Origin of the sequence: Allobosea vaviloviae, from assembly GCF_001298265.1 — a bacterium.
Classification (GTDB): Bacteria; Pseudomonadota; Alphaproteobacteria; order Rhizobiales; family Beijerinckiaceae; genus Allobosea; species Allobosea vaviloviae_B.
Genome location: NZ_LGSZ01000048.1, coordinates 339883 through 450750, shown reverse-complemented (window position 1 = coordinate 450750; position 110868 = coordinate 339883). Strand labels below are relative to the sequence as shown.

Here is a 110868-nt window from a genome sequence, read left to right as displayed (position 1 = left end):
CAGGAAGTCGCCTGATCGACCCCACGGGCCGATCGCATTCACGAGGGCGAGCAGCAAGGCTCGCCCTTTGTCGTTGGTCGGGCCGGCCCGCGGAGGCGGCGCAGCCTGGCCTGTGTCAGTGGCTCATCAGCATCGGCAGGGTGCTGTCCCGCAGCAGCGACTGCGTCACGCCGCCGAGTAGCCATTCGCGCAGGCGCGAGTGCTTGTAGGCGCCGCAGACGACGAGATCCGCCCCGAAGGCCCCAGCCGCTTGCCGGATCTCGCTGGCGACATCAGGCTGCGTGAGCGCGACGTTGCGGACCGTGACCTTGATGCCATGCCGCGCGAGATGCGGTGCGAGGTCGGTGCCGCCGAGGCTGCTGGACAAATCCTTCTCGCCGCTGACGGTCAGGATCTCGACTTCGTCGGCCTCCCTCAGGAACGGCATCGCGTCGCCCACCGTGCGCGCGGCCGAGGTTCCGCCATCCCAGGCGATCAGGATGCGCTTGGCCGAGAACTGCTCGCAGCCGGGCGGAACGATCACCACCGGTCGACCGCTGTCGAACAGCGCCGCCTCGATCAACCCCCGGTCGCGCTGCACCGGATCCTTTTCCAGATCGAGTATGCTGACGTCATGGACGCGCGCATGCGCGAGCAGGCGGTCGCAGAGATTGGCGTAGATCAGCGAGGGTGTCTCGATCATGCAGGTCACGCCGGCGAGGTCCGCGCGCCCCCGGGCCTTGTCCGCGAACGCATCGGCAAGCTCGCTGATCCGGCGGTTCTCGCGGTTGATTAGCTCTGCGCCGAAGGCGCCGACCAGGGAGCCTGGCACGCCATAACGCATCGAGGCCGCCTGCAAGGTGAGATGCGCGCCCGCTTGCTGCGACAGCGACATGGCATAGGCCAGCGCGCTGCTGTGCTCGCTGCGGCCCTCTTCCGTGAAGGCGACGAAAACACTCTTGATGGATGGGAGCATGGTGGTCTCCAGCTCGTTGTTGTGATCGCGCAGTGTGCCCGAATGTGCCGCCGCCATCTTGCGCTGGATCAATCGCCTCACGGTCGATCGCCTGAACGGTGAGCCCGGCAGACATCCCCGGGAGCGGCACCATCTCGCTTCGCAGGGGAGACGCTGCCGGCGCGCGCCTTGCGTGCCGAGCAGTGGTGCCGGCCATCCGAGCGCTTGCCGCGGTGGCGGCCCTCTGGTCCTGTGCTGCCTTCGGCAGAAGGAGCCTTTCATGCAGTTCCGTAATCTCGGCCGCTCGGGCCTGCGCGTTTCGCTCGTCGGCCTCGGCTGCAACAATTTCGGTGGGCGGATCGACGACGCTGCGGCCGCCAAGGTCGTCGATGCGGCGATCGAGCATGGCATCACCCTGTTCGACACGGCCGATATCTACGGCAACCGCGGCGGCTCCGAGACGGTGTTGGGCACGCTGCTCGGCGCGCGCCGCAAGGACATCGTGCTGGCGACCAAGTTCGGTATGGACATGAACGATGCGGGCACGATGAAGGGCGGTTCGCGCCGTTACATCATGAATGCGGTCGAGGCCTCGCTGAGGCGGCTCAGGACCGACTGGATCGACCTCTACCAGATGCACCGGTTCGATCCGCTGACGCCGGTCGAGGAGACGCTGCGGACGCTTGAGGACCTGATCAGCCAGGGCAAGGTGCGCTACATCGGCTGCTCGAATTTCGCGCCCTGGCAGATCGCCGACGCGGCCTGGAGCGCGCGCGATCTCGGAGTCACCGGCTTCGCCTCGGCCCAGGACGAATACAGCCTGCTCAAGCGCGGCGCCGAATCGGATCTCATCCCGGCCGCCACGCATTACGGCATGGGCCTTCTGCCCTATTTCCCGCTCGCCAACGGCCTGCTCACCGGAAAATACAAGCGCAATGCGCCGATGCCCGAAGGCGCGCGCATGACCAGGGAGGCGCCGCGCGCCGCCGAGGTCCTGACCGAGGCCAACTGGGAGAAGACCGAGAAGCTCACCGCCTTCTGCGAGGCTAGGGCTAAGACCCTGGTCGGACTCGCCTTTTCATGGCTCGCAGCCCAGCCGATCATTTCCAGCGTCATCGCGGGCGCCACCAGGCCGGAGCAGATCGCGGCGAATGTGAAGGCCGCCGAATGGGCGCTGACGGCGGAAGAGCTGGCCGAGATCGACGCGATCACGAAGTGACGCGGCGATCATCGGGTAGCGCTCGAAACGAAGACCTCCGCCGCGCGGGACGCTGAGCCTCCCGCGCGTGGCTAAGCCGCCGGCCCTTACGAGACCGGCGCGTATTTCACCGCGCAGCCATAGGCCTTCGTCGCGGCTTCGGAGACCGGCTTGCCGGCCTTGAGTTCGGCCATCGCCTGCCGGACATAGCTCTTGGCGCCGGTGAGGCTGGCCGCGTTGGAGGAGGGCTTGTCGTCGATCGCGCCCATATAGGCGAGCGTGCCCTTGGGATCGATGATGTATATGTGCGGCGTGGTGGTCGCGCCATAGGCGCGGGCGACCTTGCTGTCGGGGTCCAGCAGCACGGCTGTGGGCGCCGCATCGCGCGTCACGGTCAGCTCCTTGGCCTGCGGGCCCTCGACATGGCCCTGCTCGCCGACCGGCGAGGACACGACCGAAAGCCAGACTGCGCCCTCCCTGGTCATGTCCTTCTGCAGCGTCTGCATGGTGGCGCTGTTGTAATGCTTGCGGACATAGGGGCAGTCGGCATTGGTCCATTCCAGGATCACGGTCTTGCCCGCGAATTCGGAGAGGCTGCGTGTCTTGCCGTCGGCATCGACGGCCTGGAAGACAGGCGCGGGCGCGCCGACCTTGGCTGAGCCTTGCGCGAGCGCGACTGTCGCGCCGAATGAAAGGCTGGCGAGGGCAAGGCCGGCGATGAAAGTCTGGCGGGTCAGATGGGCTTTCACGACTGTCTCCTGTCTTCGGGCTTCACGCGGGGCTTCATGGATCACGTTTTCAGCGGGCAGCGGTCTTCAACTCCTTGCCGGCGGCGCGCCGGGCGGCGGTGACGAGCATGTCCGGCGTCAGCAGTTGCGGCAGTACCTCGGGCTGGCCGCCCTTGCTGGCGGGATAGAACAGATAGAGCGGCACGCCGGCCCGGCCCTGCTCGGCCAGCGCCTGGGCGATCTGACTGTTGCGGTTGGTCCAGTCGGCCTTGAGATAATTCACCTTGAGCTCCGCGAAGGCGTCCTTGACCTCCTGGCGCGAGAGCGCGACGCGCTCATTGGCGAGGCAGGTGATGCACCAGGCTGCGGTGAAGTTGACGAAGACGGGCCGCCCCTCGCCCTGCAAGGCCGCGACGCGCTCGGGTGTCCAGGCCTGGATGTCGCCCGCGCGGGCGTCCGTCGTCGCCTCCGGCGCGGCGCTCTGGACGACGAACCAGCCGGCCGCGAAGACGACGAGGACGGCCAGCGCCGAGGACAGGATCCGGCCGCGGCCCGTGTCGCGCGTGACTCCGACCAGCCAGACGACGAAGCCCGCCGCCAGCACGGCGACGAGAGCCGCCAAGACCCCGCCCGGACCCGCCTGCACCGAGGCGACCCAGATCAGCCAGATCGCGGTGGCGAACATCGGGAAGGCGAAAGCCTGCTTCAGGATCAGCATCCAGCGGCCGGGCTTGGGCAGCAGGCGCAGCAGGCCGGGCGCGAAGGACAGCGCCACCACCGGCAGCGCGAAGCCGAGCGCCAGGGCCAGGAAGACGGCCAGACCCAGTGCCGGCGGCTGTGTCACCGCATAGCCGACGGCTGCGCCCATGAAGGGGGCGGTGCAGGGCGTCGCGACAACCACTGCCAGAGCGCCGGTCATGAAGGCTCCGAGCCGCCCGCCGCGGCTGGCGAGGCCATGGCCGACGCCGGCCGCCGAGGTGCCGATCTCGAAGGCACCGAGCAGGTTGAGGCCGATCAGCGTCATCACCACCGCCAGCGCGATGACCAGCGGTGGCGATTGCAGCTGGAAGCCCCAGCCGACGCTGGACCCAAGGGCCGCAAACGCCATGACCATCGAGGCCAGGGCCAAGAAGGTGACGATCACGCCGGCGAGGAACAGCAGGCCCTGCTCGCGAACCTCGGCGCGGCTGGCGCGCGCCAGCTGCGCGAAGCCCAGCGCCTTGATGAAGAGCACCGGCAGCACGCAGGGCATGAGGTTGAGGATCAGCCCGCCGGCGAAGGCGAAGACCAGCGCCGCCCAGAGCGTCAGGTCGGCGCCCTCGACCGGCAGCGGGATGCGCACCACCGCGGGCCGCAGGGCGTCGGCAGAGCCGGCAGCGCTGGTGACCAGCGCGGGATCGGCGGTCGCCACGAGGCTGAGCGAGCGGGCAAGACCGCCCTCCTTGAAGGTCAGGACGCCGGCGACCTCGCCGCTCGTGATCTTGAAGGCGTTGGAACGGGCGAGCCGCAGCACCGTGCCCTCGGGGCCAGCCGACGCATCCTGCTTGGCCGCATGGTCGATCAGCGTGTCGGAGAGCGGAAAGAAGCGCAGCTCGCTCGGCGGGCCGGAAAGCCCCGGCAGCGTCAAAGCGAGCGCTTCGCCATCGCCGGCGAGCGTGCCCTTGAAGCCGGCCGGGGCCGGAAGCGCGGCGCGCGCCGCGTCGATGGGCGCCTGCGCGGCCTCATCGACGATCGCGGCCGCCGCGACCGGCAGATCGAGCGTGAAGGCGCCTTCCTCGGGAATGCAGATCTTCTCGCAGACCAGCCACGTCGCGTTGGCCGTCAGCGTCAGGCGCTCGCCGGGTTTGGCATCTTGGGGCACCGCGATCTCGACCGGCAGCAGCAAAGTGCCCTCGAAACCGAAATTCACCAGCGGCTCGACCGGAATCGCATGCGGTGCCGGCCATTGGATCTCGCCTGCGGTCGCGCCTTGCGACAGCGTCCAACTGATACGGGTCGCCTCGCCGGAATCGCCGGGATTCTGCCAGTAGGTGTGCCAGCCGCGCGCCATTTTCTGGACGAGCGCAACCTGGAAGCGTTCGCCCGGCGCCACCGCGTCGCGGCTCGACAGCAGCGTCACCGTGACCCGAGGCGTGGACACGGCGGCGGATTCGGCCGCGACGGCAAGACCAGACGCCAGCAGACCTGGCGCAAGAAGACCTGGCGCCAGCAGCGCGAGCGCCAGTCCCGTTTTGCGCAAGAAGCCGTTGCGGAATGCCGGAGCCATGCCTTGCATCGTCCTTTTCAAAAGCCGCGTGCCGCTTACAGATGCCCTATCGTGACAGCAGGCACCAATGACAAGGCAGTGAGACTGAAAGCCGGTATAGCCGCTGATCTCGGCCATTCTCGGGCAGCGCCGACCTGCGTGCAATGCGTGTGGCCTGGCTGTCAGCGATCGTCCCGAAGATGGCAGGCTGGGCGCGACCGGCTATTGCGGCGTCAGCGACAACGGCCCGGCTCCGGCCGGTGGCGCAGCCGGGCGCGGCCTCGGCTTGGCGGCAGGCTTGGCCGGTTCGGTGGTGATGCCGAGACGGGCGCGGATCGACGCGGCCCGGGCCTCGGTCAGGCGTGCGCCGCAGAAGCCGATCTGGCCCTCGCGCTGATAGGAGCGGCAGATCAGTTCGCGCTCGGCGGAAAAACTCGCCTGTTCGCGGGCGATCGTGCGTTGATCGACCGCGTCCGCCTTGGCCGTCAAGGTGCGGTAACCCTCGCGCACCGCCCGCTCGGCGACGCCGCGTGCAGCCTCGATCTCCTTGGCACGCGCGGGCAGCGTGCGCGCATCGGGCCCCCACAGGCCGCGTGGATCGATCCGGCAGGCGGCGGCCTCGACCACGCAGGGCTGCGCCGGCTCGACCACGAGGAAGGCGCCGTCGAGCACGTCGAAGACGATCGGGCAGATCGGAGCCTCGAGCCGATAGCGCGGCACGCCGGCCGGGCGACCCAGAGAGACAACCGGAAGCGGCGTTTCGCCGAAGGAGACGGCGCAGGGCTCGACGAGATTGCTCGCCTGGAAACCGTCGACGGTGAGCTTCAGCCCGAAGCCGCCTGCGGTCTTCTCGAACGTGGCCTCGCCCAGGCCGCCATTGTGACGCAGCGGGCGCCCGATGATGGCATCCTCGCCCGCAACCTTGATCGCCGGCATCGACGGCGCCCGGGGGATGGCCGGCCCGCCGGTGGAGGGCGGCGCGGCCTGCTGCGTGCCCGGCGCATTGAAGGGCTGCGCGCCTGGCAATTGCAGCGGCTGCGCAAGCGCGGCCTGCGACCAGCCGGCGAGGGCCAGAACGGCAAAGCGGATGGCAAGATGCGTCTGGTTGGTCACGAAGCGCCCAGTTTTGAACTGTAACAGCCGCTTTTGCATGAAATGTCGCGAGCCGGCGCGCAAGGGCACATTCGCAACACTGCCCAGCAATGCGCAAGCATCAGCCGTGGCACCGAAAACCTGAGCCGCCTGCGGTTCTTAATCGGCTCGCCTGTCTTGCAAGGGTAGGAACACCCTCACTATATACGCCGCCAAGGGGCGGTTTCACGACCGTCAAACGTGGAATGCCGGTTTCGTTCGCCGCAACAGGCGGGGGCGAACCGGTCCATGGGCCGGCAGGTGGCGCCAAGCGCCGCAGGTCGGCGATCTGCTCAATTTAAAAGGGATCCCCTCCATGGGTAAAGTTATCGGTATCGACCTCGGCACGACCAACTCCTGCGTCGCGGTCATGGAAGGCTCTACGCCTAAAGTCATCGAGAACTCGGAAGGCGCGCGCACCACGCCGTCGATCGTCGCCATCACCGACGATGGCGAGCGTCTGGTCGGCCAGCCTGCCAAGCGCCAGGCGGTCACCAATCCGGAGCGTACCTTCTTCGCGATCAAGCGCCTGATCGGCCGTCCGTTCGACGATCCGATGACGCAGAAGGACATGAATCTCGTCCCCTACAAGATCAAGAAGTCGTCCGCTGGCGATGCCTGGGTCGAAGCCGACGGCAAGGACTATTCGCCCTCGCAGATCTCGGCCTTCACGCTGACCAAGATGAAGGAGACGGCCGAAGCCTATCTCGGCGCCGCCGTCACCCAAGCCGTCATCACGGTCCCGGCCTATTTCAACGACGCCCAGCGCCAGGCCACCAAGGATGCCGGCCGCATCGCCGGCCTCGAGGTGCTGCGCATTATCAACGAGCCGACGGCCGCCGCTCTAGCGTATGGCCTCGACAAGAAGCAGGCCGGCACGATCGCGGTCTATGACCTCGGCGGCGGCACCTTCGACGTCTCGATCCTCGAGATCGGCGACGGCGTCTTCGAGGTCAAATCGACCAATGGCGACACCTTCCTCGGCGGCGAAGACTTCGACATGCGCCTGGTCGAGTATCTCGCCGACGAGTTCAAGCGCGAGCAGGGCATCGACCTGAAGAAGGACAAGCTCGCGCTGCAGCGCCTGAAGGAAGCCGCCGAGAAGGCCAAGATCGAGCTGTCGACCACGGCCCAGACCGAGATCAACCTGCCCTACATCACGGCGGACGCCTCGGGTCCGAAGCATCTCGCCATCAAGCTGTCGCGCGCCAAGTTCGAAAGCCTGGTCGACGATCTCGTCCAGCGCACCATCGAGCCCTGCCGCAAGGCGCTCAAGGATGCCGGCCTGTCGGCGGGCCAGATCGATGAGGTCGTTCTCGTCGGTGGCATGACCCGCATGCCGAAGGTCCAGGAGGTCGTGAAGCAGTTCTTCGGCAAGGAGCCGCATAAGGGCGTCAACCCCGACGAGGTCGTCGCCATCGGCGCCGCGATCCAGGCCGGCGTGCTGCAGGGCGACGTCAAGGACGTGCTGCTGCTCGACGTGACCCCGCTGTCGCTCGGCATCGAGACGCTGGGTGGCGTGTTCACGCGCCTGATCGACCGCAACACCACGATCCCGACCAAGAAGAGCCAGGTCTTCTCCACCGCCGAGGACAATCAGGGCGCGGTGACGATCCGGGTCTTCCAGGGCGAGCGCGAGATGGCGGCCGACAACAAGATGCTCGGCCAGTTCGACCTGATGGGCATCCCGCCCTCCCCTCGCGGCATGCCGCAGATCGAGGTGACCTTCGACATTGACGCCAACGGCATCGTCTCGGTGACGGCGAAGGACAAGGCCACCAACAAGGAGCAGCAGATCCGGATCCAGGCGTCGGGTGGTCTTTCCGACGCCGACATCCAGAAGATGGTCAAGGACGCGGAAGCCAACGCCGCCGAGGACAAGAAGCGTCGCGAGCTGGTCGAGGCCAGGAACCAGGGCGAGAGCCTGGTCCACTCGACCGAGAAGTCGCTGAAGGACTATGGCGACAAGGTCTCCGCCGCTGACAAGGGCGCGATCGAGACGGCCGTCGAGGCGCTGAAGGCCGCGCTGGCTGAGGACAATGCCGAGACGATCGCGTCGCGCACCACGGATGTGATGCAGGCCTCGATGAAGCTCGGCGAGGCGATGTATGCCGCCAGCCAGGCGGAAGGTGCCGCCGACGGCGAGCCGGAATCGGCCGACGCCAAGAAGGACGACGTCATCGACGCCGACTTCAAGGACGTCAGCGACGACAAGGGCGACAAGAAGAAGAGCGCCTGAGCCCTCTTCTCTTCAATGACGACGTCATGGCCGGGCTTGACCCGGCCATCTCGTTACGGGAATGCGTCGTGACGAAACATTCTCGTTTCCTTGCGCATCCTGGCCGGGCTTGAGCCCGATCCTGATGCTGCGGGGAAACGAAGGGGCCGCTGTTTGATGTCCAAGCGCGACTATTACGAAATCCTCGGCGTCTCGAAGACCGCGAGCGAGACGGAGCTGAAAAGCGCCTTCCGCAAGCTCGCCATGGGCTGCCATCCAGACCGCCACCCCGGCGACACGGCAGCCGAGGCCAAGTTCAAGGAGCTGAACGAGGCCTATCAGGTTCTGTCCGACGGCCAGAAGCGCGCAGCCTACGACCGTCATGGCCATGCCGCCTTCGAGCACGGCGGCGGCCAGCAAGGTCCCGAATTCTCCGACTTCATGTCGGACATCTTCGATTCCTTCTTCGGCGAGCGCGGCGGACGCGGCGGGCCGCGCGCGGCCAACGGCCGCGAGCGCGGCGCCGATCTGCGCTACAACCTCGAAATCGGGCTGGAGGATGCGTTTGCGGGCAAGAACGCCTCGATCCGCGTGCCGACCTCCATCGCCTGCGAGGTCTGTTCCGGCACCGGCGCCAAGCCCGGCTCGAAGTCCCGGCAATGCCCGACCTGTGGCGGCCATGGCCGCGTCCGCGCCAACCAGGGCTTCTTCTCGGTCGAACGCACCTGCCCGACCTGCTCGGGCCGCGGCGAGATCATCGACGATCCCTGCAAGAACTGCCAGGGCGCCGGCCGCGTCACCCGCGAGCGCACGCTCTCGGTCAACATCCCCGCCGGCGTCGAGGATGGAACCCGCATCCGGCTTGCCGGGGAGGGCGAGGCCGGCCTGCGCGGCGGACCGGCGGGCGATCTCTACATCTTCCTCTCGATCGCGCCGCACGCCATCTTCCAGCGCGACGGCGCCGATTTGTTCTGCCGCGTGCCGCTCGGCCTGACATCGGCGGCGCTCGGCGGCGAGATCGAGGTGCCGACGCTGACCGGCGAGCAGGCCAGGGTGAAGGTTCCCGAGGGCACGCAGACCGGCAAGCAGTTCCGCCTCAAGGGCAAGGGCATGAGCGTGCTGCGCTCGCGCGAGACCGGCGACCTCTACATCCAGGTCGTGGTCGAGACGCCGCAGAAGCTGACAGCCCGGCAGCGCGAGCTGCTGCTGGAATTCGAGCGCGAAAGCTCAGGCGCGACGCATCCGGAGGCCGCCGGCTTCTTCGGCCGGGTGAAGGACTTCCTCGGCGGCATCGGCGGGGCGGCCTGAATCGCTCCGCGACCGGCCAACATCCTCGGCGTCATCCCGGGTCTACGCTGCGCTGCGCCCGGGATGACGACCCGGATTGAACATCGGCGTGAATGCACAGCAAAACGGGCCGCCTCGCGGCGGCCCGTTCTTGGTCAAGCTCTGATCGAAATCAGGCCTTGTCGACCACCTTCTTGACGGCATCCTTGCCCTTGCCGAGCGCCTGCTGGGCCTCGCCCTTGCGCTCCTGAGCGAAGCCCTCGGCCTCGAGCTCGGGCTTGTCCATCGCCTTGCCAGCGGCCTGCTTGACGTTGCCGGTGGCCTCGTTGGCCATGCCCTTGACCTTGTCCATGGTGCTACCCATCGTCGTGATCCTCTCGAATTTCGTGCCGCCCCTGCGGCTTGCGACGGAAAAACCTGCATGCAGGCTGAAGGTTCCAAACAAATTTCCGGCCCCCTGAGCCTCCGGGGAGCGACAAGAGCGCCGCGCAGGCAACGCCTGGGCGATGTCGGCAATGTCAGATGGCGCTTTTGTCCGGACGAAGCCGACGAACTGTCACGAAACCGTCGTCTCGGCTGACTAGCCGATCAGCCTGCCCATTTCATGTTCCAGCCGGACAGGATCGCCCCATGCGCAACCCCTTCGTTCTTGCGGCCCTTGCATCGGTTTTGCTCGGCGGCACCGCGTTCGCCGAGCCGATGTTCAACCGCATCGCGACATTCTCCGTGCCCCTGAACCTGCCGACCGACCGCGACGCCTCGAAGAAGACCGTCGCCGAAATCATCGCCGCCAACGAGGCGGGCACGCTGCTGGCTTATACCGACGGTGAACAGAAGGCGCTGGGCCTGATCGACATCACCACCGCCAACGCGCCCAGGGCCGCCGGCTTCGTGCCGCTCGGCGGCGAGTCGACCTCGGTCACGATCCTCGGCGACAAGGCCTTCGTGGCCGTCGTCACCTCCGGGGATAACTTCAAGGAGCCGGCCGGCCATCTCGCGACCGTCGATCTCAAGACGAAGCAGGTGGTGGCGACCTGCGATCTCGGTGGCCAGCCCGATTCGGTGACGCTGACGAAGGACAAGAGCAAGATCGTCATCGCGATCGAAAACGAGCGCGACGAGAAGCTCAACAAAGGCGCGCTGCCGCAGTTGCCCGCCGGCAACGTCACGCTGATCGGTATCAAGGACGGCGGCATCGACTGCGCCTCCCGGCAGGTTGTCGACATGACCGGCATCGCGGCGGTCGAGCCGACCGATCCCGAACCCGAATTCGTCGACGTCAACCAGGACGGGCTGGCCGTGGTGACGCTGCAGGAGAATAACCACCTCGCCATCATCGACACCAGGACCGGTAAGCTGGTGGCGCATTTCCCCGCCAGCACGGTCGATCTCAAGGGCATCGACAAGACCCGCGACGGCCAGATCAAGCCGGTCGAGGAGCTCAAGGGCGTGGCGCGCGAGCCGGACGCAGTGCGCTGGCTCGACAATGACCGCTTCGTCACCGCCAATGAGGGCGACTGGAAGGGCGGCTCGCGCGGCTTCACGATCTTTCGCAAGGACGGCACGGTCGAGTTCGATTCCGGCAATACCGTCGATCGGCTCGCGATCCAGCTCGGCCACTACCCCGAGCGCCGCTCGGCCGCCAAGGGCAGCGAGCCGGAAGGCATCGAGGTCGGCACCTATGGCAGCGACAGGCTGATCTTCGTCGGGCTGGAGAGAGCCTCGCTCGTCCTGGTCTACAAGGACGAGGGTCCGGGCCGGCCGCCGCGCTATCTCCAGGCTTTGCCGGGCGGAATCGCGCCGGAAGGGCTGCTCGCCATCCCGCAGCGCAATCTCTTCGTCTCGGCATCGGAGGCTGATTTCGTCGCCAAGGGCGGCGCGCGCTCGGCGGTGACGATTTATCAGCGCAGCGAGGCGCCGGCCGCCTATCCGACCATCGTCTCGACGGAGGTCGACGGCGCGCCGATCGGCTGGGGCGCGCTGTCTGGTCTTTCCGCGCATGCGACGCTGCCGGGCCGGCTGCATGCCGTGACCGACAACGCCTATGCGCCATCGCGCATCCTCGAGATCGACGCCACGCAGAAGCCGGCGCGGATCGTCGGCGCAATCACCGTGACCAAGGCCGGTCAGCCCATGGCCTACGACCTCGAAGGGATCGCGGCCCGGGTCGGGGGCGGCTTCTGGCTGGCCTCCGAGGGCAACCCCGAGAACAAGGACAAGCCGACCCCAAACATCCTGCTGCGCGTTTCCGCCAAGGGCGAGGTCGAGGAGGAGATCCTGCTGCCGGAAGAATTGGCGAAGCAGGCGACCCGCTTCGGCTTCGAGGGCGTCGCCGTGACCGGCTCCGGCGCGGATGAGACCGTCTGGCTCGCCGTGCAGCGCGAATGGAAGGACGATCCGAAGGGCAAGGCCAAGATCCTGAGCTACAAGCCGGCGAGCAAGAGCTGGGGCGTGCTGCATTACCCGCTGACGACGGCGGCGTCGGGCGCCTGGATGGGCCTGTCGGAGCTTACCTTCCTCGGCAACGACACATTCGCCGTGATCGAGCGCGACAACCTCTTCGGCGCCAAGGCGGTGAAGACGCTCGCGACCTTCTCCATCAAGGGGGTGACTCCGGCGGCTCTCGGCTCGGCCACGATCCCGACCGTCGAGAAAAAGCTGCTGCGCGATCTGACTCCCGACCTGATGAAGCTTGGCGGCTACGGCCTCGACAAGGTCGAGGGCATGACGGTCGACAAGGACGGCAACCTCTTCGTCGTCACCGACAATGACGGCGTCGACGACTCGTCGGGCGAGACGCAGTTCCTGGCGCTGGGGAAGATCGTGCGTTGAGATGGCGCCTCCGCGTCATTCTCGGGCGCAGCGAAGCGAAGACCCGAGAATCTCTTGACGAGAGAACGCTGGTTTACGAGATGGTCGGGTCAAGCCCGAGCATGACGGAGCAACAAAAAGCCCCGGACGCGCTCGCATCCGGGGCAGTCACCCGGCCGTTGGCGGCCAGGTGGGGAGGCCGGGTTACCAGCCGGCGAGCACGTTGCCCTTGAAGCGCTCGGCGATGAAGGCCTTGATTTCCGGGGTGTGATAGGTCTCGACCAGCGCCTTGACCCAGGGCTTGTCCTTGTCGGCCGTGCGCACGGCGATGACGTTGACATAGGGGCCCTTGGGATCCTCGCGCAGGATCGCCGAGGTCGGCTCGATCTTGGCGTCGACGGCGTAGTTGGTGTTGATCGCGGCGGCGGCCACGTCGGCGAGCGTGCGTGGGGTCTGCGCCGCCTCGACCTCGACGATCTTCAGCTTCTTGGGGTTCGCCACGATGTCGATCGGCCCCGGCTTGAAGCCGACGCCGTCCTTCAGCTTGATCACGCCCTTGTCCTGCAGCAGCAGCAGCGCCCGCCCGCCATTGGTTGGATCGTTCATGATCGCCACCGACGATCCGTCCGGCACGTCCGCCCAGCTCTTGTACTTCGACGAGTAGATCCCGAGCGGGAAGTTCACGGTCAGGCCGACGCTCTCGATCTTGAAGCCGCGATCCTTCACCTGGTTGTCGAGATAGGGCTGGTTCTGGAAGGAGTTCGCCTCCAGTTCGCCGGCGTCGAGCGCCTGATTGGGCACGACATAGTCGGAGAACTCGACGATCTTGAGGTCGATGCCCTTCTTGGCGATGAGAGGCTTCACCTTCTCCAGGATCTCGGCGTGAGGACCGGGCGACACGCCGATGCGAACGACCTGCGTCGTCTGGGCGAAAGCGGGGATGGAGAGGGTGAGCGCGACAAGCGCCGTGGCGGCGAGCGCGGTCCGGCGGGTGATGATGGACATGCAGGTAGCTCCTTTGGCGGCGTGATGAGATGTGACGGGTCGTCCCGGGCGAAGCGAAGCGCAGACCCGGGATCCATTCCGGAGCGTTCGTCGGCCAGGGTCAGGAATGGGTCCCGGGTCTCCCTTCGGTCGCGCGGGACGACGGCGTGGTGTTCAGGCGTGACGCAGGCGCTTGTTGAGCCGGCGGGCGAGATGATCGCCGATGGTCTGGACGGTCTGGACGAGGACGATGAGGACGGCGACCACGGCGGCCATGACCTCGGGCATGAACCGCTGATAGCCATAGCGGATGCCGAGGTCGCCCAGGCCGCCGCCACCGACCGTGCCGACCATGGCGGAGAAGCCGATCAGGCTGACGATGGCCAGCGTCAGGCCAAGTGCGATCGCAGGCAGTGCCTCGGGCACCAGCACCTTGCGGACGATCTGCAGCGGCGTCGCGCCCATCGAGCGGGCGGCCTCGACGAGGCCCTGATCGACCTCACGGATCGCGCCCTCGATCAGCCTGGCGATGAACGGCGTTGCCGCCACGGTCAGCGGCACGATCGCCGCGTTGGTGCCGATCGAGGTGCCCGCGATCAGCCGCGTGAAGGGAATGATCGCGACGACGAGAATGATGAAGGGCGTCGAGCGCGTGGCGTTGACCAACGTGCCGAGCACGGTGTTGACGGCCGGCGCCGCGAAGAGCTCGCCGCTCTTGCTGGTGGCGAGGAAGACGCCGAGCGGCAGGCCGAGGACCGTGCCCAGGCCCGCGGCGATCGCCACCATCTGCAGCGTGTCGAGTGTCGCCTGCCCGATCAGCGCGAGGATCTGGGGCGAGATGATCTCAGGAAACATGGCCGATGACCTCCGCCTTGAGTTCGAGGCTGTTGAGAGCGTCCAGTACGGCGGCGAGTTCCGGCTCCCGCGTCGGCACCGAGACCAAAAGGCTGCCGAAGGGCCTGCCTGCGATGGCGTCGATGCGCCCGGCGAGGATGTTGACGTCGACGCCGATGGTCGAGCTCAACCGGCTGATGACGGGAGCCGTCGCGTTCTCGCCAGTGAAGGTGATGCGGATCACGGTGTCGTCGCCGGGCTGCCCCTGCGCATGGATGCGACCCGCCAGATAGGCCGGCAGCTCGACGCCGGTGACGGCCTCGACGAAGCGCGCGGTCGTCGGGTGTCGCGGCCGGGTCAGCACCGAGAAGACATCGCCCTCCTCGACGATCCGCCCGTCCTCGATCACCGCGACGCGGTCGCAGATCTCCTTGATGACGGGGATTTCGTGGGTGATCAGCAGGATGGTGATGCCGAGATCGCGGTTGACCTGCTTCAGCAGCGCGAGGATCGACTTCGTCGTCTCGGGATCGAGCGCCGAGGTCGCCTCGTCGCAGAGCAGGACCTTCGGCTCGCTCGCGAGCGCTCGCGCGATGCCGACGCGCTGCTTCTGCCCACCCGACAGCTCGGCGGGGTAGCGCTCGCGCTTGTCGGCGAGGCCGACGAGATCGAGCAGGCGCGCGACCCGCTCTTCGATCTGGCTCTTCGGCGTGCCGGCGATCTCGAGCGGCAAGGCGACATTGTCGAAGACCGTGCGCGAGGAGAGCAGGTTGAAATGCTGGAAGATCATGCCCGTGGCGCGCCGCCGGGCCCGCCAGCCGGCCTCGGTCAGGTCGGTGACGTCCTCGCCATCGATCAGGAGGCGACCGGAGGTGGCGCGCTCCAGCCCGTTGACGAGGCGGATCAGCGTCGACTTGCCAGCGCCGGAGCGACCGATGACGCCGACGATCGCGCCCTTGGGCACATCGAGATCGATGCCCGACAGCGCCGTGACGGAGCCTTGCGCGCCACGGCCGGCATAGGTTTTACCGACCTGCGCGAAGCGGATGATCGGAGGGGCTGCGTCCGGCTCTGGGACGGTTCCGACGCGGAAGGCGTCGGGATTCACGGGGGCGTTCATCATGACCTCAGAAATGCAACAAAAGGCACGTCGCTGCTACCTCAGGACGACAGGCGCGTCGCGCTGTGGCGACGGGGCGCGGCCAGTTGGCGAGCGGCCAGTTCGGCGGCACCCGGCGTGGCGAAGCGATGGCCTTCGAGCGCATGGAAGGTCGACGACGCTGCGATGAAGGTGAAATAGCGTTCGTCGCCACGGCGGCTGACGAGACCGGCTTGGGTCTCGCCGATCTCAATGATGTAGGCCTGTTGGTTCCGGGCCTGCCGCGTTGATGCGTGCTGGCTGGTATCGTGCTGGAATGTAGTCATGGCTGCGCTCCCGCCGCGTCTGCGGCGCTTGTGGACATCTGATCGGACTGGTCAGGGAAGCCGCAACGGCGGCCTCATGGCAGGATCAGAATCGACAACAGCAGCGTGTGCGTGGGATCAGCGTTCGGGCCTGACAAAGGATCGTACCGGTCATGTTCGTCTCCTGTCGATGGGAGCCCACGACCGCGTCGTGGCGCTTTAGCGTTTGGTGACGCGGCGCAAGCTGCTCGCTCAAATCCCCGCGGCCTTCCGGCAAGGCCGAATGACAGGTCGCAATCTGGCGTGGCGCGTCCTGTTTGTCAACTCGATTGTTCTTTTAAAAAAACGACCGCGCTGGGATGACCCTGCCCAACGCCGCCTCTGCCGGAGAAGAATATTCTCTGCCTCGCCGCCCCTGTCCCCGCGGCTCCGTCGCCGCTTGACGCTGCCGGCCGCTCCGGGCCATTTGCCCGCATGACCGCCGAGACGCATCTGCTGCGATGCTTGCGCCGCTCCGTGCTCGGAGCCTGGCTGGCCGTCGTCTATGCTCTGGCGGTGCTGGCATCGGCGCTCGCGCCCTCGGCCGCATCGGCATATGGCCTGATCGAGGGCGCCGTGCTCTGCTCGGGGCTGACGCCGCCGGGGCAGGATACACCCGAGCCGGCAGGCGAGCCGCAGCATTGCAAGGGCTGCCCGGTCAATCCGGCTCTCGCCGGCCCGGGGCAGGCGGAGCCGATCGCGCTCACCCGGGTGCCCGTCGCCGACATCGCAGCGACCATCCGCGCTGCAGCCGACGCTCCGGCGCCGCAGCCGGGCTTGCCGCCCTCGCATGCGCCGCCCGTCGCTGGCCCCCTCCGCCAGCTCTGAGAACCCTTCTTCGGCAACGGCCGGCTGATGACATCGGCCGTGGCGCCGCTCCCCACCGTTCTGGCGCATTGACGCGCCCATTCGATCAGGACAGTCCCATGACCAAATCCATCCTCGCCACTGTGGCGATCTCACTGTCGCTGGGCGGCGCTGCGCTCGCCCATGACTACAAGGCCGGCGCCCTGAAGATCGACCATCCCTGGAGCCGCGCCACCCCCGGCGGCGCCAAGGTCGGTGGCGGCTATCTCGTCATCGAGAATACCGGCTCGGCGGCGGACAAGCTGGTCGCCGTATCGGCTCCCGCCATTGCGGGCCGCACCGAGATGCACGAAATGGCCACGACCAATGGCGTCATGACGATGCGGCCGCTCGACGGGGGGGTCGAGATCGCGCCGGGTGCCAAGGTCGAGTTCAAGCCCGGCGGCTACCACATCATGTTCATGGAGCTGAAGCAGCCGCTCAAGCAGGACGAGCGCGTCAAGGGAACGCTGACCTTCGAGAAGGCCGGCACCGTCGAGGTCGAGTTCAAGGTCGAGGCGGTCGGCGCCCGCGGCGCCGATCACGGCGCGCATAAGGGCCATTGAGGGGACACTACGTCGTGCTCGGGCCTGACCCGAGCATCTCCTGTGAGAGATCCCCGGGTCGCCGCTGTGCGGCGCCCGAGGATGACGCGGTTCAGATATCCGCGCGCGGATCGATCTTCGCGACGCGGGACAAAAGGTAATCGACCTCGGCCTTCGCCGCGGCACTGATCGCCGAACCCGGCTTGCGCTGGGCGTCGCTCTTGAGGATGCCGCGCTTCATCAGCGTGTATTTGCGCACCGCAAGGCCGACGCCCTGCTGCTGCTCGTAGCGCATCAGCGGAAGATGGGTGTCGAAGATGTCGTGGGCCTCGTCACGCTTGCCTGCCTTCTGCAGCGTGACGACATCGATCAGCAGTTCGGGGAAGGCGTAGCCGGTCATGGCGCCGTCAGCCCCGCGCTCCATCTCGAAATCGAGGAAGAGCCCGCCATTGCCGGTCAGGATCGAGATAGGCCGCAACGAGCCGTCTGCTTGAAACCTCCGGAGCGTCGAGATCTTCTCCAGCCCCGGCCAGTCCTCATGCTTGAGCATCACGCAGGACGGGTTGTCTGTGACGATCTTGCGGATCACCGCCGGCGTCATGATGACCGAAAGCGTCAGCGGGTAATCCTGGATGACGAAGGGGATGTCGGTGCCGATCGCCTCGACGGCCTGGGCGTAATAGCCGGTGATCTGGTCGTCGGTGCGAAGCGAGGGCGGCGGCGCGATCATCACGGCGGCGGCGCCGAGTTCCATCGACTGACGAGCAAGCGAACGCATGGCAGCAAAGCCCGGTGCCGAGACGCCGACGATCACCGGCTTGCCCGGCATGCCGGCGACGGCCGTCTTGACGATGCGCAGGGACTCGTCCGGCTCCAGCTTGGGCGCCTCGCCCATGATGCCGAGCACGGTGGTGCCGTCCGAGCCGATTTCGTCATAGAAGGCAAACAGCTTCTCGGTGGAGGCCCAGTCGAGCGTGCCATCGGGGTTGAACGGCGTCGGCGCGATCGGGAAGACGCCGCTGGCATCGGGGGTGAGGGTCATGGTCGTGACTTTCGCGCAGAATGGGTTCGGTTAGGCCTTGCGTCATGGTCGGACTTGACCCCACCATCTCGGAAACCAGCTAGCCGGCGACGAGATTCTCGGGTCAAGCCCGAGAATGACGCTCAGGACGTGGCTCAGACGATCCGCGTGCGGACGGTGCCGACGCCGGCGATCTCGCCCTCGAGCACATCGCCGGAGACGACCGCGGCCACGCCCTCGGGCGTGCCTGTGAAGATCAGGTCGCCCGGCGCGAGTTCGACGAGTCCCGAGAGATAGGCGATCGTTTCCGGCACGTTCCAGATCTGCTTGGCGAGGTCCGAGCTCTGGCGCGGCACGCCGTTGACGACGAGTTCAATCTTGCCCGCAGCGGGGTGGCCGATATGGCTGGCGGGTGCGATGTCGCCGACCGGGCCCGAGAGGTCGAACCCCTTGGACATGTCCCAGGGCTTGCCGCCCTTTTTGGCCTGGGCCTGGAGATCGCGGCGGGTCATGTCGAGACCGGCGGCATAGCCGTAGACATGGGAAAGCGCATCGGCCTCGGCGATATCCCGGCCGCCGGTGCCGATCGCCACGACGAGCTCCATCTCATGATGTAGATCTTTAGTCTTGGTCGGATAGGGCATGTCGGCGCCGTTGATCAGCACTGCATCGGCCGGCTTGGTGAAGAAGAACGGCTCCTCGCGATCGGGGTCGCCGCCCATCTCGCGCGTATGCTCGGCGTAGTTGCGGCCGACGCAGAAGACGCGGCGTACCGGAAAAAGCCCTCCGCCCGCCACGGGGACGGCCGTCACGGCCGGCGGGTCGATTACATACTGCGTCATGGCGAGGGCTCTCCTGCGGCTTTCCTTGTCGCCCTCGTTCATGCGTGAGGGCGCGGCGGGGAGCAAGACCCCTGTTCGCTCGCAGCCTTGCTCCGGCGGCATGCCGAACGCGACCAAAAAAGGCCGTTGTGCGGCGCGTCATTGCAACCTGAGCGAATTGCCCCATACATTGGGGTCGGGCCGGCATGAGCCGACCTCAACAGCGACTGAAGGAACAGCACGTGAGCACGGGTACCGTGAAGTGGTTCAATGAGACCAAGGGCTATGGATTCATCACGCCTGACCAGGGCGGCAGCGATGTCTTCGTGCATATCAGCGCGGTCGAGCGCTCGGGCATGCGCGGCCTGAACGAAGGTCAGAAGATCAGCTACGATCTCGAGGCCGATCGCAAGACCGGCAAGTCCTCGGCGGTCAATCTCAAGACGGCTTGATCTCAAACCCATGCGGGAGGCCGATCGGCGGCGACGCTTCCCGAGCCAATGCGAATCTCTATCGATCTATCCGGACTGAAGACGATTCCCGGCATGCCCGTCGCCAAGAAGGCGGCGGTCGAGGGCCAAGAGCCCCAGGGCCCAAGAGCCCGGGACCAAAGAGTCCCGACACCGAGGCCTGCGCGCTCTGGCAGCTCCAACGGCCTTCCTTGGCTAGCTTCGTCCGGCGGTGGGGCGAAACAGCCGCCCTTTCTCCGTCACCAGCACGATGGTCAGCGCCACCAGCCCGCAGAGCGCGAAGCCGAGTGTGATCGGCACGACCGTGCCGTCGAAATGCTGTCCGATGAAGAAGCCGAGCAGGGCGCCGCCGATCGTGGTGACGAACCCTTGCACCGAGGACGCGGTTCCCGCGACATGCCCGAGCGGGTCCATCGCCATGGCGCCGAAATTGGGCGCGATCAACCCGAAACAGAACATCGCCCCGGCCTGGAAGGCGGCGAAGCTCCAGAGCGATTCATGGCCGGACAGCGCGAGCAGCGCATGGGTTCCGGTCAAGGCGATATAGGCCAGCAGCGCCCCATGCGAGACGCGGCGCATGCCGAGGCGGCCGACGATGCGCGAATTCAGCAGTGACGCGGCGGCCATCCCGAGCGCGATCAGGGCGAAGATCGTCGTGAACCATTCCGGCGCATGGAAGACGTCGACGAAGACCTGCTGGGCCGAGTTGATGAAGCCGAACAGCCCGCCGAGCACGAAGGCCATCGCCAGCATGTAGCCCACCGCGAGCCGCGTCGTCAGCGTGGTGCGGAAGGCTGCGACCACGCTTGCGACCTCGATCGGCTTGCGGTCTTCCGGACTTTGAGTCTCGCGCAGGCGTAGCACCACCCAGAGCATCACCGATGCGCCGAAGATCGTCAGCACGCCGAAGATCCAGCGCCACGGCGCCACGAGCAGGATCGCCTGGCCGATCGACGGCGCCAGGATCGGCACCGCCAGGAAGACGATCATCGCCAGCGACATGACCCTGGCCATGTCCCGGCCGGAATAGCAGTCGCGTACGATCGAGACGACGAGCACGCGGGTCGCCGCCGCGCCCACGCCCTGGACGACCCGGGCCAGCATCATCGTCTCGAACGAGCCTGCGAAGGCAGCCGCGATGCTGGCCGCGACATAGACCACGAGCCCAAACAGCAGCACGGGCCGGCGGCCGAAGCGGTCCGACAGCGTGCCGTAGACGATCTGCGTGGCCCCGAACCCGAGCAGATAGGCGGTGATGATCCATTGCCGCTGGTTCGCCTCGGCGATGCCGAGCGCCTCCGACATGGCCGGCAGCGCCGGCAGCATCGAATCGATCGCGAGCGCGTTCGTCGCCATCAGCGCGGCCATCAGCGCGACGAAGGAATGGAAGCTCATGCCGTGGCGAGGCCCGGCAGGTTGGGAAGCGTCGGTCATGGCAGCCTGTATCAGGGTGCGCCCTCGCTTGACGGCGGACGCGATGATCGTAAAGCCCCGATGCGACGCTCTAGGCCCTCGGGAAATGCGTGACAACCCGATCTGGCCGGGGCTTGCCATGCGCCCGGCGGGCAGCGCGCCCCGACGCGCGCTCTGCTATCCTGCCATGCGATGGGAGGCGGGATGCGATGGTCGAAGCAGGCGTGGCGCGACGAGTCTCCATCGACCAAGGGGTCATGACCATCGAAGGCTTCTCGGAGCGGTTCGTGCAGGGCATAGCCCGGCATCTGCACCTGATTGCCAACGACCTCAGCCTGTCCCGCGGCTTCTCGATCCGCGCGGGGCGCCTCGAGGAGGCGCAGCTCATCCGCGGGCGGGCCGTCCTGGCCGGCGACAGCCTGCAGCAGCCGCTCAGAGCCGGTGAGGCCGACGATATCGCGCTGATGATCCGCCCGCTCAGCGCAGGCGAAGACGGGCGCATCTTGCTCGTGCTCGACGTCGACGAGGCCGAGGGCGCATACGCTGGCGGCTATCGCGCCGAGATTCATATGGCAGCCAGCGTCTTCGGGGCCCTGAAGCAGGACCTGCTGGCGGGCGCGGCCGAGACACTCTCGCTATCCGCGACGACCAGCCTGTGGGTGCGCGAGAGCCAGCGCGAGGCGGCAGCGGGCGTTCCGGTCGCCTGGCATTTCGGTGTCGAGCCGAACGGGCGCGGGGTTATTCCCGCGCGCGGGCTGGTCGAGACGCTGGAATGGCGCCCGGCTCCGCCGACTGTTCCTCCTGCCGAGCCCGCTTTGCCGCCTTCGATCGAGGTTGGGGCGCTGGAGACGATTCCTGATCAGCTGGCGCGGATCGACTGGAGCCTCAAGCAGATCGCGCTGGTGCTGGTGTTCCTGCTGATCGTGGTGGCGCTCAAATAGGCGACGCCGTCAGCGCTCGTGCCGCCTGATCCGCCGGACCATCTCGTTCAGTGCCAGCAGCACCAGCGCCAGGATGAAGGGCAGGATGTAGTAGATGATCCGGAAGATCAGCAGCGCACCGAGCACCTGCTCGAAGGGCAGGCGGCTCAGCGCCACCAGCATCGTCGCTTCGAAGACCCCGAGCCCGCCGGGCGCATGGCTGGCGATGCCGACGAGGCAGGCGAACACATAGACCGCCAGGAAGCTCGGATAGTCGATGCCATGTCCGCCCGGCAGCAGGACGAACAGCACGGCGGCCGCCGCGCAGACCTCGGCCGCGCCAAGGAACATCTGGCCCAGCGTGATGCCGAGTCCCGGCAGCGGCAGGTTCCAGCCGCGCACGCGGATGGTGCGCTCGCCGGTGGCGATCCAGACGAGATAGCCGAACGTGCCGAACGCGACGGCGGCGCCGACGCCCTGCACCACCAGCGGTGAGGTGCGTGCGAGGACCGCGACGGACTCCGTCGCGTAGAACAGGCAGGCGCAAAGGATGGCGCCCAGGCCCAGCCAGAAGGTCAGGCCCGCGATGACGGTGAGGCTCGCGACTTCGGAGGCGCGCACGCCCTTGGGCGAATAGATCCAGTAGCGCACCGTGCCGCCGGTCACGATCGGAAAGCCGAGCGTGAAGGACACCGAATAACTGGTGAAGGAGGCGAGCGCCGTCGTCCGGTAGGGGATCGACAGGCCGAGCCGCTTCAGCGCCAGCGCGTCATAGCCGGTGAGCAGGAGATAGCTCAGCGCGGTGAAGCCGCAGGCGAGGCCGAGCTGGCGCAGGCTGGCATTGGCGAAGGCGCTGGCGAGTTCGCCCGGCTCGATCTCCCGGATGATGAACCACAGCACCACCAGCGAGGCGCTGAAGATCACGATGCTGGCGAGCGGCCCGAGCCACCACCAGCGGCTGCGCCTGCGCGGAGGCATTCCTGGCTCTAACGGGCCGAACGACATACGCACTCATGTTCGGTTTCGCGCAGGAGGCGGTTGCCAGCGGCGCCGATTGCGGGCGATGGGACGGGCAAGCCCCGGCCGCAGACATAGCGTCTTGGTCACAATGCACAAGGCGGCGGGACGCGGCGAATGCGCGCCATGCGCTGATGGAGTGCGGGCTCAGCCCGTCTTCCTGAACACCCGCAGCGTCTTGAAGCTCGCGACCTCGTCGACATCAGCGGCTGCGGCCCAGTCGGCGATGATCGGCTCGGCCGTCGCATAGGCGAAGGAGCCGGTGTAGAACAGCAGATAGCCGCCGATGTCGGTCTGGGCCGTGAAGAGGTCGATCACCTCTCGGTCGGTCAGCGCGCCATAGGCGTCGTTCGCTTCCGTCCGGAACTCGCAGGCGTGGAACAGCGTCACGATGTCGAAGCGCGGCAGAAGCTTGGCGTTGCTGGTGTAGATGTCGCCGAAATAGGCGCTGTAGGTCTTGGTGATCGTCGGGTTGCCGGTGGCGAGCTTGACGAAGGCGTCGTATTCCTTCGGCGAGGCGGTGATGCCGAGCACCGTGCAGTCCAATTCGGGTTCGGCGCAGCGGATGCCGACATAGTGGTGCCCGCCAGTGCCGAAATGATAGATGCGCTTGCCCGAAAGCCGCTCCTCCTCCAGCCATTCGACGAAATGCACGTCGCAGGGGCATTGCTCGACGCGAAGCCCCCAATAGACGTCCCAGATGTTCATCGTCGCGGCGGTCATGATGGTCGGCTCCTCGGATAACGGATGATCATTCGGCGGGCCCGATCTGTGCGGGCAGGATGGCGGGCAGGGCGGGCTGATCCAGCCCGGGATGGCGCGGCGCCATGCGCACGACGCCGCCGGCGCGCTTCAGCAGCAGGCGGTGGCTCGCGGCTTCCGCAAAACCGGCGCCCTGCCCGAAGGCGACGATGATCGCGTCGGGCCGTGCGGCGCGCAGCTCAGCCAGAAGTTCAAGCGCGGCATCGGTGTCCAGGGCGCTCGTCGCCTCGTCGAGCAACACGACGTCCGGCTTCTCGAGTTCGGCGCGGGCCAGCGCGAGGCGCTGGCGGTCGCCGGTCGCCAGTTCCTTGTCCCAGTCGCGGTATTCGTCGAGCAGCGGCGTCAGGCCCGAAAGGCCATAGCGGCGCAGCGCGCCCTCGATCTGCTCCTCAGGCGCCGCCCTGCCGGTATCCAGGACCGCCCGCAGGCTGCCTTCGCTCAGATGCAGCTTCTGCGGCACGGCCGTCACGAAAGCGTCGGGCGGCAGCCGGATCGCGCCACGCCCCCAGGGCCACAGCCCCGCCACCGCCTGGACCAGCGCCGCCTTGCCCAGCCCGAGCTCGCCGGAGACGTGCAGCATCGCGCCGGGTGGCAAGCTGCAGGATATATCGGCGGCGAGCGTGCGCCCGTCGCGATCGATCAGGGTGACGTCGTCGAGATGGAGCAGTCCGTCGCGGCTTGGCGACACCGTCAGATGCTCTTCCGGCGGTTCGTCATCGACGCGTTCGAGCGCATCTGCCAACTCGTTGACGCGCCGCGCCGCCGCCAGCCATTCGGCGATGCGCATGAAGTTGTCGAGCACCCAGTTGAAGGCGTTCTGCACGGCGACGAAGGCCGCCGCGACCTGGACGACGCCGCCGAGCGACATCTCGCCGGACAGGTATTTTGGCGCCGCCAGCAAGAGCGGCACCACCGGCACCAGCGCGCCCGAGCCGTTGGTGATCCAGGTCAGGCGGCCGCGCTGGCGGATCATCGCAAGCCAGCGTCCGACCAGGCTGTCATAGGTTTGCGCCACGGCGCGGCGCTCACCGGCCTCGGTGCGGGCGAGCGCGATCGTCTCGCCATGGTCGCGGATGCGCATCAGCGAGAAGCGCAGGCGCGCCTCGCCCTCGTTGCGGGCGGCGATCAGGCTCGGAAGGCGGCGGCCGACGACGGTGACGAGCAGCGAAACCAGGATCGCATAGACGATCGCGGCCAGCACGAGATAGGCCGGGATGACGAAGACGGCGCCGCCGCTCTGCAAGGTCAGCCCGCCGCCGATCTTCCAGAGAATCTCGATGAAGGTGATGATGGTGATCGCCGCCGAAAGCAGGCCGATGGCGAAATCGACCACCGGCTCGGTCGCCCAGCGGACATCGTCGGCGATGCGGTATTCGGGGTTGGCGGGCTCGTAGCCGGAGAGGCTGAGCCTGAAGAAGCGGCGCTGACCGACCCAGGCGTCGGCCAGCCTGGCCGTGACCCATTGGCGCCAATGCACCTGGACGGTCTCGCGCGAGACCAGGACGACGACGCCGAGCCCTGCCGCGACCAGTACGAGCACGGGGAAGACCGCCATCGCGATCATCGCGCTCTCGCTGTCCTTCTTCTCCAGCGCGTCGAAGAACCAGCCGTTCCAGCGGTTGATGGTGACGTTGGCGAAGACCGAGAGGATGATCCCGGTTGCCAGGGCCAAGGTCCAGAACCAGGAACGGCCGCCACCTGGCCCACCCCAGAAACCGGCGGTCAGCCTCGCGAATCGCAAAGCGACCTGCCGGTCTCCCGGCACAGCCATCATTGCGCCTGGCGTCTCGCTACGCGCCGTCACGACCTTCGTTCGTCCCCCGCCGGCCGGCTTCCGGCTTGTTAAGGCTGAACGGTTCAGAATGAACTCAAAATGAACGGGATCGTGGCCTCGTCGATCGGCCCGGCTACTTCACCCGCCGATATTGAACGCTGCCAGCGCCGCCATGTTCACGATGTCGGAATCCTTCGCGCCGAGCGGCACGATCTGGACCGGCTTGTCGAGGCCAACGATCAGCGGACCGATCACCGTCGCTCCGCCGAGTTCCTGGAGCATCTTGGTCGAGATCGAGGCCGAGTGGAACGCCGGCATGACCAGCACATTGGCCGGGCCGCTCAGGCGGCAGAACGGATACTGTGCCATCAGATCGCGGTTGAGCGCGACGTCGGCGGCCATCTCGCCGTCATACTCGAAATCGACGCGCTGGCCGTCGAGCAGCTTGACCGCCTCGCGCACCTTCTCGGAACGCTCTCCGGCCGGATGGCCGAAGGTCGAGAACGCCAGCATCGCGACCTTCGGCTCGTAGCCGAGCCGGCGCGCCACGCCGGCCGCCTCGATCGCGATCTCGGAGAGTTGCTGCGCCGTGGGCATCTCGGTGATCGCGGTGTCGGCGACGAGAACGGTGCGCTCGCGCGAGAGCACGATGGAGACGCCGATCAGCCGATGGCCCGGGCGGTCGTCGATGACGCGGCGGACCTCCTCCAGCGCAATCGAATAGTTGCGGGTAACGCCGGTGACGAGAGCGTCGGCATCCCCGAGCGCCACCATCGCGGCGGCGAAATGGTTGCGGTCCTGGTTGATCAGGCGCTGGCAGTCGCGGAAGAGGTAGCCGTGGCGCTGCAGCCGCTCGTAGAGATACTGCGCATAGGCCGCGTTGCGCTTCGACAGGCGCGCGTTCTGAACCGAGATGCCCTTGGCCTCGAGATCGACGCCGAGGAAGGTCGCGGTCTCGTGGACCCGCTCCTCGCGCCCGACGAGGATGGCGTGGCCGAGCCCCTGGTTGACGAAGGACACCGCCGCGCGGATGACCTGCTCCTCCTCGCCCTCTGCGAAGACGACGCGCTTGGGGTAGCGCCGGACGCGCTCGAAGATCCGGTTAAGCGTGCCTGCGATCGGGTCGCGCCGTGCCGAAAGCTGCGCCTTGTAGGCGGCGGTATCGACGATCGGTTTGCCCGCCACGCCGGTTTCCATCGCTGCCTTGGCGACGGCCATCGGCACGACATGGATCAGCCGCGGATCGAACGGCACCGGGATGATGTATTCGCGGCCGTAGCGCGGGCGCGAGCCCTGATAGGCGGCAGCCACCTCGTCGGGCACGTCCTCGCGGGCCAGCATGGCCAGCGCCTCGGCGGCGGCGATCTTCATTTCCATGTTGATCGTGGTGGCGCGGACATCGAGCGCTCCCCGGAAGATGAAGGGGAAGCCCAGCACATTGTTGACCTGGTTGGGATAGTCCGAGCGGCCTGTCGCCATGATGGCGTCGTCGCGCACGGAGGCGACCTCTTCCGGCGTGATTTCCGGATCGGGGTTGGCCATCGCGAAGATGATGGGGTTCGGGGCCATGGAGGCGACCATTTCGGGCGTCACGGCGCCCTTCTGGGAAAGGCCGAAGAAGGCGTCCGCCCCGTCGAGCGCCTGGGCGAGAGTGCGCCGGTCGGTGACGGCGGCGTGGCCCGACTTCCACTGGTTCATGCCCTCGGTGCGACCCTGATAGATCACGCCCTTGGTGTCGCAGAGGATGACGTTGTCGGGCTTGAAGCCCATCGCCTTGAGCAGTTCGGTGCAGGCGATGGACGCCGCGCCGGCACCGTTGATGACGAGGCGGGTCGACTTGATGTCGCGTCCGGTGAGATCGAGCGCATTGATCAGGCCGGCGGCGGCGATGATGGCCGTGCCGTGCTGGTCGTCATGGAAGACGGGGATGTCCATCAGCTCGCGCAGGCGCTGCTCGATGATGAAGCATTCGGGCGCCTTGATGTCCTCGAGATTGATGCCGCCGAAGGACGGGCCGAGATAGCGCACAGCCTCGATGAACTTGTCGGCATCCTCGGTGTCGATCTCGAGATCGATCGAATCGACGTCGGCGAAGCGCTTGAACAGGACGGCCTTGCCTTCCATCACCGGCTTGGAGGCCAGCGCGCCGAGATTGCCGAGGCCCAGGATCGCGGTGCCGTTGGTGATGACGGCGACGAGGTTGGCGCGCGCCGTATAATCGTAGGCCTTGGTCGGATCCTCGGCGATCGCCAGCACGGGGACCGCGACGCCCGGCGAATAGGCCAGCGACAGATCGCGCTGCGTCGCCATCGGCACCGTCGCGACGATCTCGAGCTTGCCGGGACGTCCGTCCGAATGGAACAGCAGCGCTTCCTGGTCTGTGAAAGTCGGGCGCGCGCGCTTGATCGGCGTCTTCTCGGTCATGGCATTGTTCTTTTTGTGAGCGTTTCCTTGGGGAGGCGGACCATAGGCAAGCGCCCGCGCGGCCACAAGCCGCGCTGGCGGGGAACGCTCATGCCGATGGGTCGGAGATGGCCGCCGCGATCCAGGCCCGGCCGGTCTTAAAGACGCCGGCGGACGCTCGCCACGAAGTCGCCGACATACTGGTCGAGCGCGCTGGTCTGCTCCTCGACCGTGCGCGCCGCATCGACGACCAGCAGCGCCGCCTCGCCCGTCACACGAGCCTCGTCGCCGACGGAGCCGACATTGCTGGTGACGACGACGGCGCTGCCGGCGACGGCCTGTGCGTCGGACGCGATGGAGGACACGATGTCTGCCTGCCGGCTCACGACCCGCGCCAGGACGCCGGATGTCTGCTCGAGGTCGCTCATGGTCTTGTCCATGAACGCCACGGCGCCCGATGCCGTCGCCGCAGCGCCGCGAATATCCTGGAGCGTCGCGGCGATGTCGCGCGTGGCCTTCTGTGTCTGCTCGGCCAGATTCTTCACCTCGCCTGCGACGACGGCAAAGCCCCGCCCGGCCGCACCGGCGCGCGCCGCCTCGATCGTGGCGTTGAGCGCCAGCAGATTGGTGCGTGCGGCAATGTCCTCGATGAAGTCCAGGACCGCGCTCGCCTTGTCGGCAGCCGTGGTCATCCCCGCGACGTCGCGTTGCGTGTCCCTGACATAGCTCGCGGCCTTGTGGGCCGCCTGGTCCGCATGCTCGGTCTGTCGTGTGAGTTCGCGGATGGAGGATTCGATCTCCTCGGCGGCGACCGCGACGCTGCCGATGCGGCTCGAGGCGCTCTCGGCCTCGCGCGTCGCCGCGATGGCGCGTTTCGTGGTGTTGTCGGCGCTCTGGGCCATGGCGCTCGCGGCTTCATGCATGCTGCGGACCGATCGGCCGACATCCTGAAGCGCCTTGCCGACCGTGACCTCGAGTTGCCCCGCGAGCTCGTCGAGCTGACTCCGGCGCGCCTGTTCGATCTCGGCGCGGCGTGTTTCCAGCGTCCTTTCATCGGTTGCGTCGAACAGGATGCCGTCCCAGATCATCGTGCCGTCATTCAGGCGACGCATGGTCGCCTCGCTGCGCATGGCCACGATCGCACCGTCCTTGCCGTGATAGCGTATCTTCAGGCGCCAGTTGTCGTCCTGGTCGAAGCCCGTCTTGCACGCCTGTTCGAACCGGGCCCGGTCTTCTGGAATCATCTTCTCGATCCAGACGCGGGCATCACGCTCGACATCCTCTTGTTTTAGGCCGAGCAGATCGCCCATTTTGAACGACGCGAAACGGTAGCTGACAGTTCCGTCCGGTCGAAGAATGCGCTGATAGAGGGTTCCCGGCACGCGCTCGGCCATGGCCTTGAATCGGTAGCTCGTCTCGCGGCGCTCCGCATCGACCACCATGAGCAGCGCCGCCAGCACCGAACCGAGCGTATTGACGGCAAACGTGGGAAGGAGCGCCTCGGCAACCACTTGCCATATGAGTTCGGGTCTGGGCAGCAACAGGAGCGGCGGCAACAGCACGGCGCCGGACGCCAGAGCCAGCCATCCGATATCCTGCCTGGCGAACGGACGGTCACGGCCGTGGATTCGCCAGCGTATCGCCAGACCTGCCACAGCGCTGAGGCCGATGCCGGCGATGCCCATCATCATGCCGTCGCCACCGCCCGAAAAGCGGTAGAGACCCAACGTAGCAGCGACGATGACCGTTGCCAGTGGTCCGCCGAACGGCCCCGCGAGCAGCGCCGCGACATTGCGCGAGCTGATGGCGACGCCGGGCTGCAGCGTGAAGGGGTTAATCATGCTGAGCAGGCCTGCTGCGGCGAGCACCAGGCCAATGAGCAGCTGCCGCGCGAGCGGATAGCGCTCCAGAAGCGGCGTCACTGCCGTCACGGCAAGCGCGGCCAGCAGGATGAATGACAGGTTCTCGATCAGGCTGACGAGCAACAACATCTGGACCGCTTCAACGAACGACCCGATAACCATCACGACGATTGCTGAATGTCTTGCTAACGCTGCCGGTCTGGTCCGAGAGAAATGCGTCTAGCGCATGCTGACGCGGTGGCTTCGAGACGCCGCAGCAGGCTCCAGCTAGAGGCGCTTTCTGACGTCGCCGACGAACTCGCCCACATAGCGATCAAGCGCGGCGGTCTGCTCGTCGACCTTGCGGACGATGTCGAGGACACGCTGGGCAGCATCGCCGGTCACCGAGGCCTCGTTGCTGACCGAGCCGACGCTGGCCGTCACGGCGGTGGTGCTGCCAGCGACCGCCTGGGCGTCGGTCGTGATCGTCGTCGCAATGTCGGCCTGGCGGCTGACGACATCGGCGATGGCGCCCGAGGTCTTCTCGATCGTCGTCATCGTCCCCTCGATATGGGCGACGGCATCGGACGCCGCGGCCGCCGCGCGCCGGATGTCCTCCAGTGTCGCCGCGATGTCACGGGTCGCCTTCTGTGTCTGCTCGGCCAGGTTCTTGACCTCGCCTGCCACGACCGCGAAGCCGCGCCCCGCAGCTCCGGCGCGCGCTGCCTCGATCGTCGCGTTGAGTGCCAGGAGGTTGGTGCGCGATGCGATGTCCTCGATGAAATCGAGGACGGAGCTGACCTTGTCCGCGGCCGCACCGAGTCCGGCGACGTCCCTATGGGTCGAGCGGACATAGCTTGCCGCATCACGCACGGTCTGGTCGGCATGTGCGGTTTGGCGCGTCAGTTCGCGGATCGAGGCCTCGATCTCCTCGGCCGCGACTGCCACGCTGCCGACGCGCTGTGAGGCGGCCTCCGCCTCGCGGGTGACCTCACCGGCGCGCAAGGCCGTGTTGCTGGCGCTGCCGGCCATCTCGGTGGCCGTCTGATGCATGCTGTGAACCGATGAGGCCACCTCTTGGAGCGCCTGACCGACGGTGACCTCGAGGCGAAGGGCAAGCCCCTCGAGGGCCGCCTTGCGCCTCTCGTCGAATTCCTCCCGCCTTTCCTCAAGCGTGCGCTCGGCGGTGACATCCGTCATGATTCCGTCCCAGCAGATCGAACCATCCGCCAGGCGTCGCGGCGCGGCGTCGGTCCTCAACCAGATGATCGATCCGTCGTCCTTGCGATGGCGCCCCTCGAAGCGCCATGGCTTGAGGCTTCTTTCGGCTGCCGCCTGTGCATTGGCCTTCTCCAGGAATTCCCGGTCCTCGGGCAGCAGCCATCGCAGCCAGCTCTCGGGGTCTCGTTCGACCTCCGCGCGCGTCACATCGAGAAACTGCTCGATCTTGGAGTTGGCGAGCTTGTGCTGGATCGTGCCGTCCGGTCTCAGAATCTTCTGGTAGAGGACGCCGGGCATGTTGGCGGTGCAGGCTTCGAGGCGCAGCAGGGCCTCGATGCGCTGTTGGTCGCTCCGGATGACGAAGCCGACCAGAAAGGCGCCCAGGACGTTGACGAGCGTCGTCCCGGGCCCCGACAATGCCATGAGCAGCGGCCCGGCGCGAGGAAACGGCACCAGTGCAAGGATGAGTGCGACAGGCGTCCAGGCTGCGACGAGGCTGAGGCCGATCAGGCCGACCACGGAAACGCCGCGCCCGTTGCGCCGAAGCCAGATCGCATAGGCGAGACCGACGACGGAGCAGAACAGGATGCCCACGATGCCCGCCATCGCCGCGGCGCCGCCGAGATGCAGCCGCAAGGCGCTGAGGGCGACCATGGTGATGACGGCAGAAATCGGCCCACCGAGCGGCCCCGCCAGGACCGCGACGATGTTGCGGAAATCGAGCAGGAGGCCGGGTTCGATGACGATCGGGTCGAGCATGCTGGCGCAGCCGCCGGCCGCGAAGATGACCCCGACGACGACCTGCCGCAGGCGGTGATCCCCGCCCAGCCGCTGCGTCGCGAACGGCACAAGGACTGCGGCGACGAGCAGGTAACCAAGACCTCTGGTCAATTCCAATAGCATTTTGGACGTGCCCGGTGCCGCTGAGGATTTAAACCCGTCCTCTCTACGCGTCTGCCGCTAACGAATGATAAAGCTCGCTGGGCCGCTCGCCGCAATCGCGCGGGTCCACATCGAAATCGATGTCGGAAGCGGGTTGAGCAGGCGGCGCGGTTTCCAAGGCAAGGCCGAACCGCTAGCCTCGGGGGACCATGCACAGCGTCAATCCAGCTCTCCACGACCGGCCCGACATGTCCGCCGCCGCTCCTGCGGCAGCGAGGGAGGACACCAGCCGCGTCACGCCGATGATGGCGCAGTATGTCGAGATCAAAGCCGCCAATCCCGATTGCCTGCTGTTCTACCGGATGGGCGATTTCTACGAGCTGTTCTTCACCGATGCCGAGGTTGCCTCGCGCACGCTCGGCATCGTGCTGACCAAGCGCGGCAAGCACCAGGGCGACGACATTCCGATGTGCGGAGTGCCGGTCGACCGCGCAGACGACTATCTGCAGCGGCTGATCGCGGCTGGACACCGCGTCGCGGTCTGCGAGCAGATCGAGGATCCCTCCGAGGCCAGGAAGCGCGGCCCGAAATCCGTGGTCCGGCGCGACGTCGTGCGGCTCGTCACGCCTGGCACGATCACCGAGGAGCGATTGCTCGAACCCGGGCGCGCCAGCCTGCTCGTGGCGGTGTCCAGGCGCAAGCTCGGCGATGCCAGCGCGCTCTACGGCATCGCAGCCATCGACATCTCGACCGGCCGCTTCAGCGTGATGGAGGCGCCCCGGGACAGGCTCGCGATCGAATTCGCCCGCCTCGAACCGCGCGAGATCGTCTGTCCCGACGCGATCCATGACGATCCTGAGATGAAGGGGTTCTGGCGCGAGATCGGGGTCCCTGTGACGCCGTTGGCGCGTGAAGGGCTCGACGCGGCCTCGGCCGAGCGCCGGCTGAAGGAGTTCTTCGGCGTCGCCACGCTCGACGCTTTCGGCAGCTTCAGCCGGGCAGAGGTCGCGGCGGCCGGCGCGGCGCTGGCCTATGTCGAACGCACGCAGTTCGGCGCAAGGCCGCCGCTGTCGCCGCCGGTGCGCGATACCGGCTCTGACACGATGCTGATCGACGCGGCGACCCGCGCCAATCTCGAACTGACGCGGACGTTGTCGGGCGAGCGCGGCGGCAGCCTGCTCGCGGCGATCGACCGCACCGTGACGCCGGGCGGCGCACGTCTGCTGGCCGAGCGACTGGCCGGACCGCTGACCGATCCCGCGGCCATCTCGCAGCGCCATGATGCCGTCGAGGCGCTGGTCGCGGACGGCGCCCTGCGCGAGGACCTGCAGGTGGCGCTCGCCAAGGTGCCCGACATCGCGCGTGCGCTGGCGCGGCTCTCGCTCGACCGCGGCGGGCCGCGCGATCTCGCCGCGCTGGGTTCGGGCTTGAGCGCCGCGCGCGCCATCGTCGGCATGCTGCTCGGCCGCGTCGCCCTGCCGGCCGAACTGGCCAAGGCGTCGCGCGCCCTGTCGCAGATCGACCCCGACCTGCCGGCGCGGCTCGAAGCCACGCTCGCCGAGGAATTGCCCCTGAACCGCCGCGACGGCCGCTTCGTGCGCGAAGGACATGATGAAGCGCTCGACGAGCTGCGGCTGCTGCAGGTCGATTCGCGCAAGGTCATCGCGCAATTGCAGGCGCGCTACGCTGCCGAAACCGGCTGCCGCACGCTGCGGATCAAGCACAATTCGATGCTCGGCTATTTCGTCGAGGTGCCGCAGGCGACCGGCGAGGATTTCCTGAAGGAGCCGTGGCGGGCGACCTTCGTGCATCGCCAGACCATGTCGGACGCGATGCGCTTCTCCTCGGTCGAGCTGGGCGGCCTGGAAGCAAAGATCGCCTCGGCCGCCGACCGCGCGCTGAAGCTCGAACTCGGCATCTTCGCGGGGCTGACCGAGGCGGTTCTCAGCCACGCCGAGCCGATCAAGCAGGCGGCTGCGGCATTGGCCGAGATCGACGTCGCGGCAGGACTGGCCGAACTCGCCAGTCGCGAAGGCTGGAACCGGCCCGTCATCGACGACAGCGCCGCCTTCACCATCAAGGCTGCGCGCCATGCCGTCGTCGAGACGGCGCTGAAGCGGGACGGCAAGCCCTTCGTGGCCAACGACACCGAGCTGTCGCCGCCCGGCACCGGGGGTAAGGGTGGGCGCATCTGCCTGATCACCGGCCCCAACATGGCGGGTAAGTCGACCTTCCTGCGCCAGAACGCGCTGATCGCGGTGCTGGCACAGATGGGCGCGTTCGTGCCGGCGGCGAGCGCCCATATCGGCATCGTCGACCGGCTGTTCTCGCGGGTGGGCGCCGCCGACGATCTCGCGCGCGGGCGCTCGACCTTCATGGTCGAGATGGTCGAGACCGCCGCGATCCTGAACCAGGCCGGGCCGCGCGCGCTCGTCATCCTCGACGAGATCGGCCGCGGCACCGCGACCTTCGACGGACTCTCGATCGCCTGGGCCGCGATCGAGCATCTGCATGAGATCAACCGCTGCAGGGGCTTGTTCGCGACGCATTATCACGAGCTGACCGCGCTCGGAGACCGGCTGGAGCGCGTGACCAACGCGACCGTGCGCGTCACCGAATGGAATGGCGAGGTGATCTTCCTGCACGAGGTCGTCCCCGGCGCAGCCGATCGCTCCTACGGCATCCAGGTCGCCAAGCTCGCCGGCTTGCCGCCTGCCGTGGTCGAGCGCGCCCGCTCGATCCTGAGCGAACTGGAGAAGACCGAGCGCGAGAAGCCCGTGGCCTCGCTCGTCGACGACCTGCCGCTGTTTGCGGCGCCGCTAAGGCGTGCCGCCCCGGCGCCCGCCTTGCCGGCCGAGGACCCGCTGCGCCTGGCGCTCGACGGGCTCGATCTCGACGAGATGACGCCGCGCGAGGCGCTGGAGGCATTGTATCGGTTGAAGGGGTTGGGGTGAGGGTGTCTCCCCAGTTCCGCTCACATCAGGTTCGGCCAGTCCTGATGTGCGTGGAAAACGCGCAAGATCAGGATGTCTTGACCGGCTTCGATATAGGCAATGACGTGACTGGCGTGGAAATGGGCCCGGAATGGTGGGTCGAATTCCAGTCTCTGTCGCGCCATGCGTGGCTGATCGGCCAGCACGCTGAAGCACGCGACCAGTTCCTGATAATATCGCTCTGCCTGTCGGACGCCGAATGTCGACTTGCTATGCGCATAGATTGCCAGGACATCGTCATCGGCAGCAGGCGTCAGCCTAAACGACATCGGCCGAGCCCACACCGGCGCGCCGACGCGCCTCGTCGAGGAGCTCGTCCATGCTGCGTGTGCTGACCCCGCTCCGAATGCCTTCATCGATGGCATGCTGGATACGGGCAATTGCGTCCTGCCGTTCCTGGTCCCTGCGGATCAGGTCGCGGACATAGTCGCTGGCGTTGCCGTAGCGGCCGCTATTGGCCTGGGTCTCGACCCAGTCCTTCATCCGGTCGGGCAGGGATACGTTCATCGTCGCCATGTCGGCCTCCTGTCGCGACAGGATAGCATCTTGGCAATCTTTGCCAAGATCGCTCAGGCGATCCGGCGGATGCTGGTGATCGCCCCGAAGCTCTTGGCCTGGATGCGATCGCGGGCGGTGCGCAGCCGCTCGCGCATCACCGTCATCGAATAGGCGGTAGCGTGGAGCAGGGTGTCGGGGTCGGTGAGGATGCCGACATGGCCCTTCCAGAAGACGAGATCGCCACGGTTTAACCCCTGAAGGCTGTCGTCGAAGGCGACGGGTTCGCCGATGCCGACCTCGAGCATGTCGGAATCGCGCGGCGAGGCGATGCCGGCCGCGGCCAGCGCAAGCTGCGTCAGGCCCGAGCAGTCGAGCCCGAGGCTGGTCTTGCCGCCCCAGAGATAGGGCACGTTGAGGAAGCGCTCCGCCACGGTGACGAAATCGGGCTCGGGCGCGTCGAGCGGTGCGACATGACCGGCGAAGACATATCCGCTGGTGAACCGGCCGAACTCCGACAGCACGACGAAATCGCCCGCTTCGCCCGCCACGCTGACGCCCGCGCCGAGCGAGAGCGCCGCCAGTGGCGGCAGCTTCATCGAGGGACCAGGATAGACAAAGGTCCGCAGCGCGCTGACGCGGTGCGTGGGCTTCAGCGCGTCGCCACGCAGGGCATCGTCGGGGAGATAGCCGACATAGCCGTCGTCGTGCAGCTGAACCCAGGCCCAGCCCTCGAAGCTCTCATAGACATCGACGCCTTCGCCGCAGAGCGCCTCCGTGTCGAGAGGAGCATCCGGGCGCGGCTCGCGGCGCAGCGGCGCGGATGGCGCGACGACGCGCATCGGCACGGCATCGGCGAAGGCCCTTGCCTCGACCTGCCCCATCAGATGGCGGGCGGCGAGATCGGGACGGGCGGGGGTGAGGCGGCGGTCGAGAATCGTGGTCATGGCGGCAATCTAGCCTCGCAGCGGGGCTGCTGGAAATGGCTGCGTCACCCTCCGCCCATCTCCTTGGCCCGCTCGACCACGAGATCGGCCAGCCGCTCGACCGCAAGCGCGCCCGCGACGGTGCGCTGGATGACGACGTTGCGGCGGTCGAACGCGTCGCGTTTGCGGGTGACGAGGCCGAGCTTGCCCATGGTGTCGAGTGCGCGGGTGATGACGGGCTTGGTGACGCCGAGCTGGGCCGCGAGCCCCCGCACCGTATGGGGCGGCAATTCCAGATAGATCGTCAGCAGGATCGCCGTCTGCCGCGCCGAGAGATCGAAATCGCTGTCGCGCACCAGATCGAGATGGACCTGCCGCCACAGCCTGAGCGCCTGAGAGGGCTTGATCTCCAACGGCATGTGCGTCCGCGGTCCGGGTCGTTACGGACCCGTATCATTATCCCGCAGGCGCGAAGGCGCAATCGGCTTCTCGCGACAGGCTTAACCCGCCGGATAAAGCTGTTTCACGAGCGTGTAGGTCAGCCTCGCCGCCTGGCATTCGCCGCCTTCGGGCCGGCCGGGCTTGCCCGAAGGGTTCCATGCATAGATGTCGAAATGCGCGTAGGAGGCGGTCTTCTCGACGAAGCGGTTGAGGAACAGCGCCGCCGTCACCGAGCCGGCAAAGCTCCCGCCGGAGACGTGGTTGAGGTCCGCGATCCGGGAGTCGAGCATGCGCTCGTAATTCGGCCAGAGCGGCATGCGCCAGACCGGGTCGTTGACCGCCTCGCCGAGCCTGCCGATCTCGGCTGCCAGCCCATCGTCATGGGTGTAGAAGGGCGGCAGCTCCGGCCCCAGAGCGGTGCGGGCGGCGCCCGTCAGCGTCGCATAGTCGATCAGCAGTTCCGGCGCCTCCTCGTCGGCCAGCGCCAGAGCGTCGGCCAGGATCAGGCGGCCCTCGGCATCGGTGTTGCCGATCTCGACGGACAGGCCCTTGCGGCTGGCGAGCACATCGCCGGGACGGAACGAGGAGCCCGAGACCGCATTCTCCACGGCCGGCACGAGCAGACGCAGCCGCACAGGCAATTTCGCCAGCATGATCATGCGGGCAGCTGCGATCGCCGCCGCCGCCCCGCCCATGTCTTTCTTCATCAGCAACATGCCGGCCGAGGGCTTGAGGTCGAGCCCGCCGGTGTCGAAGGCGACGCCCTTGCCGACAAGCGTGATCTTCGGATGGGCGGGATCGCCCCAGACCAGGTCGATCAGCCTCGGGGCGCGCGGCGAAGCGCGGCCGACCGCATGGATCATCGGGAAATTCCGGGCCAGCAATTCGTCGCCGACGATCGCGGTCGCCGTCGCATCGCATTCGGCGGCAAGGGAGCGGATCGCCGCCTCGATCTCGGCAGGCCCCATGTCGTTTGCGGGCGTGTTGACGAGATCGCGGGCGAGCGCGACCGATTCCGCTGTCCGCGTCAGATCCTCGCCGTCGATGCCCTCGGGCAGGACGAGCCGGGCCGTGGCGGGAGCGGGCTTGCGGTAACGCTCGAAGCGATAGCCCTGCAGCAGCCAGCCGAGCGCGGCGAGGCCGGGATCGCCGATCTCGCCAGACAGCACATAGTCTCCAGCGGGAAGCAGAGCGGCAAGCCGACCCGGCGCGAACGGATCGCGCCGGCGCGCATCAGTCGCCTCGACGCCGAGCAGAACGGCTGCGATGGCGCCGGCCTCATCCGGCAGCAGGATATGCTGGCCGGGTGACGCTGCAAAACCCTGCGCCTGCGCGAAGCGTCGTGCGAGCGGAGCCAGCCCATCCAGCAGTTCGGACAGGCCCGCCTTCGAGACGCACTGAACGGGAATGGCGGCCGGGGCAAAGGCGGCTTGAACGATGAGGCTGTGCACGAGGGCGGGTACCTGGTCGGGAGGGTGCGGCGGAAGCCGGTTAAGGATGCATTAGGGTTAACGTTTTATCACCGGGGCGACCAGATCTTCCATCGTGGCGAGGCGATGCGGCCCATGTCTTCCAGTCATCCAGAACTTTCGCCGGCACTCGCGCCAACGTCCCGCTCGCGCCGGCTGTCGCCTCATGTCCTCGGCCTGGCCGTCGGCCTCGCCGCGCTGGCACTGGCCGGTTGCCAGAGCCGTGGCGGGCTCGGTGACATCACCGGTTCGATCGGCAAGAGCGCGGCTCAGCCGCTCAGCCCGGCCGACTGGCATGCCGAGAGCGAACGCTGGGGCAAGCGCTACGACGCCAACCAGAAGGATCGCGACGCCGCCTTCTACTATGCCCGCGCGCTGCGTGCGCTCGATCAGAACGCCCAGGCGCTCGCCGTTCTCCAGAGCGCCGTGCTGACCCATTCCAACGACCGCGAAATGCTCGGCGCCTACGGCCGCTCGCTGGCCGATAACGGTCGTCTCAGGGAGGCCGACGAGGTGCTCTCGCGAGCGCATTCGCCGGAACGACCGGATTGGCGCATCCTGTCGGCGCAAGGCACCGTGGCCGACCAGCTCGGCGAGCACGCCCGGGCCCAGCAGATCTACCAGGCGGCGCTCAAGATCGCGCCGAACGAGTCGACTGTGCTCTCCAATCTCGGTCTGTCTTTGGCCCTCTCCCGGCAGTTGCCCGAGGCCGAGCGCGTGCTGCGCGAAGCCGCCGCTGCTGGCGGCAGCGATGTGCGCGTGCGCCAGAATCTCGTGCTGGTGCTCGGCCTCCAGGGCCGCTTCACGGAAGCCGAAACGCTGGCCAGGCAGGACCAGAGCCCGGCAGAGGCTGCTGCCACGGTCGCTTATCTGAAGCGTAGCGTCAGCCAGCAGAACAGCTGGGACATTCTCAAGACCGGGGCGAAGGCCAAGTCTAACACCGCACAGCCCAAGCCCGTACAGGCGAGCGCACCGGCCGCAGGCGGTCCGCAGGGCTGAGCCGTAGCGTGCGGCCCCCAAGAGCCGCCCTTTAAGAGCCGCCCCGGGCGAAGGTTACCGGGATGTCGAGCCTGAAACGCTTTTCCAGGCCGCTCAGGTCTTTCGCAGCCAGGTTAGGAGGTTCCCCTGCAAAGGAAGCCTCCCCCAGAAGGCGGTCAGGGCGATCCGCCCCTTGGCAGGATCCGAGGACCGGACGTTTTGCCTGGTCGCATGATCATCTGCGGACCGGCTGAGCCAGTCGATATTTCATTTCGCTGCGTCCTGCGCGACGGCTGGGCTGCTCACTCCAGCTTCATCACCTGGATCACGGCCGGCATCATGATGACGACGAACAGCACCGGCAGGAAGAACAGGATCATCGGCACGGTCAGCTTCGGCGGCAGCGAGGCGGCCTTCTTCTCGGCCGCCATCATACGCTGGTCGCGGCTTTCCTGAGACAGCGTCCGCAGCGCAGTCCCCAGCGGCGTGCCGTAACGCTCCGCCTGGATCAACGCGGTCGATACCGATTTGACACCTTCGAGGCCGGTGCGGGCCGCGAGGTTCTCATAGGCCTGGCGACGCTCCGACAGATAGGACAGCTCGGCCGTGCAGAGCGCGAACTCCTCGGCGAGCGGCACCGACTGGCCGCCGATCTCGGTCGAGACCTTGCGGAAGGCGTGCTCGATCGACATGCCGGATTCGACGCAGATAAGCAGCAGGTCGAGGGCGTCGGGAAAGGCCAGCCGCATCGAGGTCTGGCGCTTGCCGATCTGGTTCGACAGGAAGAGCTCCGGCGCCTTGATTCCGAGATAGGCGGCGCCCACCGTCATCCCGAGCCGGACGATCTTCGAGTAGCCGAAGTCGTTGAGCAAGAACAGATAGAACAGGGCGAAGAGGAAGAGGCCGATCGGCATCACCAGACGGAAGAACAGGAACGCCACCTCGGCCTGCTGACCGCGATAGCCGGCCATGGCGAGCTGCTTCTTGGCCGTCTCCGTTCCGAGCCAGTCGCCCAGCTTGAGCTGGTGGACGATGCGCCGCATGAACTCCTTCGGCTCCTGGCGCAGCGAGACCCGGTCGCTCTGGCGATTGAGGCGGTCGCGTTCGCGGGCGCGGATCTTTTCGCGCTCCGTGGCGACGCTCTTCATGCGCTTCTGGAGGTTCGAGCCCTCCGTCAGAGGAATGGCAATCGTCAGAACGGTCGCCGCAGCGGCGATCGCGACAAACAACGCCAGAAGGAATTGGCCGTCGACTGCTTTTTCCGCGATCAGGGAAATCATCGGCGCCGCCTCAGATGTTGAAGTTGATCATCTTGCGCATGATCAGGACGCCCATCAGCATCCAGATGGCGCAGCCGACGAGCGCGAACTTGCCTGCCTGCGTCAGCCAGAGCAGCTCGATGTAGCGAGGGCTCGTCAGATAGACCATGATCGCGACCGCCGGCGGCAGACAGGCGATGATGCCCGCCGAGGCCTTCGCTTCCATCGATACCGCCTGGATCTTGTCGCGCATCTTGCGGCGATCGCGAATGACGCGCGACAGGTTACCGAGAGTCTCCGCCAGATTGCCGCCGGTCTTCTGCTGAATCGCCAGCACGATGCCGAAGAAATTCGATTCCGGGCAGGGCATGCGCTCGTAGAGCTTGGTAACGGCGTCGGTCAGCGACAATCCAAGTGTCTGGCTCTCGATGATCAACCGGAATTCGGTTTTGACCGGGTCGACCGCCTCGGTCGCGACGATGCGCAGGCAATCGTTCAGCGGCAGGCCGGCCTTGATGCCGCGCGTGATGACGTCGATCGCGTTGGGAAATTCGTTGCCGAATTTTTTCAGCCGCCCATTGCGGCAATGTTGCAGGAACCAGGATGGCAGCCCCAGCCCACCGACGAACAGGCCCACCAGAGCGAGCACCATGCTGCCGCTCAACAGGAACAGCACGAACGCCGTGACGACCGCGATGACGGCGCTGATGATGTAGTACTTCCTGCGGTCCCAATTCAGCCCGGCCTGCAGGATGCGCTGTTCGAGCGTCAGCTTGTTGCGCGCGCTCTCGCGGTTCTCGATATCCTTCAGACTCTGCGCGATCTGGCCGCGCTTGGCACGGTTTTGCGCCTCGCGGTCGACGCCTCGGGCTGCGACCGGGCTGGCGAAGTCCTTGCGGCGCTTCTCGGCCCGGGCCTGGCCGCTCAGCATCGGATAGAACAGGGCATAGGTGACGCCGCCGGCAGCCAGCGTCGCCAGGACCACGACGGCGATGAAGCTCAGATCCATGGCTGCCGCTCCATGCGGCCGGCGCGTTTAGGCAGCATCGGCATCGGCCTCCCCGAGCTCGTCGATCGCTGCGGCGAGCCTGTTCTCCTCGCCGTAATAGCGCGCGCGCTCCCAGAAGCGCGGCCGTCCGATACCGGTCGAGCGGTGGCGTCCGATCAGCTTGCCGTGCGCGTCCTCGCCGATGATGTCGTAGTTGACGATGTCCTGCGTGATGATGACCTCGCCTTCCATGCCCATCACCTCGGTGATGTGGGTGATGCGGCGTGATCCGTCGCGCAGGCGCTGCGCCTGGATGATGACGTCGATCGAGGAGCAGATCATCTCGCGCAGTGTCTTGGAGGGCAGCGAGAAGCCGCCCATCGTGATCATTGATTCGATACGGCTGAGGCATTCGCGCGGCGTATTGGCGTGAAGCGTGCCCATCGAGCCGTCATGGCCGGTGTTCATCGCCTGCAGCAGGTCGAAGGCCTCGGGTCCACGCACCTCGCCGACGATGATCCGCTCGGGACGCATGCGCAGGCAGTTTTTGACGAGGTCGCGCATGGTGACCGCGCCGGTGCCCTCGAGATTGGGCGGGCGGGTTTCGAGGCGCACGACATGGGGCTGCTGCAGCTGCAGCTCGGCTGCGTCCTCGCAGGTGATGACGCGCTCGTCGAGGTCGATGTAGTTGGTCAGGCAGTTCAGCAGCGTCGTCTTGCCCGAACCGGTGCCGCCGGAGATGACGATGTTGCAGCGGACCCGGCCGATGATCTTCAGGATCTCGGCGCCCGCAGGCGAGATCGCGCCGAACTTGACCAGCTGGTCGAGCGTCAGCTTGTCCTTCTTGAACTTGCGGATCGTGAGCGCGGGGCCATCGATAGCCAGCGGCGGCGCGATGACATTGACGCGCGAGCCGTCGGCCAGACGCGCGTCGCAGATCGGCGAGCTTTCGTCGACGCGCCGGCCGACCTGGCTGACGATGCGCTGGCAGATGTTCATCAGCTGCGCGTTGTCGCGGAAGCGGATGTTGGTCAGCGAGATCTTGCCGCCGACTTCGATGAAGGTGCGGGTGGCGCCGTTCACCATGATGTCGGCGATATCGTCGCGGGCGAGCAGCGGCTCGAGCGGGCCGTAGCCGAGCACGTCGTTGCAGATGTCGTCGAGCAGTTCCTCCTGCTCGGCGATCGACAGCACGACGTTCTTCAGCGAGATGATCTCGTTGATGATGTCGCGGATTTCCTCGCGGGCCGACTCGCCGTCGAGCTTGGCCAGCTGCGACAGGTCGATCGCCTCGATCAGAGCACCGAAGATCATGCTCTTCATCTGGTAGTATTCGTCGGAGCGCGGCGCCTCGGCCGGAGCGGCCGGCAGCGGCGCCCGGCGCGTCTCGGCGGCCGGCGGCGGCTCGGACGGACGCACGGGAGCGGCGGCGAGGCCTGCCGTCTTCATTGCCAGAGGTGGTACGGCAGCTCCGCCGGGGGATCGCTTTCCGAACATCTCAACCCTCTTTCGCGGCCGTCGGCCGCGTAGCAGATCGGACCGCGCTCACGCGGTCCCAAACCCTGATCCTGGTCCGGAGACGCCGCATCGCTCAGGCCTTGCGTCGCAACTTGGCGACAAGCGGTTCGAACAGGCTGCGCTTGCTGCGCTTGGCCTCGCCGCGGCCGGTCAGGCTGCTGGCGATCTGGACAAAGGCTTCGGCGATCTTGCCGCCAGCCTGAACCTCGGCGATCATCTGACCATTGTTGGCGGCCGTGCCGAAGAGCTGTGCGTCGAAGGGGATCGACGTCAGAACCTCGATACCGAGCGCCTTGGCGAATTCGGCGGCGTCGATCTCGGGCCGCTTCGGCATGCCGACCTGGTTCAGCACGAGCCGCGCACCGGAATCGTTGGGCCGGTTGGCGCGGGCGAGATCGACCAGGTTCTTGGCGTTTCGCAGCGAGGCGAGTTCGGGACCGGCGACGACGACGATCTCGTCGGAGCTGATCAGGGCGCGCCTGACCCAGCCGCTCCAGACATGGGGAACGTCGAGGACCACGCAGGGCACGGTGGTCCTCAACAGGTCGAAGAGCTGTTCGAAGGCATCCTCCGGCAGGTCCAGCGTGCGATCGAGCATCGCGGGTGCCGCCAGCAAAGCAAGGTTGTCGCTGCACCGCGACAGCAGACGGTCGAGCATGTTGGCATCGAGCCGTTCCGGGGCGAACACGGCCTCGGCGACGCCTTGCGGCGGGTCCTGGTTGAAGTCGAGCCCGGCCGTGCCGTAGGCGATGTCGAGATCGACGATCACGGTCGAGGCATCGAGGTTGCGAGCGATCGCCCAGGCGACGTTGTGCGCCACGGTCGAGGCGCCCACGCCCCCCTTGGCGCCCATTACCGCGATGATCCGGCCGAGATTGCGCGCGCCGGGCGAGACGTAGAGCTCCGACAGGGTGCGCAGGACGTCGAGCGTGCCGAGCGGCGCGATCAGGTATTCGCTGACGCCGCGGCGGATCAGATCGCGATAGAGCTGGACATCGTTGACGTGGCCGATGACCACGACCTTGGTGCCGGGGTCGCAGCTCTCCGAAAGGGTGTCGAGATGGCCGACGAGCGTGGCGGGATCGGACACGGTCTCCAGGACGATGATGTTGGGCGTCGGCGCGGCCCGGAAGGCCTCGACCGCAGCGGCCGGGCCACCCATCTGGATGCGTGCATGGGCCTTGTCCATGCGCCGGTCGGCGATGGCCGCCTGCATCGTCGCGGCGACTGCCGGCGTTTCGCAGAAGGCCTGCAGCGTGATGCGCGGAAGCGGCGCGACGATGTCCTCGGCGCCAGCGTCGCCCGAGCGCGTCTCGAAATCTTGCCCCGCGCTCATCAGCGGCCTCCGACCGTCGAATTGATCTGGGGTGTCTCCTGCCGGTACTGCGTCGAAGGGTCCTTGCCCTCACGCAGCTTGCCGATGGCACCCAACCGCTTGGCCGTGTCGGCGCGGCCTTCGCTGCGCGCGCGGACGAGGTCGATGGGGTCCGCGACCTGGGCCGCCAGCGTCGCCTGGCTGGCGCAGCCGAAGTTCCAGTAGGGCTCGTTGGTCATGTCGTCCTTGATGCTGGACACGCCGGTATCGGCCGGCCATTGCCCGCAATCATGCGGCAGGCCGGCCTGCAGCGAGGCGAAGGTGAGACGGATGGGCGAGGCGAGGCCCGGATCGGCGACGGGATAGGTGCGCACCGACAGCGCCGTTCCCGGCACGCCGCCACGCGACAGCGCCGAGCGAATGCCGTTCAGCGTATCGTGGGCCGCCAACTCGCGCCGCGCGCCCGTCGGCACCTGGGCAACGAGCCCGCCCTTGCCTGAGCGGCGATACTCCCTGGCGAAATCTGCGACATCCTCCTCCTGGCGGGAGTCGAGTCCGGCGCCGGAACGCCCCACGAAGACGTCCAGCGAACGCGGCGCGTCCCGCAGGACGATCGGATGACGCTCGCGCACATCGACGGGCGCTTGCGAACTGACGAGGTCGCCCTGCTTGGCGCAGGCGCCGAGCATCGTCGCCGCAGCCAGGAGAAGGCCGAGGCTGGCGTGGTTGAACTTGGTCTTCTGCGATCGAGCCATCATGGTCTCGCCATCCCTTCCGCGTGCAACGGCAGCCATCAGTCGGCGATGAAGCCGACACGGCCCTTGTAGGCTTGCGGCAGCGGCCCGCCGCTGGTTCCGTAGATCTTGTTCAGGCGCCCGAGCAGGATGGCCTGCGCGTCATGGGCATCGACGAAGCCGTCATCGGGCCGCTGGACCTGGTTGGGCTCGATCGGCTTGGCGATGTAGGGCGTCGCCGTGATCATCAGCTCGGTCTCCTCGCGCTGGTAGTCGCGCGAGCGAAAGAGCACGCCGATGATCGGCAGGTTCATCAGGCCGGGAAAGCCGTTGAGCGAGGATTTGGAGACGCGCTGGATCAGGCCTGCCGTCGCCAGCGTGCCACCCGAGGGCAGCTCGACCGTGGTGTCGGACTTGCGCACCCGGAAGGCCGGCGCATTGACGACCTGCTGGCTGCTGTTGCGCGTGTCGCTGAGGCGGAGCTGATTCTCGAAGTCGAGTTCCGTCACCTCGGTGGCGATGCGCATGCTGATCTTGTTGTCCGACAGCACGATCGGCGTGAAGTTCAGCGCGACGCCGATCGGGCGGTAGGCGATGCCGAGCGTGCACAGGCCGGTGCCGTCGCAGGAGTATCCGCTCGGAACCGGGACCTCGCCGCCAGCGGTGAACTTCGCGCTTTCGCCCGAGATCGCCGTGACCGTCGGCTCGGCCAGGACGCGGGAAAGACCGGCACGCTCCAGGGCCCGCAGCGTGAAGTTCGACGAGTTGCCGATACCGGCCGTGACCGCGGTGGCGGCGAGCGCCTGCGGCTGCAACGGCAGCGGATTGTCGAGGGTCGGCAGTACCGAGAAATTGCCGAGCTTCCACTCGCCGGTCGAATTGATGCCGAGCTGCTTGATCGCCTTGCGCGAGACCTCGGAGACTACGACCTTGACCATGACCTGGTCGCGGCCGCGGATCGTCAGCGAGTTGATGACGGCGCCCTTGCTGGAGGTGAACAGGCCGCCCGTCACGCCGACGAAGGCGTTGGCGATATCCACGGCCTGAGTCGCCTCGGAGGCGTTGGCGACGTTGCCGATGAGCAGGATCGAGTTGCCGGCGGGCTTGATCTCGATTTGTGCCTTGGGCATGGCCGTGCGCAGCGTCTGGCGCAGCACGTTGAGGTCGCGCCCCACCTCGATTTCGAGTGCGGTGATCTGGCGGCCCTCACCGTCGATGACGAACATCGAGGTCTGACCATCGGCGATGCCGATGATGAAGAGTTTCCGAGCGGACCGGACGACCGCATTGGCGACCTTCGGGTTGGCGACGAAAACCTCCTTGGCGTCGCGCGGCAGCTCGACGATCAGCGAGCGGCCGATCGAGAGATCGAGCTTGCGGGCGATGGCATGCTCGCTCGTGCCGACGTTCAGGACCGGGGCCGGGGCATTGGTCTGTGCCGGTGCCGGGCCGGTCAGGGCCAAGGCGAGAATGGCGGAGAGGACGATACGTTCCCGGCTCACTGGCTCGTGCTCCTCAATGTGACGCCATATTTGACGATTGTCAGGGCCCCTTCGGAGGCGGTGCCGGGCGTCGTAGCCTGGCCGGCATCCTTGAGGCTGCGCAGCGACAGCGTCAGGGTTCCCATCTTCTGCGCACGAAAGAGCGACTCGGCCTGGCCGGGATCGACTTCCAGCGTCGCGGTCTCGCCGACGACCACCTTCTCGCCGTTGCGCTCCTGGACATTCTGGCCGATCGCGAGCACCCGCATGTTCCGCAGGATGGTCTCGCTGAGGAAGGCCTCGCCCTCGCCTTCGACGGCCGGGCCCTTCATGGTCACGATGACGTCGACGCGGTCGTTGGGCAGGATGAAGCCGCCGGCCGTGTTGGCGCCGCGGCTGTCGGTCGAGATCGCCACGGCGCGCATGCCCGATGGCAGCACCGCCGACAGGAAGCCCGTTCCATCGGTCTTGATCAGCTTCTCGCGGCGGATCGGCTCGGCGGCGAGCATGCCGTAGCGGGCGACCTGGCCGGTCAACTCCTGCTCGGCCTGCGGCGCCTCGTCCTTGCGCACGACTCCCGAGGGCACGCTGGCGAGCGGCCAATCGAGCCAGCGCAAATCGGCGGCGGCGACGACGTTACCGACAGGGATGTCGGCGGCGGCGACCAGGACGGGTACCGTCGGGGCTGCTTCGATCCGTGCGGCGGGCGCCGGGGCCTGCGATGGCTTGCTGATCAGCATGGCTGCGCCGATGCCGGCGACCAGCGCGACCAGGAGAATGATGATGCGGGCGGGACTCATTGCGACTGACCCTCGGCCAAACCCATTTGGCTCTCGTCGAGGATCGTGCCGCTGAAGTCGTCAACTTATGGTTAATCGGACGTATCTTTTTTTCACGTCCGCGGGTTCCGCAGCTGCAGCGGGTTCAAACGCCAATGGCGGCGCGCCAGATGCTCGTGCTGGGCAGCACCAGCAGGGCCGCGAAGGCCAGTGCGATGCCGTAGGGCACGCCCTCCTTCGGTGAATGCAGCCGGCGCGCCCAGGACCAGCCGCTCGCGACCTCCGGCAACGGGCCGGAGCGGAGCTTGAGCATGGCGAAGGTCAGCACGCCGCCGCCCAACGCCGCGACCATGAGATAAGGCATCAGCTGGTCGAAACCGAACCAGAGCGCGGTGACCGCGGCAAGCTTGGCGTCGCCGCCCCCGATCCAGCCCGCGGCGAACATGCCGAAGCAGACGACGAGCACGAGGCCGCCGGCTGCCAGATGCCAGCCGAGTTCGACCCAGCCGAGCCCGAGCATGGCGGCGCAGACCGCGAAGGTGACCATCAGGACGAGGCAGAGCCGGTTCGAGATCGTCATCGAGACGAGATCGCTGGCCGCCGCATAGGCCATGGCGGCGGGGAAGACGAAGAGCAGGGCAATGAGCGGGAGCGACATGGACGTCCCCTTCGGGAGCGGTGACAGTGGAGGAGGCAGTTTTGCCGCAGGCGCCTCACCAAACCCTTACTGCGTTCGACGAGTCAGGGGCGGCGTCGGTCGCCTCGAATCAAAACGCCCCGGACGAGCCGGGGCGTTCAGGCTTGCGGTGGCGGGGGCTTCTTTGCCCCGCCCGCTGGATCTTACTGCAGGCCGGTGTTGATCGCGGTGAACTTGGCCGACAGGCTGGTGCCGATGTTCGTCCAGACGGTGATGCAGACGACGGCGATCAGGGCCGCGATCAGGCCGTACTCGATGGCGGTGGCGCCGGACTCATCCTTGACGAAGCGAGCGAAAACGTTGGTCATGTGAAACTCCTCTTGAACCACGGTTTGACAGCTGCCTGTGCTCTGAAGCGGCTTCGGTCAGCGACAAATGGACATTACCGCGCCCACCTTGCCGATCGGTTAAACCGAAAGAAGAATTCGGCCCGCTGGCGTAACATCGTTTCGATGGTTAACGCTGGATTTACGTGATAAATTAAAACATACATCTCTGCGTGGAAAATTGAATACAAGTTGATATCAATATAAGCGGCGCTGTAATTGGCTCGAACGCTGCGAATTCATATGCGCGGCGCATCTCGCCACCGTAGTTTGGCTAATACCTCTCCCTTGGTCACCCCTCGCCAGTCCCGATCAAACCCATCGGCACGATTGGATTAGGGTTTGATTCATCATTTTGCGCTTTGCTGTCGCTGTCGGAAATCTTGAGGCACCGCCATGTCCACTCTTTCGGTCGCAGCACGGGTTGCCCGCCGACGCTCGTTTTGGGCGGAGTACGCGCTTGCCGTGACGGCATGCGGGATGATCCTGGCTGCCGGCGCGGCTCCGGCGGGCGCTGCTCCCCCGACGACCAAGATCGAAAGCGTCGTCGTCTTGGTCGATCACGCCAAGGTCGTGAGGCTGCCCGAGAAGGCGCAGACCGTCATCATCGGAAACCCGGCCATCGCGGACGTCGCCATCCAGAAGAACGGGATCATGGTCGTCACCGGCAAGAGCTTCGGCGTCACCAACCTGATCGCGCTCGATGCCAGCGGCACGCTGCTGGCGGAGTCCCTCGTGCGCGTGGGCGCGGATTCCAATTCCGTCTTGACGGTGCAGCGCGGCCTCGAGCGGGAAAGCTATTCCTGCACGCCGGAGTGTCAGCCCTCGGTACAGCTGGGCGACGCTCCCAAATATTTCGGTGAGGTCGGCTCGCAGGCAACGACCCGCAACGGCAACGCACTGGGCGCGATCAAGCGCTGAGGCACGTGCCGCGCCTTTCGCTGCGCAATTCCGGCTCCCGCACTGCACGGCCGCACGCTGCTGCGCCAGATTGCCTTGGAGCCCCGCTCCAGGCGCCTCGGGTCGCGTCCCATGGGCGAGGTTCGACAGGGTAAACGATCCGTTAACGACGGTTCGGCCCGGCCGAGAACGGCCCTAACGGATCAGAAATTCTTTGCCGCTATGAATATCGCCGTGATCGGGCGACGCCGTGTCCGATCACGGCCAGCGAAAGCCGGCTCGACGGCCCCGCGGCGAGGATCTGCGAAGCGACAACCGGACGCCAGCGCGCATGACATCTTCTCCGATTGCAATCGACACAGATTTGACGGTCGCCGCAAAGCCCGCTCCCCCGAGGCGGCTGCGACTGCTCACCCGCTTCCGGCGCTCGCAGAACGGCGCGACCGCGGTCGAATTCGGCTTCATCGCCTTTCCGTTCCTCATTCTGCTGGCCGCGATCATGGAAACGGCCCTGATGTTCTGGACCAGCCAGGTTCTCGAAGAGGCGGTGTCGCAGACCTCGCGCAGACTGCTCACCGGCGAGTCGCAAACCCGCTACACGGGCAACGGCGCGCAAAATACCGTCAAGTTCCGCGAGGATGTCTGCGCTGCGGCGACCAGCATGGTGGACTGTTCCAAACTTGTGATCGACGTCAGGACGTACTCCTCCTTCGCCGGTGCCAAGACCGGCGTGGACGGCAGCAATCCGATCAGCGCCGGCGGCCTCAACACGACAGGCTTTGGCTATAACCAGCCGCAGCCCAGCCAGATCGTGGTCGTCCGTGCCGTGCTCGAATACCAGCTGTACTTCACCACCTGGAGCCAGAGCCTGGTCAATATCGGCTCCGGCCGCCGCGGCATCGTCGCCTCTGCGACGTTCCGGACCGAACCCTTCAACGCGCCCGCGACATGAGGTTCCCAATGACGCGCGCCTTTTCCCCAAGCCGCAACCGGGCCGCACTGCGGCGTCTGGCCCGCCGGTTCGGCTCCAACCGTCGCGGCGTTGCGGCGGTCGAGTTCGCCATGATCATGCCGGCGATGCTGGCGATCTATTTCGGCATCGTCGAAACCGGCCAGGCGATCATGATCGACCGCAAGGTCACGCAGCTGACCCGCTCGCTGGTCGATCTGACGGCGCAGGCCAGCACGATCTCCAACACCGAGATGAGCAACATCTTCGACGCGGCACAGACCGTTATGATGCCGTTCACGAGCGTGGCGCCGAAGATGTCGGTCCACCACATCGTCATCGACAGCGCCGGCGTCGCCAAGGTCTGCTGGAGCGAGCAGCGCAATTCGACCAAGCTGGCGCGCGGGACGACCGTCACCATCCCCGCCGATGTGCGCCTGCCCAACACGTCGATCATGATGGCGCAGACCAGTTACGACTTCACCCCCGTCGTCGGCTGGATCATCAAGGGCGGCGCGATCACCATCGGCGGCTCGCCGATCTATATGCGCCCGCGCCTCGGCAAGGCCGGCGGCTCGGCCAGCATCGAGCAGGTCGAGCGCGCCGGCGTCGCGATGTGCCCCGGGTTCAGCTGAGCCTCAGGACGGACGCTACCCTCAGATCGTCTGGTTGTAGGCGCCGACTTCCGGGTTCTGGCGCAGCAGGCCGTCGATGGCGGCGAACATCTCGCGCATGCGCGCTTCCGAGACAGGGCTCTCGCAGACCACGACCAGTTCCGGCTTGTTCGAGGACGCCCTGACCAGGCCCCAGGTGCCATCGCTGTTGACGACGCGCACGCCGTTCACGGTGATGACGTCGCGGATCGGCTGACCGGCGATGCTGCCGCCCGCGGCCCGCAGCGCCTCGATCGCCCCAGTGAAGCGCTCGCTGACCTGATACTTGATTTCGTCGGCGCATTTGGCCGCCATCGTCGGCGTGCCCCAGGTCTTCGGCACGGCAGCATAGAGTTCGGCCATCGACTTGCCCGGATTGCGGTCGAGCATGTCGATGATCGCGATGGCGGTGACGACGCCGTCGTCATAGCCGCGGCCGACCGGCGCGTTGAAGAAGAAGTGGCCCGACTTCTCGAAACCGGCGAGCGCATTCAGGTCCCGCACCCGGCGCTTGATGTAGGAATGCCCGGTCTTCCAGTAGTCGGTCCTGACGCCGAGCGCCTGGAGTTCGGGATCGGTGTCGAACAGGCCGGTCGATTTCACGTCGACGACGAACTGCGCGCCCGGATGCAGCTTGCCGAGGTCGCGCGCCAGCATCACCCCGATCTTGTCGGCGAAGATCTCCTCGCCATGGTTGTCGACGACGCCGCAGCGGTCGCCATCGCCGTCGAAGCCGAGCGCGATGTCGGCGCCATGCTCCTTCACGGCATCCGCCATGGCGTGGAGCATCTTCATGTCTTCGGGATTGGGATTGTAGCGCGGGAAGGTGTGGTCGAGCTCGGCATCCATCGGGATGACCTCGCAGCCGAGCGCCTCAAGAATCTGCGGTGCGAATGCGCCGGCCGTGCCGTTGCCGCAAGCGGCGATGACCTTGAGCTTGCGCTTGATCTTCGGCCGGTCGGTCAGGTCCTTGATGTAGACCGCCGGGAAATCGGGCACGAAGACATAGGAGCCGCCGCCGACGAGGTCGAAATCGCCGGTGAGCACGATCTCCTTGAGCGCACTCATTTCCTCCGGACCGAAGGTGACGGGACGCGCGGCGCCCATCTTGATCCCTGTCCAGCCATTGTCGTTATGCGAAGCGGTGACCATCGCGACGCAGGGCACGTCCAGCGCGAACTGGGCGAAATAGGCCATCGGCGACATGGCAAGCCCGATATCGTGGACCTTGCAGCCGGCCGCCATCAGCCCGGTGACCAGCGCCATCTTGATCGAGGAGGAATAGCCGCGGAAATCATGGCCGGTGACGATCTCCGGCGTGATGCCCATGCGGCGGATCAGCGTGCCCAGCCCCATGCCCACGGCCTGGACGCCCATCAGGTTCAATTCCTCGCCGAAGAACCAGCGCGCATCGTATTCCCGAAAACCGGTCGGCTTCACCATCGGCAGGGATTCATAGGCGAAGGTGTTGGGAAACAGCTCGGGCAGCGGCTTGGGAAACATCGGGTCATCCATGGCGGGAGCTTGGCAGGCTGTGGCGCTGCAGCATGATAGGGATGATGTTGCGACGCAACAACGACGTCCTGCCATAGCTAATCGCGGCCGCGATGGGAACGAGACTCGCGGCTGCCGATCTGGGTGGCCTCAGCCGCGCAGGACCATGCGGCCGGTCTGGACCTCGTAGCCCCTGAGCTTGCCGAGGAAGGAGGTGCCGAGCAGGCTCATCGAGAGCGCGCCTTCCGGCAGGACGACGGCCTCGACATTGCGCACGAGGATCGAGCCGAGCCTGACCTCCCGCAGATTGACGCGCGCCCCGCGGACCGTGCCGTTGGCGGTGTTGAGCGACATTTTGTAGTCAGCCGAGGACAGCTGGATGCCAAGCGCACGCGCATCCTTCGCCGTCAGCGCGACGAGGCTCGCCCCGGTATCGACCAGCATCTGGATTCGGAAATTGTCGATCGAGGGATGAACGACGTAATGGCCGCGATAATCCGCGGCGACGGTGAGGGTCGGAGGCTCCGCCGGCTTGGAAGTGCTGGTCTTGCCCGCCTCGGGGCGAGCGCCCGAGGCCGGGCTGGCGGCTGTGACCGAGGCCGCGCTTTGGGGTTCGTCCATGCCGACGAGGCGGGCCAGCCTCGGCCCGTAGCCCAGCGCGCTGATCGATGCCATGGCGACAACGCCCAGCGCCCAGATGATCGGCCTTTGGCCCATCGCGACCTTGTCTCCACCAGTGACCTTGCGGAAACGATGACGGGCAGTCCCTGCCGAAGGGTGAAGAGGCACGCTCGGATTCGGCCATTTGCCTGCCTTGGCGCCCGCGCGAGGGAAACAGACTTAACGCGGGCTTGCCGCATGGCGCGAGACGACGAGGATGGCAGCACTGATCCCGGCGCTAAAGGAACGATTGTCCGACCATGGCCTCGATCGCCTCTCGACGCGGCACGCTGGGCTGCGCCCCCGCCACCGTGCAGGCGAGCGATCCGGCCGCGAGACCGCGCTGCAGCGCGCCTGAAAAGCCAAAACCGGCCGAGAGCGCGGCGGCGAAGGCGCCGGTGAAGCTGTCGCCCGCCGCGACCGTATCCACGACCGCAACAGTGGGTGCGGCAAGCCTGCGGCAGACGCCGCCATGCCAGCCCACGGCGCCGTCCGCCCCCAGCGTCGCGATGCAGGCGATTCCACGCTCGGCGTCGCAGCGTCTGGCGATCGCATCGGGCTCGCGCTCGAGCCAGCCGAGGGATTGCGCCAGGACGAGCGCCTCGTGCTCATTGACGATCAGGATATCGAGGCAGTCGAGCAATTCGTCCGCGGGTGGTCCGGCTGGGGCGAGGTTCAGGATGACGCGGCCGCCGGCACGCTTCATCCTCCGCGCCGCTACCAGGCATTCCGCTTCGGGAACCTCGCGTTGCAGCAGCAGGATGTCGCCTTCGCCCAGCGACAGACTGGCCAAGGCATCTGCACGGGCGAGCGCATTCGCCCCTGCCGCGACGACGATCTGGTTCGAGCCTGCGGCATCGACCGCGATGAAGGCAGCGCCGGTGGGCGCCTCGACGCGGGCGACATCGGACAGATCGACCCCGTCAGCCGCGAGCAGCGACAGCGCGATGTCGGCGAAGCCGTCGCGCCCGACCGCGCCGACCAGCACGACCTCGGCTCCGGCACGGCGGGCCGCGAGCGCCTGGTTGGCGCCCTTGCCGCCCGGATGGAGCTCATAGGCCGGGCCGATCACCGTCTCGCCCGCGCCGGGCAGGCGCTCGACGGCCGTGACCAGATCGACATTGAGCGAGCCGAAGACCACGATCATGCTGACACACTTTCAAAGAGCCGACGAACGCCGGCGATGAAGGCCGCCTCCGGCGTCGTCAGCGTCGCCGCGATCCCGGCTGCCGCAAGCGCCGCGCCATAGCTTTGCGCCAGCGCGCCGTCGGCGACGAGATGGACGGTGTCGCTGCGGCCGAGCAGCGCCTGCGCGCCCGCGACCTCATGGCCGACCAGCAGCGCTGAGAGATAGGGGCCGACCGCGCCGCCCGGCAGGCGGCCGGCCAGGACCTCCGAACGTGATGCGAAGGCCGTGTTGAGCAGGCCACCGGGGCGGGCGGCAGCGGCGAGCCCGTCCGCGGTCCCGCGCGCCGCATCATCGCCCGAGGGCTCTTGTGCCAACCGCGACAGGATCGAATGCTGCCGCAGCAGGCCATAGATTTCGCCGGTCATGAAGCTGGCGAAGCGGGTGATGCGGCCGCCCTCGATCCGCGCCCATTTCGAATGGGTGCCCGGCAGGCAGGCGATGCCATCTGCGAGGCGCAGGCCGACGATCAGCGTCTCCTCGCCGCGCATCACGTCGAAGGCGCCCTCGTCGCAGGAGAGGCCGGGCAGGATGGTCGCGGGCGATCCGTCCGCCAGCGTGACCTTCATGCCGGCGGCGGCGATCTCCTCGGGCGAGGCCGGGCAGGCGACGTAATGCGCTTCGATCCAGCCATTGCGGCTGCCGACCATGCCGGCGAGCACGATGGCCGCATCGGGCGAGGCTCGGCGCAGATCGCCCGCGATCGCATCGAAAGCCGCCGGAAAACCGCCTGGAGGAACCGACTGGATGCCCTGATCGGCGCTGCGGCGCTCAAGGACCTCACCGGATTCCGAGATCAGGAAGGCGCGAGCGCGCGTCGTGCCCCAGTCGAGAGCGATCAGGGGTCTGGGCATGGGAAGGGCTCCGGCTGGTTGCTGACGCTCCCGTCATTCTCGGGCGAAGCGTAGCGCAGAGCCTGAGAATCTCCTGCGAGAGATGCCCGGGTCAAGCCCGGGCATGACGACCAGGGTTCACGCCGCGAAGAACGCCGTCTCGCCCTCGCCCTGCAGGCGGATGTCGAAGCGATAGACGCCATTCTCATCGCGCTTGGCGATCAGCGTCTCGCGCCGCTCGGCCGGAACCAGCGCCAGCACCGGATCTGCCGCATTGCCCGGCTCGCCTTCGAAATAGATCCGCGTCGCCAAGCGGACCAGAATTCCGCGGGCAAAGACGGAGACCGAGAGATGCGGCGCCTGCATCGTGCCACCGGGACCTTCTATCGCACCTGGCCGGATCGTCTCGAAGTGAAAGCCGCCCTCGGCCGTCGCCTCGGCGCGACCGAAGCCGGAAAAGCCTGCATTGCCGGAGGTGTTGAAGCGTCCTCGCGCATCGGCCTGCCAGATCTCGATCATGGCATCGATCACGACCGCGCCATCACCGTCATAGACATGGCCTTCGATGCGGATGCGCTCTCCCTCCACGCCCTCGCCCGCGACCTGTTCGGTGGCGAGTTCCGGCCCGCCATAGGCGCGCGGCGTCAGGGCATAGGCGAAGAAGGGCCCGATGGTCTGGGACGGCGTGATGCCGAAATCCGGCCCGGCCGCTTGCCGTGCTTGTGTCTCAGTGGTCATGGGGCTCCTCCACCGGCGTCGCGTTGCGGCCGCGCAGGACGATGTCGAAGGTGTAGCCCAGTGCCCATTCGGGCTCGGTGGTGCCGAGATCGAAGCGCGAGATCAGGCGTTCGCGGGCGCGTTCATCGGTGACCGACTGGAAGATCGGGTCGTATTTGAACAGCGGATCGCCCGGGAAATACATCTGCGTGATCACGCGCGACAGGAAGCTCGGCCCAAACAGCGAGAAATGGATATGGGCCGGCCGCCAGGCATTGTGGTGGTTGCGCCAGGGATAGGCGCCAGGCTTGATCGTGACGAAGCGATAGCGCCCCTCGGCATCGGTCAGCGCCCGGCCGGCGCCGGTGAAGTTCGGGTCGAGCGGGGCCGGGTGCTGGTCGCGGACATGGACATAGCGGCCGCCGGCATTCGCCTGCCAGATCTCGACCAGCGTGTGCGGCACGGGCCGGCCGTCCTCGTCGAGGACGCGGCCGGAGACGATGATGCGCTCGCCCAGCGGTTCGCCCTGATGCTGGCGGGTCAGGTCGGAATCGCCAGCGGCGACGCCGGTATGGCCGAAGACCGGGCCGGTCGTCTCCGAAAGCGTATGCGGCAGCAGGATCAGCGGCTTCGACGGGGCTCGCTTCACCGTCGAGCCATAGGCCGGCGTCGCATTGAGCGGGTGGGCCTTCAGGCTGTCTCTGGGGTAAATCAGGCTCATGCCGCCACTCCATGGGCTTGCCGCGTGCGAGCATGAAGATCGCGCAGCACGGAGAGTTCCTGCTCGGTCGCCGCCGGCGTTTCCGTCACATCGGCGGCAAAGCGCAGCGGCCAGGCGCAGCCCGCCTGGACCTGTTCGCGCGTCACGCCGGGATGCAGCGAGACGACTGTCAGTTCCGCCGTCTGCGGATCGGGCTCGAGCACGCAGAGATCGGTCATGATTTTGGTCGGCCCCTTCGTGGTGAGGCCGAGCGCGGCGCGGTCGCCCTTGCCCGTGCCATGGCCGAAGGAGGTGATGAAGGGCAGTTTCTCGACGAAGGCGCGGGTGCCCATCGCCATGGTGATGAAGATCTGGCCGCAATTGCTGGCGATCTCAGGCGCGCCGCCGCCGCCCGGCAGGCGCACCTTCGGGGCGTCATAGGGGCCGACGACCGTGGTGTTGAGGTTGGCGAAACGGTCGATCTGGGCGCCGCCGAGGAAGCCGATGGTGATGCGCCCGCCCTGCAGCCAGTAGCGGAACATCTCGGGCACGGCCACCGTGGTCAGCGCCGTGTCGCAAAGCTCGCCGTCGCCGATCGAAAGCGGCAGCACGGTCGGCCGGGTCGAGAGCGTGCCGGATTCGTAGATCAGCGTGATCTTCGGCGCATGGGTCAGCCGCGCCAGGTTGCAGGCGGCCGAGGGTGCGCCGATGCCGACGAAGCAGACATCGGTGTCGCTCAGCAGCCGGGCGGCCGCGATCGTCATCATTTCGGTCGGGGTCGCTGTCATCACGCCGCCTCCCTCGTTGAAAGCGCATGACGCGCGAAGACATCGGGGCCCTTGTCGAGCACATTGTCCTTGATCCAGGACAAGAACGTGTCGCGTTCGCGGGCGATCTTGTCCCAGGCGATGTAGAAGTCGTTGGCGCGCTTGTAATAGCCATGCGCATAGGACGGATAGGCGCCGCCCGGCACATGGGCGATCGCGGTGACCGCCCAGGACGGCAGGATCACCGCATTGGCGTTGCGCGGGCCGAAATCATCGACGATCTCCTCGACCGTGACGAGCGAGCGCTTCGCGGCCAGAACCGCCTCTTTCTGCACGCCGACGATGCCCTCCAGCAGGACATTGCCCTCGCGATCGGCCTTGAGCGCGTGGATGATCGCCGCATCCGGCCGGATCGCAGGCACCGTCGCCAGCACCTCTCCGGAATAGGGGCAGGTGACCGAGCGGATCTGCGGGTTGACGCTGGGCAGGTCGACGCCCTTGTAGCCACGGAAGGCCGCGAAGGGCAGGTTCGCCGCGCCGGCCTCATAGGCATTGGCCATGGCGGCGTGGCTGTGCTCCTCGATCTCCAGCTTGTGAGGCCAGCCGTTCTCGACCGCGTCGCGGAAACGGTGCAGCGAGCCTACGCCGGGATTGCCGCCCCAGGAGAAGATCAGCTTCTCCGCGCAGCCGGTGCCGATCAACTGGTCGTAGATCAAATCCGGCGTCATTCGGATCAGGGTCAGGCGGCGCTTGCCCTGCCGGATCGTCTCATGTCCGGCCGCATGCGGAATCAGATGGGTGAAGCCTTCCATGGCGACGGAGCAGCCATCGCTCACGACCGCCTCGATTCCCTGCGCGAGGGAGACGAATTCAGCCACCTTGACATCTCCCCGATATGTGCGTTTATCGCACAACGTTCTGATTATCGCACTTTAAGGCGCTGGGAGCAGGCGGTCAAGGATGCCGGAGGAAGCGCCCGACCGTGATCACATGGCCGCCCTTGAGAAAGGATTGGCGGTGATCGAATGCTTCGACGCCGCCCATGACAAGCTCACCATCGCCGATGTCGCCCGCGCGACCGACCTCTCCCGCGCCGCCGCGCGGCGCTGCCTGCTGACGCTGGCGCGCCTCGGCTACGCGGAGTTCGACGGCAAGTTCTTCCGGCTGACGCCGCGCGTGCTGCGGCTCGGCCATGCCTGGCTGGCCTCGACCGCGCTGCCGCAACTGGTGCAGCCCTTCCTGGAGCGGCTCTCCGAGGAAACCCATGAATCCTCTTCGGCCTCGCTGCTCGACGGGCACGAGATCGTCTATATCGCGCGCTCGGCGCAGCGGCGGATCATGTCGGTCGGCCTCTCCGTCGGCACGCGGCTGCCGGCCTTCTGCACCTCGATGGGGCGGGTCTTGCTGGCCTTTCGCGATCCCGCCGACGCGCAGGCGCGCATCCTCGCCGGCAAGCCGCGCGCGCTGACCCCGCATACGGTCACGGACCCGGCGAAACTCGCGGAAATCCTGGCGACCGTGCGAGTGCAGGGCCATTGCATCGTCGACCAGGAGCTCGAGCTCGGGCTGATCTCGCTGGCCATGCCGCTGTTCAACGCGCGCGGCGAGGTCATCGCCGCGTTCAACATTTCGGGCCAGGTGCAGCGGAGCTCGGCGAGGGATATGGCAGAGCATGTCCTGCCGCGCATGCGCGCACTCCAGGCGATGCTGCGCCCGCTCATCACATAAGGCAGGAACGCCGCATGCTCACGCTGACAGCCGGACCTCTGAGCGCCCGCATCCATCCGGAGGCCGGCGGCATCATCGCAGCGCTCGACTGGCGCGGCCGGGATGGGCGCCTGCACAAGCTGCTGCATTCGCCCGACGGCGCCGTGCCCTCGACGGCTGCGCCGAACATGATGGGAAGCTGGGTGATGGCGCCCTTCGCCAACCGTGCCTTCGACGGTATCGTCGACGACGGGACGACGCGCTTCTCGGTTCCGGACAACAATCCGCGCGGCGGCGGCAACATTCACGGCTTCGGCTGGCAGTCCGCCTGGGCCATACTTGGCCATACCGCTGGCCATACCGTGCTCGAGCACCGCCGCAGCGAGGGGCCGGACCCGTATCGCTACCGGGTCAAGCAGGAGATTGGCCTCGACGACGCCGGTATGACCGTCAAATTGGCGATCACCAACGAGGCCGACCGGGTCCTACCCTATGGAATCGGCCATCATCCCTGGTTTCCCTGCGCGGCGGATACGCGGCTCGGTATGACCGCTCGTGGAGCGCTCGTCTTCGGCGAGGCCTTCCGTGCGACGGGGTCGAAGCCGCTGGCCGAAGGCGGTCCCTATGCCGGCAAGCCGGTTTTCGCCACGGGCCGCGAGACCGCCTGGAGCTTCCTTGGCTGGGACGGCACGGCGCGGATCGAGACGCCATCGACCGGCCTCGCGATCGTCTTGACGGCGAGCAAAAGCCTGCGCTGTCCCGTGGTCTGGGCACCCGCCGGCGCGGAGTTTCTCTGCATCGAGCCGCAGAGCCATGCGATTGGCTCGCCGAGCGAGGCGCCCGCGCGCCAGGCCGCGCCGCTCAAGCGGCTTCAGCCCGGCGAGACGCTGGAAGGCTGGCTGCGGATCGCGCCGGAGGCGATTTAGGCAGTCCCGTCAGGCGTCATTCTCGGGCGAAGCGAAGCGCAGACCCGAGAATCTCAGGCTGAGTGAGGCGCCGGGGGCTTCTCGTCACGAGATGCTCGGGTCAAGCCCGAGCATGACGGCGTTGTCCTGGCCGACAACTACCGCCAGCGCGGGCCGCTGCTCATATAGGGCTGATACCCGAAGGCGCCAGCCGGCAGAGCGGGACGCAGCAGGATCTCCCCGCGTGCGGCATCCCAGTTCGGCGCCTTGCGCTGCTGGGCGATGGCTGCGCGCTCCTTCGCCTTGGCCTTGGCGATCTTGGTCTTGGTGCCGCCGGACACCTTCACCTTGCCAGACGCCTTGGCGAATTGCGACAGGCCGTCATTGGCCGCACCGTTCAGCGCGATCCTCGTCTGGCTGGCGCCGTGCTTCTTGACCAGGGCGAAGAGCTTGGCGGCATTGGTCGGGTGCAGGCGGATGCAGCCATGCGAGGCCGGGCGGCCGAGCGCGCCGACCGCTGTCGTGCCATGGATGGCGTACCCGCCGCGGAAGAACACCGCGTTGGGCATCGCGCCGCCATATTTGCGCGAGTACCAGTTCTTTTCCAGCCGCGTCGGGCGGTACACGCCGTTGGGCGAGCGGAAGCCCTTGCGGCCCGAGGAGATCGCCCAGTTATAGGCCTCGCCATCGGTCGTCGTGACCTGGATGCGCTGGGCCGCGATATCGACGCGGACATCGACGCCGGCCTGCACTGACCCTACGGAAGCCCACGACAAAAATATAACGGCCATCAGGCCGAACATGCGACGCATCACACCACTCCGCAAAGACGCAACTGTTGAACGCTTTGGCGTTGTCGGAGCGATATCCGCCGCCATTCCCTGAAGGAAACGCTCTCGGGAGGTCCATGTAAAGCGCCGAGCCGGAATGTGGTTTCTAACATGCGGACAAGGCCCTGCGCGGACAGCCTCCGCGACCTGCGCCGCCGGCTTTGCCCGGGGCTGCGGGCAGGTGTAGCAAGGAAGGCCCGCCCCCCTCGCGCCCTCGCGGTCTTCATGCTCGACACGTTCCTGCCGGCTGGCGTCGCGCCCGCCATCGCGCTTCTGCTGATCGCGGTCAGCTTCATGACCTCGGCCTTCACCGCCGCCTTCGGCATCGGCGGCGGGGTTGCGATGCTGGGTGCGCTCGCCGGCACGGTGCCGCCAGCCGTGATCATCGCCGTGCATGGGCTGGTGCAAGTCGGCTCCAATGTCGGGCGCACCCTCGTGCAGCAGGCGCATGCGGTCTGGCCGCTGGTCGCGCGCTTCACCATTGGTTCTGTGGTCGGCGTGCTGATCGGCGCCTGGCTGGTGGTCGAGCTGCCGGAGCGCATCCTGCTCGGCCTGCTCGGCGCCTTCATCCTGGTGATGGCCTGGCTGCCGAAGCCGCGCATTCCCGGCCTGGCATCGAGCGGCCTAGTCATCGGCGGCGGCCTCTCGACCATCATCACCATGTTCGTGGGCGCGACCGGCCCCTTCGTTCAGGCGCTGTTGCTGCCGCTCGGGCTGGAGAAGCGCCAGCTCATCGCCACCCACGCCGCCTGCACGACGATCCAGCATCTGCTCAAGGTCTTCGCATTCGGGGCGCTCGGCTTTGCCTTCGCCGACTGGCTGCCGCTGATCGCGGCGATGATCGTCTCGGGCTTCGCCGGCACGATGGCGGGGACGAAGCTGCTGGAGAGGCTGCCGGAACGCTGGTTCCTGGCGGCGATCAAGGCGATCCTAACCATCGTCGGGATCGACCTGATCAGGCGCGCGGCGGGTTACTGAGGCTCCGGGCGGAGCCTCAGGTTCATCAGTGCCCCAACCTCTGGCGTTGGAACGTCCGGCAGCCGAGCAAGGAACAAGCCCTGCCGCAACGGCCACCGCCACACATTCCGCTTTCGCCGGCAATGCTCTAAGAGTGGCCGCGACATTCGCGCGCCAGCCTCGATCGACCTTGCCCCATGACCCTGAAGACCCGCGTCATCCCCTGCCTCGACGTCAAGGACGGCCGTGTCGTCAAGGGCGTGCAGTTCCTCGACCTCGTCGATGCGGGCGACCCCGTCGAGGCCGCCAAGGCCTATGATGCGGCGGGCGCCGACGAACTCTGCTTCCTCGACATCACCGCGAGCCATGAGGATCGCGGCATCCTGTTCGATGTGGTGACGCGCACGGCGGAAGCCTGCTTCATGCCGCTGACGGTTGGTGGCGGCGTGCGCAAGGTCGAGGACATCCGGGGGCTGCTGCTGGCCGGCGCCGACAAGGTCTCGATCAACACGGCCGCCGTGACCAACCGGCAATTCGTCAAGGAGGCGGCCGAAAAGTTCGGCGCGCAGTGCATTACGGTCGCGATCGACGCCAAGCAGGTGACGCCCGGCCGCTGGGAGATCTTTACCCATGGCGGACGCAACCCCACCGGGCTCGAGGCCGTGGCCTTCGCACAGGAGGTCGCGTCGCTGGGGGCCGGCGAATTGCTGGTGACCTCGATGGATCGCGACGGCACCAAGGTCGGCTATGATCTGGGCCTCACACGCGCCATTGCGGACGCGGTCACGGTGCCCGTGATCGCCTCGGGCGGCGTCGGCGATCTCGACGATCTCGTGAACGGCGTTCGCGAAGGCCATGCCTCAGCCGTGCTTGCCGCCTCGATCTTCCATTTCGGCACCTATACGATTCAGCAGGCCAAGGCGCATATGGCCCACGCCGGGCTCATGATGAGGCTCGACTGAGTCGTGGCGGGACTCCTTCGGCCTGTCATTCCGGGGCTTCGCGCAGCGAAGAACCCGGAACCCACGACTGGGCGAGCCGCCTGCGACTGGGTATCGAATGTCTCACCAAGTCGTGGATTCCGGGTTCGCGCCTACGGCGCGCCCCGGAATGACAGGAGGGCAGCATGACCTTCACCCTCACCGATCTCGAAGCCCGCATCGCCGAGCGCGCCGCGGCTTCGCCCGATGAATCCTGGACGGCGAAGCTGCTCGCCGCCGGGCCCGAGCGCTGCGCCAAGAAGTTCGGCGAGGAGGCGGTCGAGGCCGTCATCGCCGCCGTGAAGGGCGATCGCGCTGAGCTGATCGCCGAGAGCGCGGACGTGCTCTATCATCTCTTGGTTGTACTCAAGGCCAGAAATGTTGCATTGCAGGACGTCTTGAGCCAGCTTGAGGCTCGCACCGTGCGCTCCGGTCTGGCGGAGAAAGCCGCACGGCCCCTGTGAGATCGAGGCTAGTCCCGCGTTGAACCTCGAAGCTTGGAATGCGGGTCGCATCATGGACCAGCGCGTGATCCCCGCCCCGCATGATCCCGATCTCGGCTCGCCCTATCGCACCTTCTCGCGCGACGAGTGGGCGCATTTGCGTGCCGACACGCCGCTGACGCTGTCGGTCGACGACCTGACCAAGCTGCAATCGATCAACGACCCGATCTCGATCGACGAGATCGTCGCGATCTACCTGCCGCTGTCGCGCCTGCTCTCGCTGTATGTCGCGGCGACGCAGGGGCTGTTCAAGGCGACGCAGCGCTTCCTGCTGGCCGAGGCCGAGGTCAAGGTGCCCTACATCATCGGCGTCGCCGGCTCGGTGGCGGTCGGCAAATCGACCACGGCGCGCGTGCTCAAGGCGCTCCTGTCGCGTTGGCCGAACACGCCCAAGGTCGAACTCGTCACCACCGACGGCTTTCTTCTGCCCAATGCCGAGCTCGACCGGCGCGGGCTGATGCAGCGCAAGGGCTTCCCCGAGAGCTATGACGGCGCGGCCATCCTGCGCTTCCTCTCCGACGTCAAGGCCGGCAAGCCCCAGGTCGCGGCCCCGGTCTATTCGCATCTCGTCTACGATGTGGTGCCCGGCGAGACGGTGACGGTGGAGCGGCCCGACATCCTGATCCTCGAAGGGCTGAACGTCCTCCAGCCGAGCCGGATGCCCAAGGACGGCACGGTCATCCCCTTCGTTTCGGATTACTTCGATTTCTCCGTCTATCTCGACGCCGACGAGAACGATCTGCACCGCTGGTACGTCAACCGCTTCATGACGCTGCGCCAGACGGCCTTCCGCGACCCGCGCTCCTTCTTCCGCAAATATGCCGAGATCGGCGAGGACGAGGCATTCTCGATCGCGGAAGGTCTCTGGACCGGAATCAACCTGCCCAATCTGCAGGAGAACATCCTGCCGACCCGCCAGCGCGCCAGCCTGATCCTGACCAAAGGCGCCAGCCACCGCATCCAGCAGGTTGCACTGCGCCGGCTCTGATGGAGGCGTTCTGGTCGCTTGCCGGGATGGCGGGCGCGGCCTTTGTCGCGGCGACGCTGCTCCCGGCCCAGTCGGAAGCGGTCTTCCTCGGTTTGCTCGCCGCGCGCAGCGTCGATCCGCTGGCGCTGTTCCTGGTCGCCAGCCTCGCCAACACGGCAGGCTCGGTGGTGAACTGGTGGCTTGGCAGGCTGATCGCGCGGCATGGCGTCGAGAAACTGCCGAGGCGGATGCGGCCCGATCCGCGCCGGCTCGAACAGGCGCAAGGGTGGTTCGCGCGTTTCGGCTGGCCGTCCCTGCTCTTCGCCTGGCTGCCGATCGGTGGCGACCCGCTGACCTTTGTGGCGGGCACGCTCAACTATCCGCTGATCCGGTTTGTCGGGCTTGTCCTTGCCGGAAAGGCCGCCCGATATGCCATGATCTGGGCGGGCTGGGTTTTCCTGACCTAACGGAACGCACGCAACCTGCGCGGCGTTGCGCAAGCCTTCAGCACAGGCTACCAGCGAACGCCCATTTCCAGGAGATTTCATCATGAGCATTCAGCGCATCGCCGCCGGCCCGCGTATGGCCAAGGCCGTCGTCCATGGCGACACCGTCTATCTGGCCGGCCAGGTTGCGGGCGAGGCTGCCGGCAAGAGCGTCGCCGAGCAGACCGCCGACATCCTCGGCATCATCGACGGCCTTCTGGCCGAGGCGGGCACCGACAAGAGCAAGCTGCTGATGGTCAACATCTGGCTGGCGGACATGTCGACCTTCGCCGAGATGAACGCCGTCTGGGACAAGTGGGTCGTCGCCGGCCAGACGCCGGGCCGCGCCACCGTCGAGGCCAAGCTCGCAGCACCGCAGTTCACGGTCGAGATCGCGGCCATCGCCGCGAAATAAATCGATGCGCTGTGGATCGCGCTTGCGAACCCACTGACATGTGTCAGCCGGCTGCACGATAGTTGGCCGGCTGACCAAACTGGACTGACTCGGCGGGGGCCTGGGGACGGTACTATCGTGGCGAAGCCCGACGATCTGGCGGCTCTTATCGCGCGCGTTGCGAAGCGGCATTCCGTGCCGCCGCCGATCCTGCTTGCCATGGCCGCACCGCTGGTGAAGGCCGCGGCCGCAGCCGATCTCGTCGCGCTGGAACGCCTGCTGACGCGTCGCGCAGCCGATGCCGCCGTGCTGCGCCGTCGTCTTGCGGCTCCCGTAGCAGACACCACGCTCGCGGCCTGGCGGTCGCGCGCCGCCGCTGCCCTCGAAAGCGGGAGCTTCGCCGAGGTCGACAAGGCGCTGGCCCAGGCCGAACTGCAGATTCTCGGCGAACTGACCAATCTCTCGGATCTCCCGCCGGCACGCCGGATCGCGACCGGCGACACCCGCGCCGACCGAGGCGCCGTGAGCCAGCTCGATCTGGCGCCGCAATCCTGCCGCGAGGCGGCGAAGCGCTACGCCGAAGCCTCCGCGATCGTTGGCCTGGCGGACCCCGCCCGCAGCCTTGAACTGGCCTTGTTCCAGGGCGACGCGCTGGCGCGGCTGGGCGAGGAATTCGGCGACCGGTCCGGGTTCGATGCCGCGATCACGCATTATCGGGTCCTCCTGGCCGGCCTCGACAATTTCGAGGAGACCGTGAGCTGGGCCTCCGTGCAGGAGCGGCTGGGCGTCGCGCTGGCCGGTCTTGCCGCCCTGCTCGATGACCCATCGCTGCTCGACCAGGCCGCATCCTGCTATCTCACCGCGCTGGAGGACCTCCGACGCGAGCAGGCGCCGGCGCTCTGGCGCTCGCTGAAGGTTCGTTTTGGCCGGATCGCCGTCACCCTCGGGGAAACCCGCGAAGACGATGCCATGCTGGAGGAGGCGGTCACGGCGTTCGCCACCGCGCTGGCCGCCTGGGACCGCAAGGGCGACGAGGCGCGCTGGCTGGAGGCCGAACATCTGATCTCGCGTGCCCGCTCCGCACTCGGCAAGCGCCAGAACGACCTCGCTTTGCTTGAACGCGCCTTCAACGGCTTCAATCGGGTCGCCCAGGCGGTGGACCGCCCGCAGGAGCCGCTGCGCTGGGCCGAGTTGCAGGATCAGATGGGCAGTGTGCTTGCGGCCATGGGCGAACGCTACAGCGAGCCCGTGGTGCTGGAGGAGGCGATCGCCGCCTTCGGGTCGGCACTCGAAGAGCGCCGTCGCGAGACGACGCCGCAGCTCTGGGCGAAAAGTTCGGCCGATCAGGGTTTGGCGTCGATGAAGCTCGCCGCGCGCCGTCAGGATCGGGAGCTGGCACAGCGGGCCCTCATGCAGATCGCCGCTGCCGTCGAGGCGATGCGCTCGGCGGGCCACAGTGCCGACGCCGCCGCGTTGCAGAAGAAGCTCGTGATCGCCGGCGGCATGGCCGAGGCAATGGGCAAGGCCCGTGTGACGGGAAAGAGCTGAACCCAGATTCCTGGATCACGCCGCCGAACGGGTCCTTTGCCAGTCGGCCAGCCGCTCCAGCGCCGCATCCAGTGTCGCGTCACGCTTGGCGAAGCAGAAGCGGACGACGGTCTTGACCGCGCCTTCCGCATAGAAGGCGCTGACCGGGATCGCGGCGACGCCGTTTTCGGTGACCAGCCTCTTGCAGAAATCGACATCATCGCTTTCCCCCAACGCCGCAATGTCGACATTGAGGAAATAGGTGCCGACGCTCGGCAGCACGCTGAAGCCAAGCCCGGTGAGCCCCTCGGCGAAACGGTCGCGCGAGCGCTGGAAATCCGCCCGCATCCCCTCGAAATAGCTGTCGTCCTTGCCAAGCCCATAGGCAACGGCGGCCTGCAGGTTCGGCGGCGTGGTGAAGGTGATGTATTGATGCGCCTTGGCCAGCACCCTCATCAATGGCGGCGCCGCCATCACCAAACCGACCTTCCAGCCCGTCAGCGAGAAGATCTTGCCGGCCGACGAGATCTTGACGGTGCGCTCGCCCATGCCGGGCCGGCCCCGCATCGAGACATGACGGTGGCCGTCGAAGACGACATGCTCCCAGACCTCGTCGCAGATTGCCACCGCATCATGGCGGATGCAGAAAGCGGCGAGCAGGTCGAGATCGGCCGGGCTGAAGATCGTCGCGGTCGGGTTCAGCGGGTTGTTGAACAGCACGGCCTTGGTCCGGGGCGAGAAGGCCTTCGCCAGGGCCTCCTCGCTCAGCCCGAAATGCGGCGGCGTCAGCGTCACGAATTTCGGGATGCCGCCGGCGCGGCGCACCAGCGGGACATAGGCGTCGTACATCGGCTCGAACAGCACGACCTCGTCGCCTGGCGAAATCAGCGCCATCAGCGCGCCCGCGATCGCCTCGGTCGCGCCCGAGGTCACCATGATCTCGCTGTCGGGATCGAGATCGAGCCCCTGCCAGCGCTTGTAATGCGCCGCCGTGGCCTGGCGCAGCTCGGGCAGCCCCATCATCGGCGGATACTGGTTCCAGCCGTTGACCACCGCATCGGCGGCCTTCTGACGAACGTCGAGCGGGCCGGGATCATCGGGAAAGCCCTGCCCCAGATTGACCGCGCCGGTCTCGCGGGCCAGTTGCGACATCACCTCGAAGACGCTGGTCGGAAGGGCGGAGAAAATCGGATTCATCGCGGGTCGTCGCCTGCAGCCGAGAAAACTGGCCGCGCGTTTAGCATGGTGGCGTGCGCGACGCACGCGGTCTGGCATGGCCCAATGCGAGCAAGCCGGGTCGCGTAAAATACGAACTGATGATTATTGACATTCATCAGCGATCAGTCTTTATTGGTCGAAGCCGGTTCACGACGAGCGCCCGCTGCGACTTCGCCCCTTTGGCGTAGTGGGTTTGGCGTGAACCGGTGACCCTCTCCCACATCGCAGGATCGACGCGCTGTCCGGTTGCTCCGGGCATCCCCCACGCATAAGCAGGCGCATGGTCCAGCCCCGCACACCTGCCATCATGATCCTCGGCACCGGCTCCAATGTGGGCAAGTCGCTGATCGTCGCGGGGCTGTGCCGGCTGTTCGCCGACCGCGGGCTGAAGGTCGCGCCGTTCAAGCCGCAGAACATGTCGAACAATGCCGCAGCCACGGCGGCCGGTGAGATCGGCCGGGCGCAGGCGCTTCAGGCGCGCGCCGCACGCATCCCCCCGCATGTCGATATGAACCCGGTGCTGCTGAAGCCTGAAGGCGAGGCCGGCAGCCAGATCATCCTGCAGGGGCGGGTCGCCGGACATCTCGCCTCGGGCGATTTCGCCCGGCGCGGGGATTTCCTGCCCAGGGTGCTGGAGAGTTTCGAGCGCATCTGCGCCGATGCCGATCTCGTCATCGTGGAAGGCGCGGGCTCTCCGGCCGAGACCAATCTGCGCGCCCGCGACATCGCCAATCTCGGCTTCGCCCGCGCCGCCGACGTGCCGGCGCTCCTGGTCGGCGACATCGACCGCGGCGGCGTCATCGCCAGCCTCGTCGGCACGCATGCGGTTCTGGAGGAGGCCGACCGCGCCATGATCCGCGCCTTTGCCGTCAACCGCTTCCGGGGCGAGGTCGCGTTGTTTGCCGACGGTGTCGCGACCATCGGAAACGCGACGGGCTGGCCCTGCCTCGGCGTCGTCCCCTGGTTTGCAGCCGCGGCGCGCCTGCCGGCCGAAGACGGCCTCGATCTGCGCGCGAGCGCCGCCAAACCGGGGGCACGGTTGAAGATCGCCGTGCCGATCCTGCCCGGCATCGCGAATTTCGACGATCTCGACCCTCTGAAGCTCGAGCCGGACGTGGATCTCGTCATGGCCGCCCCCGGCCAGGCCCTGCCGGGGGATGCCGATCTGATCATCCTGCCGGGCTCGAAGACGACGCTGAGGGACCTCGCGGCGCTGCGGGCGCAGGGCTGGGATATCGACATCCGCGCGCATCGCCGGCGCGGCGGGCATATCCTGGGGCTTTGCGGCGGCTACCAGATCCTCGGCCGCGTGGTTCGCGATCCGCTGGGCCTGGAAGGGCCGGCCGGCGAGGCTGATGGTCTCGGCCTGCTCGACGTCGAGACCGTTCTGGAAGGCGACAAGACCGTGCGCGAGGTCGATTTCGTCCATGTGGCGAGCGCATCGCTCGGCCGTGCCTACGAGATCCATCTCGGCGCGACGGATGGCGCCGACGTGGCGCGCGCACCGTTTCGGGTCGCAGACAGGATGGAGGGCGCAGCCAGCCCCGACGGACGTGTCACCGGCAGCTATCTCCATGGCGTATTCGCCTCGGATTCGGTCCGCGCCGCCTGGCTTGCGCAGATCGGCGGTGGCGGCGCCACCTCGCGCCTGCGCTATGACGATGACGTTGAAGCGACGCTCGACAGGCTCGCCGCTCATCTCGAATGCCATCTCGACATCGACGCGATTCTGGCGCTGGCGCGCAGCCGCTCCTTGCCGGGATAAGGCAGCGACCGACCGCCGCAGGAGGAACAGGACCTCTCGGGAGGCGTTCAGCAACCGGGCGGTTCAGCGCATCCGGGCGTCGCCACCCGGCCGCTTGATACAGATCAATGCAGTGACCGCATGCGGCAGGAGATTTTGGCTAAAGACCTTATCTGCCAAAATGTTGACGAATGACGAATTTCGTCATAGCGATCTGTTCCCGCCGAAAGCCGCCAATACAACATAAACAGGCAAAGCCGTGAGTCTTCCCGAGCGCGACACGAGGCAGAGCATCGTCGATACGGCCGAGCGCTTCTTTCGCGACATCGGCTATCAGAAGACGACCGTCGCCGACATCGCCAAGTCGCTGCGCATGAGCCCGGCCAATGTCTATCGCTTCTTCGATTCGAAGAAGTCGATCAACGAGGCGGTGCTGGCGCGCTTCAAGGGCGAGCTCGAGGAATCGCTGTCGCTCATCATCGCGGAGCAGCGGAGCGCCGGCAGCCGCCTGCGCGAGATGCTGCTGACGGCGCACCGGATCAATCAGGCTCGCTTTGCCGACCAGCATCGCATGCAGGAGATGGTCTGCGCGGCGATGGAGGAGAGCTGGGACGCCATCCTCGGCCATATCGAGCGCTTCGATGCCCTGCTCGGGCGCGTGATCGCCGAGGGCATCGCCAATGGCGAGTTCCGCGCGCTCGATCCGGTCGCCGCCACGCAATGCATCCGCACGGCCATGCTCCGCTTTCAGCATCCCCTGCTGATGGCACAGTGCGAGCGCATTCCCGGCCCGACCGCCGAGGAGATGATCGACTTCATCATGGCGGCTCTGGAGCAGCCGAAAGCGGAAAACTGACGCGCGCGTCGGGCTGTCGGCTGCCGCGTCGCGTTGACAAGCCGCCGAGGGAGCGGGATACCCCGCCTGTCATGGCCAGTCTCCCCAAGCAAAGTTTCAAGAAGCTCGCCGTCATCGTCCACGATCTCGTGGTGACGGCGCTCGCGATCTGGCTCGTCTTCGTCATCAGGTTCGAGGGCTGGCAGCTCGACGAACACCTGCGCTATCTGCCGCGCTTCCTGCCGGTGTTCGTGCTCTATGCCGGCCTGGTCTACTGGTTCTTCTCGCTTTACCGCTCGAAATGGCGCTTTGCCTCGCTGCCGGACCTGTCGAACATCGTCAGGGCCGTCTCGATCCTGACGCTGACGCTCCTGGTGGTCGACTATGTCCTGGTCGCGCCGAATTTCTACGGCGCCTTCTATTTCGGCAAGATCACGATCGCGCTGTACTGGCTGGTGCAGGTCTCGCTGCTCGGCGGGCCGCGGCTCGGCTATCGCTATTTCAAATATTCCCGCTCGCGCCGGAATGCAGCCCGGGAGGCCGCCCTGCCGGCGCTGCTGCTCGGGCGCGGCTTCGAGGTCGAGATGGTGATCCGCGCCATGGAGGCCGGCACGATGCGCAAGCTGCGGCCGGCCGGCATCCTGTCGCCGCGCATCGATGATCTCGGCCAGTCGATCCGGGGCGTGCCCGTGCTCGGGTTGCTTGCGGACATCGAGCGTATCGCCGGAGACGCTGCCGAGCGCGGCGAAGGCTTCCGCCGCATCGTCGCGACCCCCAGCGCATTGTTGCCCGAGGCCGAGCCGGACAAATGGCTGGCCCGTACGCGCAAGCTGTCTCTGCCGATCTCGCGGATCGAGACGCTCGGCGAGGGCGTGCGCGATACGGAACTCGCTCCGCTGGAGATCGAGGACCTTCTGGTGCGCTCGACTGTCCGGATCGACCGCGACCGGCTCGGCGCCTTCCTGAAGGGCAAGCGCGTCATCGTCACCGGCGGCGGCGGCTCGATCGGGTCCGAGATCTGTCTGCGCTGCGCTGCCTTCGGTGCCGCCGAACTGCTGATCGTCGAGAGTTCGGAGCCCGCTTTGTTCCAGGTGACCGAACAGCTCATCGCCCAGGCGCATGACACGGTCGTCTCCGGCGCGCTCGCCGATGTGCGCGATCGTGCCCGGATCACGCCGCTGTTCACGGCGTTCCAGCCGGACATCGTCATCCATGCCGCTGCGCTCAAGCATGTGCCCTATCTCGAGGCGGACTGGAGCGAGGGCATCAAGACCAACATCTTCGGCTCGGTCAACGTCACCGATGCGGCCATCGCCGCCAACACGAAGATCTTCGTCCTGATCTCGACCGACAAGGCGATCGAGCCCGTCTCGATGCTGGGCGCGACGAAGCGCTTCGCCGAGATGTATGCCCAGTCGCGCGACGCCGAGTTCGTCGCGGCCGCCGCCGGCATGCGGCTCGTGGCCGTGCGCTTCGGCAATGTGCTCGGCTCGGTCGGTTCGGTCGTGCCGAAGTTCAAGGCGCAGATCGCGCGCGGCGGGCCTCTGACGGTCACCAGCCCCGACATGATCCGCTATTTCATGACGATCCGCGAGGCCTGCGACCTCGTGCTGACCGCCGCCTCCCATGCCCGCTCGGATGGGCCTGAGGCCGAGCGCGCCGCCGTCTATGTGCTCAAGATGGGCCAACCGGTCAGGATCATGGATCTGGCCGAACGCATGATCCGGCTTGCCGGCTTCGAGCCGGGCGAGGATATCGAGATTGCGGTCACCGGCGTGCGGCCGGGCGAGCGCCTGAACGAAATCCTGTTCGCCCGCGACGAGCCGATGGCCGAGACCGGCCTCGACGGTGTCATGGCGGCCAAGCCCGTCTTCGCCAACCGCGCCCGGCTGCAAGCCTGGCTCGCCCGGTTGGAGGCGGCGCTGAAGGCCGATCATCGCGAAGCGGCCGACGCCGTACTCGACGAGGCGATCCCCGATTTCAGCCAGCGCCAGAAGACGCTGCCAGCCGCGCCAGCGCAACCTTCGTCTCGACCGGCGGCCGCCAGCCTGCCCTGACCAGCCCCTCGGGCGTGGCGACGAGACTGCCGCTCAGCTTGACGAAGGCGTCCTCGCGACCGGCAAGACGTGCCGCCAGCCGCAGGAGACCGGCCGGCACGGGGACCAGGCCCGGCCCGCGACCAAGCCCCGCGCGTAAGGCGGTCAGGATACCGGCCACGCTGATCGGCTCGGGATCGGCGACGATGAAGGCGCGGCGGACAGGGCACCCCGGCAACAGCGAAAACAGCACGGCCTCCGCGAGATTTTCGACCGCGAGCAGCGAGCGCGGCGCGGTCAGCGCGCCGAGCGGCAGCGGCACGGGGAGGCTTGCCAGCCTGAGCAGCGCCGCCATATTGGCTTTCACGCCCGGCCCATAGACCAGCACGGGGCGCAGCGAGACCCAGTCCAGGTCGAGCCCGGCGAGCCCCTGTTCGGCTGCGAGCTTCGAGCGCCCATAGGCGTCGTCGGGCGCAGGCGTGTCGCTCTCGCGCAGCGGCGGCCCGTCGAAAGCACCGCTCTGCGCCTTGATTGAGGAGATGTGGACGAAGCGCGCGATGCCCGCGCGATAGGCGGCCGTCGCCAGTTCCAGCGTCGCATCCGTATTGATGCGTCGATACAAAGCTTCGTCGAGGCCGGGGCCGGCATGGGCGAGGCCGGCGAGGTGGACGACATGCTGGACGTCGTCGAGCGCCCGGCTCCAATCGATGGGGGAGGTCAGATCCCCGGTGACGACGGCCTCGATGCCGTCGGGACCAGGGCCCGCTGATCGCCGCGTCACGCGGACGCGATAGCCGGATGCCTTCAGCGCGGCCACGACATGAGGCCCGATGAAGCCGCCAGCACCGGTGACGAGGACGCGCTCTCCGTTCACGAGGCGGATGACCTTAGCGAGAAGCGGCGCATGACGAGCGCGGTCAGGAGGATCGCTGCGGCGATGCAGGTCCATTGCACCGCTGCGTCCGGCATCGTGATGCTGAGCGCTGCCAGGCCGACCAGAGCCAGATTGAGCAGCGCGACGGTCGTGACGACGCTCAGCACGCTGTGTCCGTTGGTCGTCGCCTGCTGGTAGACATGCGAGCGATGCGCCTCCCAGACCTTCTCGCGGCGGGCCAACCGGCGCAGCAAGGTGATCGTCGCGTCCGCGACATGGTAGAGCGGCAAGATCAGCGCGGCCGTCAGCGCGCCGGTATCCGCCAGCCGGAAGAGCAGATAGGCGCCAAGCAGCCCGATCGGCAGCGAGCCGACATCGCCGAGGAAAAGCCGCGCCACCGGCTTGTTGAAGGGCGCAAAGCCGATCAGCCCGCCGCACAGCGCAGCCGCCAGCAGGCCCGACGCCGGATCGATCACACCCGCGCTGCCGGCCAGCGCCAGCGCGCCGGTCAGGGGCACGAAACCGGCGATCGTGATCCAGTCGATCCCGTCCATGAAATTGGTGAGGTTGACGAACCAGATCCCGGCGAGCAGCGCCAGGCAGCGCTCGACCGCGAGCGGCATCAATTCCGGAAATAGTCTTGCATCGGGCGCGCCATAAACGATCACCACGGCGACACAAAGCGCCTGCAGCCCGAGCCGCAGACCGGCCGAGAGCGGCCGGATATCGTCCCAGGCACCCACGCCGGCCAGCACCACGCTCGCCGCGATGACGAAGCCGAGGCCGGCGGCCCCCGGCAGGGGCGGCAGCGCCTGCAAGGCCAGCCCGATCGCGAGGAAGGCGCCGGCGAGAACCGCGATGCCGCCGCCCTGCGGCGTCGGCACGCGATGGCTCGATCGGGCATTGGGCCGCGCCAGCGCATAGCGCTCCAAGAGCGGCCGCAGCAGCACGCACAGCAGCGCCGAGATGGCAGCGGCCGAAAGCAGGATCAGGAGGGGCGCGAGAGCGATCTGCAAGGCGGGCGGGGACCGTGGCGGCTTTGTGCCTTCCTAGAGCATGGCGCCGGAAAGCGGGAGCCCGTTTTCAACCTGCGGTTCTCGCCTCAGCCCTTGTCTTGATCGGCACAAAGAGGGAACATGACGCCATGCCCGTCGCCAGCCCCCTGCTCAACCCGCCGCCCGCGCGGCCCGACATCACCCGTGCCGTCTGCCGTGGAGCCGGCCGGCATCTGCGCGAGCGTGGCTATGCGATCGTCAAGGAGATGACGTTCGCCAATGGCCGGCGCGGCGACATCGTCGCGCTCTCGCCGTCGGGCGAATTGCTGGTGGTCGAGGTCAAGTCGGGCATCGAGGATTACCGCGTCGACGGCAAATGGCCGGATTACCGCGATTATTGCGACGGTTTCCTTTTCGCGGTCGCGCCGGAATTTCCCCAGGAGGTCCTGCCCGGTGATGTCGGGCTGATCGTCGCCGACGCCTATGGCGGTCATCTGCTGCGCGCGCCGCCGCGCCACCCGCTGGCGCCGGCACGGCGCAAGGCCCTGACCATCGCCTTCGCCAAGCTGGCAGCGGGCCGGCTGGCGCTGATGGAGGATCCGCCTGCTTAGGCCGGCACAGGCTCCGGAAGCGCGCCGACAGCTTATCGTCCTATGCCTGCCTGGCCCTTCGTCAGGAGGGCATCTGGCAGATCAACCCACCGCCGGTGTGATCAGCGCGGCGCGCGCTTCGCCAATATGCGCTGGAGCGTGCGCCTGTGCATCCCCAGCCGCCGCGCCGTCTCGGAGACGTTGCGGTTGCAGAGCTCGTAGACGCGCTGGATATGCTCCCAGCGGACCCGGTCGGCCGACATCGGGTTATCGGGCGGCAGCGGCCTCGCATCGCGGGCCGCGGCCAGGGCGGCATGGATCTCGTCGGCATCGGCCGGCTTGGCGAGGAAATCGAACGCGCCGAGCTTCACCGCGCTGACGGCGGTGGCGATGTTGCCATAGCCGGTCAGCACGATGCCGCGCGCATCGGGGCGGCGTTCCTTCAGCCGGGCGATGACGTCGAGGCCGTTGCCGTCGGCGAGACGCAGGTCGATCACGGCGAAGGCCGGAGCGGATTCGTCCACCGCCGCAAGGCCGGCACCGACGCTTTCGGCCATGCGCACGGAATAGCCGCGGCTCTCCATGGCGCGGGCGAGGCGTGTCAGGAACGGCTTGTCGTCGTCCACCAGAAGCAGCGACATGTCCGCAGCCGGAAGGGTGGGGGCGGTCTCGATCAGCGTATCCTGCATCATGTTCTCCTCCCGCCGGGCGTTCCCCGGAGGACCATTAGCGCAGCTTCCGCCGCGACGCATCCGGGATGCGCGTCCATCAGCTAACCCCATGTGGTATCGATGGTTCCGGGTTTACAGGCCCGGGTTGTGGCAGATCCGCCTCGAACACCTCGCGAGGCCAGGTCATCCGGACGGACGCTCCGCTGGCCGGCGCGGCGAGATTCGAGAACTCCATCAGCGCACCGCCGCGTTCGAGCAGCGTCTTGGCGATGAAGAGCCCGAGGCCGAGGCCGCCGCCGGCCCGGCTCTCATTGGCGCCATGGGTGAGGTAAGGGTCGCCGGCCCGCAGCAGGACGTCAGGCGGAAAACCCGGACCGTCATCGGCGATCGTGAGCATGACATGGGCTTGGTCCCATTGCGCGGTGATGGCGACGGTCGAGCGCGCGAAATCGACTGCGTTATCTACGATATTGCCGAGGCCATAGATCATGCCGGGATTGCGCCGGCAGACCGGCTCGGGTTTCTCGCCGCGCATCACGATTTCGAAGGGCACCCCGAAGGGACGCTGGGGGCCGGCCGCTTCCTCGATCAGAAGGCGCAAGGAGAGCTGGTCGAGCGGGCCGGCATCGTCATCCTGCAGCGATGCGAGCTTGCCGAGGATGCTGCGGCAGCGCTCGACCTGCTCGCGCAGCAGCGTGATGTCCTCTGCCATCTCGCCCTCCGGCGGCGCCAGCCGGGACAATTCACGGGCGACGAGCGCGATCGTGGCGAGCGGCGTGCCGAGCTCATGGGCGGCCGCGGCGGCCAGGCCGTCGAGCTGGGACAGATGCTGCTCGCGCGCCAGGACGAGTTCGGTGGCGGCGAGCGCGTCCGAGAGGTCGCGCGCCTCCTTGGCCACGCGCCAGGCGTAGATCCCGGTGAAGCCGAGGCCGAGCACGAGCGCGGCCCAGCTCCCGATCTGGTAAGAGGGCGGCAGCACCGGCCGGTCGGGCCCGGCCCAGGGCAGCGGCAGATGGACAATGCTGACCAGGGTCGCCAGGGCGATGGCCAGCACGCCCAGCACCAGCGTCCGCTGCGGCGGCAGGGCCGTGGCCGAGATCATCACCGGTGCCAGGAACAGGATCGAGAACGGGTTCTGCAGGCCCCCCGTCAGGTAAAGCAGGGCCGCGAGCTGAATGATGTCGAAGGCGAGCAAGGCCGTCGCGGGGCCGGCATGCAGCCGGTGGCTGAGCGGAAAACGGATGCGCAGCGCGATGTTCAGCCAGGACGAGACCGCGATGGCGGTGAAGCACCAGCCGAAGGGCAGCGGGAAGCCGAGTCCGAAATGCACGCCTGCGACCGCCAGGCTCTGCCCGGCGATGGCGAGCCAGCGCAGCCGGACCAGCGTGTCCAGCCGCAGATGGCGGTTGGCGCGGCCGAATACGGGTGTCGAGACATCCGGAAAGGTCATGATCGAACAAGACTCATGAGGCGACAGGCATCGGTCGAAGCAATCGGGCAGGGGCCATCATCTGTGGCATATCGGCGTCGGCGGGAATTCTTAGCCCTTTGCAGGGTTGAATGAGAACAAATTAGGCATACGGTGCGTTCTATTGCGGCGCGGCATCGGATGCTGCGGCGCCAGAAGGACTCTGACACAGCATGAATGGGGCTCCCATGTCGTTCGCCTACCATGCCTTCGAAGCAGTTCACATGCTGCTCAGCCCCGCCAGGGGCATGTCGGATGCAATGCATCTGGCCTTCAAGAACCCCGCCAATCCGCTGAGCTATACGCCGATGGGCCGCACAATCGCGGCCTCCTGCGAGCTCTTCGAGCGCACCACGCGACGGTATGGCAAGCCGGCCTTCGGTCTCTCCGAGACGACGATCAACGGCGTCAAGACAGCGGTCGAGGAGCGCGTCGTCTGGGAGCGCCCCTTCGGCAGGCTGGTCTATTTCGACCGCAAGATCGAGGGTCGCCGCAAGCCGCAGCCGAAGGTGCTGCTGGTCGCGCCGATGTCGGGCCACTACGCCACGCTGCTGCGCGGCACGGTCGAGGCCTTCCTGCCCGGGCATGAGGTCTACATCACCGACTGGACCGATGCCCGCGTCGTGCCGCTCTCCGCCGGACGCTTCGATCTCGACGACTATATCGACTACGTCATCGCCATGCTGCAGATGCTGGGCCCGGAGACGCATGTCATGGCGGTCTGCCAGCCTGCCGTGCCGGTGCTCGCCGCCATCGCCCGCATGGAGGCCGAGGCCGATCCTTGCGCGCCCCGCTCGATGACGTTGATGGGCGGGCCGATCGACACGCGCCGCTCGCCGACTGCGGTCAACAAGCTCGCGATGGATCGCGGCATCGACTGGTTCCGCAGCAATTGCATCACCACCGTACCGTTCCCGCTGCAGGGAGCGTTCCGGAAGGTCTATCCCGGCTTTCTGCAGCTCTCGGGCTTCATGGCGATGAATCTCGACCGCCATGTCACGGCCCATCACGACATGTTCAAGCATCTGATCCGGGGCGACGGCGACTCCGCCGAGAAGCATCGCGACTTCTACGACGAATATCTCGCGGTGATGGACCTGACCGCCGAGTTCTATCTCCAGACGGTCGAGACCGTCTTCATCGAGCATGGCCTGCCGAAGGGCACCATGATGCATCGCGACAAGCCGGTCGACTGCACGGCAATCCGCCGCGTCGCCCTGATGACGGTCGAAGGCGAAAATGACGACATCTCCGGCGTCGGCCAGACGCAGGCCGCTCACGATCTGTGCGCGAACATCCCCGACGACAAGCGCGTGCATTATCTTCAGAAGGGCGTCGGCCATTACGGCGTCTTCAACGGCTCGCGCTTCCGCTCCGAGATCGCCCCGCGCATCTCGGACTTCATGGTCAGCCTCGACATGGAAGCTGCCAAGGGCCGCCGCGAGACGAGCGCGACCGATGCGCGCAAGGCATTGAAGGTCGCGGGCTGAGCAATCGACGGGGCCTCGCCGGCCAAACCGGCGGCCCCGATCGGCCTACCGGAAGAAGATCACCGTCTGCAGCAGGAACAGCGGGATCAGGATCGCGCCTGACCAGAGCATGTAGCCGAAGAAGCTCGGCATCGCGACCTTGCGGTCCTTGGCGATGGCGTAGACCATGAAGTTTGGCGCGTTTCCGATATAGCTGTTGGCGCCCATGAAGACGGCGCCGGCCGAGATCGCCGTCAGCGTCAGCGCGCCGGTCGTCATCAACTGCACGGGATCGCCCCCCGCCAGCTGGAAGAAGACCAGATAGGTCGGCGCGTTGTCGAGGAACGACGACAGGATACCGGTCAGCCAGAAATAGGCGACCGTATTGGCGCTGCCGTCGGGGTTGCTGACGAGCGCGACGAGCGAAGCGAAGGCGCCATCCCGGCCGGCCTGAAGCATCGCCAGAACCGGGATCATGCAGACAAAGATGCCGGCGAAGAGCTTGGCGACCTCCTTGATCGGGCCCCAGCTGAACTCGTTGCCGGCGCGCACGGGGCCAGGCGTCAGCTTGAGCGAAATCCCGGCCAGCGCCAGCAGGATCACGTCGCGCACGAGGTTCTGCAGCTCGACTTGGATGCCGCGCACGTCGAAGACGATGCCCGGCTTCCAGCTCGCCGACATCAGGATGGCGAGGATGACGCCGCCCAGCAGCGCGATATTGACCTTGCCGTAGAGCTTGATGGCACGATCGGGCGTCGGATCCTTGAGAGGCGGCAGGCCTTCGTCCTTGCGGTAGAGCCAGCTGTCGAGCGCAAAGAACAGAGCCAGCAGCGCGGCGACGGCGAAGGCGGTCTCGGGCAGCAGATGCGTCGTCGTCCAGAAGAAGGAGACGCCGCGCAGGAAGCCGAGGAAGAGCGGCGGATCGCCCAGCGGCGTCAGCGAGCCGCCGATGTTCGAGACCAGGAAGATGAAGAACACCACGACATGGACGTTGTGGCGGCGGGAATCATTGGCGCGCAACACCGGGCGGATCATGATGATCGACGCGCCGGTCGTTCCCACGAAGCTCGCCAGCACGGTTCCGATCGCCAGCAGGACGGTGTTGGTTGCAGGCGTCCCGTGCAAATTGCCCATGATCAGGATGCCGCCGGCGATCGTGAACAGGGCGAAGAGCAGAATGATGAAGGGAACGTAGTCGAGCAGGCCGGTGTGCAGCAGCGCGCCCAGCGTCGGATCGAAACCGCGAAACAGCACCAGCGGAACCAGCACCAGCATGGCCCAGAAAGCCGCGAACTTCCCGTAGTTCAGCTCCCACAGATGCGGAAACAGGACCGGCCCGAGCGCGATCGACAGCAGCATGCCGGCGAAGGGCAATGCCCAGGCGACGCCGAGCGTCGCCCCGCCGATATCTCCGGCGGCGAGCGCCGCGCTCGAAGCCAGACAGCCGGCGACGACCACGCCGATCCGCTTCAGACCGATTGTCAAAGCCATCCCCAGCCCAATCCCAGCATGCGTGCCGCCATGTTCGGCGGTCTTTCCGCCATCCCCTTGGCAAGGAGGGTTATACGACGGCTATAGGACCCGCAACCGCCGGCCGTCCGGGCGGCTGCCCTGCGTTGTGTCGTTGTTCACGATCAGAGAATAATCTTCTCGACGCGGCATCCGCCGCGCCTGATTCGGACACCGTACATGTGCCGTTTCCTTGCCTATTCCGGCGTTCCGGTCTTCCTCGAGGACCTCGTCGCCGCGCCCTGCCATTCGCTGATCCACCAGTCGCTGCATGCGACGGAGGCCAAGACGGGCACCAATGGCGACGGATTCGGCGTGGGCTGGTATGGCGACAGGCCCGAGCCCGGCCAGTATCGCGAGGTCCGTCCCGCCTGGTCCGACGAGAACCTCTTGTCGATCGCGCGGCAGGTGCGTTCGCATCTGTTCTTCGCCCATGTCCGGGCCGCGACCGGCACGGCGACGACACGGGCCAATTGCCACCCCTTCGCCCATGGCCGGCACCTCTTCATGCATAACGGCCAGATCGGCGGCTATGGCCTGATCCGGCGCAGGCTCGAGGCGCTGATTCCCGACTCGCTCTATTCGGCCCGGGTCGGCACGACCGATTCCGAAGCGCTGTTCCTGCTCACCTTGGCGCGCATCGAGAGCGGGCTTGCGCCAGGCGCGGCACTGGCCTCCGCTCTTGGCGATGCCCTCGACCTGATGCGCCAGTCCGGCACGCAGGAGCCGCTGCGCTGCGCTGCGGCGATCGCCGACGGCGACACGATCCACGCGGTGCGCTGGTCCTCCGATTCGCGCCCACCGAGCCTTTACCTCTGCGATCGCGGCGAGAGCGTCGTCGTCGCCTCGGAGCCGGTCGACGCATCGCGCGATTGCTGGCAGGCCCTGCCCTGCAACACGCTGGTCAGCATCCGCACGGGTGCGGTGGCGCTGACGCCGTTCGACGTCGGACTGGAGCGGGTGGCGTGATGCGGGTCGGAAATATTTGCGGTCCAGCGTGAACCTGTCGGTCGGCTGGGCCGACAGATGTACGAGTCGCAAGCCTCGTGGCTCAAACCTCGCCGCCCCGGTCTTCAAACCTCCCAAAGGCTACCGGGGCGGCGATTGCCGCCGAGATTCGCGCGGCCAATCCCGGGCGTACTTCCCGATGATGTTGCAACCGATGCTGCCGCGCAGGTCGAGCGGATGTCGATAAGGTTACCCGAGGGCCGGCCAGGACGGCTCCCCCAAACGGACAGAGCGGCAGGCCCGCACCGAAAAACAAAGGGCGCCCCAAAAGGCGCCCTGCATGACCGACGGAATTGCTGAGGGTGGAGATGGTGGAGCCAGGCGGAATCGAACCGCCGACCTCTTGAATGCCATTCAAGCGCTCTCCCAACTGAGCTATGGCCCCACGTCTCAACCGGCTGATCTTGGGGGTCAGCCGGGGTCTTTCCGGTTCCGTTCCGCTCGCCATCTGGCGATGGTTTGGATCGGCGCCCGGTCGCTGCGTCAGCGGCGAAGCGCTCTATAGGCGGGAGCGGCGGAAGACTCAAGCGCCGATTGTCGCCTGGTCGTCATTCTCTTTAGGGCCCGCTTTTTGCGCCCGCCTGTGGACGGTTTCAGACGTCCTCGTCACCCTCGATGTCGCCATCGATCAGGTCGGCGACGTCGTCGTCGCCTTCCTCGTCTTCTTCCAGGAAGGTGTCATCATCGGGCGCGACATCGTCTTCGACCTCGATGTCGTCCTCGCTGGTGACGACGGCTTCCTTCTCGCTCGCCTCGGCATCGGCCTCGTCGAGCGAGACGAGCTCGACCGCCTCGTCGGCAGCCTCGACCTCATCCTCGTCATCGGCGGGCTTGGCCGCGACGGCGGCAGCCGCCTTCGCCTGCGGCTCGAACACCGAACGCGGATAGGATTGTCCCGTGTAAGGCGAGACGATCGGGTCCTTGTTCAGGTCGTAGAATTTGCGGCCCGTCACCGGGTCGACACGCTTCGTTCCAAGTTCCGGTTTCGCCACTGCGTCGGACCTTCAATCATTCATGTTCTGAAAAGCAGGCGCGTCCGTTAGTCGGGGCAGGCGGCGCTGTCAAATGCTCATTTCACGCGAGCGCGCCGGAACTGGACTGCAGCAGCCCATTTAGGCTGCCCTGCCCGGCGCCTCGGCCCTGCAACCCGGACGTGACGCATGGCCGGGGCGCGTGCTAGGGCACGCCATTCCCGATAGACCAGCCGGCAGTCTACCCATCGTGGTTCACGCGCACATGCCCGTTCCCGTCACCGCACGCCGTCGCGGCCCGCTTGCCGGCAGCGTCCGCGTGCCCGGCGACAAATCGATTTCGCACCGGGCGATGATCTTCGGGCTGCTCGCCATCGGCGAGACCGCGATCACCGGCCTGCTCGAGGGCGAGGACGTGATGCGCACGGCCGATGCCGCCCGCGCCCTGGGTGCGATCGTGCATCATGACGGGCCGGGCGCCTGGCGTGTTCGCGGCGTCGGCGTCGGGGGCTTGCGTGAACCGGCGGACCGGCTCGATTTCGGCAATGCCGGCACGGGCTCGCGGCTGATGATGGGCGTCTGCGGCGCCCATCCGATCACCACGACCTTCGACGGCGACGCCTCGCTGCGCAAGCGCCCGATGCGGCGCATCCTCGATCCGCTCGAACTGATGGGGACCGTGATCGTCTCGCAAGGCGAGGGCGGGCGTGTGCCACTCACTCTCCGAGGGCCGAAGGAGGCGCTGCCGATCACCTACCGCACGCCCGTCGCCTCGGCGCAGATCAAGTCGGCGGTGCTGCTGGCTGGCCTCGCCGCGCCCGGCGAGACCACTGTGATCGAGGCCGAGGCGACGCGAGACCACACCGAGCGGATGCTGATCCATTTCGGCGCCGATGTCGTCGTGACGCCCGAGGGCGTGCACGGCCGGAAGATCGTGCTGAAGGGTCAGCCGGAATTGCAGGCCGCGCCGATCGTCGTCCCCGCCGATCCGTCCTCGGCCGCCTTCCCGCTGGTCGCCGCACTGATCGTGCCGGGCTCCGACATCCTGATCGAGAGCGTGATGACCAACCCGCTGCGCAGCGGGCTCCTGACCACGCTGCGCGAGATGGGCGCCGACATCACCATCGAGAGCCAGGCCAATGAGGGTGGCGAGGCGGTCGCGACGCTGCGGGTGCGGGCCTCGGCATTGAAGGGGGTCGTCGTGCCGCCCGAGCGGGCGCCCTCGATGATCGACGAGTATCCCGTGCTGGCAGTGGCTGCGTCCTTCGCGACCGGGACCACGCGCATGTGCGGCCTCCAGGAACTGCGCGTCAAGGAATCGGATCGGCTGGCGGCGGTCGAGGCCGGGCTGAAGGCGGCCGGCGTGACCTGCGCGATCGAGAGCGACGATCTGGTCGTCGAAGGCTTGGGCGGAGCGGTGGCCGGCGGCGGCATCGTCGCGACCCATCTCGACCACCGCATCGCCATGAGCTTCCTGGTCATGGGGCTGGCGACACGAAAGCCGATGCAGGTCGATGACGGCGCGATGATCGCGACGAGCTTTCCGAGCTTCATCGCGCTGATGAATGGCCTGGGAGGCGAACTGGCATGAGCCGCGAACAAGCTCCGGCGGGGCTCGTCATTGCCGTCGATGGGCCGGCGGCATCCGGCAAGGGCACGCTGGCGCGCCGGCTCTCGGCGCATTACGGCCTGCCCTATCTCGACACCGGCCTGCTCTACCGCATGGTTGCCCGCGCGATGCTCGATGCCGGCCACGACATCCGCGACCCGGACGCTGCGGCCAGCCTGGTCTCGATCTTCGAGGAGAGCGCCTTTGCCGAGGATACCCTGCGCGGCCGCGAGATCGGCGAGGCGGCCTCCGTCGTCGCCGCCATGCCGGCTGTGCGCAGCGGGCTGATCGCGCGCCAGCGCCAATTTGCGGCTCAGGCTGGCGGCGCCGTGCTCGACGGGCGCGACATCGGCACGGTGATCTGCCCGCAGGCGCAGGCCAAGCTCTTCGTCACCGCGACGCCGGAGGTGCGGGCCGCGCGACGCCACAAGGAACTCGCGGGGCGCGGCGAGACTGCCACGTTCGAGGGCATCCTCGCCGATATCCGCCGACGCGACGCCCGCGATTCCGGCCGCAGCGATGCTCCCCTCAAGGCCGCCGATGACGCGGTGATCCTCGATACCTCTGCGCTCACCGTCGAGGAGGCGGCCGCTGCCGCCATCGCCATCGTCGAGCGTCGTCGCACGGCGCGATAATCGGCGCCGCTGCCCAGTATTCGCCCTTGGAACGAATCGAAAGCGGGCGCACACTTCCGTTGCGATAAGATGACGGAGGTGGCGATGCGGCGTTGGCTGTACGGTCTCTTGAGTCTGGCGGCAGCGGGTCTATGGACCGGTGCGGCCTCCAACGCCCAGCAGGCCACGACCCCGCCCGAGGAGGTCGATGTCGCGCTGGTGCTCGCGGTCGACGTGTCGTTCTCGATGGATCTCGACGAGCTCGCCTTGCAGCGCAACGGCTATATCGAGGCGTTCCGCTCGAAGCAGTTGCACGACGCCATCGGCAAGGGCGCGATCGGCAAGATCGCGGTGACCTATTTCGAATGGGCCGGCGGCCATTTCCAGCACATCGTCAAGCCCTGGACCATTATCGATACGCCCCAGTCCGCCATGGCCTTCGCGGAGGAACTCGGCGAGGCGCAGACGCGCCGAGGCCGCCGAACCTCGATCTCGGCGGCGATCGACCTCGGCGTCCAGTTGCTGGAGCAGGCCAATGTCACGCCGCTTCGCAAGGTCATCGACATCTCCGGCGACGGCGCCAACAATGATGGGCGTTCGGTCACTATTGCCCGCGACGAGGCCGCCGCGAAGGGCATCAGCATCAACGGCCTGCCGGTGATGCTGAAGCAGGCGAGCTATTTCGACATCGACAATCTCGACATCTACTACAAGGATTGCGTCGTCACCGGCATCGGCGCCTTCGTGATCCCGATTCGCGAACGCCACCAGTTCGTCGATGCGACGCGCACCAAACTGATCCGCGAGATCGCCGAGATGCCTCGTGACGGCGAGGCTTTGGTGCAGAAGGCGCAGGCCACGGGCGGCAACAACGCCACCTGCCTCGCCGGAGAGCGGCAATGGCGCGACCGGATGGGGAATTGAGACTGATCAGGGCCGTGCGGCCGGTGCAAACAACGCATCGACATCGCGCCCGCGATAGGCGATGCGAAGGATCACGACCGCGTCCCTCCGGATGGTGAAAGCGATCGTGGCGCGTCGGCGACAGCCGATGAGGCGCAGGCCCGGCAGAAGCTCGTCGCGTCGTTGGCCGCGTTCAGGCGCGAACGTTAGATTGAAGCAGAATGACCGCAGGCGCGCGATGAAGTGGTCGGCGACACGCTCGCCACTCTGGTCGGCGATCCAAGCATAGAGTGAATCGAGATCGTCCCTCGCTTCCGGCAGGAAGACGAGGTCGAATCGCCTCATTTGCTGGTCTGGTGCTGCTTACGGGTGCGATAGCGCGCGGCCAGTCCGTCGAAGACTTCTTCGGCTGGGAGGGCGCGGCCCGGATCCGCGAGATAGGCGTCGTATCCGGGTTTGACCGCCGCGAGCAGGGTTGTGTCGTCGAGATCGAGAATATCGAGCTGGCGCAGGCTGTCGCAGATCGCCTCGCTCTCCGACGCATACTCTCCGGACGCTACCCTGTCCTTCAGCGCCTGCGCCATGTCGTCGGGAAGGGTGATGGTCAGCGAGGTCAGGCCCATGTGGTTTTCTCCTCGGCCAGAGAATAGCACCGGCCGGCTCTCGCATCCAGCCGCAGCCTCACGTCCCGCGCGGCTTGGCCCGGGTCGTCGGCGGCGCGGCGGCGGGGTCGTCGGGCCAGGGATGGCGCGGGTAGCGGCCTTTCATCTCGGATTTCACGGCGGCCCATGAGCCGCGCCAGAAGCCCGGCAGGTCGCGGGTGATCTGGACGGGTTTGTGGCCAGGCGAAAGCAGTTCCAGCACCAGCGGCACCCTTCCGCCGGCGAGCGCCGGATGCTTCGACAACCCGAAGAGTTCCTGCACCCGCACCGAGATCGTCGGCCCGGCCTCGGCGGCGTAGTCGACGGCGAGGCTGGAGCCGGTCGGCGCGGTGAAATGGGTCGGCGCCTCGCTGTCGAGCCGGCGCTTCATCTCCCAGGGCAGCAATGCGCTCAGCGCGGCGTCGAGATCGCCCGGCTGGATCGCCTCCAGCGACGCGCGGCCGACGACATGCTGCGCGAGCCAGAGGTCCGACGCCGTGGCAAGCCCCTCATCCGACAGGTCGGGCCAGCCCTGCTCCAACTCCGCCCGGCGCAGGAAATCGACGCGCTCGCGCAATTGCCGCTGCGCTTTCGTCCAGGGCAGCAGCGCGATGCCGAGCCCCGCGATGCCCCGAGCGAGGATATCGGCATTGGCCGCCGACGCCTCGGCCGGCAGCGGCCGTTCCGACAGGCTGAGCGCGCCATAGCGCCGGATCGCCCGGACGCGGAGCGCGCGGGCGGTGCGGTCGAAACTGGTCTCGCTGCGCTCCTCGATCGCGAAGGACGACAAGCCGTTGCCGACCAGCCAGGCGATCGCCCCCTCCGCGATCGGAGCAGCCGACAGAATGCGCGATTGCTGGGCGGCGCCGGTCATCTCGGCCACGACGATATGGCTCTCGCGCGCCAGCCGCTGCGCGGGCTCGATCGTGGCGCCGCGGCCATTGGCGAGGAGGTATTGTCCCGAGCCTGGGTTGCGCGCCTTGGCGATGCGGTCGGGATAGGCGAAGGCGAGCAGCAGGCCCGGCGCCAGAGCCTCGCCTGCCAACTGCGGCCCTGCCGCCTGCTGCGCCGCGCGCGCCCAGCCTTCGGCGAGGCGGCGCATGTCGGCGGCGCGGCCGCCACGCTCGCGCGCGAAGCGCTCCAGCCGCTCCGCCAGATCGGGCGCATCGCCGCCCAATCCGCGCTCGACCAGGATCGCGGCCAGCATGGCGGCCTCGGCGGCCTGCCCGTAACGCGCGGCGACGACGACCATGCGGGCGAGACGCGGCGGCAGCGGCAGGGTCTGCAGCGTGCGACCTTCCGGCGTGATCCGGCCATCGCCATCCAGCGCACCGATGCTGTTCAAGAGACTGCGCGCCTCCTTGAGGGCGGGCGCGGGCGGCGGATCGAGGAAGGCGAGCGTCGTGGGATCGGAAACGCCCCAGGCGGCGCAGTCGAGCAGCAGGGGAGCGAGATCGGCGGAGATGATCTCCGGCCGTGCGAAGGCCTCCAGCGCACCGTTGCCGGCCTCCTCCCACAGGCGGTAGCAGATGCCGGGCTCGGTGCGGCCGGCGCGGCCCCGGCGCTGATCGGATGCGGCGCGGCTGGCGCGGCGCGTCTCCAGTCGCGTCACGCCGAGATCGGGCTCGTAGACGGGGATGCGGGCGAGGCCGGAATCGATCACCACCCGCACGCCCTCGATCGTCAGCGAGGTCTCGGCGATGGCGGTCGCCAGCACGATTTTGCGGCGGCCGGGCGGGGCGGGCAGCACGGCGCGGTCCTGCTCGGCCTGGTCGAGCGCGCCATAGAGCGGTGCGATCTCGACGCTTGCATCCCGGATGCGCTCGCGCAACCGCTCCTCGACACGCCTGATCTCGCCCTGTCCCGGCAGGAAGACGAGTTGCGAGCCGGGCTGCTCGTTCAGCGCCAGGAGCACGGCATCAGTGACCTGGTCCTCGATGCGCTTCAGCGGCTCGCGGCCGAGATAGCGCGTCTCGACGGGGTAGGCCCGGCCCTGGCTCTCGATCACCGGAGCCTCACCCAGAAGTCTTGCGACACGCGCGCCGTCCAGCGTCGCCGACATCACCAGGATCCGCAGATCCTCGCGCAGGCCGCCCTGCGCATCGAGCGCCAGCGCCAGCCCGAAATCGGCATCGAGCGAGCGTTCATGGAACTCGTCGAAGAGCACGGCGGCGATGCCCTCCAGCGCGGGGTCGTCGAGGATCATCCGGGCGAAGACGCCCTCGGTCACCACCTCGATGCGCGTCTTCGGGCCGATCTTCGATCCCAACCGGACGCGCAGGCCCACCGTCTCACCGACACGTTCGCCCAGCGTCTGCGCCATGCGGTTGGCCGCGCCGCGCGCCGCCAGCCGGCGCGGCTCCAGCACGATCAGCTTGCCGCCTTTGGTCCAGGGTTCGTCGAGCAGGGCCAGCGGTACGCGCGTGGTCTTGCCGGCGCCGGGCGGGGCGACGAGCACGGCGTTGGGGCCGGCGCGCAGGGCGGCCGCGAGGTCGCCGAGGACGGCGTCGATCGGAAGTGGGGTGTCGAAGGCGCGCATCGCCTGCGGGATGTGACGCAGCCTGCCGCGCCACGCAAGCGCTGTGCGTGCAACCCTCTCGCCAGCCCGCGCGCGTCATGCTAACCGCTCAGCTCATGACCGACACCCATACCGCCACCGGCCAGGCTCGCATCCAGGCCCGTTTCCAGGCTTGCGCCAGCGAGGGCCGCGCCGCCCTCGTGACCTTCATCACGGCGGGCGATCCCGATTTCGGGACCTCGAGCGCGATCCTCGCCGCGCTGCCCGCAGCCGGCGCCGACCTGATCGAGCTCGGCGTGCCCTTCACCGATCCGATGGCGGACGGCATCCCGGTTCAGCTCGCCGGCCAGCGCGCGCTGCATGCCGGCCAGACGCTGAAGAAGACGCTGGCCATGGTCGCGGAGTTTCGTGCCAAGGGCCACGACACGCCGATCGTGCTGATGGGCTACTACAACCCGATCTATATCTACGGCGTCGAACGCTTCCTGCAGGATGCGCGGAAGGCCGGCGTCGATGGCCTGATCGTCGTCGACCTGCCGCCGGAGGAGGATGTCGAGCTATGCCTGCCGGCGCTGGCTGCGGGCCTCAGCTTCATTCGCCTGGCGACGCCGACCACCGACGAGGTGCGGCTGCCCAAGGTGCTCCAGAACACCTCGGGCTTCGTCTACTATGTCTCGGTGACCGGCATCACCGGGGGCACCATCACCAATTACGATGCGGTCGGCGATGCGGTTGCCCGCATCAAGCGCCATACCGATCTGCCGGTTGCCGTCGGCTTCGGCGTCAAGACGGCGCAGGATGCGGCCACCATCGCCAAGGGCGCCGACGGCGTCGTCGTCGGCTCGGCCTTGGTCGAGCGGGTCCGGCTTTCGCTGGATGCCGATGGCAAAGCCACGGAAAAGACGGTTTCAGCTGTCACCTCGCTGGTTTCCGAGCTTGCCGCCGGCATCCGCTCGGTCGCGAAGGCGGCGGCCTGAGGGCTGCCGCTCCGGCGCGGCATCCGCGCCCAAATCGTAAAGGTCGATCCATGAACTGGATTTCCGAAGTCGTCCGGCCGCGCATCAAGACGCTGTTCAAGCGCGAGAGCCCCGAGAATCTCTGGATCAAGTGCCCCGATTCCGGGCAGATGGTCTTCCACAAGGATGTCGAGGCCAACGGCTTCGTCATTCCCGGCTCCGACCACCACATGCGCGTCACCGCGCAGGACCGGCTGCGCCTGACCTTCGACGAGGGCAAATGGCTCGATGTGCCGTTGCCCGAAGTCGCGGCCGATCCGCTGAAGTTCCGTGACGAGAAGCGCTATATCGACCGGCTCAGGGACGCCCGCACCAAGACCGGGGCCCAGGATGCCTTCAAGGTCGGCTACGGCCGGGTGAAGGGCTTTGCTCTCACCATTGCGGTGCAGGATTTCCACTTCATGGGCGGTTCGCTCGGCATGGCCGCCGGCGAGGCCTTCATCAAGGGCGCCGAGACCGCGCTCGAGAAGAAGACGCCCTATGTCGTCTTCGCCGCCTCCGGCGGGGCCCGGATGCAGGAGGGCATCCTCTCCCTGATGCAACTGGCGCGCACGACGGTGGCGGTCCGCATGCTGCGCAAGGCCCGCCTGCCCTATATCGTCGTGCTGACGAACCCGACGACCGGCGGCGTGACCGCCTCCTACGCCATGCTCGGCGACATCCACATCGCCGAGCCCGGCGCGCTGATCGGCTTTGCCGGCCCGCGCGTCATCGAGCAGACCATCCGCGAGAAGCTGCCCGACGGATTCCAGCGCGCCGAATATCTCAAGGATCACGGCATGGTCGACATGGTCGTGCATCGCCACGACCTGCCGGAGACCCTGGCGCGTCTCGGCCGGCTGCTGACGAAGCAGCCTGCGCCGGGCACAGCCACGCCCGCCTTGCCGCCCCAGCCCGTCGCCGAAGCCGTCTGACAAGGCGGCGTGGGGGCATGGGTTCGTCCGATACGGTGCTGGCACGCCTTCTGGCGCTGCACCCCAAGCTGATCGATCTCTCGCTCGGGCGCATCCTGACGCTGCTGGAACGCCTCGGCGATCCGCAGAAGCGCCTGCCGCCGGTCATCCATGTCGCCGGCACCAATGGCAAGGGTTCGACCATCGCCTTCATGCGGGCGATCCTCGAAGCGGCGGGATTGCGCGTCCATGTCTACACCTCGCCGCATCTGGTGCGCTTCCATGAGCGCATCAGGCTCGGCGCGGCGGGCGGCGGCCGCTTCGTCGACGAGGCCGTGCTGGTTGAGGCGCTCGAACGTTGCGAGCGCGCCAATGCCGGCGACCAGATCACCTTCTTCGAGATCACCACGGTGGTCGCGTTCCTGCTGTTCGCCGAGCACAAGGCCGATGTCGTGCTGCTCGAAGTCGGCCTCGGCGGGCGCTTCGATGCGACCAACGTCATCGCCAACCCGGCCTGCACGGTGGTGACGCCGGTCTCGCTCGATCATTCCGAATATCTCGGCGACAGCGTCACCAAGATCGCGGCCGAGAAGGCCGGCATCTTCAAGCGCGGCGCCCCGGCTGTGATCGCCCCGCAGGAGCCGGAACCGACGGCGGTCCTGGAGGCCGCGGCCGAACGCGTCGGCGCCTCGAAGATCCTGATCGGCGCCCAGGATTTCAACGTCCATGAGGATGGCGGACGACTGGTCTATGAGGATGGCGACGGGCTGCTCGATCTGCCCCTCCCGCGCCTCTCCGGCCGCCACCAGCATGTCAATGCCGGCACGGCGATCGCAGGCTTGCGCGCTGCCGGCTATGGCGGGCTGCCCGCGCGGGCTTTCGAGCAAGGCATGCTCAATGCCGACTGGCCGGCGCGGCTGCAGAGGCTGGCGCGCGGCAAGCTCGCCGAGCTCGTGCCCGGTCGTGCGGAACTCTGGCTCGATGGCGGCCACAACCCCGATGGCGGGCGCGTGCTGGCCCAGGCCATGGCCGATCTCGCCGACCGCAATCCGGCGCCGCTGGTGATGATCGCCGGCCTGCTTTCGACCAAGGACGCCAGGGCGACGCTCGGCCACTTCAAGGGGCTGGCGCAGCTGCTCTTCGCCGTGCCGATCCAGAACCAGCTCGTCGCCCGTCCGGCCGAGGAGGTCGCAGGGCTGGCGCGTGCCGCCGGGCTCGATGCGGAGGTCTCGGGATCGGTCGAGCAGGCGCTGCGCGAGATCGCGGTGCGCGACTGGTCGGCCCCGCCGCGCATCCTGATCTGCGGCTCGCTGTATCTGGCGGGTGAGGTGCTGTCGGCGAACGGGACGCTGCCGGCGTGAAGGTATCTCAGGGCGACGCGTAGAGCCACGGATTGAAGACGGGTACTCCGCAGGCCTCGAAATCCCTGACGTTCCGCGTTGCGACCGTCAGACCATGAACGGAAGCGGTCGCCGCAATCATACTGTCTCGATCAGGCTTCGGATCGGGAACATGCATTGCGGCACAGCGAAGAGCGGCAACGGTATCGAAGGCCAGGACCCGCTCCGCGAACCGGGGCAGGAACTGCTCGGTCATCCATGATCGGAGAGCGCCGGCCTGCCGATGATCACGGCGCCCCACAAGAAGAATCCCCTGTTCGATCTCCATCACCGTGACGACCGACACATAAAGGCTCTCGAGGGGAACAGCCTGCGACCAAGCGTAGACATTCGCATCGAACTGGTTCTTGCGGCGCAGTTCCGAGATCACATTGGTGTCGAGCAGGAACATCACTCGAAATCTGCGGGCGTGAAGCTGAACCCGCGTAGCCTCGGAGGATCGAACTCGAAATCCGCTTCCGGCCTTGGATCGGCGAGGGCCTCTGCCAGAGTCATGCCCTTCGATGACAGCTTTCGGTAATCCTCGATGGAGAGCAGCACATGCGAGGGCCGACCACGGTCGGTGATAAACACCGGGCCGTCATGTGCCGCCTTCTTGGCCTTGCCGGTGTCCTGATTGAATTCGCGGCTGGAGAGCGTGGTTTGCATCGGCAAACCTCCTCTAGTGTACGAGACCGACCTATAATGTAGAGATGTTTCTACATTCTTGGAAGAGTGTCGATCGAACTGGCAACGAGCAGCCGAGGGAATGGATAATGACGAGGCCATTCGGACCGACCGGCCGCGAGATCGCCACCATCGGCCAGGGCAGCTGGTATATCGAGCAGGGCGACAAGCGCGCGGCCGTGGCGGCGTTGCGGCGCGGGCTCGATCTCGGCCTCAGCCATATCGACACGGCGGAGATGTATGGCGACGGCCGCTCCGAGGCGATCGTCGGCGAGGCCATCGCGGGGCGCCGGAACGAGACCTTCCTGGTCTCGAAGGTGCTGCCGCACAACGCCTCGAAGACCGGCACCCGCGCTGCCTGCGAGCGCTCTCTGCGCCATCTGAAGACCGACCGGCTCGACTGCTATCTCCTGCACTGGCGCGGTCCGCACCCCCTGGCGGAAACCTTCGCCGCCTTCGAGGGGCTGAAGGCCGAGGGCAAGATCCTGTCCTGGGGCGTCAGCAATTTCGACGTCGACGACCTCGACGAGGCGCTGGCCGCGGCAGGTCCGGGCGCGATCGCCTGCAATCAGGTGCTCTACCATCTGCGCGAACGCGCCATCGAACATGCCGTGATCCCCTGGTGCGAACGCAACGGCGTCGCCGTCACCGCCTACAGCCCGTTCGGCCATGACGACTTTCCCTCTCCCGGGAGCGCTGCGGGCCGGGTTCTCGGCGAGATCGCCGCGAGCCATGGCGCGACCGCCCGCCAGGTGGCGCTCGCCTTCCTGACGCGGCGCGCCACCGTCTTCGCCATCCCGAAGGCGGCTGGCATGGCCCATGTCGAGGACAATGCGGGAGCGCTGCATCTGGCGCTGACGGAAGGCGAGCTCGCCCGGATCGACACCGCCTGTCCGCGTGGTCCCAAGCCGCGCTCGCTGCCGATGCTGTAGGCGGGCACCGTTCCAGGGCAGCGGCTGGCACGAGCCGTGCTTGAAAGCGCGTTTCCGCCTGCTGGAGTTCTGCCCATGGATCGCCGTCGTTTCCTCAAGACCTCAGCCGCTGCCTCGGCCCTGCTCGCCGCACCGAGCCTGGCGCTCGGCCAGGGCAACAACGTGCTGCGTTTCGTGCCCTATGCCGATGTCGCGATCATCGATCCGATCTGGACGACGGCCTATGCGACGCGCACCCATGCGCTGCTGGTCTTCGACACGCTGTTCGGGCTCGACGAGAACCTGCAGCCGCAGCCGCAGATGGTCGAGGGCCATCTCGTCGAGGATGGCGGCAAGCGCTGGACGCTGACGCTGCGGCCTGGCCTCGTCTTCCACGACGGCACGAAGGTGCTGGCGCGCGACTGCGTCGCCAGCCTCAAGCGCTGGGGCGTGCGCGATGCCTTCGGCCAGGCGGTGATGGCGGCGACCGACGAGATCGTGGCGGCCGACGACCGCACCATCGTCTTCCGGCTGAAGCGGCCCTTCCCGCTGCTGGCGCATGCGCTGGCCCGGCCGAGCTCGCTGATCCCGGTGATGATGCCGGAGCGGCTGGCGCTGACCGATCCGTTCAAGCAGATCCCCGAGGCGATCGGCAGCGGGCCGTTCAGCTATGTCATGGGCGAGCGCGTTCCCGGCGCGAGGCACATCTATGCCAGGCATGCTGCCTACGTGCCGCGTCAGGGCACGCCGAGCTTCACGGCCGGAGCCCGCACCGCGCATGTCGACCGCGTCGAGTTCCAGGTCATCCCGGACGCAGCGACCGCTGCGGCGGCCCTTCAGTCCGGCGCCGTCGACTGGGTCGAGCAGCCCTTGATCGACCTGCTTCCGGTGCTGAAGGCCAATCGCGACATCGTCGTCGAGATCAAAGACCCGTTCGGCTGGTGCGGCCAGGTCCGGCTCAATCACACGCAGCCGCCCTTCGACAATCCGGCGGTGCGGCGCGTCATCCTCAAGGGGTTGAACCAGACCGAATGCATGCAGGCCGTCGCGGGCGCGGACAGTTCGCTCTGGAAGGACCGGACCGGCTTCTTCGGCGCCGTCTCCGAGATGGCGAGCGAGGCCGGGCTGGAGGCGATCGGCTCGTCCTCCGACTATGGCGCCCTCAAGAAGGAGCTCATCGAGGCCGGCTACAAGGGCGAGCGCGTCGTCTTCCTGTCCGGCCAGGACGTCGCCCGCATCAGCGCCGTCTGCGAGGTCGCGGCCGAGATGATGCGCAAGATCGGCATGAACGTTGATTTCGTGCCGGCCGACTGGGGCACGGTGATCCAGCGCATCGCCAAGCGCGGACCTGTCGAGGAGGGCGGCTGGAGCTGCTACGTCACCTATTGGTCGGGGCTCGACCTGGCGACGCCGGCGACCAACACACCCTTGCGTGCCAATGGCGCCAAGGGAGCGACCGGCTGGCCCGACAGCCCTGCGATCGAGGCGCTGCGCGACAAATGGCTCACCGCCGGCGATCTCGCGGAGCAGAAGACGATCGCGCGCGATCTCCAGCTTCAGGCGCTGAAGGACGTGCCCTTCGTGCCGGCGGGTCAGTATTTCCAGCCGGTGGCGTATCGCAAGAACCTGACCGGGATGCTGAAGGGCGTGCCGGTCTTCACCAACATCCGCAAGAGCTGAGGGCAGGCTGGAGCCTGGGTGGCCTCTGGCCGCTCAGGCCGCGCGCGCCAGCCGCTCCAGCGCGGCGGCGGGGTCGATGCGCCCGTCATAGAGCGCGCGGCCGGTGATGGCGCCTTCGAGGATCGCGGCATCGGGTGCCATCAGCCGCTCGATGTCGGCCATGGAGGCGAGCCCCCCCGAGGCGATGACGGGGATGGTCAGCGCCTTGGCAAGCGCGATCGTGCCCTCCCAGTTGATGCCCTGGAGCATGCCGTCGCGGGCAATGTCGGTGTAGACGATCGCCGCCACGCCGGCATCCTCGAAGCGCCGGCCGAGATCGTCGGCGGCCAGCGCCGAGGTTTCGGCCCAGCCCTCGACCGCGACGAAGCCGTCGCGCGCATCGATGCCGACCGCGACCTGGCCCGGAAATGCCTTCGCCGCCGCGCGCACGAAGGCGGGGTCGCGCACGGCGGCCGTGCCGATGATGACGCGGGCAACGCCCTTGGACAGCCAGCCCTCGACCGTCCCGAGGTCGCGAATGCCGCCGCCGAGCTGAACCGGGAAGGCGACGCGCTTCAAAATCGCCTCGACGGCTGCCGCATTCATCGGCTTGCCGGCGAAGGCGCCGTCGAGATCGACGACATGCAGCCACTGGAAGCCCTGCCCCTCGAAGGCCGCTGCCTGTGCCGCGGGATCGTCGTTGAAGACCGTCGCCCGGTCCATGTCGCCCTGCTTCAGGCGCACGCACTGACCGTGCTTGAGATCGATGGCGGGGAAGAGGATCACGGCGTCCATCCCAGGAAATTGGCGATCAGCCTGAGTCCGAGCGTCTGGCTCTTCTCGGGGTGGAACTGCGTTCCGGCGATGTTGTCGTGGCCGACCATTGCGGTGACGGGGCCGCCATGATCGGTCACGGCGATCACGTCGGCCGGCCTCTGCGCGGACAGCGCGTAGGAATGGACGAAATAGGCGTGCAGGCCGTCCGGGCCGGTCGCGATGCCGTCGAGCAGGGCGTGCTCGTTCTGTTGGCCCAGCGTGTTCCAGCCCATATGCGGGATCTTGAGCCCCTTGCCCTCGGGAACGATCAGCGTGACATCGCCGGGAATCCAGCCGAGGCCGGGCGTGACCGTATGTTCGAGCCCGCGCGAGGCGAGAAGCTGCATGCCGACGCAGATGCCGAGGAAGGGCCGGCCCTTGCCGCGCACCACCTCCTCCAGCACCTCGACCATGCCGGGCACGGCATCGAGTCCGCGACGGCAATCGGCGAAGGCGCCGACGCCCGGCAGCACGATACGGTCGGCCGCGCGAACCTCATCGGTGTCGCTGGTGACGCGGATGGTCGAGGCGATGCCGGATTCGAGCGCGGCGCGCTCGAAGGCCTTGGCGGCCGAGTGCAGATTTCCCGAGCCGTAGTCGATGATGACGACCGACTGGCTCATCGGCCCCGCGCCTCGGGAAAGAGCCCGATGATCGGCACCGGCCCGACGGGCTGCGGACGCGCGGGCGGCAGCGGCAGGCGCGGCGGCATCGCTTCGCCGGCCAGCGCACGCTCGAAATAGCGCCGTTCGGCCTCGGCCAGATCGCGGGCCTCGACGACATCGGCCAGACGCCAGCCCTGGCGCGCCAGCTTGCGGGCGATCAGGTTGTGGCCTTCCAGCCCAAGGAAGATCGCGATCGTCCAATGCGCGATCAACAGCGCGCCACGCGTCATGCCGAACTGGCTGCCGGCATAGAACAGCGCGCCCCAGAGCAGGCCGTAGATCAGCGTCGCCAGCCAGAGTCGCCTGCCGAGCAGCCAGAGCCCGCCGAAAATGAACGCCGCCCAGGTGAAGGTCTCGGGCAGCAGCCGCGCCTGCTCGATCTCGTCGCGCGGTCCGCCGGAGCCCGGCGGCGGGATCATCACCGTGTAGAATGCCATGATCGACCCTTTCAGAGCGCGCCCTTGGTCGAGGGCACGCGGCCGCCCTCGCGCGGATCGACTTCGAGCGCCGCGCGCAGCGCTCGCGCCAGACCCTTGAAGCAGCTCTCGGCGATATGATGGGCGTTGTCGCCGTAAAGCGTTTCGACATGCAGCGTGATGCCGGCATTCATGGCGAAGGCCTGGAAGAACTCGCGCACCAGCTCGGTGTCGAAGGTGCCGATCTTCTGCGCCGCGAACCGCGTCCGGAAGACGAGGAAGGGCCGACCGGAGACGTCCACGGCGACGCGCGTCAGCGTCTCGTCCATCGGCAGGTGGATATCGGCATAACGCCGGATGCCCTTCTTATCGCCGAGCGCCTGCTTCAGGGCTTCGCCGAGCGCGATGCCGGTGTCCTCGACCGAGTGGTGGTCGTCGATATGGGTGTCGCCTTTCACCGCGACCTTGAGGTCGATCAGCGAATGCCGTGCGAACAGGTCGAGCATATGGTCGAAGAAGCCGACGCCGGACGAAATCTCTGCCTTGCCGGTGCCGTCCAGCACGAGCGAGACCGCGATATCGGTCTCGTTGGTACGGCGCTTCACTTCGCCAGAACGCATGGTGGCCTCTGTTTCACGAGCAATTCGCGAGGCTTTAGCAGGCGAGGCAAGCGAAGGCCATGGCCGAGGCCAGGCTCCGTCATGCTCGGGCGCAGACCCGAGCATCTCTTGCCGGAGATTCTCGGGTCTGCGCTGCGCTCCGCCCGAGAATGACGCGGTGGCGCTCGACTCTCAAACCCCCGCCAGTGCCGCCGCCAAATCGGCGACGAGGTCGTCGGCGTGTTCGAGGCCGACGGAGAGGCGGATCAGGCCTTCCGAGATGCCCATGCTGGCGCGGATCTCCGGCGAGAAGCGCTGATGTGTCGTCGTCGCCGGATGGACGATCAGGCTCTTGGCGTCGCCGAGATTGTTGGAGATGCGGATCAGCTTGAGGCCATTGAGGAAGCGGAAGGCGCCGGCCTTGCCGCCTTCGACCTCGAAAGCGACCAGCGTCGAGGGGCCGGTCATCTGCCGGGCGATGATGTCGGCCTGGGGATGGGACTTCAGGCCCGGGAAGATGACCTTCGGCAGCTTGGGCTGCGTCGCCAGCCAGTTTGCGACGATTCCCGCGTTATGCGCCTGCTGGCGCACGCGCAGCGGCAGGGTCTCCAGCGCCTTCAGCATCACCCAGGCATTGAAAGGCGAGATCGCAGGGCCGGTCTGGCGCAGATAGGTCTGCACATGGGTCTCGATGAAGGCCTGCGAGGCCAGGATCAGCCCGCCGAGACAGCGGCCCTGGCCGTCGATGTGCTTGGTCGCGGAGTAGACGACGCAATCGGCACCAAGTTGCAGCGGGCGCTGGAACAGCGGCGTGGCGAAGACATTGTCGACGACCAGCGTCGCGCCGACCTCTTTCGCCAGCGCGGCGACGGCGGCGATGTCGATCACCTCCAGCGTCGGGTTGGACGGGCTTTCCAGGAAGAACACCTTGGTCTGGGGCGTCACCGCCGCGCGCCAGGCGTCGATGTCGGGCCCGTCGACCAGTGTCGAGGTCACGCCATAACGCGGCAGATGCTCCTCGACGACATAGCGACAGGAGCCGAACAGCGCCTGCGCCGCGACGACATGATCGCCCTGGCGGACCTGCCCCATGATCGCGGCGGTGACGGCCGCCATGCCGGTGGCGGTGGCGCGACAGGCCTCGGCGCCCTCGAAGGCGGCCATGCGGGCTTCCAGCATGGCAACCGTCGGGTTTGAGAAGCGGGCATATTGGAAGCCGGGATCCTTGTTCAGGAAACGCGCCTCGGCCTGCTCGGCGCTGTCATAGACATGGCCCTGCGTCAGGAAGAGCGCTTCGGATGTCTCGCCGAACTGCGACCGCATCGTGCCGGCATGGACGAGACGCGTCTCGGGATGAAGGCTGGCCGCGCCGCCGTCGAATGCCGACATGATGAAAGCTCCAAAGCGTTCGTTATAACGAACCGATGGCGTATCATCCTGCGTCGCTTCCGTAAAGAAGAACGGCTTTGCTGCAGTGGGCGCTAGTTGCGCGCCAGCGGTGTCAGGAAGCCGGTCAGGTCCGAGGTGACGTGATGCACATGTCCGGCCTCGATCGCCGCCTGTTCCCAGGCCTCGCGGAAGGGATCGGGTGTTCGCGGGATGATCAGGACCGTCTTCATGCCCAAGGCGCTCGGCACGATCAGGTTCTTCTCGATATCCTCGAACATCGCCGCCCGGCCCGGATCGACGGAGTGCTTGGCCAAAAACAGCTCATAGGTCGAGCGCTCCGGCTTGGGCGTGAAGCCGGCCGCGACGATGTCGAAGACATCCTCGAAATGCTCGAGGATGCCGAGCTTGCCGGCCACATTGCGGGCATGGCCGACCGAGCCGTTGGTCAGGATGAGCTTTCGCCCGGGCAGCGCCGCGATCGCCACGCCGAGTGCCGGGTCGGGCTCGAGCAGGCTGAGGTCGACGTCGTGGGCGAAGTCGAGGAAGTCGTCGGGATCGACATCATGCTCGACCATCAACCCGTTCAGGGTCGTGCCGTAGCGATGGTAGTAGTAGTTCCGCAGCGCGTGGGAGGAGAGGCCGTCGAGCCCGAACAGCTCCTGCAGGAACAGCGTGATGCGCTGATTGACCTGCGGCCAGACCCGGCTCTCATGCGAATAGAGCGTGTTGTCGAGGTCGAAGACCCAGTGGTCGACATGCGCGAACGCCGCCACCTGGAGCGGCGGGGTCGCGACGGGTGGGGCGTCGGCAGGAATGGCGGCGTGCGTGTTCATCGGACGGACTCATGTGGCGAGCCGATCCTGACATGCAAGAGTTCTGCTAGCGGTTAACGGCCGAGACCGTCGTGAAGCCGGCCTCCGTCATTGCGAGCGCAGCGAAGCAATCCAGGAGGTCTCGCTCAACGGCCCTGGATTGCTTCGCTGCGCTCGCAATGACGAATCGGAGGCGTTCCTACCGCCGGATGATCGTGCCCGAGCCGGTATCGGTGAAGAGCTCGATCAGCACGGCATGGGGCACCTTGCCGTCGAGGATGACCACCGCCTCGACGCCCTTTTCCAGCGCGTAGATGCAGGTCTCGATTTTGGGGATCATGCCGCCCGAGATCGTGCCGTCGGCGATCAGGCGCCGGCACTCCTCGACCGTCAATTCGGGGATCAGCACCTTGTCCTTGGTCAGGACGCCCGGCACGTCGGTGAGCAGCAGCAGGCGCTTGGCGTTGAGCGCGCCCGCGATGGCGCCCGCGAAGGTGTCGGCGTTGACGTTGTAGGTCTGGCCGTCGGCCGCCGCGCAGACCGGCGCCAGCACTGGGATCAGTTCGGCCTTGAGCACGGAATCGAGCACGGAGGTATCGACCTTGTCGGGCTCGCCGACGAAGCCGAGATCGAGCACCTCCTCGATCTTGGAATCGGGATCGACGATGGTGCGCGTCACCTTGCGGGCGGTGACCATGTTGCCGTCCTTGCCGCACAGCCCGATCGCCTTGCCGCCCTCGCGCGAGATATAGCCGACGATCTCCTTGTTGACCGAGCCGGCGAGGACCATCTCGACGACGTCGACGGTGGCGGCGTCGGTGACGCGCAGCCCCTGCTTGAACTCGGATTGGATGCCGAGCTTCCCGAGCATGCGCGCGATCTGCGGCCCACCGCCATGGCACACGACGGGCTTGAGCCCCGATTGCTCGAGCAGGACGACGTCCTCGGCGAAATCCTCGGCGGTGGCGGCATCGCCCATGGCGTTGCCGCCATATTTGATCACGATGATCTCCTGATCGTAGCGCTGCATATGCGGCAGCGCTTGGACGAGGAGGTCGGCCGATTGCGACGGCGTCAGATGGGCGGGGTTGATCATCGGTCGAAGCTCCGCGATGGCGCGCGAGGCAACCGCGCCGGGTGCGGCTTCTAGCGGAAGATCGGGCGCAGCGGAAGCCGGGCCGGGGCGCGTGAAGCGGTTCAGCCGGCCGCCTTTTTGATCGCGTCTGCCATGCGTGCGCGCCAGTCCGTGCCCTCGCGCTTGTAACGCTCGATCAGGCTTGGTGGGAGACGCAAAGTCACGACCTGTTTGGCGTCGGCCAACTTGGGCCGGCCGGGCGGGCGCGTTAAAGTGCCCTGCGCTGGACGGATGATCGTGTCGCCGTCGGAAATCTCGGCGCGCGCAAATTGCTCGGCGGTCCAGGGTGGAGCATCGTCGGGGTCAACGAAAAGCGGCTCGGGCTTGCTCCGCTTCGTCTTCATGGCAATACCTCATTGATATCACGTGCCGAGCTGGCGGGCGTGGCGTCCAGACGACCATAACGACACGGCCATCGAGCATCCCATAGGTCTGGAAGCGATCTTCTCCATAGTCCCGGCGATCGTCTCGCATCGTGGCCTTCCTGCCAGCGAACACTTTGGCAGCATCGGCGAAATCGAGACCGCGTTCCTCCAGCGTCGCATCGCGCTTGGCCGGGTGATACGTGATCTCCATTCCTACGCAGGCTAGATGCAATCAGGCCAAACGTCAATATCCGTAATACGAAAACGATCACGCGCGCTTGGCGAACAGTGCCGACAACGCCAGCAGCAGCCAGCCGCCCAGCATCGCAAAGCCGCCGATCGGGGCGGCGCGCGGGAACAGCGCCTCGCTGGAAAAGCCCCGGCGCGAAAGGTCCGCGGCGAAGAGCGCGACGCCGGCGATGATGAGCGAGAGGGCTATGCGCGCCAGGAGATCGGCCAGAAAGCCGGCCTTGCGGGCGGCTGTCGCGCCGAAGACCAACGGCGCGTGAAACATCAGCATCTGCCCGGCTGTCTGGACATTGGTCGTGCCCGTGACATGCGCAGCCGCGGCGAGCAGCGCCACACCGGACAGCCCCATCAGGGCGGCCAGGAAGAGATGGATCTTCGCTGCGGTCATCTCAGTCCTCGATCGCGAGTTCGACGAACCCGGCGGGATCGGCACAAAACTCGCGCATGATGCGGAAATGGGCGGTGTCCTCCAGCGCGATCGGATCCAGCCCGTATTTCGACAGGCCGAGCAGGCGCGCTCCGGGAAACGCCATCAGCATCGGGGAATGGGTCGCCATGATCACCTGCGTGTGTCCCGCCCGCTCGATCCGCTGCAGCAGCTTGAGGAACGTCATCTGACGTGCCGGCGACAGTGCTGATTCCGGCTCGTCGAAAATGAAGAAGCCCTGCCGCCTGCAGCGCTCCTCGAAAAAGCGCAGAAATCCTTCGCCGTGGGAATGGGACAGAAAGTCCGGGGGCGGCGGCCCCATTGGATCGTCTAAAGCCGCCTCGTCGAGATAGCGCGCCACCGAGAAGAAGCTCTCGGCTCGGAAGAACCAGCCGCTGGTGATCTTGGGCAGCCAGCTCGCGCGCAAGGCGTCGCCGAGGGCCCCTCCCATCGCTTCGATGGCCCTCGAATGGTCGACCGGCCGGTAGCCCTTGCCGCCGCCCGCCTCGTCATAACCGGCGAGCGCGGCGATGCCTTCCAGCAGTGTCGATTTCCCGGTCCCGTTCTCGCCGACGATGATCGTGATCGCGCGGTCAAAGCCCAGTTCAAAGCCGCGCGCCAGGAAGGGCAGACAAAACGGATAGAGCGAAGGATCGGCGACCTTGTCCTCGTCGAGCCAAACCCGCTTGAGGAAAGGAGCCGGCAGACGTGTGGGTCGCGATCCTCTCATTTGCCCGAATTTCCGCTCACTGCCCGTCGAACCAGGCCTTCCACTGCGGCACGGCCGTGGCGAAAGTGCCGCGATGGCTCGTGTCGCCAGTCGGCACCGCCTCGACGGTGCCGTTGCCGATCGCCTTTTGATAGGTCATCGGCAGCTGGCCGATTTCGATGCGGATCGCCTCGTCGGTCAGGCCGTAATAGGTCCGCACCGGCGTCTTGATCACCCAGCGATAGGCGCTGGTCTGCGCCACCAGCCGGCCATAGGCCGAGTTGGCGAAGAACTGGGCGTCGAAATACTCCGGCCGGATCAGCTTGCGCAGGTCGGTCGGCACGGCGTTCTGGTCGAAGGGCTCGCGCAGATAGGCTTTGCGCGAAATCTCGTAGGTCTCGTCGGTCAGGAGCGCGCGGGCGAGGCCGGGCATGTTGTGGTAGTTCTCGAAGGAGAACACGTTGAGGATGAAGATCGTCGTGATCCAGTTCGCGTCGATCTTGCGCGGGAAATTCAGGAATCCGTTGAAGGCGGCGAAGGCATCGGCGGGCGCGCTGGCGGTGGTTGCGGCCTTCACGGGCATGCCGACGGCCTCAAGCCTCTCCAGCATGGCGAGCGTGACGAAGCCGCCCTGCGACCAGCCGCTGAGGAAGAGCTTGCTGTCGGCGAGCTTGAGATCGGCGAGCACGGCGCGGCTGGCCACGACCATGTCGTAGGTCGCCTGCTGGTGGCTGCCCTTGACGAGGTAGCCCTCCGGCTCCTTCGAGGCGCCCATGCCGAAATAATCGGCCCCGGTGACGAGATAACCTTGCCCGGCGAACTGGGCGATCATCAGCTGCGTTTCGGGCGACTGCTCGGGGAAGGAGGGAACCTGTTCCTTCCCGTAGACCGTGCCGTGCTGGTAGGAGACCATCGGGAAAGTGGTGTCGGCGGTGTCGGGAACCGCCAGCAGGCCGGTGGCGGTGATCGGCCGGTTGCCCTGCTCGGGCACGACCGACGGATAGCTCACGCGGTAGAGCTTCACGGCGTTGCGCGCCGGCGAATAGGCGACGGTGATGCCGGCGAATGTCGGCGTGTCGGTGGTCAGGATCTGGTTGAGCTTGGCGACGTCCCAGCGCCCGATCAGTTCGTACTGGATGCCTGACGACACCTTGATTGGCGCAGACGCGGCCGGAGCCGTCGGAACCAGGGCCGCCGTCTGGGCGAGGGCCGGGAGGCCCAGCGTCAAGGTCGTCGCCAGCAGCGCGGCGAATGAGTGAACGCGGATCGATGACAACATGAAGGCTCCCCCGGCCCGCCGGGGTGGCCAGGGCATCAGGCCAAGCGTCCCCGCAGCGTGCCACTCACCCTGCACAGCCGATGTAAAGATTTGGTGGCCGATCCTGCGTCAGCCGCCTCTCAGCTGCGCTCCGCCAGCACGCGCCCGACGGCGGCGCGTAGTTCGGGAATCCCCAGGCCGGTCTCGCTCGAGGTCAGCAGCACCTCGGGGAAGGCGGCCGGCCGGCGCTTGATCTCGTCATAGGTCGCCTCGCACATGAACTGCTGGTCGGCCTGCTTGATCGCGTCGCCCTTGGTCAGCACGACCTGATAGGACATCGCCGCCTTGTCGAGCGTCTCGAGCACGGCGTTGTCGACGTCCTTGAGGCCATGGCGCGCGTCGATCAGCAGATAGACCCGCATCAGATTGGGCCGGCCGCGCAGATATTCGTGGATCAGGTTGGTCCAGGAGGCGACCTTGGCGCGGCCCACCGCCGCGTAGCCATAGCCGGGCATGTCGACGATGGTGAGCCGCTCGTCGCCGCCGACCTGGCGGAAGAAGTTGAGCTGCTGCGTGCGGCCGGGCGTGTGCGAGGTCCGCGCCAGCGCGTTGCGGCGCGTCACGGCGTTGATCAGGCTCGACTTGCCGACATTGGAGCGGCCGGCAAAGGCGATCTCGTGGCCCACCATCGTCGGCAGGTCGTCGACATGGGTCGAGGCCCAGACGAAATCCCACGGCCCCTCGAAGAGCTTGCGGGCGGATTCGATCTCGTCGTCGGTGAAGGGTGTCGTCGTGCTCGTGGTCATGGTCCTACGCCTACACGGCGGCGCGCAGCGCGTCGATGTCCGCGCCCGCGATCGCCGCGACATTGCGGCCGATCTTCTCCGTGTCCCAGTCCCACCAGGCGATCGTCAGCAGTGCGGAGACGACCTCGTCGGGAAAGCGCATCCTGACGACGCGGCCGGGATTGCCGACGACGATCGCATAGGGCGGCACGTCCTTGGCGACCTGCGCGCGTGTACCGATGATGGCGCCGTCGCCGATGGTGACGCCGGGCATGATCACCGCCTCGCGACCGATCCAGACATCGTTGCCGATGCGCGTGTCGCCGCGATGGGGCTGGTCGGTGACGTTTGGCGCGCCCTCGATGCCGAACATCTGGAACGGGTAGGTCGAGAAGCCTGACATCGGGTGGTTGGCGCCGTTCATGACGAACTGCGCGGCTTGGGCGATCGCCACGAATTTGCCGATGATCAGCCGGTCGCCGACAAAGTCGAAATGGTAGCGCACGCAGCGGGCGACGAAATGCTCGGGGCCGCGCGAGTCGTCGTAATAGCTGTAGTCGCCGACCTCGATCAGCGGGTGATCGACGATCGCCTTGAGGAAGGCGGTGCCCTTCCAGCCGGGAATCGGGTGGCGCGTGAGCGGGTCTGGAAGGGGCATGAGGGCGAATGGCGAGATGGCGAGTGGCGAATGGGAAGATCACCTTTCCATTCGCCACTCGCCATTCGCTTATTTCTTGTTGCTGTTGGCGGGCTTGCCCGGCGTGGGCACGGCCGCGGCAGGGTCCGGTTTCTTGCCGAACATGCTCTTGATGTTGTCGAACAGCTCGATCTTCACGCCGTGCTTGCGCATGATGTAGCCCTGCTGGGTCACCGAGAGCAGGTTGTTCCAGCTCCAGTAGATCACCAGGCCGGCCGGGAACGAGCCGAGCAGGAAGGTGAAGAACACCGGCATCCAGGTGAACATCATCTTCTGCACCGGATCCGGCGGCTCCGGGTTCATCTTCATCTGCACGAACATCGTGATGCCCATGATGATCGGCCACAGGCCGAGATGCAGCACCGACGGCGGCGTGAAGGGAATGAGGCCGAACAGATTGAACAGGTTCGTCGGATCGGGCGCGGCGAGATCGCGGATCCAGCCGAAGAACGGCGCGTGCCGCATCTCGATGGTGATGAAAAGGATCTTGTAAAGCGCGAAGAACACCGGGATTTGCACCAGCACCGGCCAGCAGCCGGCGAGCGGGTTGATCTTCTGGGTCTTGTACAGCTCCATCAGAGCCTGCTGCTGCTTCATCTTGTCGTCGGCATAGCGCTCGCGCAGCGCCAGCATCTCCGGCTGCATCGCCTTCATCTTCGCCATCGAGGCGTAGGACTTGCTGGCGAGCGGGAAGAAGACGCCCTTCAGCAGCAGCGTGACGATCAGGATCGCGATGCCGAAATTGCCGACATGCTTGTAGATCCAGTCGAGCAGGAAAAACATCGGCTTGGTGATGAAGTAGAACCAGCCCCAGTCGATCAGCAGGTCGAAGCGCTTGATGCCGAGGTCGCGCTCATAGCCGTTGATGGCGGCGACTTCCTTGGCGCCGGCGAACAGGCGCGCCGTGCTCGTGGCAGCAGCGCCGGGGGCGACCGTCACGGCTTCGGCCAGGAAATCGGCCTGATAGGCGCGGCTGCTGCCGGTCTGCACCGAGGAGAAGCGGCCCTCATATTTGCGCGACTGGTCCGGCACGACCGTAGCGGCCCAGTACTTGTCGGTGATCCCCACGAAGCCGCCGGTGACGTCCTTCCAGACGCGGCCATTGGTGCCGGCCGAGAGCAGCGGCTCCTTGTCGACATGGTCGTAGGTGAATTCCTGCAGGCCCTGTTCGCCGAGAACGCCGATCAGGCCCTCATGCAGCACGTAATAGCCCAGCGTCGGCGGGCGGCCGTGACGGACGACCTGCGCATAGGGAAACAGCGTGACGCCGGCTGCCCCCTTGTTCTCGACCTCGTCCTTGATCTGGAACATCGCGTTCTCGTCGACGGTGACGATGCGGCGGAAGAGCAGGCCCTGGCCGTTATCCCAGGTCAGCGTCAGCGGCTTGGCCGGCGTGAGCACCTGGGCGTCGGGAGTCCAGACCGTCGTCGCGTTCGGCAGCGGCACGCTGGTGCCCGGCGCCGCGACCCATCCGAAATCGGTGTAGTAGCCATTGGGGCTGCCCAGCGGCGAGAGCAGCACGATGATCGGGCTGTTGGGATCCACCGTCTCGCGGAACGCCTTGAGCGAGATGTCGTCGATGCGCGCGCCGGTGAGCGAGATCGAGCCGGCGATCCGGGGCGTGTCGATGCGGATGCGCGGGCTGGCGGCCAGCGCCTGCTCGCGGGTTCCCGCCACCGGGGTCGCCGGCACACTGCCCGGGACGGATGTCGTCGCGGACTGGCCCGGCACGCTCGAGGGTGCAGGAGCCGCCCCCGTGCCGGGAGCCGGCGTCTGGCTGGTCGCCTGCTGGTTCTGCTGCGCGACCTGCTTCTGCTTTTCCATCTGCGGCACGCCGTAGAAGTACTGCCAGCCGAGCAGCACGACCACGGAGAGCGTGATCGCCAGAAGCAGATTGCGGTTGTCTTCTTTCATCATGATGGAAAACAGATCTCGCTCACGCCCCGTCGGGCTTTAGGGATTCAGGGCTCTAGGATGGTTGGCGGGCCGCACGGACGCGGGCCGTGTCGGGCTTGCCTGACGAACGAGGCTTTCGGCCCGGCCCCGCCGGGCGGGCGCGATCGATGGCGATGGACAGTTCGCTGACCAGGAGGCGGAAGCCGGCAGAAAGCGTCTCGGGCCGCGCGACGATGACGACGTCGCAGCGCCGGTCGGCCTGGGCGGCGAGTGCCTCCGCCGCCGCGACGCGCAGGCGTCGGCGAATGCGGTTGCGCTTGACGGCGTTGCCGACCTTTCGCGACGCGGTCAGGCCGAGGCGCAGGCCGGCAGGCTCGCGCGCTTCGTCTGCCTCGGCATCACGCACCTGAACGGTGAATGCGGACGAACGAAAACGGCGGCCGTGATCGGCCGCCGCCAAAAACTGCTTGCGTTGCTTCAGACGGGCGAGGCGCATGGCGATTGGCCAGTCTTCTGCAAAAGGCGCGCGGTGATCACGCGCCTGTGGCTCAGGCCGAGAGCTTCTTGCGGCCGTGGGCGCGGCGAGCGGCGATGACCTTGCGGCCGCCGGTCGTCGCCATGCGGGCGCGGTAGCCGTGGCGGCGCTTGCGAACCAGCTTGCTGGGTTGATAGGTTCTCTTCATCGTCCGTCTCCGGGGCCCTGTCAGCGCGGCGGTCGCGGCTTCCCGTGAGAAGCGTGGCCATCCGAGCCTGTCATGCGAAAGGTTCCGCGCCGCCCGCTGGGGGTAGCGCAAGTCGCGGGCTTATGACGGATGGCCCGATCCAAGTCAATGACGAACTCGCGGCGAAGGCCACGCCTGCGACGAAGCTTCGCGGCGAATTTTGCCGCGCGGTCCGCCAGGGCGCGCTTGCGCTTCCCGGCCTTATCCCCGATATAGCGGCCGGGAGGTTGGCGAGGGACGTCTCACTCGCCAACCGGGTCAGGTCCGGAAGGAAGCAGCCCTAACGAGACCGAACGGGTCTTCGTCCAGCCTCCCACCTTTGCAAAGCGCGCCAGTCCCAGCGCTCCGGCCGGACGCTCCTGCCAGACTGCGGGCGTCTCCCCGGAAACGGGCGTTGACCCCCACGCGGCGAACCGCCAAACCAGACCGATGAGCGACGACACGAACGCAAGCCCCCCCGCCGACGAGCCGGGCTTCGCCGGTTTCGACCCGGCGCCCGTTGCTGTGCCTGTGGCGATGTCCGCCGCTTCGCCCTATCGCGTGCTGGCGCGCAAATACCGCCCCGCGCATTTCGGCGACCTGATCGGCCAGGATGCGATGGTGCGCACGCTCACCAATGCGTTCGCAGCCGGGCGCATTCCGCAGGCCTGGATGCTGACCGGCGTGCGCGGTGTCGGCAAGACCACGACCGCCCGCATTCTCGCCCGCGCCCTGAACTACCAGACGCCCGATGGCGGCGGCGGCCCGACGACCGATCTCCGGGAGTTCGGCATCCACTGCAAGGAGATCATCGAGGGTCGGCACATCGACGTGCAGGAGATCGACGCGGCTTCCAACAACGGCGTCGACAACATCCGCCAGATCAACGACGCGGTGCGCTACGCGCCGGTCTCGGCGCGCTACAAGGTCTATATCGTCGACGAGGTGCACATGCTCTCGACGGGGGCCTTCAACGCCTTCCTGAAGACGCTGGAGGAGCCGCCGCCGCATGCGCGCTTCATCTTCGCGACGACCGAGATCCGCAAGGTCCCGGTGACGGTGCTGTCGCGCTGCCAGCGCTTCGATTTGCGCCGCATCGATACGGGAGTCATGCTGCCATATCTCGCCAATATCTGCCGGCAGGAGGGCATCGAGGCCGACGACGAGGCGTTGGCCGCCGTTGCGCGGGCCGGCGAGGGATCGGCCCGCGACTGCCTTTCGATCCTCGACCAGGCGATCGCCCATGCTGCGGGCCCGATCACGCTAGACGAAGTCCGAACCATGCTCGGGCTGGCAGACCGGGCGCGCGTCATCGATCTGTTCGAGGCGGTGATGAAGGGCGACATCGCGGCCGCGCTCGGCGAACTCAGGGCGCAATACGATGCCGGCGCCGACCCGAGCGTGGTGCTGGGCGACCTCGCCGAGTTCACCCATCTGGTGACGCGCCTCAAGCTCGTGCCCGACGCGGTCAAGGACAACAGCCTCGCCCAGGCGGAGCGGGTGCGTGGCGGCGATTTTGCCCAGCGCCTGTCGATCCGCGTGCTGGCCCGCACCTGGCAGATGCTGCTGAAGGGCCTCGCCGAGGTGAAGCAGGCCGACCGGCCGATCATGGCGGCCGAAATGGTGCTGGTGCGGCTGGCTCATGCCGCCGACCTGCCGACCCCCGACGAAGCGCTGAAGATGCTGCGCGACGGCTCGGGAAGCGTCGGCGGCGGCCAGGGCATGCCATCGGCGCCGCGCCCGCCATCCGGCGGCGGCAACACCGCGCTCGCCGCGCGGCCGATCCTCGCCAGCGCCAATCCAATGCCCGAGATGGCGGCCGCGCCGCGCGCCCAGGCGCAAGCTGCCGTGATGGTGGCCTCGCTGGAGGACGTCGTTGCGCTGGCCTCGCAGCATCGCGACATCACGCTGAAGCTCGCGCTGGAGCGCGATGTCCGCCCGGTTCGCTTCGAGCAGGGGCGGATCGAGTTCGCCTTGGGCTCAAGCGCATCGCGCACGGTCGCGACCGACCTGTCGCGCCGCCTGAAGGAATGGACCGGCCAGACCTGGATGGTCGCGGTGGTCAATGCCGAGGGTGGGGCGACGCTGCGCGAGCAGGCCGAGGCCGTGAAGGGCCGGCGCGAGAGCGATGCCGCTTCGCACCCGGCCGTGAAGGCTGTCCTGGAGCGCTTTCCGGGCGCGCGCATCGTCGATGTGCGTGATCCGCGCGCGGCGGAAGCCGACACGCCTGCGACGCCTGCGCTGGAGAACGAGTATCTGCCGGATGGCGAGCCGCTCTTCGACGACAGCGAGCCGGATTTCGACGGAATCGATTTCTGAGCTTCCGGATTTCCGAGATTCAAAGGGAGACGCACCGATGCGCGACATGATGGGCCTGATGAAGCAGGCGCAGGACATGCAGCAGAAGATGGCCAATGTTCAGGCCGAGCTGGATACCATCGAGGTCGAGGGCGCGGCCGGAGGCGGCATGGTCACGGTGACGATGACGGCCAAGGGCGCGCTCAAGGCGGTGAAGATCGACCCTGCCCTGATGGTCGCCGACGAGCGCGAGATCCTCGAGGACCTGATCGTCGCGGCCAGCAGCGACGCCCGCAACAAGGCCGACCGTGTGATGCAAGAGCGCATGGCCGAGATCACCAAGGGCCTGCCGATCCCGCCCGGCATGAAGCTGTTCTGATGATCCACCACGCCGACGGTTGTCATTCCGGAGCTTCGCGCAGCGAAGAACCCGGAACCCACGACCGGGCGAGCGGGATCGCAGGCACGCCTACCAAGGGGCTCGCCCGGTCGTGGGTTCCGGGTTCGGCCTGCGGCCGCCCCGGAATGACAGGGTAGAACCATGTCCCGCGCCATTGCCGGCCCCGAGATCGAGCGGCTGATCCAGCTGCTTGCCAAGCTGCCTGGCCTCGGGCCGCGTTCAGCCCGACGCGCCGCGTTGCATCTCGTCAAGAAGCGCGAGGCCCTGCTGGGGCCGCTGGCCGAGGCGATGGCAGTTGCGCGCGAGCGCATCGTCGTCTGCTCGACCTGCGGCAATGTCGACACCAGCGACCCCTGCTCGCTCTGCGCCGACCCGCGCCGCGACGACAGCCTCATCGTCGTCGTCGCCGATATCGGCGATCTCTGGGCGCTGGAGCGCTCGGGGGCGGTGGCGGGCCGCTATCATGTGCTCGGCGGCGTGCTCTCGGCGCTCGACGGCATCAGGCCCGAGCATCTCACCCTCGACGCGCTGGTGGCGCGTGCGTCCGATCCGGCTATGCGGGAGATCATCCTGGCACTCAGCGCCACCGTCGACGGCCAGACCACGGCGCATTTCATCACCGATCTGCTGGCGCATCTGCCGCTGAAGGTGACGAAGCTCGCCCATGGCGTGCCGGTCGGCGGGGAGCTCGATTATCTCGACGACGGCACGCTCGCCGCCGCGATCCGCCAGCGCACCGGCTTCTAGGCCGTTAGAACTTGTAGCCGGCGC

General features: G+C 67.1%; 111 protein-coding genes, 1 tRNA gene and 1 other RNA gene (2 of these 113 cut by a window edge). 41 read left to right on the top strand and 72 right to left on the bottom strand.

All coding sequences use genetic code 11. The features are described from left to right. Positions 1-15, top strand: the 3' portion of a protein-coding gene (typA, locus tag AE618_RS18310; protein ID WP_054210463.1) for a translational GTPase TypA. It extends 1809 nt beyond the left edge of the window; only the last 15 of its 1824 coding nucleotides appear in the window; its start codon lies beyond the left edge, outside the window; it ends in the stop codon at positions 13-15. A 100-nt stretch (positions 16-115) separates the two neighbouring features. Here the strand turns inward: typA and AE618_RS18305 are convergent, their stop codons facing one another. Beyond that, positions 116-1036 (bottom strand): universal stress protein, encoded by a 921-nt coding sequence (locus tag AE618_RS18305; protein WP_248310932.1) that lies wholly within the window; start codon positions 1034-1036, stop codon positions 116-118. Between the two features lie 178 nt (positions 1037-1214). Here AE618_RS18305 and AE618_RS18300 point away from each other — a divergent pair, with 178 nt between their 5' ends. Beyond that, positions 1215-2153, top strand: coding sequence for an aldo/keto reductase (locus AE618_RS18300; protein WP_054210462.1), 939 nt, complete (start codon positions 1215-1217; stop codon positions 2151-2153). Between the two features lie 86 nt (positions 2154-2239). Here AE618_RS18300 and AE618_RS18295 read toward each other — a convergent pair whose 3' ends face one another. From AE618_RS18295 to AE618_RS18285, 3 genes are all read right to left on the bottom strand, one after another. Continuing rightward, the gene (locus tag AE618_RS18295) at positions 2240-2881 is read right to left on the bottom strand and encodes a thioredoxin family protein (protein WP_156330331.1); all 642 of its coding nucleotides are present in this window, start codon (positions 2879-2881) and stop codon (positions 2240-2242) included. A 49-nt stretch (positions 2882-2930) separates the two neighbouring features. Continuing rightward, positions 2931-5126: a protein-disulfide reductase DsbD family protein gene (locus AE618_RS18290; protein ID WP_082365386.1), complete on the bottom strand. Its 2196-nt coding sequence runs from the start codon at positions 5124-5126 to the stop codon at positions 2931-2933. Positions 5127-5327: 201 nt separating this feature from the next. Next, positions 5328-6218: a hypothetical protein gene (locus AE618_RS18285; RefSeq protein WP_156330330.1), complete on the bottom strand. Its 891-nt coding sequence runs from the start codon at positions 6216-6218 to the stop codon at positions 5328-5330. Positions 6219-6552: 334 nt separating this feature from the next. Between AE618_RS18285 and dnaK the strand changes: the two genes are divergently transcribed. Both dnaK and dnaJ read left to right on the top strand, forming a co-directional pair. Then, on the top strand, positions 6553-8475 hold the full coding sequence (gene dnaK, locus AE618_RS18280) for a molecular chaperone DnaK (protein WP_054210459.1): 1923 nt from the start codon (positions 6553-6555) through the stop codon (positions 8473-8475). Positions 8476-8631: 156 nt separating this feature from the next. Beyond that, on the top strand, positions 8632-9762 hold the full coding sequence (gene dnaJ, locus AE618_RS18275; protein WP_054210458.1) for a molecular chaperone DnaJ: 1131 nt from the start codon (positions 8632-8634) through the stop codon (positions 9760-9762). Between the two features lie 151 nt (positions 9763-9913). Here dnaJ and AE618_RS18270 read toward each other — a convergent pair whose 3' ends face one another. After that, the gene (locus tag AE618_RS18270) at positions 9914-10105 is read right to left on the bottom strand and encodes a CsbD family protein (protein WP_054210530.1); all 192 of its coding nucleotides are present in this window, start codon (positions 10103-10105) and stop codon (positions 9914-9916) included. Between the two features lie 266 nt (positions 10106-10371). Between AE618_RS18270 and AE618_RS18265 the strand changes: the two genes are divergently transcribed. Then, complete coding sequence (locus AE618_RS18265) at positions 10372-12573, top strand: esterase-like activity of phytase family protein (protein WP_054210457.1); 2202 nt, start codon at positions 10372-10374, stop codon at positions 12571-12573. Positions 12574-12756: 183 nt separating this feature from the next. Here AE618_RS18265 and AE618_RS18260 read toward each other — a convergent pair whose 3' ends face one another. The 4 genes from AE618_RS18260 to AE618_RS18245 all read right to left on the bottom strand — a co-directional run bounded on the left by AE618_RS18260 (position 12757) and on the right by AE618_RS18245 (position 15795). After that, positions 12757-13557, bottom strand: a complete 801-nt coding sequence (locus AE618_RS18260) for a MetQ/NlpA family ABC transporter substrate-binding protein (protein WP_054210456.1) — start codon at positions 13555-13557, stop codon at positions 12757-12759. Positions 13558-13710: 153 nt separating this feature from the next. Further along, entirely contained in the window at positions 13711-14391 is a 681-nt protein-coding gene (locus AE618_RS18255) for a methionine ABC transporter permease (protein ID WP_372687131.1), read from the bottom strand. Further along, positions 14381-15490: a methionine ABC transporter ATP-binding protein gene (locus AE618_RS18250; protein WP_054210528.1), complete on the bottom strand. Its 1110-nt coding sequence runs from the start codon at positions 15488-15490 to the stop codon at positions 14381-14383. The genes AE618_RS18255 and AE618_RS18250 overlap by 11 nt, the downstream gene beginning before the upstream one ends. Positions 15491-15531: 41 nt before the next feature. Continuing rightward, positions 15532-15795: a hypothetical protein gene (locus tag AE618_RS18245; protein ID WP_054210455.1), complete on the bottom strand. Its 264-nt coding sequence runs from the start codon at positions 15793-15795 to the stop codon at positions 15532-15534. Between the two features lie 453 nt (positions 15796-16248). Here AE618_RS18245 and AE618_RS18240 point away from each other — a divergent pair, with 453 nt between their 5' ends. Together AE618_RS18240 and AE618_RS18235 are read left to right on the top strand one after the other, a co-directional pair. Further along, positions 16249-16641, top strand: a complete 393-nt coding sequence (locus AE618_RS18240) for a hypothetical protein (RefSeq protein WP_054210454.1) — start codon at positions 16249-16251, stop codon at positions 16639-16641. Positions 16642-16739: 98 nt separating this feature from the next. Beyond that, entirely contained in the window at positions 16740-17225 is a 486-nt protein-coding gene (locus tag AE618_RS18235) for a copper chaperone PCu(A)C (RefSeq protein ID WP_054210453.1), read from the top strand. Positions 17226-17316: 91 nt separating this feature from the next. Here AE618_RS18235 and AE618_RS18230 read toward each other — a convergent pair whose 3' ends face one another. Together AE618_RS18230 and AE618_RS18225 are read right to left on the bottom strand one after the other, a co-directional pair. Then, positions 17317-18246, bottom strand: a complete 930-nt coding sequence (locus AE618_RS18230) for a dihydrodipicolinate synthase family protein (protein ID WP_054210452.1) — start codon at positions 18244-18246, stop codon at positions 17317-17319. Between the two features lie 134 nt (positions 18247-18380). After that, the gene (locus AE618_RS18225) at positions 18381-19067 is read right to left on the bottom strand and encodes a fumarylacetoacetate hydrolase family protein (RefSeq protein ID WP_054210451.1); all 687 of its coding nucleotides are present in this window, start codon (positions 19065-19067) and stop codon (positions 18381-18383) included. A 221-nt stretch (positions 19068-19288) separates the two neighbouring features. Here AE618_RS18225 and AE618_RS18220 point away from each other — a divergent pair, with 221 nt between their 5' ends. Next, a complete protein-coding gene (locus tag AE618_RS18220) occupies positions 19289-19498 on the top strand; it encodes a cold-shock protein (protein ID WP_054210450.1) in 210 nt (69 codons plus the stop codon). Positions 19499-19711: 213 nt separating this feature from the next. On the opposite strand, the gene AE618_RS18215 is transcribed toward AE618_RS18220, so the two are convergent. Beyond that, positions 19712-20950 (bottom strand): multidrug effflux MFS transporter, encoded by a 1239-nt coding sequence (locus tag AE618_RS18215; protein WP_248310931.1) that lies wholly within the window; start codon positions 20948-20950, stop codon positions 19712-19714. A 236-nt stretch (positions 20951-21186) separates the two neighbouring features. Between AE618_RS18215 and AE618_RS18210 the strand changes: the two genes are divergently transcribed. Beyond that, the gene (locus AE618_RS18210; protein WP_156330329.1) at positions 21187-21870 is read left to right on the top strand and encodes a hypothetical protein; all 684 of its coding nucleotides are present in this window, start codon (positions 21187-21189) and stop codon (positions 21868-21870) included. A 9-nt stretch (positions 21871-21879) separates the two neighbouring features. On the opposite strand, the gene AE618_RS18205 is transcribed toward AE618_RS18210, so the two are convergent. The 6 genes from AE618_RS18205 to AE618_RS18180 all read right to left on the bottom strand — a co-directional run bounded on the left by AE618_RS18205 (position 21880) and on the right by AE618_RS18180 (position 31758). Then, entirely contained in the window at positions 21880-22827 is a 948-nt protein-coding gene (locus tag AE618_RS18205; RefSeq protein WP_054210447.1) for a lysylphosphatidylglycerol synthase domain-containing protein, read from the bottom strand. A gap of 186 nt (positions 22828-23013) precedes the next feature. After that, a complete protein-coding gene (locus AE618_RS18200) occupies positions 23014-23589 on the bottom strand; it encodes a hypothetical protein (RefSeq protein ID WP_197280816.1) in 576 nt (191 codons plus the stop codon). A gap of 28 nt (positions 23590-23617) precedes the next feature. Then, entirely contained in the window at positions 23618-25432 is a 1815-nt protein-coding gene (locus AE618_RS18195; RefSeq protein ID WP_156330328.1) for an ABC transporter ATP-binding protein/permease, read from the bottom strand. A 108-nt stretch (positions 25433-25540) separates the two neighbouring features. Then, on the bottom strand, positions 25541-27826 hold the full coding sequence (locus AE618_RS18190; protein ID WP_054210445.1) for an NADP-dependent malic enzyme: 2286 nt from the start codon (positions 27824-27826) through the stop codon (positions 25541-25543). A 137-nt stretch (positions 27827-27963) separates the two neighbouring features. After that, complete coding sequence (locus AE618_RS18185; protein WP_054210444.1) at positions 27964-29796, bottom strand: methyl-accepting chemotaxis protein; 1833 nt, start codon at positions 29794-29796, stop codon at positions 27964-27966. Positions 29797-29934: 138 nt separating this feature from the next. Continuing rightward, positions 29935-31758 carry a methyl-accepting chemotaxis protein gene (locus AE618_RS18180; protein WP_197280815.1) on the bottom strand — a complete coding sequence of 608 codons (1824 nt, stop codon included), beginning with the start codon at positions 31756-31758 and terminating at the stop codon, positions 29935-29937. A 239-nt stretch (positions 31759-31997) separates the two neighbouring features. Between AE618_RS18180 and mutS the strand changes: the two genes are divergently transcribed. After that, positions 31998-34703, top strand: a complete 2706-nt coding sequence (gene mutS, locus AE618_RS18175; protein WP_248310930.1) for a DNA mismatch repair protein MutS — start codon at positions 31998-32000, stop codon at positions 34701-34703. Positions 34704-34723: 20 nt separating this feature from the next. On the opposite strand, the gene AE618_RS18170 is transcribed toward mutS, so the two are convergent. From AE618_RS18170 to AE618_RS18150, 5 genes are all read right to left on the bottom strand, one after another. Further along, positions 34724-35011, bottom strand: coding sequence for a type II toxin-antitoxin system RelE/ParE family toxin (locus tag AE618_RS18170; RefSeq protein WP_054210442.1), 288 nt, complete (start codon positions 35009-35011; stop codon positions 34724-34726). Next, entirely contained in the window at positions 35001-35258 is a 258-nt protein-coding gene (locus AE618_RS18165; protein ID WP_054210441.1) for a type II toxin-antitoxin system ParD family antitoxin, read from the bottom strand. The genes AE618_RS18170 and AE618_RS18165 overlap by 11 nt, the downstream gene beginning before the upstream one ends. Positions 35259-35311: 53 nt before the next feature. Beyond that, entirely contained in the window at positions 35312-36184 is an 873-nt protein-coding gene (locus AE618_RS18160) for an NlpC/P60 family protein (RefSeq protein WP_054210440.1), read from the bottom strand. A 44-nt stretch (positions 36185-36228) separates the two neighbouring features. Then, on the bottom strand, positions 36229-36582 hold the full coding sequence (locus tag AE618_RS18155) for a MarR family winged helix-turn-helix transcriptional regulator (RefSeq protein WP_054210439.1): 354 nt from the start codon (positions 36580-36582) through the stop codon (positions 36229-36231). 81 nt (positions 36583-36663) lie between these two features. Further along, positions 36664-38055, bottom strand: a complete 1392-nt coding sequence (locus AE618_RS18150; RefSeq protein ID WP_082365377.1) for a leucyl aminopeptidase family protein — start codon at positions 38053-38055, stop codon at positions 36664-36666. A gap of 114 nt (positions 38056-38169) precedes the next feature. Between AE618_RS18150 and AE618_RS18145 the strand changes: the two genes are divergently transcribed. After that, positions 38170-39072, top strand: a complete 903-nt coding sequence (locus tag AE618_RS18145) for a hypothetical protein (RefSeq protein ID WP_054210438.1) — start codon at positions 38170-38172, stop codon at positions 39070-39072. A 281-nt stretch (positions 39073-39353) separates the two neighbouring features. Here the strand turns inward: AE618_RS18145 and AE618_RS18140 are convergent, their stop codons facing one another. The 9 genes from AE618_RS18140 to AE618_RS18100 all read right to left on the bottom strand — a co-directional run bounded on the left by AE618_RS18140 (position 39354) and on the right by AE618_RS18100 (position 48130). Further along, the gene (locus AE618_RS18140; RefSeq protein WP_054210437.1) at positions 39354-40331 is read right to left on the bottom strand and encodes a type II secretion system F family protein; all 978 of its coding nucleotides are present in this window, start codon (positions 40329-40331) and stop codon (positions 39354-39356) included. Between the two features lie 10 nt (positions 40332-40341). Further along, positions 40342-41319 carry a type II secretion system F family protein gene (locus AE618_RS18135; RefSeq protein ID WP_054210436.1) on the bottom strand — a complete coding sequence of 326 codons (978 nt, stop codon included), beginning with the start codon at positions 41317-41319 and terminating at the stop codon, positions 40342-40344. Positions 41320-41346: 27 nt separating this feature from the next. Further along, entirely contained in the window at positions 41347-42795 is a 1449-nt protein-coding gene (locus AE618_RS18130) for a CpaF family protein (protein WP_054210435.1), read from the bottom strand. A gap of 94 nt (positions 42796-42889) precedes the next feature. After that, positions 42890-44152 carry an AAA family ATPase gene (locus AE618_RS18125; protein WP_054210434.1) on the bottom strand — a complete coding sequence of 421 codons (1263 nt, stop codon included), beginning with the start codon at positions 44150-44152 and terminating at the stop codon, positions 42890-42892. After that, the gene (locus tag AE618_RS18120; RefSeq protein WP_082365384.1) at positions 44152-44889 is read right to left on the bottom strand and encodes a CpaD family pilus assembly protein; all 738 of its coding nucleotides are present in this window, start codon (positions 44887-44889) and stop codon (positions 44152-44154) included. The genes AE618_RS18125 and AE618_RS18120 overlap by 1 nt, the downstream gene beginning before the upstream one ends. A gap of 35 nt (positions 44890-44924) precedes the next feature. After that, positions 44925-46367, bottom strand: coding sequence for a type II and III secretion system protein family protein (locus AE618_RS18115; RefSeq protein ID WP_248310928.1), 1443 nt, complete (start codon positions 46365-46367; stop codon positions 44925-44927). Continuing rightward, the gene (gene cpaB / locus AE618_RS18110) at positions 46364-47146 is read right to left on the bottom strand and encodes a Flp pilus assembly protein CpaB (protein ID WP_054210524.1); all 783 of its coding nucleotides are present in this window, start codon (positions 47144-47146) and stop codon (positions 46364-46366) included. The genes AE618_RS18115 and cpaB overlap by 4 nt, the downstream gene beginning before the upstream one ends. A 124-nt stretch (positions 47147-47270) precedes the next feature. Continuing rightward, positions 47271-47783, bottom strand: coding sequence for an A24 family peptidase (locus tag AE618_RS18105; protein WP_054210432.1), 513 nt, complete (start codon positions 47781-47783; stop codon positions 47271-47273). 182 nt (positions 47784-47965) lie between these two features. After that, entirely contained in the window at positions 47966-48130 is a 165-nt protein-coding gene (locus AE618_RS18100; RefSeq protein WP_054210431.1) for a Flp family type IVb pilin, read from the bottom strand. A 414-nt stretch (positions 48131-48544) separates the two neighbouring features. Between AE618_RS18100 and AE618_RS18095 the strand changes: the two genes are divergently transcribed. The 3 genes from AE618_RS18095 (at position 48545) to AE618_RS18085 (ending at position 50632) form a co-directional block, all read left to right on the top strand. Continuing rightward, positions 48545-49069 (top strand): pilus assembly protein N-terminal domain-containing protein, encoded by a 525-nt coding sequence (locus AE618_RS18095; RefSeq protein ID WP_248310927.1) that lies wholly within the window; start codon positions 48545-48547, stop codon positions 49067-49069. A 310-nt stretch (positions 49070-49379) separates the two neighbouring features. After that, a complete protein-coding gene (locus AE618_RS18090; protein WP_082365376.1) occupies positions 49380-50000 on the top strand; it encodes a TadE/TadG family type IV pilus assembly protein in 621 nt (206 codons plus the stop codon). A gap of 8 nt (positions 50001-50008) precedes the next feature. Then, on the top strand, positions 50009-50632 hold the full coding sequence (locus tag AE618_RS18085) for a TadE/TadG family type IV pilus assembly protein (RefSeq protein ID WP_054210428.1): 624 nt from the start codon (positions 50009-50011) through the stop codon (positions 50630-50632). Positions 50633-50653: 21 nt separating this feature from the next. Here AE618_RS18085 and AE618_RS18080 read toward each other — a convergent pair whose 3' ends face one another. From AE618_RS18080 to AE618_RS18045, 8 genes are all read right to left on the bottom strand, one after another. Continuing rightward, positions 50654-52153: a phosphomannomutase/phosphoglucomutase gene (locus AE618_RS18080; protein ID WP_054210427.1), complete on the bottom strand. Its 1500-nt coding sequence runs from the start codon at positions 52151-52153 to the stop codon at positions 50654-50656. A 141-nt stretch (positions 52154-52294) separates the two neighbouring features. Then, on the bottom strand, positions 52295-52819 hold the full coding sequence (locus tag AE618_RS18075) for a retropepsin-like aspartic protease family protein (RefSeq protein ID WP_248310926.1): 525 nt from the start codon (positions 52817-52819) through the stop codon (positions 52295-52297). Between the two features lie 223 nt (positions 52820-53042). Further along, the gene (locus AE618_RS18070) at positions 53043-53951 is read right to left on the bottom strand and encodes a ribokinase (protein ID WP_054210425.1); all 909 of its coding nucleotides are present in this window, start codon (positions 53949-53951) and stop codon (positions 53043-53045) included. Further along, positions 53948-54844, bottom strand: a complete 897-nt coding sequence (locus AE618_RS18065; RefSeq protein ID WP_082365374.1) for a 2-dehydro-3-deoxygalactonokinase — start codon at positions 54842-54844, stop codon at positions 53948-53950. Before AE618_RS18065 ends, AE618_RS18070 begins: the two co-directional genes overlap by 4 nt. Before the next feature lie 117 nt (positions 54845-54961). Next, a complete protein-coding gene (gene pcaG / locus AE618_RS18060) occupies positions 54962-55561 on the bottom strand; it encodes a protocatechuate 3,4-dioxygenase subunit alpha (RefSeq protein WP_054210424.1) in 600 nt (199 codons plus the stop codon). Then, a complete protein-coding gene (pcaH, locus tag AE618_RS18055) occupies positions 55551-56261 on the bottom strand; it encodes a protocatechuate 3,4-dioxygenase subunit beta (protein ID WP_054210423.1) in 711 nt (236 codons plus the stop codon). Before pcaH ends, pcaG begins: the two co-directional genes overlap by 11 nt. Continuing rightward, positions 56258-57031, bottom strand: coding sequence for a CoA-transferase subunit beta (locus tag AE618_RS18050; protein WP_432704510.1), 774 nt, complete (start codon positions 57029-57031; stop codon positions 56258-56260). Before AE618_RS18050 ends, pcaH begins: the two co-directional genes overlap by 4 nt. Then, positions 57028-57885: a CoA transferase subunit A gene (locus tag AE618_RS18045; protein WP_054210421.1), complete on the bottom strand. Its 858-nt coding sequence runs from the start codon at positions 57883-57885 to the stop codon at positions 57028-57030. The genes AE618_RS18050 and AE618_RS18045 overlap by 4 nt, the downstream gene beginning before the upstream one ends. Before the next feature lie 112 nt (positions 57886-57997). Here AE618_RS18045 and AE618_RS18040 point away from each other — a divergent pair, with 112 nt between their 5' ends. Both AE618_RS18040 and AE618_RS18035 read left to right on the top strand, forming a co-directional pair. After that, entirely contained in the window at positions 57998-58735 is a 738-nt protein-coding gene (locus tag AE618_RS18040) for an IclR family transcriptional regulator domain-containing protein (protein ID WP_248310925.1), read from the top strand. 14 nt (positions 58736-58749) lie between these two features. Continuing rightward, the gene (locus AE618_RS18035; RefSeq protein ID WP_054210419.1) at positions 58750-59640 is read left to right on the top strand and encodes a hypothetical protein; all 891 of its coding nucleotides are present in this window, start codon (positions 58750-58752) and stop codon (positions 59638-59640) included. A gap of 137 nt (positions 59641-59777) precedes the next feature. Here the strand turns inward: AE618_RS18035 and AE618_RS27455 are convergent, their stop codons facing one another. After that, a complete protein-coding gene (locus tag AE618_RS27455; RefSeq protein WP_082365373.1) occupies positions 59778-60431 on the bottom strand; it encodes a L,D-transpeptidase in 654 nt (217 codons plus the stop codon). Positions 60432-60674: 243 nt separating this feature from the next. On the opposite strand from AE618_RS27455, the gene AE618_RS18025 reads away from it, so the two are divergent. The 7 genes from AE618_RS18025 to AE618_RS17995 all read left to right on the top strand — a co-directional run bounded on the left by AE618_RS18025 (position 60675) and on the right by AE618_RS17995 (position 66283). After that, on the top strand, positions 60675-61427 hold the full coding sequence (locus tag AE618_RS18025) for a sulfite exporter TauE/SafE family protein (RefSeq protein WP_054210418.1): 753 nt from the start codon (positions 60675-60677) through the stop codon (positions 61425-61427). 176 nt (positions 61428-61603) lie between these two features. Then, positions 61604-62368 (top strand): imidazole glycerol phosphate synthase subunit HisF, encoded by a 765-nt coding sequence (gene hisF, locus AE618_RS18020; RefSeq protein ID WP_054210417.1) that lies wholly within the window; start codon positions 61604-61606, stop codon positions 62366-62368. A 164-nt stretch (positions 62369-62532) separates the two neighbouring features. Next, positions 62533-62850, top strand: a complete 318-nt coding sequence (locus tag AE618_RS18015) for a phosphoribosyl-ATP diphosphatase (RefSeq protein ID WP_054210416.1) — start codon at positions 62533-62535, stop codon at positions 62848-62850. A 52-nt stretch (positions 62851-62902) separates the two neighbouring features. Beyond that, on the top strand, positions 62903-63877 hold the full coding sequence (gene coaA, locus AE618_RS18010) for a type I pantothenate kinase (RefSeq protein WP_054210415.1): 975 nt from the start codon (positions 62903-62905) through the stop codon (positions 63875-63877). Further along, on the top strand, positions 63877-64323 hold the full coding sequence (locus AE618_RS18005) for a YqaA family protein (RefSeq protein ID WP_054210414.1): 447 nt from the start codon (positions 63877-63879) through the stop codon (positions 64321-64323). Before coaA ends, AE618_RS18005 begins: the two co-directional genes overlap by 1 nt. A gap of 82 nt (positions 64324-64405) precedes the next feature. Then, positions 64406-64756, top strand: coding sequence for a RidA family protein (locus tag AE618_RS18000; RefSeq protein WP_054210413.1), 351 nt, complete (start codon positions 64406-64408; stop codon positions 64754-64756). A 117-nt stretch (positions 64757-64873) separates the two neighbouring features. Then, positions 64874-66283, top strand: a complete 1410-nt coding sequence (locus AE618_RS17995) for a hypothetical protein (RefSeq protein ID WP_054210412.1) — start codon at positions 64874-64876, stop codon at positions 66281-66283. A gap of 15 nt (positions 66284-66298) precedes the next feature. Here the strand turns inward: AE618_RS17995 and AE618_RS17990 are convergent, their stop codons facing one another. Continuing rightward, positions 66299-67459 carry an aminotransferase gene (locus tag AE618_RS17990; RefSeq protein WP_054210411.1) on the bottom strand — a complete coding sequence of 387 codons (1161 nt, stop codon included), beginning with the start codon at positions 67457-67459 and terminating at the stop codon, positions 66299-66301. 301 nt (positions 67460-67760) lie between these two features. On the opposite strand from AE618_RS17990, the gene AE618_RS17985 reads away from it, so the two are divergent. From AE618_RS17985 to AE618_RS17975, 3 genes are all read left to right on the top strand, one after another. Further along, positions 67761-69245: a cobyric acid synthase gene (locus AE618_RS17985; protein WP_054210410.1), complete on the top strand. Its 1485-nt coding sequence runs from the start codon at positions 67761-67763 to the stop codon at positions 69243-69245. Positions 69246-69483: 238 nt separating this feature from the next. Beyond that, positions 69484-70080: a TetR/AcrR family transcriptional regulator gene (locus tag AE618_RS17980; RefSeq protein ID WP_054210409.1), complete on the top strand. Its 597-nt coding sequence runs from the start codon at positions 69484-69486 to the stop codon at positions 70078-70080. 71 nt (positions 70081-70151) lie between these two features. Continuing rightward, positions 70152-72116 (top strand): nucleoside-diphosphate sugar epimerase/dehydratase, encoded by a 1965-nt coding sequence (locus AE618_RS17975; RefSeq protein ID WP_054210408.1) that lies wholly within the window; start codon positions 70152-70154, stop codon positions 72114-72116. On the opposite strand, the gene AE618_RS17970 is transcribed toward AE618_RS17975, so the two are convergent. Together AE618_RS17970 and AE618_RS17965 are read right to left on the bottom strand one after the other, a co-directional pair. Then, the gene (locus tag AE618_RS17970; RefSeq protein ID WP_054210522.1) at positions 72040-72969 is read right to left on the bottom strand and encodes an NAD-dependent epimerase/dehydratase family protein; all 930 of its coding nucleotides are present in this window, start codon (positions 72967-72969) and stop codon (positions 72040-72042) included. The genes AE618_RS17975 and AE618_RS17970 overlap by 77 nt on opposite strands. Then, entirely contained in the window at positions 72966-73979 is a 1014-nt protein-coding gene (locus tag AE618_RS17965) for an MraY family glycosyltransferase (RefSeq protein ID WP_054210521.1), read from the bottom strand. Before AE618_RS17965 ends, AE618_RS17970 begins: the two co-directional genes overlap by 4 nt. 134 nt (positions 73980-74113) lie before the next feature. On the opposite strand from AE618_RS17965, the gene mmcB reads away from it, so the two are divergent. After that, on the top strand, positions 74114-74575 hold the full coding sequence (mmcB, locus tag AE618_RS17960) for a DNA repair putative endonuclease MmcB (protein ID WP_054210407.1): 462 nt from the start codon (positions 74114-74116) through the stop codon (positions 74573-74575). Between the two features lie 101 nt (positions 74576-74676). On the opposite strand, the gene AE618_RS17955 is transcribed toward mmcB, so the two are convergent. Further along, positions 74677-75243, bottom strand: coding sequence for an ActR/PrrA/RegA family redox response regulator transcription factor (locus AE618_RS17955; RefSeq protein ID WP_197280821.1), 567 nt, complete (start codon positions 75241-75243; stop codon positions 74677-74679). A gap of 79 nt (positions 75244-75322) precedes the next feature. Next, the gene (locus AE618_RS17950) at positions 75323-76675 is read right to left on the bottom strand and encodes an ActS/PrrB/RegB family redox-sensitive histidine kinase (protein WP_054210405.1); all 1353 of its coding nucleotides are present in this window, start codon (positions 76673-76675) and stop codon (positions 75323-75325) included. 206 nt (positions 76676-76881) lie between these two features. On the opposite strand from AE618_RS17950, the gene AE618_RS17945 reads away from it, so the two are divergent. Next, a complete protein-coding gene (locus AE618_RS17945) occupies positions 76882-78183 on the top strand; it encodes a polyhydroxyalkanoate depolymerase (protein ID WP_082365371.1) in 1302 nt (433 codons plus the stop codon). A gap of 45 nt (positions 78184-78228) precedes the next feature. Here AE618_RS17945 and AE618_RS17940 read toward each other — a convergent pair whose 3' ends face one another. Beyond that, positions 78229-79653 carry a sodium:proton antiporter gene (locus AE618_RS17940; protein ID WP_054210403.1) on the bottom strand — a complete coding sequence of 475 codons (1425 nt, stop codon included), beginning with the start codon at positions 79651-79653 and terminating at the stop codon, positions 78229-78231. A 198-nt stretch (positions 79654-79851) separates the two neighbouring features. Between AE618_RS17940 and AE618_RS17935 the strand changes: the two genes are divergently transcribed. Then, positions 79852-80640, top strand: coding sequence for a class II glutamine amidotransferase (locus AE618_RS17935; RefSeq protein WP_054210402.1), 789 nt, complete (start codon positions 79852-79854; stop codon positions 80638-80640). A 348-nt stretch (positions 80641-80988) separates the two neighbouring features. Here AE618_RS17935 and AE618_RS17930 read toward each other — a convergent pair. After that, a tRNA-Ala gene (locus AE618_RS17930) sits at positions 80989-81064 on the bottom strand. A gap of 208 nt (positions 81065-81272) precedes the next feature. Then, on the bottom strand, positions 81273-81671 hold the full coding sequence (locus AE618_RS17925) for a TIGR02300 family protein (RefSeq protein WP_054210401.1): 399 nt from the start codon (positions 81669-81671) through the stop codon (positions 81273-81275). 244 nt (positions 81672-81915) lie between these two features. On the opposite strand from AE618_RS17925, the gene aroA reads away from it, so the two are divergent. The 3 genes from aroA (at position 81916) to AE618_RS17910 (ending at position 84797) form a co-directional block, all read left to right on the top strand. Further along, positions 81916-83241 carry a 3-phosphoshikimate 1-carboxyvinyltransferase gene (aroA, locus tag AE618_RS17920; RefSeq protein ID WP_054210400.1) on the top strand — a complete coding sequence of 442 codons (1326 nt, stop codon included), beginning with the start codon at positions 81916-81918 and terminating at the stop codon, positions 83239-83241. Then, entirely contained in the window at positions 83238-83894 is a 657-nt protein-coding gene (gene cmk / locus AE618_RS17915) for a (d)CMP kinase (protein ID WP_054210399.1), read from the top strand. Before aroA ends, cmk begins: the two co-directional genes overlap by 4 nt. A gap of 84 nt (positions 83895-83978) precedes the next feature. Continuing rightward, positions 83979-84797 (top strand): DUF1194 domain-containing protein, encoded by an 819-nt coding sequence (locus AE618_RS17910; RefSeq protein ID WP_054210520.1) that lies wholly within the window; start codon positions 83979-83981, stop codon positions 84795-84797. A 6-nt stretch (positions 84798-84803) separates the two neighbouring features. Here AE618_RS17910 and AE618_RS17905 read toward each other — a convergent pair whose 3' ends face one another. Genes AE618_RS17905 through hrpB form a run of 3 tightly spaced genes read right to left on the bottom strand, consistent with a single transcriptional unit; the run spans position 84804 to position 87956 of the window. Next, positions 84804-85121: a type II toxin-antitoxin system RelE/ParE family toxin gene (locus AE618_RS17905; RefSeq protein WP_054210398.1), complete on the bottom strand. Its 318-nt coding sequence runs from the start codon at positions 85119-85121 to the stop codon at positions 84804-84806. Further along, positions 85118-85399, bottom strand: coding sequence for a ribbon-helix-helix domain-containing protein (locus tag AE618_RS17900; RefSeq protein ID WP_054210397.1), 282 nt, complete (start codon positions 85397-85399; stop codon positions 85118-85120). Before AE618_RS17900 ends, AE618_RS17905 begins: the two co-directional genes overlap by 4 nt. Positions 85400-85457: 58 nt before the next feature. Next, complete coding sequence (gene hrpB / locus AE618_RS17895) at positions 85458-87956, bottom strand: ATP-dependent helicase HrpB (protein WP_054210396.1); 2499 nt, start codon at positions 87954-87956, stop codon at positions 85458-85460. A 95-nt stretch (positions 87957-88051) separates the two neighbouring features. Here hrpB and trpA point away from each other — a divergent pair, with 95 nt between their 5' ends. From trpA to AE618_RS17880, 3 genes are read left to right on the top strand one after another with little or no spacing between them, the layout of a single operon-like run. Further along, positions 88052-88912: a tryptophan synthase subunit alpha gene (gene trpA / locus AE618_RS17890; RefSeq protein WP_054210395.1), complete on the top strand. Its 861-nt coding sequence runs from the start codon at positions 88052-88054 to the stop codon at positions 88910-88912. A 50-nt stretch (positions 88913-88962) separates the two neighbouring features. Continuing rightward, positions 88963-89865 carry an acetyl-CoA carboxylase, carboxyltransferase subunit beta gene (accD, locus tag AE618_RS17885; RefSeq protein WP_054210394.1) on the top strand — a complete coding sequence of 301 codons (903 nt, stop codon included), beginning with the start codon at positions 88963-88965 and terminating at the stop codon, positions 89863-89865. 17 nt (positions 89866-89882) lie between these two features. Then, the gene (locus AE618_RS17880; RefSeq protein ID WP_054210393.1) at positions 89883-91205 is read left to right on the top strand and encodes a bifunctional folylpolyglutamate synthase/dihydrofolate synthase; all 1323 of its coding nucleotides are present in this window, start codon (positions 89883-89885) and stop codon (positions 91203-91205) included. A gap of 7 nt (positions 91206-91212) precedes the next feature. On the opposite strand, the gene AE618_RS17875 is transcribed toward AE618_RS17880, so the two are convergent. Beyond that, positions 91213-91635, bottom strand: coding sequence for a type II toxin-antitoxin system VapC family toxin (locus tag AE618_RS17875; RefSeq protein WP_054210392.1), 423 nt, complete (start codon positions 91633-91635; stop codon positions 91213-91215). Beyond that, the gene (locus AE618_RS17870) at positions 91635-91892 is read right to left on the bottom strand and encodes a type II toxin-antitoxin system Phd/YefM family antitoxin (protein WP_054210391.1); all 258 of its coding nucleotides are present in this window, start codon (positions 91890-91892) and stop codon (positions 91635-91637) included. The genes AE618_RS17875 and AE618_RS17870 overlap by 1 nt, the downstream gene beginning before the upstream one ends. A gap of 104 nt (positions 91893-91996) precedes the next feature. Between AE618_RS17870 and AE618_RS17865 the strand changes: the two genes are divergently transcribed. Next, positions 91997-92842 (top strand): aldo/keto reductase, encoded by an 846-nt coding sequence (locus AE618_RS17865; RefSeq protein WP_432704514.1) that lies wholly within the window; start codon positions 91997-91999, stop codon positions 92840-92842. A gap of 75 nt (positions 92843-92917) precedes the next feature. Further along, complete coding sequence (locus AE618_RS17860) at positions 92918-94501, top strand: ABC transporter substrate-binding protein (protein ID WP_054210389.1); 1584 nt, start codon at positions 92918-92920, stop codon at positions 94499-94501. 33 nt (positions 94502-94534) lie between these two features. Here the strand turns inward: AE618_RS17860 and hisA are convergent, their stop codons facing one another. The 17 genes from hisA to rpmH all read right to left on the bottom strand — a co-directional run bounded on the left by hisA (position 94535) and on the right by rpmH (position 107381). After that, positions 94535-95275 carry a 1-(5-phosphoribosyl)-5-[(5-phosphoribosylamino)methylideneamino]imidazole-4-carboxamide isomerase gene (gene hisA / locus AE618_RS17855; protein ID WP_082365370.1) on the bottom strand — a complete coding sequence of 247 codons (741 nt, stop codon included), beginning with the start codon at positions 95273-95275 and terminating at the stop codon, positions 94535-94537. After that, positions 95263-95919, bottom strand: a complete 657-nt coding sequence (gene hisH / locus AE618_RS17850; protein ID WP_054210388.1) for an imidazole glycerol phosphate synthase subunit HisH — start codon at positions 95917-95919, stop codon at positions 95263-95265. Before hisH ends, hisA begins: the two co-directional genes overlap by 13 nt. After that, complete coding sequence (locus AE618_RS17845) at positions 95916-96398, bottom strand: DUF2628 domain-containing protein (RefSeq protein WP_054210387.1); 483 nt, start codon at positions 96396-96398, stop codon at positions 95916-95918. The genes hisH and AE618_RS17845 overlap by 4 nt, the downstream gene beginning before the upstream one ends. An 11-nt stretch (positions 96399-96409) precedes the next feature. Beyond that, positions 96410-96997: an imidazoleglycerol-phosphate dehydratase HisB gene (gene hisB / locus AE618_RS17840; protein WP_054210386.1), complete on the bottom strand. Its 588-nt coding sequence runs from the start codon at positions 96995-96997 to the stop codon at positions 96410-96412. A gap of 171 nt (positions 96998-97168) precedes the next feature. Further along, complete coding sequence (locus AE618_RS17835; protein ID WP_054210385.1) at positions 97169-98365, bottom strand: O-succinylhomoserine sulfhydrylase; 1197 nt, start codon at positions 98363-98365, stop codon at positions 97169-97171. A 92-nt stretch (positions 98366-98457) separates the two neighbouring features. Then, entirely contained in the window at positions 98458-99198 is a 741-nt protein-coding gene (locus AE618_RS17830) for a pyrimidine 5'-nucleotidase (protein WP_082365369.1), read from the bottom strand. 178 nt (positions 99199-99376) lie between these two features. Then, positions 99377-100273 carry an acetylglutamate kinase gene (argB, locus tag AE618_RS17825; protein WP_054210384.1) on the bottom strand — a complete coding sequence of 299 codons (897 nt, stop codon included), beginning with the start codon at positions 100271-100273 and terminating at the stop codon, positions 99377-99379. A 101-nt stretch (positions 100274-100374) separates the two neighbouring features. Continuing rightward, complete coding sequence (locus AE618_RS17820; protein WP_054210383.1) at positions 100375-100656, bottom strand: BrnA antitoxin family protein; 282 nt, start codon at positions 100654-100656, stop codon at positions 100375-100377. Next, on the bottom strand, positions 100616-100888 hold the full coding sequence (locus tag AE618_RS27450) for a BrnT family toxin (protein ID WP_082365368.1): 273 nt from the start codon (positions 100886-100888) through the stop codon (positions 100616-100618). Before AE618_RS27450 ends, AE618_RS17820 begins: the two co-directional genes overlap by 41 nt. A 57-nt stretch (positions 100889-100945) precedes the next feature. Next, positions 100946-101314, bottom strand: a complete 369-nt coding sequence (locus AE618_RS17810; protein WP_054210381.1) for a DUF423 domain-containing protein — start codon at positions 101312-101314, stop codon at positions 100946-100948. A gap of 1 nt (position 101315) precedes the next feature. Next, entirely contained in the window at positions 101316-102083 is a 768-nt protein-coding gene (locus tag AE618_RS17805) for an AAA family ATPase (RefSeq protein ID WP_054210380.1), read from the bottom strand. 16 nt (positions 102084-102099) lie between these two features. Further along, entirely contained in the window at positions 102100-103341 is a 1242-nt protein-coding gene (locus tag AE618_RS17800) for an alpha/beta hydrolase family protein (RefSeq protein ID WP_054210379.1), read from the bottom strand. A 119-nt stretch (positions 103342-103460) separates the two neighbouring features. After that, a complete protein-coding gene (yihA, locus tag AE618_RS17795; protein WP_054210378.1) occupies positions 103461-104126 on the bottom strand; it encodes a ribosome biogenesis GTP-binding protein YihA/YsxC in 666 nt (221 codons plus the stop codon). A 10-nt stretch (positions 104127-104136) separates the two neighbouring features. Continuing rightward, positions 104137-104763, bottom strand: coding sequence for a CatB-related O-acetyltransferase (locus tag AE618_RS17790; RefSeq protein ID WP_054210377.1), 627 nt, complete (start codon positions 104761-104763; stop codon positions 104137-104139). Positions 104764-104832: 69 nt separating this feature from the next. Further along, positions 104833-106716, bottom strand: coding sequence for a membrane protein insertase YidC (gene yidC, locus AE618_RS17785; RefSeq protein ID WP_054210517.1), 1884 nt, complete (start codon positions 106714-106716; stop codon positions 104833-104835). 55 nt (positions 106717-106771) lie between these two features. Further along, positions 106772-107194, bottom strand: a complete 423-nt coding sequence (gene rnpA, locus AE618_RS17780) for a ribonuclease P protein component (protein WP_054210376.1) — start codon at positions 107192-107194, stop codon at positions 106772-106774. 52 nt (positions 107195-107246) lie between these two features. Then, entirely contained in the window at positions 107247-107381 is a 135-nt protein-coding gene (gene rpmH, locus AE618_RS17775) for a 50S ribosomal protein L34 (protein WP_054210375.1), read from the bottom strand. A gap of 260 nt (positions 107382-107641) precedes the next feature. Between rpmH and ffs the strand changes: the two genes are divergently transcribed. The 4 genes from ffs to recR all read left to right on the top strand — a co-directional run bounded on the left by ffs (position 107642) and on the right by recR (position 110844). Further along, positions 107642-107738: signal recognition particle sRNA small type (gene ffs, locus AE618_RS27445), an RNA gene on the top strand. A gap of 111 nt (positions 107739-107849) precedes the next feature. Further along, positions 107850-109718: a DNA polymerase III subunit gamma/tau gene (locus AE618_RS17765; protein WP_054210373.1), complete on the top strand. Its 1869-nt coding sequence runs from the start codon at positions 107850-107852 to the stop codon at positions 109716-109718. A 37-nt stretch (positions 109719-109755) separates the two neighbouring features. Then, positions 109756-110076: a YbaB/EbfC family nucleoid-associated protein gene (locus AE618_RS17760; RefSeq protein ID WP_054210372.1), complete on the top strand. Its 321-nt coding sequence runs from the start codon at positions 109756-109758 to the stop codon at positions 110074-110076. A gap of 162 nt (positions 110077-110238) precedes the next feature. Further along, a complete protein-coding gene (gene recR, locus AE618_RS17755) occupies positions 110239-110844 on the top strand; it encodes a recombination mediator RecR (RefSeq protein WP_054210371.1) in 606 nt (201 codons plus the stop codon). 4 nt (positions 110845-110848) lie between these two features. On the opposite strand, the gene AE618_RS17750 is transcribed toward recR, so the two are convergent. Further along, positions 110849-110868, bottom strand: partial view of an outer membrane protein gene (locus AE618_RS17750; protein ID WP_054210370.1) — the end only. The gene runs 709 nt beyond the window's last position; only the last 20 of its 729 coding nucleotides appear in the window; the start codon falls outside the window, past its right edge; it ends in the stop codon at positions 110849-110851.

Excerpts from the sequence above, each read along its gene's own strand:
- AE618_RS17880 (WP_054210393.1), top strand. The coding sequence starts at position 89,883 with ATGGGTTCGTCCGATACGGTGCTGGCACGCCTTCTGGCGCTGCACCCC.
- AE618_RS18130 (WP_054210435.1), bottom strand. The coding sequence starts at position 42,795 with ATGTTCGGAAAGCGATCCCCCGGCGGAGCTGCCGTACCACCTCTGGCA.
- AE618_RS17805 (WP_054210380.1), bottom strand. The coding sequence starts at position 102,083 with ATGAGAGGATCGCGACCCACACGTCTGCCGGCTCCTTTCCTCAAGCGG.
- AE618_RS18065 (WP_082365374.1), bottom strand. The coding sequence starts at position 54,844 with ATGCCCAGACCCCTGATCGCTCTCGACTGGGGCACGACGCGCGCTCGC.
- AE618_RS17830 (WP_082365369.1), bottom strand. The coding sequence starts at position 99,198 with ATGAACACGCACGCCGCCATTCCTGCCGACGCCCCACCCGTCGCGACC.
- mutS (WP_248310930.1), top strand. The coding sequence starts at position 31,998 with ATGTCCGCCGCCGCTCCTGCGGCAGCGAGGGAGGACACCAGCCGCGTC.
- hrpB (WP_054210396.1), bottom strand. The coding sequence starts at position 87,956 with ATGCGCGCCTTCGACACCCCACTTCCGATCGACGCCGTCCTCGGCGAC.
- AE618_RS18260 (WP_054210456.1), bottom strand. The coding sequence starts at position 13,557 with ATGTCCATCATCACCCGCCGGACCGCGCTCGCCGCCACGGCGCTTGTC.
- AE618_RS17950 (WP_054210405.1), bottom strand. The coding sequence starts at position 76,675 with ATGACCTTTCCGGATGTCTCGACACCCGTATTCGGCCGCGCCAACCGC.
- cpaB (WP_054210524.1), bottom strand. The coding sequence starts at position 47,146 with ATGAGTCCCGCCCGCATCATCATTCTCCTGGTCGCGCTGGTCGCCGGC.
- AE618_RS17900 (WP_054210397.1), bottom strand. The coding sequence starts at position 85,399 with ATGGGCCTGACCTCGCTGACCATCACCCTTCCCGACGACATGGCGCAG.
- AE618_RS18185 (WP_054210444.1), bottom strand. The coding sequence starts at position 29,796 with ATGTTGTTGCTCGTCAGCCTGATCGAGAACCTGTCATTCATCCTGCTG.
- AE618_RS18125 (WP_054210434.1), bottom strand. The coding sequence starts at position 44,152 with ATGAGCGCGGGGCAAGATTTCGAGACGCGCTCGGGCGACGCTGGCGCC.
- AE618_RS18090 (WP_082365376.1), top strand. The coding sequence starts at position 49,380 with ATGACATCTTCTCCGATTGCAATCGACACAGATTTGACGGTCGCCGCA.
- hisB (WP_054210386.1), bottom strand. The coding sequence starts at position 96,997 with ATGCGTTCTGGCGAAGTGAAGCGCCGTACCAACGAGACCGATATCGCG.
- AE618_RS18230 (WP_054210452.1), bottom strand. The coding sequence starts at position 18,246 with ATGACCCTCACCCCCGATGCCAGCGGCGTCTTCCCGATCGCGCCGACG.
- AE618_RS18300 (WP_054210462.1), top strand. The coding sequence starts at position 1,215 with ATGCAGTTCCGTAATCTCGGCCGCTCGGGCCTGCGCGTTTCGCTCGTC.
- AE618_RS18250 (WP_054210528.1), bottom strand. The coding sequence starts at position 15,490 with ATGAACGCCCCCGTGAATCCCGACGCCTTCCGCGTCGGAACCGTCCCA.
- hisH (WP_054210388.1), bottom strand. The coding sequence starts at position 95,919 with ATGAGCCAGTCGGTCGTCATCATCGACTACGGCTCGGGAAATCTGCAC.
- argB (WP_054210384.1), bottom strand. The coding sequence starts at position 100,273 with ATGATCAACCCCGCCCATCTGACGCCGTCGCAATCGGCCGACCTCCTC.
- aroA (WP_054210400.1), top strand. The coding sequence starts at position 81,916 with ATGCCCGTTCCCGTCACCGCACGCCGTCGCGGCCCGCTTGCCGGCAGC.
- AE618_RS18015 (WP_054210416.1), top strand. The coding sequence starts at position 62,533 with ATGACCTTCACCCTCACCGATCTCGAAGCCCGCATCGCCGAGCGCGCC.
- AE618_RS18160 (WP_054210440.1), bottom strand. The coding sequence starts at position 36,184 with ATGACCACGATTCTCGACCGCCGCCTCACCCCCGCCCGTCCCGATCTC.
- AE618_RS17835 (WP_054210385.1), bottom strand. The coding sequence starts at position 98,365 with ATGTCGGCATTCGACGGCGGCGCGGCCAGCCTTCATCCCGAGACGCGT.
- AE618_RS17765 (WP_054210373.1), top strand. The coding sequence starts at position 107,850 with ATGAGCGACGACACGAACGCAAGCCCCCCCGCCGACGAGCCGGGCTTC.
- AE618_RS17820 (WP_054210383.1), bottom strand. The coding sequence starts at position 100,656 with ATGAAGACGAAGCGGAGCAAGCCCGAGCCGCTTTTCGTTGACCCCGAC.
- AE618_RS18000 (WP_054210413.1), top strand. The coding sequence starts at position 64,406 with ATGAGCATTCAGCGCATCGCCGCCGGCCCGCGTATGGCCAAGGCCGTC.
- AE618_RS17945 (WP_082365371.1), top strand. The coding sequence starts at position 76,882 with ATGTCGTTCGCCTACCATGCCTTCGAAGCAGTTCACATGCTGCTCAGC.
- AE618_RS18105 (WP_054210432.1), bottom strand. The coding sequence starts at position 47,783 with ATGTCGCTCCCGCTCATTGCCCTGCTCTTCGTCTTCCCCGCCGCCATG.
- AE618_RS18225 (WP_054210451.1), bottom strand. The coding sequence starts at position 19,067 with ATGACGCAGTATGTAATCGACCCGCCGGCCGTGACGGCCGTCCCCGTG.
- AE618_RS27455 (WP_082365373.1), bottom strand. The coding sequence starts at position 60,431 with ATGCGTCGCATGTTCGGCCTGATGGCCGTTATATTTTTGTCGTGGGCT.
- mmcB (WP_054210407.1), top strand. The coding sequence starts at position 74,114 with ATGCCCGTCGCCAGCCCCCTGCTCAACCCGCCGCCCGCGCGGCCCGAC.
- AE618_RS17860 (WP_054210389.1), top strand. The coding sequence starts at position 92,918 with ATGGATCGCCGTCGTTTCCTCAAGACCTCAGCCGCTGCCTCGGCCCTG.
- AE618_RS18075 (WP_248310926.1), bottom strand. The coding sequence starts at position 52,819 with ATGGCATCGATCAGCGCGCTGGGCTACGGGCCGAGGCTGGCCCGCCTC.
- AE618_RS18140 (WP_054210437.1), bottom strand. The coding sequence starts at position 40,331 with ATGATTTCCCTGATCGCGGAAAAAGCAGTCGACGGCCAATTCCTTCTG.
- AE618_RS17760 (WP_054210372.1), top strand. The coding sequence starts at position 109,756 with ATGCGCGACATGATGGGCCTGATGAAGCAGGCGCAGGACATGCAGCAG.
- AE618_RS18155 (WP_054210439.1), bottom strand. The coding sequence starts at position 36,582 with ATGCCGTTGGAGATCAAGCCCTCTCAGGCGCTCAGGCTGTGGCGGCAG.
- yidC (WP_054210517.1), bottom strand. The coding sequence starts at position 106,716 with ATGAAAGAAGACAACCGCAATCTGCTTCTGGCGATCACGCTCTCCGTG.
- AE618_RS18120 (WP_082365384.1), bottom strand. The coding sequence starts at position 44,889 with ATGATGGCTCGATCGCAGAAGACCAAGTTCAACCACGCCAGCCTCGGC.
- AE618_RS18210 (WP_156330329.1), top strand. The coding sequence starts at position 21,187 with ATGACCATCGAAGGCTTCTCGGAGCGGTTCGTGCAGGGCATAGCCCGG.
- rpmH (WP_054210375.1), bottom strand. The coding sequence starts at position 107,381 with ATGAAGAGAACCTATCAACCCAGCAAGCTGGTTCGCAAGCGCCGCCAC.
- hisA (WP_082365370.1), bottom strand. The coding sequence starts at position 95,275 with ATGGACGCCGTGATCCTCTTCCCCGCCATCGATCTCAAGCACGGTCAG.
- AE618_RS17790 (WP_054210377.1), bottom strand. The coding sequence starts at position 104,763 with ATGCCCCTTCCAGACCCGCTCACGCGCCACCCGATTCCCGGCTGGAAG.
- AE618_RS17910 (WP_054210520.1), top strand. The coding sequence starts at position 83,979 with ATGCGGCGTTGGCTGTACGGTCTCTTGAGTCTGGCGGCAGCGGGTCTA.
- AE618_RS18240 (WP_054210454.1), top strand. The coding sequence starts at position 16,249 with ATGACCGCCGAGACGCATCTGCTGCGATGCTTGCGCCGCTCCGTGCTC.
- AE618_RS17975 (WP_054210408.1), top strand. The coding sequence starts at position 70,152 with ATGGCCAGTCTCCCCAAGCAAAGTTTCAAGAAGCTCGCCGTCATCGTC.
- coaA (WP_054210415.1), top strand. The coding sequence starts at position 62,903 with ATGGACCAGCGCGTGATCCCCGCCCCGCATGATCCCGATCTCGGCTCG.
- AE618_RS18200 (WP_197280816.1), bottom strand. The coding sequence starts at position 23,589 with ATGACCGCCGCGACGATGAACATCTGGGACGTCTATTGGGGGCTTCGC.
- recR (WP_054210371.1), top strand. The coding sequence starts at position 110,239 with ATGTCCCGCGCCATTGCCGGCCCCGAGATCGAGCGGCTGATCCAGCTG.
- AE618_RS18005 (WP_054210414.1), top strand. The coding sequence starts at position 63,877 with ATGGAGGCGTTCTGGTCGCTTGCCGGGATGGCGGGCGCGGCCTTTGTC.
- AE618_RS18165 (WP_054210441.1), bottom strand. The coding sequence starts at position 35,258 with ATGGCGACGATGAACGTATCCCTGCCCGACCGGATGAAGGACTGGGTC.
- AE618_RS18270 (WP_054210530.1), bottom strand. The coding sequence starts at position 10,105 with ATGGGTAGCACCATGGACAAGGTCAAGGGCATGGCCAACGAGGCCACC.
- AE618_RS17870 (WP_054210391.1), bottom strand. The coding sequence starts at position 91,892 with ATGCAAACCACGCTCTCCAGCCGCGAATTCAATCAGGACACCGGCAAG.
- hisF (WP_054210417.1), top strand. The coding sequence starts at position 61,604 with ATGACCCTGAAGACCCGCGTCATCCCCTGCCTCGACGTCAAGGACGGC.
- rnpA (WP_054210376.1), bottom strand. The coding sequence starts at position 107,194 with ATGCGCCTCGCCCGTCTGAAGCAACGCAAGCAGTTTTTGGCGGCGGCC.
- AE618_RS17845 (WP_054210387.1), bottom strand. The coding sequence starts at position 96,398 with ATGGCATTCTACACGGTGATGATCCCGCCGCCGGGCTCCGGCGGACCG.
- AE618_RS17875 (WP_054210392.1), bottom strand. The coding sequence starts at position 91,635 with ATGTTCCTGCTCGACACCAATGTGATCTCGGAACTGCGCCGCAAGAAC.
- AE618_RS18025 (WP_054210418.1), top strand. The coding sequence starts at position 60,675 with ATGCTCGACACGTTCCTGCCGGCTGGCGTCGCGCCCGCCATCGCGCTT.
- accD (WP_054210394.1), top strand. The coding sequence starts at position 88,963 with ATGAACTGGATTTCCGAAGTCGTCCGGCCGCGCATCAAGACGCTGTTC.
- AE618_RS18080 (WP_054210427.1), bottom strand. The coding sequence starts at position 52,153 with ATGTTTCCCAAGCCGCTGCCCGAGCTGTTTCCCAACACCTTCGCCTAT.
- AE618_RS18070 (WP_054210425.1), bottom strand. The coding sequence starts at position 53,951 with ATGATCGTGGTCTTCGGCTCGCTCAATGTCGATCTGGTCACGGCCGTC.
- AE618_RS18255 (WP_372687131.1), bottom strand. The coding sequence starts at position 14,391 with ATGTTTCCTGAGATCATCTCGCCCCAGATCCTCGCGCTGATCGGGCAG.
- AE618_RS17940 (WP_054210403.1), bottom strand. The coding sequence starts at position 79,653 with ATGGCTTTGACAATCGGTCTGAAGCGGATCGGCGTGGTCGTCGCCGGC.
- AE618_RS18235 (WP_054210453.1), top strand. The coding sequence starts at position 16,740 with ATGACCAAATCCATCCTCGCCACTGTGGCGATCTCACTGTCGCTGGGC.
- yihA (WP_054210378.1), bottom strand. The coding sequence starts at position 104,126 with ATGACCACGAGCACGACGACACCCTTCACCGACGACGAGATCGAATCC.
- AE618_RS17985 (WP_054210410.1), top strand. The coding sequence starts at position 67,761 with ATGGTCCAGCCCCGCACACCTGCCATCATGATCCTCGGCACCGGCTCC.
- AE618_RS18205 (WP_054210447.1), bottom strand. The coding sequence starts at position 22,827 with ATGCCTCCGCGCAGGCGCAGCCGCTGGTGGTGGCTCGGGCCGCTCGCC.
- AE618_RS17905 (WP_054210398.1), bottom strand. The coding sequence starts at position 85,121 with ATGAGGCGATTCGACCTCGTCTTCCTGCCGGAAGCGAGGGACGATCTC.
- AE618_RS18170 (WP_054210442.1), bottom strand. The coding sequence starts at position 35,011 with ATGTCGTTTAGGCTGACGCCTGCTGCCGATGACGATGTCCTGGCAATC.
- AE618_RS17935 (WP_054210402.1), top strand. The coding sequence starts at position 79,852 with ATGTGCCGTTTCCTTGCCTATTCCGGCGTTCCGGTCTTCCTCGAGGAC.
- trpA (WP_054210395.1), top strand. The coding sequence starts at position 88,052 with ATGACCGACACCCATACCGCCACCGGCCAGGCTCGCATCCAGGCCCGT.
- AE618_RS18135 (WP_054210436.1), bottom strand. The coding sequence starts at position 41,319 with ATGGATCTGAGCTTCATCGCCGTCGTGGTCCTGGCGACGCTGGCTGCC.
- cmk (WP_054210399.1), top strand. The coding sequence starts at position 83,238 with ATGAGCCGCGAACAAGCTCCGGCGGGGCTCGTCATTGCCGTCGATGGG.
- AE618_RS18040 (WP_248310925.1), top strand. The coding sequence starts at position 57,998 with ATGGCCGCCCTTGAGAAAGGATTGGCGGTGATCGAATGCTTCGACGCC.
- AE618_RS18145 (WP_054210438.1), top strand. The coding sequence starts at position 38,170 with ATGTCTTCCAGTCATCCAGAACTTTCGCCGGCACTCGCGCCAACGTCC.
- AE618_RS18035 (WP_054210419.1), top strand. The coding sequence starts at position 58,750 with ATGCTCACGCTGACAGCCGGACCTCTGAGCGCCCGCATCCATCCGGAG.
- AE618_RS17955 (WP_197280821.1), bottom strand. The coding sequence starts at position 75,243 with ATGCAGGATACGCTGATCGAGACCGCCCCCACCCTTCCGGCTGCGGAC.
- AE618_RS17810 (WP_054210381.1), bottom strand. The coding sequence starts at position 101,314 with ATGACCGCAGCGAAGATCCATCTCTTCCTGGCCGCCCTGATGGGGCTG.
- AE618_RS27450 (WP_082365368.1), bottom strand. The coding sequence starts at position 100,888 with ATGGAGATCACGTATCACCCGGCCAAGCGCGATGCGACGCTGGAGGAA.
- AE618_RS17990 (WP_054210411.1), bottom strand. The coding sequence starts at position 67,459 with ATGAATCCGATTTTCTCCGCCCTTCCGACCAGCGTCTTCGAGGTGATG.
- AE618_RS18215 (WP_248310931.1), bottom strand. The coding sequence starts at position 20,950 with ATGACCGACGCTTCCCAACCTGCCGGGCCTCGCCACGGCATGAGCTTC.
- AE618_RS18265 (WP_054210457.1), top strand. The coding sequence starts at position 10,372 with ATGCGCAACCCCTTCGTTCTTGCGGCCCTTGCATCGGTTTTGCTCGGC.
- AE618_RS18085 (WP_054210428.1), top strand. The coding sequence starts at position 50,009 with ATGACGCGCGCCTTTTCCCCAAGCCGCAACCGGGCCGCACTGCGGCGT.
- dnaK (WP_054210459.1), top strand. The coding sequence starts at position 6,553 with ATGGGTAAAGTTATCGGTATCGACCTCGGCACGACCAACTCCTGCGTC.
- AE618_RS17800 (WP_054210379.1), bottom strand. The coding sequence starts at position 103,341 with ATGTTGTCATCGATCCGCGTTCACTCATTCGCCGCGCTGCTGGCGACG.
- AE618_RS18100 (WP_054210431.1), bottom strand. The coding sequence starts at position 48,130 with ATGACCAACGTTTTCGCTCGCTTCGTCAAGGATGAGTCCGGCGCCACC.
- AE618_RS18190 (WP_054210445.1), bottom strand. The coding sequence starts at position 27,826 with ATGACCGAGAAGACGCCGATCAAGCGCGCGCGCCCGACTTTCACAGAC.
- dnaJ (WP_054210458.1), top strand. The coding sequence starts at position 8,632 with ATGTCCAAGCGCGACTATTACGAAATCCTCGGCGTCTCGAAGACCGCG.
- AE618_RS18095 (WP_248310927.1), top strand. The coding sequence starts at position 48,545 with ATGTCCACTCTTTCGGTCGCAGCACGGGTTGCCCGCCGACGCTCGTTT.
- pcaH (WP_054210423.1), bottom strand. The coding sequence starts at position 56,261 with ATGAGCCTGATTTACCCCAGAGACAGCCTGAAGGCCCACCCGCTCAAT.
- pcaG (WP_054210424.1), bottom strand. The coding sequence starts at position 55,561 with ATGACCACTGAGACACAAGCACGGCAAGCGGCCGGGCCGGATTTCGGC.
- AE618_RS18245 (WP_054210455.1), bottom strand. The coding sequence starts at position 15,795 with ATGACTACATTCCAGCACGATACCAGCCAGCACGCATCAACGCGGCAG.
- AE618_RS18290 (WP_082365386.1), bottom strand. The coding sequence starts at position 5,126 with ATGGCTCCGGCATTCCGCAACGGCTTCTTGCGCAAAACGGGACTGGCG.